Genomic DNA, 115,343 nt, shown 5'->3' with positions numbered 1-115,343 from the left:
TTCGGGTCATAACGCCATGAATACAGCCCGATATCTTTGCGGTAGAGCGTGGTGTTCGCCCACTGCCAGAGTTTATCGAACGTCGCCTGATCGTCATTGAAGACCGCCAGCAACATGCTGAATCCCTGGCCTTCGGTGTGACTGACGTTTTTATTGGCGGTATCGATGATGCGTCCGTCCGGCATCAGAAAGCGGCTTTTATACGCCGACCAGCCTGAATCCTGAGCCATTACGGCAGAGCTGAAAAACGTAAATATAAGGCCGAACCACAGCACCAGACTGTAGCGTCGAAATAACAACATAGTGATCCCTTACAAACCATTTTGATAACGGAAAACGAACGCGCCTTCCGGTGTGCTTTCCTGCCAGCGCAGCGGAACATAAGGCTGTCCGCCCTGTGACAACAACCACTCCGCATAAAGACCTTCAAACAGCGAGATCAGCGCGATGCGCCAAAGCTCATCATCCTGACCCTGCGGTGAAACCGGCCAGGCAATGTGGACCAGCGCCAGCTGTTGCTGAGTGGCTTCCAGTTTCACCACACCCCAGTCGAACCGGCTGAGAATATGATTGATATTGTCTTCCAGCTCGCCCAGTGTCGCCGAAGCGGGAAGCGGATGCTGACGCGCCAGATTATTGCCCATCAGCGTAAGAAAACGACGGCCATCCTCATCATCGGCGGAGGCCAGAATACCTGAAAATAGCACCTGCACCAGGCTTTGCCAGCCCGGTGTGGTATGACGCTGGCGGTAATATTCCTGCGCGACCTGAGTATAGTTATTTTCTTGCATGGTTTTATTTCACCGCGATTAATTTTGACCCATCAGGTAACGGAAGTAGACCTGCGCTGTGCTTTCGTTGTAGTCGCCGAAAGTATCGTAGCCAACCTGTCCGCCAATCTGCATGCTTTTGTTCAGATGATAATTGCCGCCCACGCCCGCATTCCAGCCGATGCCGTTCTGCGTTTTACCGCCGTAATAGGCTTCGGTGCCGTAACCTTCTGCCACCAGATCTTCCAGCTGTTTCTGTAGTTCCGGATTATTCGGGAAGTAAGCGCTCTTATCCTGAGAGTAAGACTGATAACCCACAGCTCCGGACAGTTTCAGATCCCAGTCGTCATACTTCTGGGTGTACTCCACCGGGAAGGAGACGCTGACATAGTTTTGCGGGCTGAAGTAACCACCCTGACCATAAGAGTAGTAGCTGAGGTTTTTGTCGAAGTTCATGTAACCGACGTTGATACCGGTTTTCAGCTCGCGATCGTCATAACGGTAAGGGCGGACATACAAACCGGCATTGGCGTTCACCGATGTGTTGCTCTTCACGTTATTACCCAGATAGCTGTAGTAACCGCCTTCGGCATAGAAACCGGCATCGCCATCGTCGTAGGACAGATTAATGCTGCCGCCGTTTTTGGTGACCTGACCCCATTCCTTGCCGCTGTAATTATCTTTGGTACCGACGTAAGACAGAATACTGTCGGTGACGGCACGACGTTCAGCGGTCACGCGCAGGGTGGTGAAGTCGGTCAGTTTCGGTGCCCATTGCACACCACCGACCAGCGAGTTCAGATCCTGCCCGAGCGGCGTGCTGCCGATATCGGCTTTGTAGCTGTCACCGGTCAGCGCGGCGTTCACCTCCACGCCGGTCGCGCTCTGATTTCCGGCGGATGGCGCAGCATAAGTCGTCGGATCCGTGCCGGTAATGGTGTTGTACGCGACGCACTGATCGGACGTGGCATTGGCGGAAGTACAGTTGGTGCTGGAGTTCGCCGCTGCGGCCGCCTGCAATTTGGCAAAGGTGCTGTAGTTGGCGATATCCAGACCGGCCGCTGCGGCTGCGGCGGCCACATCTTTCTGCGCCGACTGCGCTGCTGCCAGTGCGCCCTGACCGAAACGTGCGTTGCCGGTGCCGGAAGGGCTGCCTGCGCTGAGAGAAACCGGTGTGACGCCGATACTCAGACGTGACGTATCAAACGGCACGAAGGCAAAGGTCATCGGCGCTTTGGCTTCGGTCAGCTGGCTGAGACCGCTTTCGCCGTCACGACCACGAATCGACATGTCGCCCTGCGCCCAGGTCGCGGTTTTGCCCTGCAAATCGTCGAGCATGTCGTCGATCTGTTTTTCGGTTGCATTACGTTGCGCCACTGCCGTCGGTTGTGCGGTGGCTGCCGGAATATTGCCCGGCGTGGAAACCTGATCAGACACCTGCCACGGCAACACGGTGCCGTAAGAGGATTGTGTTGCCGGACGTGAAGCCGACGTGCGCGTTGAGCGGTTGATGAACGGGTTGTCGCTGATCTGCAATCCGGCCATCTGTGCCGGACTGTCCGCGCCCTCCAGCCCGATCATCTTGCCTTTGGCGGAACGCAGTAACGCCAGGGCCTGCTGGTGATCGCCCTGCGCTTCGGCGACGCGTGCTTCTAACAGCAGACGGTCTGGCGTACGCGGCCCGGTCAGGCCTTCCATCAGGGTTTTCGCCCGCTGGTTATCGCCTTCGCCCAGCGCCACGTTAATCGCACCCACGCGGGCATCCTGCGTCGGCGTGTCTTTGCTCATCAGATAGTTATAAACCTGACCCGCCTGTTTATTGAGTTTGCCTGACTGATACAGACGCGCCATCGCCAGCATCAGGTCGCGGTTTTGCGGGTCCGCCTGCAGCGCGACGACCAGTTTGTCGTAAGCCGCCGCATACTGACCTTGCTCGCGCAGCTGGTCAGCCTGATTGATGACAAAGCCGTTACGCAGATTTGCCAGCGCGGTCGGTGACGTGCCGGACTGAATCTGCGGATTTTGCAGGAAGGCTTGCGCCTCATTGCTCAGACCGGCCTGATTGAGCACGGTCACCTGATCGGCATAATCACCGGCATTACCCTTAACACCCTGACGCATATTCTGGCGCACCAGTTGCACCGCCAGCGGAAGCTGTCCCGCTGCCGCCAGGTTTTTCGCCAGCGAACCGACATCCGCCGGTGCGCTCGGTGGATTTTGTGCCAGTGCGCGCAGCGTATTCGACGCCGCTGCGGTATTGCCCTGTTGCAGATAATTTTCGGCATCCGCCATCTGCGCATTGTAGTTGGCGCGCTGCGCCAGTTCACGCATACCCTGATTCTGACTGCTGCGCGGAATGCGCGAGAGCAGGGCGCTGGCGGTGGACCAGTTTTTGGTTTCGGAAGCAAAAAGTGCCGCGGCGTACAAATCGGCAGAAGACGCGCCCGGACGTGAAGACGGCGCCATAATGGCCTGCGCTTGCGCGGTCTGCCCCTGCGATTGCAGGATGCGCGCCATATCCAGTTTTACCCAAACGTTCGACGGCTGACGTTCCTGCGCCTGTTGCAGAATATTGAGTGCGCGCTGCGGATCGTTGTTCGCAACTGCCTGTGCGGCCTGACGACGCATTGGTTCGATGACATCCGCCACGGCCGGCGGGTTCATCTTCGCCTGTAGTCCGGCGGGCAGAGTTTTCAGCACCTGATTAGCTTCGGCGGTTTTGTTTTGCTGACGCAGCACATAATACAATCCGGCGCGGGCATCGGCGTTATCGCCCAGCGCGCTGTATTGCTGCTCAGCGCCGGGAAGATCGCCTTTGCGGCGCAGAATATCCGCACGTAACAAACTGGCAGACTGGCCTTTCTCGCCACCCACCTGCGTCAGCGGAGTGACCGCCGCCAGCGCCGCGTCGTAACTGCCGGAACCCGCAGCGTCTTTGGCTTTGGCTAACTGGGCATAAAACGCCGAATCCTGCGCCTGATTGCTCAGTTGCGCGCTGTTCGGACCGCCCTGCGCGGCGGCTTTGCTCAGATATTGCGACGCTTCTTCAAAGTTGCCGCTGCGCTGAGCGATATACCCCAGACCGGCCAGTGCATCGGCGTCGTTCGGGTTATCGGCCAGTACGCTTTCGAATTTGGATTTAGCGCTGGTGACGTCGCCGCTGTTCAGTGCAGTAAAGCCCTGACCTTTCGCTGCGCCGCCAATGTTTTTCTGGAAATAGGCCATCACGCCGGTGTCATTTGGATGACGCGCCTGATAACCCTGATACAAATCACGGTCACCTTCCTGCGGTGCCATCCACAGCAGCGCCTGACGTAATGAGCGGTCGGCTTCGGTGCTTGAACCGGCCATGGTGCTCAGCAGTTTAATGCCGTCGCGACGGGTGGATTCCTGATAAGTCAGCACTTTGCCCAGACCGAGACGTGCCTGCGTATCGTCCGGACGGGAGGCGATGCGCTGTTGTAATCCGGCAATGGCCTGCGGCTGGAGCGATTTATCGCCTGCCATGGTCAGATAATATTCGGTCGCCAGACTGTCGAGCGGCTGGTTACCGTTAAAAATGGTGCGGTACGCCGATAATGCGCCGCTGACGTTCCCTTGTGCCGCCATCTGACGGGCAGAAGCCAGCTGAGCGGGGGGAATCGACTGCATCGCTTTGGCGCTGTTCAGCGACGCCAGACGCGGATCGTCCGGCGAGACGGCAGACAGTTTTTCACGCCACTGATTAGCCGACGTTTTATCGCCACTTTGCATGGAATACAGCGACATCAGATACATCGCCTGCGCATTGTCCGGCTCCACCAGCAGCACTTTCTGCAAGGCGTCTTTAGCCAGATCATCATGCGCCCGCTCGTGCCAGTAAGCGGCCTGATCAAACAGGGCTTTCATGGCCGGATTGGTGGTGTCCGCTGCAAATGTAGCGGCGCTAAAACTCGCGACTCCGGCGATCCCTACCAGATAAATAGCCCTGATCACCGCCAGGGACAGTTTATGTTTTTTCATTTTCCAGCTCCGGTAACCGCCAGAGGGTCGCCTGAAACACAGGCGACTTTGATTGTTTTTGTTATACAGCCGATGCCTTTCATTTCTGACCCAGACGTTTAGCCGCATGACGACGCAGGACGACGAACAGGCTCAGGCCAATCACCAGCGAAACCAGGGTGGCGATCAGCGACAGAATCACGATATGTGTGCTGGCGTACCAGAGCACCATCATGTACCACGGCATTTGTCCGGTCGGGAATTGCTGGCCAACGGAGAAACTGCGGATGCCATTTTCATCGGTAATGATCGCCAGATCACCGCGCACGTTGGCGTTAATTTTTGGCGATTTCAGGTCGTTATGGATTTTCAGCAACTGCTGATCGTCTGTACCGGTCGCGACCACCACCACGTGATCGTTAGACCAGCGCGAGCGGTAACTGACGAAGCCGCGCCATGCGCCGGTCGAGGACAGATACCGGTCGGCATCCACCGGCTGGCGGTACCAGTCACCGGTCAGCCAGGCCACGAGACGCTGGACTTCGGTTGGCGTTTTTACGCCCATCGCACCGGCATTGATGCTAAACGGCGAGTCAGCCAGCAACTGCTGATTGAACGGCGTATCGCCAAGCGTAGTGACGGCCAGGATATCGCGGTCAAACAGCGGGTTATTCTGTTCGTCGCCCTTCAGACCAAAGGCCACCTGAACGTGATTCACCGGCACACCGGTGGCTTTACCGGCGCGTGAGGCGAGGTTCAGCAGGGTATGGATTTCATCCGCCGTCGGTGTTTGCGGCAACAGCATCAGCGTGTCGGAGAAATCAGCGAGTTTGGAATACGGATAAGAGGCGCCGACGAAATACGACAGGTTCGGCAACTGGGCGAAGTGATAGCTTCCGCTCAGATCGATGAAGGATTTCGGGTCGATACGGCTCTTGATGTTATCGCTGGTCAGAATGCTGCACGGCGCATCTTTTTTCGGCTTGATGTCGAAATAAAATTGCAGCTGGTTATCGCCGTAAATCAGGTACGGCGCGAGCTGGATGGTGTAGCGTTCCTGACGGCTGTCACCGCCCAGACGACGCCAGAGGTTCTCGATCAGTCCGACTTTGTTCACTGTCAGGCTGCGCAGATAATTGCTGTTGATGGAGACATTCAGCCTCGAGCTGTCTTCATCAATCCAGTTTTCGGTCGGGAAGCGGTAATCAATGCGCACCGGAATATTGTGACCATCCCACATGAACAAGTCCGGCGCAGCGCGGAACGCCACCTGAATACCGTCGTGATAAATCCCGTTAGAAATCAGTGAATCCTGATCTTTACCCGCCAGTTCACCCAGCGTGACCGGCCGTGAGGTATCAATCCAGCGCGGCGCGTCATACGGTTTGCTCGCAGGAATGGTTTGCTGCGCGACATCCAGATGATCGACGCTATTCGGCATACCGCCGCTGATCAGGCGATACGCGGCCTGACGCAGTTCGTTGTCGTCATTGCCCAGCACCAGCAGCAGTTTGTAGACCGGATTAATCGGGTTATCGATGATCTGAATCGATGCGCCGTTGCTCGCCGGTAAGGTCAGCGAACCGATTTTATCCCCAGGCTTGCCGAACAGTATGCCGTTCTGATCCGGCAAATCGTTCAGGATGACCGGGAAATCGACGCTGCGATAATCGGACAACATGCCGAGATAAGAAGAGACCATCGCCGCTGCGCTGACATCTCCGGGTTTCATTGACGACGTGAAGCCCATGGTGATTTTGGACTCCTGCATTTGCAGGCCATCAAAGAACGGACGCGGGAAGTTACCCAGATTGCGGCCGATATTGAGCTGCTGACCTTCCAGATCAATGCTGGTGGTCGGCAAAATCGTGACCCAGTATTTATCCGACTGATCTTTCTCGCAGGTCATGGTGTTGCTGTCATGCACGCGGAAGCTCAGGTTATTGCTGGACACCACCATCGCAGACGGGATATCCAGATCGTAAACATCGCCGCCGTTACTGCTCTGGTTCAGCGGCAGATTACCCAGCGGCTGACCGTTGAGCATCAGCTCGAGCGTGGTATCGCGGGCAATCAGCGCCGGAGAAATTTTCAGCGCCAGCGAAAGATGCGCGTTGGTCACCACTTCGTCCGCTGGCAGGGTGAAGAGAATGCCCGACTGTAACTGGCCGCCGCTGAGCGTCAGCCCGTTTGGCTGGCCCATTTCCGCCACGGTAATATTACTGGTGACCGGCTGAACCAGCGGGATCACCGGTGCCGGCGCGGCGGCCGGATCGGTAACCGGAGCCACAGGCGCAGACAGTGAGCTGCTGTTATTCACCGGCGTGGTATCGGCCTGCGGGGCGTCAGCAGCCGGAGCAGAATCTGCAGGTGCCGCATTGCTGGCGGGCGTTGCGTTGTCTTCCGGCATCGGTGTGACCGGCGGCAGCCACGATGGCGCGGCGGGCAAACTGGTGGCAGGATCCACTGCCGGAGCTGGCGTTTCTTCCGCCTGCGTGAACGGCAGGCTGCTGAACGTCAGCAACAGGCCGGTGGTGATTTTTCTGAGCAGGGACGCCCCCGGCACAGCAGAGAAACGGCGCTTTACGGTCGGTTCAGGGAGTCGGTTCATGCTGCTTCACTCTTGCTGGCGGCGTCAGCGGGTTTATCTTTAGCACGGCGTTCTTTCCACGTGTTGTAGAACAATTCGAACACGCAACGGATGATGCTGAGCAGTGATTTGAACGGGTTATCCTGCGGGTATTCTTCCCCAATCCAGGCGTCCGCTCGGCATAACACCACGCGTACCAGTTCACGGCGTTTTGAGAGCGGCAGGTTTTCAAATTGCAGACGAATGCGCTCTTTGTTGCCGCTGACCTGGCTGACCGGGAAGCTCTCGGCGCCGGATGAAAGCTGGATTTCCACTTCTTCAATTTCTTCTTCGAGATAACGCACATCCGGCGTCACCAGTTGCACGCCACCCATCGACATATCGATCGTGGTGGTGCGCAGTGAAATCCCGTTGGCGTAATGAATAATCGCCGGGATCGCCACATCAACACGGATGGTTTTACGCACCTGACGCGTCTCTTTCGCCACTGCAATTGCCGCCAGCAGGATCAGCACGCTGAAGCTGCCCCACGCCACATTGAGCGCGATAACGCTGGGATCAATGGCAAAGTAATCGTGGAAGATGGCGCGCACTATTCCGTAACCGATACCAATAAACATCAGGATCGCGACAATCAGATGCGGCTTCACAATGTTGAAGTCAAAGAAGCCGACGTCGAGCAAACCGCCTTTGTCCGTCACGTTGAACTTGCCGCGTTTTGGCGCGAGCAGGGTCACAATCGTTGGCAGGATCAGGTGGAACGCCATGACGGTTTCATAAATTTCACCCCAGAAGGTGTAACGGAAACGGCCATTCATGCGGGAGTTGATGTACAGCGACATCACCAGGTGCGGCAGCGCATATGCGAAAATCAGGCTGGCGGATGAGGAAATGATGTTCAGATTAAACAGCAGGAACGCCAGCGGAGCGGTCAGGAAGACCACGCGCGGCAGGCCAAACTGGAAGTGCAGCATGGCGTTCAGGTAGCACAGACGTTGCTGCCATTTCAGACCACGGCCAAGCAGCGGATTATCGACGCGGAAAATCTGCGTCATGCCGCGCGCCCAGCGTGTACGCTGAATAACGTGCAGGCCGAGACGCTCTGTCGCCAGACCGGCGGCCAGCGGGATATCCAGAAACGCGGTATTCCAGCCACGACGCTGCATTTTCAGCGCGGAGTGGGCATCTTCGGTGACGGTTTCAACGGCAAAGCCGCCGACTTCTTCCAGCGCCACGCGGCGGATAACCGCACAGGAGCCGCAGAAGAACGTCGCATTCCAGTTGTCATTACCCTGCTGAACCGGACCGTAGAACAGCGCACCTTCGTTGGGCATGGTGCGTCCAGCGGAAAGGTTTCGTTCGAACGGGTCGGGCGAATAGAAATAGTGAGGCGTCTGGATCAGCGCCAGACGTGGGTCTTTCAGGAAGCTGCCGACGGTGGCCTGTAAAAATGCGCGGGTCGCCACGTGGTCGCAGTCGAACACGCAAATCAACTCGCCCTTAGTGAGTTTCATCGCATGGTTAAGGTTACCGGCTTTGGCGTGGGAGTTATCATTACGGGTGATATATCCCACGCCGGCGTCCGCTGAGAACACCGCAAATTCGTCGCGCTTACCATCATCCAGCACGTAAATTTTGATTTTATCTTTCGGATAATCGATGCACTGCGCCGCCAGAACGGTATCGCGAACCACGTCGAGGCTTTCGTTATATGAAGGAATATACACGTCGACGGTTGGCCATAAACTGATGTCATCCGGCAAAGGTTCGATGGTGCGTTTTAATGGCCAGGTGGTTTGCAGATAACCCAGCAATAAAATCAGCCAGACATACAGTTCGGCAAGGAATAAACCGATCCCTAAAATAGCTTCAATTGTGGAATTAAAATGCAGTGTTTCCGTGGCGCGCCAGTAAATATAACGCGTCGACATGATGATGGACATGATCACCATGACCACACTAATGCGGCGGCTTTTACTGATGCCGAGCAGGAATAATAGCCCGATGCTGATCAGGCCAAAAATGTACTGCTTCTGGCTGTCCATCGGCGTGATGATGATGACTGCTGCCACCGGCAGCAGCAGAAGAACAAGCAGGGAAAACAGGAATTTATTCATCGCTTTGGGGTCGCTGTTATCAGTGATAGTTAATAACTGCCAGATTTAGGCGCGGCGTGTAATTCACCATCACCGACTTTAATCCCTAAGATGGCGGCGACTTTTTTGCTGATCAGTTCAATATCAAATGCCGAAGCGGATACCGGACTAAAATCAATAATAGAGCGCTGCGAGGCATTCGCCTCTGGCACGCATTCATCCCTGTGGATTGTGCCCAATAATCTTTCATTTAAACGCTGTTCGAAAAATTGTGTGACATCGCGACTTAATGTACGACGGGTGTCACTTTGATTGACGACGTAATATTCACCCTTCTTATTATTAAGCGGGGTGCCAATTAATTTATTCTTTTCCATTAACGGCAATAAAGATAATGACGCGGTATCGGCAAGCATGACCACAATATGTAAATCCGCAATAGCCTGAACCGCTTTTAATGCCGGACTTGGACCCGGAGGGAAATCAGCAATAATAATTAAACCCGGATAATTCAGGACGGTATTTAATCCGCGCTGTAAAAAATGCGGATCGGTGGCCAGCTGGTGCTCAAATTCAAGACGCTGGTCTTCGTTGACTTCGCCATAAGGTAATACAAACGTATTTGAACCCGCCTTGAGAATAAACTGGCTCCAGTCGGATTCGTTACCCGAACCTGCCACAAAGCCGCGGGTATCGGAAATAGGCACACCGAAATGAAGGCGAAGGGCGTTCTGTACATCAAAATCAATAACCAGCACTTTGCTGCCACTGCGGGCGAGCGAATAGGCCAGGTTGGAGGCCACCGTGGTTTTTCCTACCCCACCTTTCGGTGAACAAACGCAAACTAACGGCATGAGGCAATCATCTCTAACAAGGGTTGAAGCGGGGTGTCGCGATGTAAATAAGCGCTGGCAGGCTGCGGAGCCCGCTGTTTAAACATCTGTTTAAAGCGCTGGTTAGCATCAGATGACGCCGGGGACGCGGACGCCACTGGCGCTGTGCTGCGCACAGGCGCAGGGCTGTAAGCGGGCGCTGAAGGTTGTACCGGCGGCTGGTGATACACCGTCGCTGCGGGTTGTTGTACTGGCTGAAGCCCCTGAACCTGCGCGGGTTGAACCGGATTAGGTGCAGGTTGTTTTGGCGCTTCAGGCATGGCTTTACGCAGCGAATCAAGTAAACCCGATCCGCTGTCAGGAATAACAGACTGTGCGTGCAATGTCGGTGCCGGGTGAACAGGCTGATGCTGTGCGGGCTGAACCGGTGCTGGCGCGGGTGCAGCAGCAGGAGGCAGCGTTTCACGCAGCGCATCCAGCAAGCCAAATCCGGCAGCCGGAGGAGCCACTTCAGAAGACATTGGCGCGTGTGCCACGGAGGGTTGCGTTATCTGGCGGTTATCCTGGTGTTCATTCACAGGCCGGGCAGCAGACAGGGAAAATTCATCCGCAGAAATAGACTGAGGGGTGGGTTGCGTCGAACGGCCATTATCGAGAGGACCGGCAGGATCTTCGCTGGCGGAAACTTGTTTAATCAACGTCCACTGATTCATTGAACCGGTAATGGATTCACCCGTTGATTTTTCATTAAGCTCTTTATAATCAAGCTTTTCCAACTTCGTCTTATCCATAAAACGTTTAATATCGTCATATTTATTCATAAATCCCGCCCGGTAGGATTATATATATCGGTGTTTTCTGGACGTCAAAACGACCCTGAATGGCCGTTAACAAAGAGTGTGAAAAGTTTAATTTTTTTAAAGTTTTTAGTGGGAATAAGACTCGTCTTAATATATCAGTTCTTTTACAGGATAGAGCAGTTTTTACAAAAAATAGGAATTTCCCGCATAAAAACGAGGGTGATGTAACTGGCTGTCGCAAAAAGGTTTTTGATGTTATTTTACTGCTTGTTTGTCTTAAGGTAGCTGAAAAGTTTGTCTTTATTGTGATGTATAGCGCATAAACTTCATCAGTGGTGCTGAACCTGGTATGTTCTGGCTGTGGTGATATCCGGTTATGCTTCGTAATGTATGTTTTTCGTAAGTTAATTATCTTAACGGATAGTTAGTTTAGAAGTATTTTGGCAAACATGTTGTTTTTTATAGCCAAAATATTGACTCAGACCTCTTAAAAACGCGTTATAAGGTATACTGCGCAGAAGTACCGTTCCTGTTAAGGTGAGCGGGTCAAAACGTGTCTGCGGTTAATGGAGAATAAAGTTGCGGGTCAGGCGTTCATTAACGATCAAACAGATGGCGGCGGTTTCAGGCATTGCTGCATTCACTATCTGTATCTTTATCGTCATCCAGCTGTTTCACTTTGTACAGCAGCGGAGGGATGATTACGCCCAGCAACTTGAAAATATTGCGCATTCTGTCCGTGAGCCCCTGTCGCAGGCCGTACTTGATGTCGATCTGTCAGAAACGCAGGACATCCTTAACACGCTGCAACCGGTGGGTATTCTGAGCCGTGCCGATGTGGTGATGCCCAACCAAATTGCGGCGCTGCATACGCATTTCCCGCCTGGCCGCCCGGTGCCGCAATGGGTTATCCGCGGTTTTAATTTACCGGTGACCATTTCAGTTCCTCTCTATTCTGCTGCTGCCAGCCCAAAATCGCCCAAGCCGCTGGCATTTCTGGTGCTTCAGGCTGATTCCTACCGTATGTATCAGTTCATTATCAGTGCGCTGTCGACCATGCTGACCACTTATCTGCTGCTGGCACTGATCCTGACGATTTCCGTGAGCTGGATTGTCAACCGCCTGATCGTTAAACCGCTACGCACGATTGCCCGTGAGCTGGAATCCCTGCCGGAAAGCGAAGTGCCTTATCATCAGCTGACGCTGCCGCAACGTCATGAAGACGACGAAATCGGCATGCTGGTGCGCAGCTACAACCGCAATCAGCAACAACGGGAAAAGTTACCGCAAAAGAGTGATGACGTGTCGCTGTGTTCCGGAAGCAGCCTGAATAATGAAGAACAATTCATTCAGCGCCTGGAACAGCGGCTCAGTTCAGCGGAGCCTGAGAAAGGTTTCCACCTGCTGCTGATCGGTATCGAAAGTCTGCGTGATGACGGCCATGTCGATTGCCCGCTGATATCTTCCATTATGGATGTGCTGCCGGAAAACTGTCTGATGGCGCGTCTGAGTTACAACGAATTTGCCCTGCTGGCGGGAGACATTGCGCGTCCCTTTATGGCGATGCGTCTGGCACGACAAATCATGGAGCGCATCAATGCGCCACAGGAAAGTGATGCCGGCAATATGTCGCTGCATCCGACGGGCAGTATCGGTATCGTCCAGCACACAGGCGAATTCCCGGTGACGGCGCAGCAGATGATGTCTAACGCGCGTGCCGCCAGACTGTCCGCTTATCAGCAAGGTAAGAATCAGATCCTGTTCTTTGAGCCTGAGCTGACCGAGAAGATTCAGAAACGTTTATTGCAGGAAAACGATATTCTGCACGCCATGGAGCAAAGCGATTTCACGCTGTTTATCCAGCCGCAGATGAATATGAAAACCGGCGCAGTGGTTGGCGCGGAAGCCTTGCTGCGGCGTAAAATGCCCGACGGCAGTTACGGGCTGGAAAGTGATTTCATCGTGCTGGCCGAAGAAATTGGTGTGATGAGCCTGTTGGGTTACAAGATTCTCGAACTCGGTTGCCAGATCCTGGCGGACTGGCAGCAGCGCGGCATTACATTGCCCTTGTCGGTCAACCTTTCCGGCGTGCAGGTGCAGCAGCGTAATTTCCTGCCGGAACTGCGCAGCCTGCTGAGCCGTTATAAAATCAATCCGGGACAACTGGTTCTGGAAATTACAGAAACGGCGCGGATTGAAGATTTAGATCGCGCGCTGTTGCTGCTGAGTGAATTACGCGCAGCAGGCGTATCGATTGAACTGGATGATTTTGGCCTGGGCTATTCAGGTCTTGAATATCTCAACCGCCTGCGTTCGCTGCCGATAGATGTCATCAAAATCGACCGCAGCTTTGTCAGCGTGTTGCCCGGGGACGAAGTGATGGTGAACATTGTGGCGTCCATTGCACGTGCAATGAATATCCAGCTGGTCGCTGAAGGGGTCGAAACCGAGGAGCAGCGTTTGTGGCTGCTGAACAAAAATATTCACCTCGGGCAGGGGTATTTATTCTCCCCGCCGCTTTCCAAAAAAGAATTTGAGCGCAAATTCTGCCAGCCTTCCTGAACGCTCTGAATGGCAGGAAACCCCTTCCTGCCGGCACTTTTTCTGACTCTCTTTGATTTCTTTACTTACTTAAATCTGAGCTGAATGGTTTCCGCTCTGGTTTTTCATGAGTCGTCATTGCGCAGAGAAACGAAATATTTCCATCATGTTGTGTTGATGTTACTTCAATGCACTCGCCTCATTATCTTTGACCTTAAAAAACCAAGGGCGATGCACTCACTTCAGGATGGGTATTCATGAAAAAATCACTCTTCAAGAGTCTGTATTTTCAGGTTCTTTTAGCAATTACTGTGGGCGTGCTGCTGGGGCATTTCTATCCGGACATCGGCGCGCAAATGAAACCGTTAGGTGATGGTTTTGTTAAGTTAATCAAGATGATCATCGCGCCTGTTATCTTCTGTACCGTCGTCACCGGCATCGCAGGCATGGAAAGCATGAAAGCGGTGGGGCGCACCGGCGCCATCGCGCTGCTCTATTTTGAAATCGTGAGTACTCTGGCACTGATTATCGGGCTGGTGATCGTCAACATCGTGCAACCGGGTGCCGGGATGAACGTCGATCCGGCAGCGCTGGACGCCAAAGCCGTCGCGGTTTACGCCGAGCAGGCACAAAGTCAGGGCATCATTCCTTTCCTGCTCGATGTGATCCCATCAAGCGTGATTGGTGCGTTCGCCAGCGGTAACATTCTGCAGGTGCTGCTGTTTGCGGTGCTGTTTGGATTTGCGCTGCATCGCATGGGTCACAAAGGTCAGCTGATTTTCAATGTGATTGAAAGCTTCTCAGGGGTCATTTTCGGCATCATCAACATGATCATGCGCCTGGCACCTTTGGGTGCTTTCGGGGCGATGGCGTTCACTATCGGTAAATACGGCGTCGGTTCTCTGGTCCAGCTCGGTCAGCTGATCCTGTGCTTCTACCTGACCTGTATTCTGTTCGTGGTGGTGGTGCTCGGGCTTATCGCGCGCTTCACCGGTTTCAGCATCTTCAAATTTGTGAATTACATTAAAGAAGAATTGCTGATCGTTCTCGGCACCTCGTCCTCTGAATCCGCACTTCCGCGTATGCTGGATAAAATGGAGCGTCTGGGCTGCAAAAAATCCGTGGTCGGCCTGGTTATCCCGACGGGTTATTCCTTCAATCTGGACGGCACCTCGATTTATCTGACCATGGCGGCGGTCTTTATCGCTCAGGCCACCAATACCCATATGGATATCTGGCATCAGATCACCCTGATTGTGGTACTGCTGTTGTCTTCAAAAGGCGCGGCGGGCGTGACCGGCAGTGGCTTCATCGTACTGGCGGCAACATTGTCGGCGGTAGGGCACTTACCGGTGGCAGGGCTGGCGCTGATTCTGGGCATTGACCGCTTTATGTCTGAAGCGCGTGCGCTTACCAATCTGGTGGGTAACGGCGTGGCGACTATCGTGGTGGCAAAATGGTGTGATCAGCTCGATGAAGGGCAGCTGAAAGCGACGTTGAATGGCCAGAAAGGCCTGACAGAGGCCGAGAAGTCCGCTTCAGGTTTCTAAATAATGGCCTGATGATGGATGAAAATAGCGTTAAACGTTTCTAAAAACGCATTTATTTAGCCTCATATCCCCTAATATCCACCGGTTGCTTGATGTAACCGGTGGATTATCTTCATAATATGTCCCCAGAACGCCACCTCCGGCTATTATTCCCAGAATATTTTTGACGGCTGCGCGACTTTGCAGGAAAAGCGCGGTCTAACGAAGGATTGTATTTTTCGTCCTTAAACTTACGCATTCAGTTCCTGTGGGCGAGTCAACTGACACCGGCAGGACAGCAAATTTAAAATTAGATTGTCATTACGTAGGGGTTCACATGCAGGGCACCAAAATCCGTTTACTCATTGGTGGATTGTTGCTGGCAGCAGCCGCAAGTCATGTGCAAGCTGAAGCATTACAACCTGATCCGGCCTGGCAGCAGGGGAAGCTGGACAATGGATTTACCTGGCAGTTGCTGACGACGCCGCAACGCCCGAGCGATCGTATCGAATTACGCCTGGTGGTTCGCACCGGCTCGCTGGCAGAATCTGCCCAGCAATCGGGCTATGCCCATTTCCTTCCGCGTCTGGCACTGATGCACAGCGAAGGATTCAGCACGTCTCAGTTACAATCTTTATGGCAGCAAGGTATCAATCCGCAGCGCCCGATGCCGCCGGCTGTCAGTTCTTATGACTTCACCATGTATAACCTGAGCCTGCCAAATAACCGTCCTGATCTGATGAAGGATGCGCTGAACTGGCTGGCGAATACCGCCGGTAAAATCTCCGTGACGCCTGAGCTGGTGAGTGCCGCGCGTCAGGAATCTCAGGATCCGGTGGGCTCTTTACCGCAAAATACGCAGGATGCCTGGTGGCGTGCGCGTATGGCCGGTTCGACCCTGGTTGGGCACAGTCCCGATCAGTTGCCGACAAAACCTATCAATATCGAAGCCTTAAGCAAGTTTTATCATCAGTGGTATACCCCTGATGCGATGACGCTGTTTGTGGTTGGGAATGTGGATAGTCGTGGTCTTAGCGAACAAATCAACCGGACTTTCTCTGTTCTGAAAGGCAGCCGTCAGACCCCACAAACCTTGCCGACGCTCTCTGAAGTCACGACCAAATCGATGAGCGTGATGGATGAAAATCTGACTCAGGATCGTCTGTCATTAATGTGGGACAACGCCTGGCAGCCGATTCAGGATTCACAGGCGCTTTCCGCGTACTGGCGCAGTGATTTAGCCCGTGAGGCGCTGTTCTGGCATTTGCAGGAAGCCCTGAAAACTGCTTTCGAAAATAAGAAAGATGCCACCACACCGGGCCCGTCACTGGGCTTTGACTGCAATGTGCAGTATCAGCGCGCCCAGTGTGCTATCCGTATCGACGCCCCACAGGCGAAGCTTGCCGAGCTGTTTAAGCGTTTGTCCGAAGAGTTGCTGGTGGTGCGTGATAAAGGCATTTCGCAGTCTGAATTTGATGCGCTGATTGCGCAAAAGAACGATCAGCTGAGCAAGCTTTTCGCCACCTACGCCCGTACCGACACCGATGTGCTGATGAGCCAGCGTTTGCGTTCGCAGCAGAACGGCGTCGTGGATATCGCACCGGAACAGTACCAGCAATTGCGTCAGCAGTTCCTTACCACGCTGACGTTGCCGGTGCTGAATCAGGAGCTGAAACAGCAGCTTTCCCGCGAACCCGCGATGCTGATTGCACAACCGAAAGGCGAGTCTGAACTGAATGCAGGTGAACTGCGGGCGGTGTATGACAAAGTGATGGCACCGGTGGAGAGCGCTCCGGCAGCGGGTGATGTGCCGGCGGCATCGGCTTCATCTCAATAAGGGAGAGTCCCTTATTTATTCCCGGTTGGGAAGGGTGAAAAATTTCGGTTTCTTAATTGCATCGGGGCTGTCAAAACTGACCGTGTGTATTTCGGTTTCTTAATTGCAGGGATCACTTAACTCGCTGCGCCGAAACCGCCCAAGAGAGGGAAGTGCTTTCCCTCTCTTGGATCTCTCCCCGCTTTTACAACCAGCGCTACCGCTCGCTGGCTATGTTTCAGCAACCGCAATGACAGGCTGGAAATCTTGCCGCTTTGCGGTTCCTTCTCTCGGTCTTCGAGCCATAGGTCTCGAAGCCGCTCCGTTCAGCAAGATTTCTGAATCGCCCGCAAGATCTTAAATTCAACATCAAACTGATGTTTATCTTTTAGAAAAGTGGATTGGCGTGCTCAAAAATGGCACCGAATGAACGGTTCGAGACCTATGGCTCGACACCTGACATTCGGGAATCGCGCAGCGATGACATTTTGTGCCACTCACTTAAGTGACAGAACATGTCCGTCTTGCCTGCGGTAGCGCGCAGTAAAAAGACGTGGGAGATCCAAGAGGGGCCCGTCATGGCCCCTTTTGGGCGGTTTCGGCGCGGTGAGTTAAGTGAGCGCAGCACTTAGGAAACCGAAACTTTCACCGTCTTACGACCCAGCCTTCACTGAAAGTGAAAAACCGTTATACCCGCTCCGGCATAAACTCCATCGGGATGATCGCCCCGCGATGCTGAATCACGGTGCTCGCTGTCTCATGCCCGCGCACTGCCGCTTCCACCGCGCTTCCGCCGGTGAGCCTTACTGCTAAATACCCGGCGCTGAAGGAATCCCCTGCGGCGGTTGTATCGATCACTTTCTCTTTCGGCAATTTCACCGCAGGCACATCGTGCTGCTCGCCTTCGGCGCTGGACACGATGCAGCTGTCGGCTCCGCGTTTCACCACCACTTCGCTGACGCCCAGCGCGTGGGTGCGTGCGATCACTTCCTCATACGGCTTCTGACCCCACAACATGTCTTCATCGTCGAGCGTCAGGAAAGCGATGTCTGTGCAGGAAAGCATTGCGTTATACGCGGCCTGCGTCTGTTCTTTGCTGGCCCACAGGCGAGGACGATAGTTGTTGTCGAAAATGACTTTGCCACCGCGTGAACGGCAGGCTTTCAGCAGGGTCATCAGACGGTCACGGCTTTCATCGTTAAGGATCGCCAAACTGATGCCGCTCAGGTACAGATAATCGAATTCTGCCAGCTTCTGACAAATCTCTTCGGATTGCGGGCTGTCGAGCCAGTAGCGCGCGGCGGCATCATTGCGCCAGTAGTAAAAGGTGCGCTCACCGGTGTCGTCGGTTTCAATCACATACAGGCCAGGCAGTTTGTTTTCCAGACGCTGAGTCAGATCTGTGTTCACGCCTTCCTGCTGCCACGCCTGCAACATCTCATTGCTGAAACTGTCGGTGCCGAGCGCGGTAACGTAATGGACGTTCAGCGCTTCAGGGGAAACCTGACGGGAAATATAAACAGACGTGTTCAGCGTGTCACCACCAAAACCCCGGTGGAGGGCATCGCCTTTCTGAGATAATTCGATCATGCATTCGCCGATTACGGCAATGTTTTTGCGGGTCATTGTACCTGGCCTATGTCTGAAGCATTAAAACGAAAGGAAAGAAAAGATCGTCATTATTGCGCTCTAGTCTCTTCATAAGAATGCGGTCAGTCAAATAAATTAAAACGAGGTTTTATTTTTTTATGCGGCAGGCGAAAAAACGAAATGTTTCATTCATCCCAATGCAGAGCCTGCTGTAAGGAACTTCCAGCCCGGTTTTCGGGTTTTTTATGCGCAAATCATGCAGAGAAATGCGGAGTGATTAAAGTTTCCCCGCGCTACGCCGATAGATAACTCTACTAATGAAAGCCAGGAAACCGGGCTACTTTGCCGCCATGAAACGACGTGCTTCGCTGAAGTCCGGTCTGTTCATATGGACGCCATTGTCGTCACGCAACACATGTTGCCGCATGTCCCCTGATGATCTGATTCTTATTCATGACGGCAGAAAAATATGATAACTAAGATGATGTTAGGGCTGATTACGCCTTCTTTTACCGCGATTGAACGCGTAAAAGCACAGTCTTACTGGCGTCAGTGTCAGAGAGTGTACCGTTTTCAGCCTATTTATCGCACGACAGGAAAGCTGTTGGGGATTGAATTACTGACCGGGGTTTTCCACCCGGCGGATCCGCACAAATTCATTTCACCTGAAGAATATTTTGTTGCGATAGCCGTGGGCAAACGTCTGCAAATCGTGCAGGAGCAACTCGACCTGTTACAGCGCTGGCAAAGTTTGTTCATCGACCATGAATTACTGGCTTCTATCAACGTCGATGGTCAGGTGCTGGAAATGCTGCAATCTGACACCGCGCTGCGCGCGCAAATCAGCGCGATGCCTTACGTACGTTTTGAACTGGTCGAAAGCGCTGAACATGCACTGAGTATTCCGTTGTCGCAAATCGAGCAATCTGACCGTTTATGGCTCGACGATTTTGGTCAGGGGATCGCAAACTTTTCTTCTTTCACCACCTGGCATTACGAATACATCAAAATCGCCCGCGATTTGTTTATTCTTTTGGGACAGAGCGAAGAAGGCTCGCGCCTGTTTTATACGCTGGTGACGCTGATGAACCGCTACAGCAAAGGCGTGATCATTGAAGGGGTCGAAACAGCCTCGGAATGGGCGATGGTGTGTAATTCCGATGCGCTCGCCGCTCAGGGCTATTATCTGGCGCGTCCTGCGACGTTCGACAATCTTGATAACCTGCCAATACATTTCAAAGGATAATGGATCACACCTTACCCGCTGAGGCGAAGTCTCAAATTGCCCGGTGCGTAGAGGTGGTGTGATTCATTGTTATTCTGTTGATTTAAATGCTTTTACAGTCACATCTCCTGCCTCGTTTTTCTTCTTTTTCACACGCCGGTTCCGGCAAATTGCGACAAATTCAACTATGGTTAAACACTGGGATTCGTTAACTGTCTGAAAGGAACAGCTTTATGACGCGCACAGGTAAAGTGATCTCCTGGGTTGTGGGCATCATTGTGATTCTGTTGATCGCTGTCGTGATTTTCATCGCGACCTTCGACTGGAACCGCCTCAAACCTACCATTAATCAAAAGGTCAGCGCTGAACTGAACCGTACTTTTGCCATTCGCGGCAATTTAGGGGTGGACTGGTCGCGGCAGAAAGATGAGGCGGGCTGGCGTGCGTGGGTTCCGTGGCCGCATATTCATGCTGAAGATATCGTGCTCGGTAACCCTTCTGATGTGCAAACTGGCGAAAAAGACGCGCAGATGGTGAAACTCGCCCGCGTGGACGCCAGTATTGCGCCACTCGCGCTGCTGCATAAAGAAGTCCTTATTCCGCGTATCTGGCTGAAACAGCCGGATGCGTCGCTGGTACGTCTCGATAATGGCAAAAATAACTGGACGTTTAATCTTGCCAACAGCGACACCAAAGACCCGGCTCAGCCGCCTTCCGCCTGGTCATTTACCCTCAATGACATCGTGTTTGACCGCGGACAAATCGATTACAAAGACGCGAAAATGAAAGCCGATTTCCGCGCCATTATTGATCCGCTGGGCAAACCGCTGCCGTTTACCGAAGTGGTCGGCGATAAAAAAGACGCGTCGACATCTAAAACTCCGCCGTACGTTTTCGGCTGGAAAGTTGACGGTAAATACAACGGTGAATCGCTCTCTGGTAGCGGTAAAATCGGCGGCATGCTGGCGCTGAAAGACCCCGATGCGCTGTTCCCGTTACAGGCCGATGTACGTTCAGGCAACACGCGGGTAGCGGTGGCCGGGACCTTGCAGGATGCGATGAACCTCGGCGGTCTGGATTTACGCCTGAAATTCTCCGGCCAGACGCTGTCTGATTTGTACGGTCTGACCGGCGTGTTGTTGCCGCAAACGCCACCTTATTCCACTGACGGACATTTATCGGCGACGTTGCATGGCAAAAACGGTGCGATTTACCGTTATCAGAACTTTAATGGTGAAATTGGCGACAGCGACATTCACGGTTCCCTGACCTATCAGGCCAGCAAACCACGGCCAAAACTGACCGGCGATGTAGTGTCTAAACAACTGCGCTTTGCCGATCTGGCGCCGCTGATTGGTGCGGATTCCAACAAAGATAAAGCCAAACGTGGGGAAACCACCCGCCAGCCTGCCGATAAAGTGCTGCCGGTGGAGAAATTTGATACCAAGAGCTGGCGCGTCATGGATGCCGATGTGAAGTTCAGCGCCAAACGCATCGAGCATGGCAAATCTCTGCCGCTGAGTGATTTGAGCACGCATCTGAAACTGACGGACGGTGAAATCCTGCTGGATCCGCTGCGCTTCGGCGTCGCGGGCGGGAACCTGAATTCCACTATCCGGCTTGAAGGGGACAAATCGCCAATGCAGGCGCGTGCAGATATTCATGCCCGTAAGCTGAAACTGAAACAGCTGCTGCCAAGCGTGCAGTCGATGGAGCGCAGCCTGGGTGACCTGAACGGTGATGCCACGCTGACCGGTACCGGCAATTCGGTCGCGGCGCTTCTGGGCACCAGCAACGGTGACATGAAAATCCTCATCAACGACGGCGTGATCAGCCGGGGTCTGATGGAACTGGCTGGGCTGAATGTCGGTAACTACGTGGTCAGCAAACTGTTTGGCGATGACGAAGTGGCCATCAACTGTGCGGCCGCCAACGTCAACGTGAAGAACGGGCTGGTGACGCCACGGCTGTTTGTGTTTGATACCGAGAACGCGGTCATCAACATCACCGGTAACACCAATATGGCGACCGAGCGTCTGGACTTGTCGATCAACCCGGAAAGTAAGGGCGTGCGTATCCTGACCTTACGTTCACCGTTGTATGTTCGCGGTACCTACAAAAATCCGGATGCCGGCGTGAAACCGGGTCCGCTGATTGCCCGTGGTGCCGCCGCCGTCGCGCTCGGTGCAGTGGTGGCTCCCGCCGCGGCATTACTCGCCCTGATTTCTCCAAGCGATAATGAAGAAAATCAGTGCGGCCCGATATTGCAGCAGATGAAAGAGAAGTAATCGTGTTGGATTGACTCCTCCCCCTCGTGAAAAGGGGAAGGAGTTAACCATGCGCGCCTTCCGGCATCTGCATCACTGAGGCACCGGATCCAGTACCGCACATTTGTGGTCCTGGATCTCCTCGGTCGAGGCGTTATTGAGTTTCAGTAAGTCACGCTCGCTGGCGAGCAGCAGGAAATCGCCGCCCGGCAGGCTGACCATTGCCATGCCGAAATGCCCCATCTTTTTATCCGCTTCCGGCACGCCTTCGGCCAGGAGCCGGAAAGCGCCTTTTTCATTCAGCTCAGCCTGTGTCACTTTACGTGCCAGATAGGTATGTCCGAGCAGTTTATCCGGCAGCGCCTGCCAGTTATATCCCATCTGCGCGCCATCTTTGCTCAGCGTGGTTTTCACCTGCGGCAGAAGGCAGGAAATGTGGATATGCAGCTGGTTCTGCGAGCGGCCATATTGCGAGTTAATCGCCAGAGAGACATTGCTGTCATCGATCGGTTTACCGTACTTATCCGCCATAAAATGCCGCGCATTCCATGCCTGACTGAAAAAGTTCGGCGTTGCCGGTTCCAGTAAAGCCGGGCTTTCCATACCGGTGATCCGCGCGGTGGGCATCAGCAGATATTGCAGCGGGCCATTCAGATCTTTCAGCACCACAAATCCTTGCGGTTCATCGACCTGTGCGCAGGGCTCAGGTTTGCCTGTGCTTTGGTGATTCGGCAGGCATTTCTTACTGATGATGTTCCACAGGGCGTTGGGATTGGAGGTATGAGGCCAGAAATACCAAAAGGCCGCAGCAATAACGATAAGCAGGATCAGAACAGGCAGGATAAAACGTCGTAAGCGCATAAGGAACCTTCGCTGAAGGCACCGTGCCGGGCGCATACCGGGCACGGTGTCGGGTCAGTTACAGTGACTGATGGGCGGTTTCTTTGGACAACAGCAGCGCGATCAGTGTCAGCGTTGCCATCGAGGCCAGATACACGCCCACGTAGAACAACCCGTAATGAGTTGCCAGCCAGGTGGCGATATACGGCGCGACGGACGCGCCCAGTATCGAAGACACATTATAGGAGAAGGATGCGCCGGTATAACGAACTTCTGTCGGGAAAAGTTCCGGCAGCAGTGCGCCCATCGGACCGAAGGTCAGTCCCATCACCATAAAGCCGCACAGCAGGAATACCATCACCAGCGCCTGTGAACCGGCACCCAGAATGGTCGGGAAGCACAGGGCAAAGACGATCATCAGCAGCGTAATGCAAATCATGGTTTTGCGACGGCCAAACTTATCCGCCAGCTGACCGGCGACCGGCACCATCACGCCAAAACCGATCACGCCAATCATTAGCATCAGCAGAAATTCATTGCGCGGAATGCCCAGTCCGACTGGCTTTGCCGCCGTGCCGTAACCCAGTGAATATACGGTCATGATGTAGAACAGCGTGTAAGTCGCGACCATGATGAACGTGCCGAGCAGCGTCGCTTTTTTGTATTTGGTGAACAGCGTACCGATGGGCACTTTCACCTGTTTACCGGCTTTAGCGATTTTGGCGAACACCGGCGTTTCGTGCAGGGAAACACGCACGTACAGACCGACAATCACCAGCACCGCAGACAGCAGGAATGGCACACGCCAGCCCCAGGAAATGAACTGTTCATCGGTCAGCAGCCACGACAGCAGCAGGAACATGCCGTTGGCAAAGAAGAAGCCGATCGGCGCGCCGAGCTGCGGGAAAGAACCGTACAGGGCACGTTTCTTCGCCGGTGCATTCTCGGTGGCCAGCAGCGCCGCGCCGCCCCATTCACCGCCCAGTCCCAGACCCTGACCAAAGCGCGCCAGCGCCAGCAGTAATGGTGCGAAGACGCCAATCGTCGCGTAGGTCGGCAGCAGGCCAATCACCACGGTAGACACGCCCATGGTCAGCAAAGATGCCACAAGGGTGACTTTACGCCCGACGCGGTCGCCGAAGTGACCGAACAGTGCCGAGCCAATCGGACGTGCAATAAAGGCGATGGCGAAGGTGGCGAGCGACTGAAGTGTGGCCGCTGTCGGATCACCCTGCGGGAAGAAAATATGCGGGAATACAATTACCGCGGCAGTGGCGTAGATATAAAAGTCGAAGAATTCAATGGCCGTACCGATTAGCGATGCCACGATAACTTTGCCGCGGGAGTTCTGACTCACCAGGTTGGCGTCAGCTTCTAATTCTGGAGTGATAGTGGCTTGCATAAGTGTTTCTTATTTGTAATGAGTGGGAGGGATCTAATGTAAATAAATGTATATCGAAAAGGCATCTTATGCAGAGCAGGGCGGTATTTCAACGCAGCGGAGGCGCTGAAAAAAGGCATTTAAAGCCGGATCGGGGGAATGTTTTATCAGGGCGAGATTTCGCCAATCATAAGTTTGGCGAATGGTTAAAAGGCAGAGTAACTGACTGCAAAACCGCGAAATAAAAGTACGGGCCTCAGTCAGTTATTCTGGTTTTCAGCTCAGTGCAATGCCTGATTTGGCATTATTCACTGCTTTTTAATCTCATTATCAGAATTAATTGCTGATATATGCATTTCATCTGGCACGATGAGATTGTCCGGCGTGTATTCACTGTCGTTTTCCGTGGCGTTTTTCTCATTTTTGCCTGCATTCTGACGGTGATCCGGCATTTTCGGATCATCTTTGTATTTTGCAGTCGCTATCCACGCCGCCACAAATAACGTCAGACGGGCGAAGAAATAGAAGAAAGCCATCAGCCCGATCACCGACCCGAACGCCGCGCCGGAAGGCGACGTCGCCAGTTTCGGCAGCGTCATGGTCATCACGAATTTGATCACCTCAAAGCCCACTGCCGCCAGCAACGTCCCGCGCAGCAGCGCTTTTTTACGTGGCTTGTGGCGCGGCAGCATCCAGAAAATCCACAGGAACAGCAAATAGTTGGCGGCAATAGAAATCACCAGCGTGATGCTGGTCATCACCGGACGCAGCCAGTCAATGCCGCCAAGACCCAGCGCATCGACAATGGTTTTTTGCGCGGCACCGGCAATCGACGTCAGCGACAGCGTGATAATCAGCGCCAGCACCAGCCCGGTCAGTGAAATAAAGTCGCGGATGTAGCGGCGGTAAATCTTTTCCTGATCCTGCGGATTACGTTCCCAGACATCGCGCGATTGTGCGCGGATCGCCTCGCGCAGATTTCCCATCCAGCTGATACCGGAATAGAGCGCAATCAGCAAACCGGATAACCCCACGGCGGTACGCTGCTGGATGGCGGTATTCACCGTGCTTTTCAGCGTGTTCGCCAGATTCGGGTCGCTGATGCTGTTGACGATTTTATTGATCAGCTCCGCCAGCAAATCGGGATTTGAGGCCAGCACAAAACCGACGGCGGCGAAGGACACCATCAGGATCGGGATTAGCGACAGAAACGAAAAATAGGTGATGGCCGCGCCAAACTGGCTGCCGAGGCGATCGTTAAAGCGCTCTGTGGTACGCAGCAGGTGGGCGACCCAGCCCCATGACTGAACGTGTTCTACCAGTCGTGAAAATCTGCCGATGTTTTTATCCACCGTAGAATTACCGGTTTTGATATTAATCAGCGGCTCGGGTTTTTCCTGTGTATCAGGTTCTTGTTTAGAAATGATGGGCATTGATCCATGTTGTCCTTAAAAGTGCATCCGGCTTTAAGTATAGACGCCTGAGCCGCCGGGACTAAGTCGCGGCGGTTTAAGCGGTCAGGCAATGAACGTTTGAGTAATGTCGGTCAGCCAGTCCATAAACACTTTCACGCGGCGGGAAAGGTTCAGGCGGTGCGGATAAACCAGCGTCACCGGCATTGGCGGCGCACGGAACTGCGGCAAAATACTCACCAGCTGACCGCTTGCCAGCGCGTCACGCACGCCGAGCAACGGCGCCTGAATAATGCCTAATCCGGCCAGACAGGCAGAGACGTAAGTTTCAGTGCTGTTGACCGTCACTGCGCCGCCGCTTTTAACGGTTTTCACCTGCTTACCGTCGAGATATTCAAAGGCGGACGTATGGCTGCCGAGAATTTGTTCGTAATGGACCATCGCGTGCTGCGCCAGCTGGTCTGGGTGATCAGGCGTGCCATAACGACGCAGATAACCGGGGCTGGCGCAGTTCACCACGCTGAGCTGCCCGAGCGGGCGGGCAATCAGGCCGGAATCTTTCAGCGTGCCGGTGCGGATCACGCAATCGAACCCTTCGCGCACCACATCCACACGATGATCGGTACAGCTCAGCTCAATTTCCAGCGCAGGATAACGGTTGAGGAATTCGGCCAGGCGCGGCAGCACCAGACTGGTCGCCATGCCGGTGGTCATATCAACCCGTAACCGCCCGCTGACGCTGGCCGGATTCGACTGAAACATCGACTCAAGCTCCTCCATGTTTGCCAGCAGCTCTTTACAGCGCTGATAAAACACCTGCCCGTCCTGCGTCAGCTGCACGCGGCGCGTGGAACGGTGCAGCAGGCGTGCCGACATGCGCGTCTCCAGCTGCTGGACGAGGCGCGAGACACTGCCTTTTGGCAAACCGAGACTTTCTGCTGCACGGGTAAAATTACTCAGCTCCGCCACGCGAACGAAGACCTGCATTGATTGAATTTTATCCACATTTTGCCCGATTGTTGTTGGTATTGAGACAGTGAAACTCATTATGAACCATTTATCGCACTCAGGTAATCCAATAGGCTATGTTTCAACCGATGTATCAGTGACAAAAATCCAAAGAGGCCCAAAATGAACCGTAAAATCGCTATTGTGACCGGCGGAAGCCGTGGATTAGGCAAGAATGCCATTGAAAAGCTGGCAAAAAACAACGTTGATATCATTCTGACTTACCACAGCCAGGCGGATGCGGCGCAGGCGGTGGTGCAATCAGTTGAAGCACAGGGCGGAAAAGCGGTGGCGCTACAGCTGAATACCGGCGCGTCCGGCAGCTTTGACGCTTTTGTGGCGCAGGTAAAAACTCAGCTGCAACAGGTCTGGCAGCGCGACACTTTTGATTTTCTGGTGAACAATGCCGGTGTGGGTTTGCATGAGTCTTTTGCGGATACCACTGAAGAACAGTTTGACCTGATGATGAACGTCCACCTGAAAGGGCCATTTTTCCTGACGCAGAAACTGCTGCCGCTGATGGCAGACGGTGGACGCATTCTGAATGTTTCCAGCGGACTGGCGCGTTTCGCACTGCCGGGCTCTTCGGCTTACGCCATCATGAAAGGTGCGATTGAAGTGCTGACCCGCTATCAGGCCAAAGAACTGGGCGCCCGTGGCATTACCGCGAACGTGCTGGCACCTGGCGCGATCGAAACGGATTTCAGCGGCGGTATGGTGCGCGATAATCCGGAAGTGAACAAAATTGTCTCAGCCAATACCGCACTGGGACGCGCCGGTTTGCCGGATGATATTGGCGGGATGGTGGCGATGATGCTGAGTGATGAGGCAGGCTGGATGACCGCCCAGCGCATCGAGGCTTCAGGCGGTATGTTTATCTAAACCCTAATCGTGCTGAAAACGCTTTGCTTTCATATGTTGCTGTTTTTCCAGCTCGAAAATTGCCCGTTGCAGGTCGCGTTCCTGCGCGGGCGATAAATTCGGAAACTTAAAACTCAGCCGCTGTTTGCTGACAGTTTCACCTTTATTGCTCACCGATTTGCGCGCCATCGCGCCGATGTACTGCAAATCCACTTTGAATTTCCCAAGCTCGGCCAGTTCGATCAGGGAATCTTTCAGCACTGCGCCTGAACTGATTTCCGGCGGCGTCATGCCGTCAATCTCCAGCCCCAGCCCGCCAAGAGAAATATCCCTCACGCGATAGGCAAAGTCTGTCGTGTCCGGCAGTTTTCCGCTGCAACGGTAATCCGGCAGCCACGGCACATTCACACGGAAATACTCACGACGCTGAATGGAATACAACACGGGTGGGATATCACAGGTGAAAGTAGGCAAACCTTCATACGCCACCTGACGAACTTTACTGCATGAAAATTCGACCTTTGCGCCTGCCGGTTCTGCCACAAAATTCAGCGTATCGGCGTCCATTGCCAGACTATTTTCATAATCTGAGCTGCCGAGATCGAATAAAAACTGGTGGTGGTCAGCGTCGACGTCCAGAATTTTGCTGATAAATTGCCCGCGGGAATGGCTGACCATCACCAGTGTCTGGTTCTTCTTCAGGTCACGCAGAACGGACAAGATTGCCAGCGTGTTCCGCTTCGCAAACGACTCTTTAGATACTTCGCTCACCTGCCGCACCTCATAAGAAATAAATGCAAAATTATGGCGCAGCCGTTGACGTGTAAGGCGCCCAATACGGATTATCGGCCACTGAGAACAAAACTTTATCGCGTAATAACGTGGTTTTTGACCGGCCCAAAGGGAAATTGTGCGCCGCAGGACGCTGTTTGCGCGTCCCTGATTTATATATAGGCTATCTTTGGGCGTTCTGACGTCTCTTTTCTCCTCCGTTTTTATCATTTAAAACATATCGGACGAAAATTATTTTCCCTCACACCGAATAGAAACCGGTCCTCAGGTGTTTACCTTATATCGAACACTGACGGGCTGACTATTTTGCTGCACTCGCTGACCGCTCTGTTCCACCATTACGTTCTCCGCGACGGCATTCTGCGCCGCATGTTACCGGGCAGCGCAGGCCGCCCGTAAATCATCCGTTAATCCCCTACAGGACATCATCATGAAGACAAAAACGGTAATACAGGCGCTGTCGGTTGTGTGTCTGGCTGGCAATCTGCTGTTTTTCAGCGCGGCAGCGAATGCGATGGGCGACGATTCCGACGCGAAGAAAACGCCGGACTGCCCGAAAGGACAAATCTATGACAGCAAAACCAAAAGCTGCATGGTGGATAAAGGCAGCATGATTTCCGATCAGGATAAAACGCAGTACGCCTATCATCTGGCGAAAACCGGGCGTTATCAGGAAGCGCTGACCGTGCTGGATACGCTCAAAGATCAGAACACCAAAGAAGCCTGGAATTATCGCGGCTATGCCACCCGTAAACTGGGGCGCACCGACGAAGGCATCAGCTATTATCAGAAGTCGATTGCGATTGACGCGAATTACGCCAAAGTTCGGGAATATCTCGGCGAGGCTTATATGATTAAAGGGCGTCCTGATCTCGCCAAAGCCCAGCTGGCGACCATCAAAGGCTTATGCGGCACCGGCTGCGAAGAATACCGCGACCTGAGCGCCGCCATCGACGGCCACCCGGAATCCTGATCACGGAGAAACGATAAATCTCACCGGCAGACTTACGTTCTGAACTGAGCCAGTGCCTGTCACGTTTGTGGCGCTACGCGATGGTGTTATCGCGCAAGCATGACGTGGCAGACGATCTGGTGCAATCCACCTGCGTGCGGGCGCTGGAACGCTGCGCGCAGGTCGCCGACAGCACCGGCGTGGATCGCTGGCTCTTTTCTATTCTGCACTCTATATGGGTTAACGAACTCAGGGCGCAGCACGTTCGTCAGGGGCAGAGATTTGCGGATGTGGATGAAACGGAGGCGCCCGCCGACACGCTGTCTTTTGAAGAACGTCACTGGCATACGCAGGTGATGCAACGGGTGAACCGGCTGCCGGAAGCCCAGCGCAACGCGGTGTTTCTGGTGTACGTCGAAGGTTTTACCTATCAGGAGGCGGCAATGACACTGAGTGTGCCCGCGGGCACTATCATGAGCCGTCTGGCGGCCGCACGGCTGACGCTGGCAAAAGATGCCGGTGCCTCCACAAAACCGCAGCAGGGAGAGAAAAAATGACCCGTGAAGTCCCGTCTGCGCCTTATTCCGATGAAACCCTGGTCGCTTATCTCGATAACCAGTTAAGCGAACCGCAGCGCGCAAAATTTGAAGCACAACTGGCGCAGGATGACGTGCTGGCGCAGCGGCTGGCGCAGATGTCGCGCAGTAATTTACCCTTCCACGACGCGTTCGGTGCGATGTTACAGCAAGCGCCGGTCGGCAAATTACAAGCCGCGCTGGATGCCATTCCCGATGTTCCGGCTGCCGGTTCGCGCCGCTTTAGTCGTCGCGCACTGCTCGCCGCGTCGGTAAGCTTTCTGGCCGTCGGGCTGCTGGCAGGGCGTTATTCGACGCTTTTTGAATCGGATGATAACTGGCGTGCGCGCGTGGCGGATTACATGTCGCTGTATACCGAGCAGACGCTGGCGGATGTGTATGATTCTGCGGGGCAACAAAAAATCCAGCTGGCGCGGGTGCAACATACCTTAGGTATCGCACTGAGCCCGGCGGCGCTGGCGGTGCAGGGGGCAGATCTGAAAGATGCCCGCATGTTGCATTATGACGACTATGACATCGCGCAAATCACCTATCTGGATGTGCGCTACGGCCCGATGGCGCTGTGTATTACGCGCAGCGAACACCGTGACACTACGGCGCAGCAGAGTGAAATCCGTCGCGGAATGAACGTGGTTTACTGGCGCAACGCCGGTCACAACTTCATGCTGATTGGCCACAGTCCGGCACCGGCTCTGGCCGCGCATGCTGCGGCTTTGCAGGCGAATCTGGCCTGAGTAATTTCGTCACGTCACTAACTTATGTAATTATTTAAAGTATTAAACTATTTTTAATGCACGTAACGGCAATGTTAAATTGTTTACGAAATCTCGATAATATGAGTATTCGGTAACATTTGTGTGGTTGATTTGTCGTTCTTCGCCGCGGTTTTCGTTACTCCCCATTATTGTCCTTTCATACTCTGTGGAAATAATCGCTTATTTCCCACCGCACCGGGTTGTTGATTTCGTTTATCCAGGGGAAATCTGGATAGCTTTCACCTGCAAAACTAAAACTAAACATTCAGAGAAACAGACGTCATGAGAAAGATACTCGCCATGATCCTCTGCCTTAACGTGGTTGCTTTCAGCCAGTCAGCGTTGGCAGAAGATGAAAAACCCGTTGATGTGTTACTGATCGGCGGCGGCATTATGAGCGCGACGCTGGGGACATACCTTCAGGAATTAGAACCGAACTGGTCAATCGACATGGTTGAGCGTCTCGACGGCGTGGCGCTGGAAAGCTCCAACGGCTGGAACAACGCCGGTACCGGCCACTCTGCGCTGGCGGAAATGAACTACACGCCGGAAAAAGCCGACGGCAGTATCGATATCTCCAAAGCGGTCGAAATCAACGAATCCTTCCAGATTTCCCGTCAGTTCTGGACCTATCAGGTTGAGAACGGCGTACTGCACAATCCGCGTTCCTTCATCAACAGCACGCCGCACATGAGTTTTGTGTGGGGTGACGACAACATCAATTTCCTGCGTAAACGTTTTGCGGCGCTGCAGCAAAGCACGCTGTTCCGCGGCATGGAATATTCAGAAGACCCGGCGCAAATCAAACAGTGGATCCCGCTGGTGATGGAAGGGCGCGACCCGGCGCAGAAAGTGGCCGCGACCCGTATTCCGATCGGTACCGACGTGAACTTCGGTGAAATCACCCGTCAGCTGGTGGCCTCATTGCAGAAGAAACCTAACTTCTCGCTGAGCCTCGGTCATGAAGTGCGCGACATCAAACGTAACCCGGATAACACCTGGAACGTGACCGTTGCCGACCTGAAAAACGGCGACAAAGAAAGCGTCATCAAAGCGAAATTCGTGTTTATCGGCGCAGGCGGCGCGTCACTGACGTTGCTGCAAAAATCCGGCATTCCGGAAGCAGATAACTACGGCGGCTTCCCGGTCGGCGGCGAATTCCTGGTGACCGAGAACCCGGACGTGGTGAAACGCCATCTGGCAAAAGTGTACGGTAAAGCGTCTGTCGGCTCACCGCCGATGTCCGTACCGCACCTCGACACCCGTATTCTGGATGGCAAACAGGTTCTGCTGTTCGGGCCGTTCGCGACCTTCTCCAGCAAATTCCTGAAAAACGGTTCCCTGTGGGATCTGTTCGGCAGCGTGAATTTTTCCAATATCATGCCGATGACCCACGTGGGTATCGACAACTTCGATCTGGTGAAATATCTGGTCAGCCAGGTGATGTTGTCCGACGACGATCGTTTCGATGCGTTACGTGAATACTTCCCGGATGCGAAGAAAGAAGACTGGCGTCTGTGGGAAGCGGGCCAGCGTGTGCAGATCATCAAAAAAGATGAGAAAGAAGGCGGCGTTCTGCGTCTCGGCACCGAAGTGGTCAGCTCTAAAGATGGCAGCATTACCGCGCTGCTGGGCGCTTCTCCGGGCGCATCCACTGCGGCACCGATCATGCTGCACCTGATGGAAAAAGTGTTTAAAGACAAAGTCGCGACGCCAGAATGGCAGGCCAAACTGAAGGACATCATCCCTTCTTACGGCACCGAACTGAACGGCAACGTGGCCGCGACCGAGAAAGAACTGGGCGACACCAGCCGCGTTCTGATGCTCGACAACCCGCAGCCAAAAGCGGCGGAGCCGGCACCGGCAGCGGACAATTCTTCAGCCCCTAAAAAGGGTGAAGAGCAGAAGCAGGTTGCAGACGTCGCGTTGTAATCTGATTCCGTAAAAAGTGATCGTAAAGGCGCGGGCAACTGCGCCTTTTTAACATCTCATTTTTGCCTCAAAACCCGATTTAGCACGAATAGCTCGTTCTTTGACCGCCCCCAGGCCCTCCAAAACCCCTTTGCAGAATCCCTCAAATCCAGCGGTGACGCGGCCTGAAGCGCTGTCCGGTATCCCGTTTGCCTGTTTTTTTGAAACGTTAAATCCTTTTTTAAATTATGTAGTGATAATGTTATATTCGTAGCCAGTATTTTAAAAAATGAAGTTTCAGTAACGATCCCGCGTGTTTTTTTGCTAATTTCTTGTTCGACAGCCATAACAATATTCTTAACCGAATCGCCAAGAACAGAACTGAACATTTAGAGAAACAGACGTCATGAGAAAGATACTTGGTATGCTTCTCAACCGTGACTCACTGGGTGCCAGCGAGCCTGCGGCCGCAGAAGACGAAAAATCCGTTGATGTATTGCTGGTCGGCGGCGGAATTATGAGTGCAACCCTGGGGACCTACCTCCAGGAACTCGAGCCGGACTGGTCAGTCCATATGATTGAACGCATGGACGGCGTGGCGCAGGAAAGCTCCAACGGCTGGAATAACGCCGGTACCGGCCATTCCGCACTGGCAGAAATGAACTATACCCCGCTGATGCCCGACGGTTCTGTCGATATCACCAAAGCGGTAGCGATCAACGAAGCCTTCCAGGTTTCCCGTCAGTTTATGGCGTATCAGGTGCAGAAAGGCGTGCTGAATAACCCGCGCTCTTTCATCAACAGCGTGCCGCACATGAGCTTTGTCTGGGGCGATGAGAATATCGATTTCCTGCGCAAACGTTTTGCTGCGTTGCAGGAAAGCACCCTGTTCCGCGGGATGGAATATTCAGAAGACCCGGAACAAATCAGACAGTGGATCCCGGCAGTCATGGAAGGCCGTGATCCAGCGCAAAAAGTCGCCGCAACCCGCACCACCGCAGGCACCGACGTGAACTTCGGCGAAGTCACGCGCCAGCTGGTCGAAGCATTGCAGAAAAAATCCAATTTCACGCTGGCAAACGGTCAGGAAGTGCGTGATATCCAGCGCAATCCGGATAAAAGCTGGCGCGTGACAATTACCGATCTCAAACACAGCCACAAACACCACGTGGTGAATGCGAAATTCGTGTTCATCGGCGCGGGCGGGGCGTCTCTGACGCTGCTGCAAAAATCCGGTATTCCGGAAGCGCGTGAGTACGGCGGTTTCCCGGTCGGTGGTGAATTCCTGGTGACCGAAAATCAGGACGTGGTGAAACGTCATCTGGCGAAAGTTTATGGCAAAGCTGCTGTGGGCGCGCCACCGATGTCTGTTCCGCATCTCGACACCCGTATTATTGATGGCAAACAGGTTCTGCTGTTCGGGCCGTTCGCCACCTTCTCCAGCAAATTCCTGAAAAACGGTTCCCTGTGGGATTTGTTCGGCAGTGTGAACAGTTCTAACCTGCTGCCGATGACCCGCGTTGGCATGGGCAACTTCGATCTGGTGAAATATCTGGTCGGGCAGGTGATGCTCAGCGATGAAGACCGTCATGCCGCGCTGAAGGAGTTCTTCCCGCAGGCCGAGCAAAAAGACTGGAAACGCTGGGTGGCCGGACAACGCGTGCAGGTCATCAAAAAAGATGGCAAACACGGCGGCGTATTGCGTCTCGGCACCGAAGTGGTCAGCGCGAAGGACGGCAGTATCGCCGCCTTGCTGGGGGCTTCACCGGGTGCATCCACTGCAGCGCCTATCATGATGAAACTGCTGGAAACGGTCTTTAAAGAAAAAGCCGCCAGTGCAGAATGGCAGGCCAAATTCCGGGAGATCATCCCGTCCTATGGCACCAAACTGAATGGCAATATCGAAGCGACCGAGAAAGAGCTGTTGGAAACCAGCCGTATTCTGCAACTGGAAACGCCGTCGATGATCACCACGCCGGTCGCCGACGTGGTTCAGCTGCGACCGCTCGACGTTCAGGCCAAACAAGAGCCAAAACAGCCTGCGGATATTGCTTTGTAAATTTTTCTGTGTGACTTCAGATTCAGTAAAACAAAAACCGCCTTTACAGGCGGTTTTTTTATGTCTTTATTTTCTCTTCATGTGCCGGAGTTTTATGCCCCGGAAAGCGACTTTGCCATATTCTCTTTCTTCACCCGCGCCGTTTCATTCTGCGATTCCAGCACAATTCTCGCCAGCGGCGTGTCTTCGTGATATCGGGTTTTATCGTCCAGGCCTTTGGAATATTTATTGTATTTCCACCAGGCATAGCCGAGGAACAGCACCAGCCCGCCGACGTTATAAAATACAATGGTGATAATACTGGCGCCGGTCGGGAAGGTAGAGGCAATAAATCCGACGGTGAAAATCACAATCAGCGTACTGACGATGGTGATCCCCTGCATTCTGGAACCCATCTTAAAATCGCGCTCGACGCTGTCGTATTTAAGACGCAGATTCAGGTACGCCAGCATAATAAACAGCGGCGGCAGCATCGAGGCGGCGGCAGTCATGTTAATCAGCGTATTCATTAAATCCTGCACGCTGTCGGAACCTAACGTGGGGATTAACATCAGCGGAATAACGATAAGAAACTGGAACCACGCCGCGCGCGTCGGTACACCGTGTTTATTCAGACGAATGGTTTTCTCACCAAAAATCCCCTTGGGAATTTCAGTAAAGAAGATTTTGACCGGTGCGGCCGTCCACATCAGCAATGAGCCAAACATCGCGGTAAATGAAACTACGCCGACAAAGCGGTTCATCAGCACTGCCGGTAATCCAAAGTGCGCGGATAAACCTTCAAATACCTGCACCGTGCCGCCGGTAAAATGCAGCGAAGATTGTGCCACAAACACGTTAATCAGCAGCGAGGCGATGGAATACAGCACGCCGATCACCAGCCCGGAAATAATGATGACTTTCACGAAGGCGCGGCTGCCGCCTTTGACGTCATTCACGTATACCGCGACCGATTCCGCGCCGCCCGCGGCCTGGAATATCCACGCAATAATGCCCAAAAATGCCCAGTTAAAATGCGGCGTCATCGCCTGAACGTTAATCGGATCCGCCGGTTCCACGCCGCCCATCAGCGCCGCGCCCGCCAGCACGATATAAGAGAACGTCAGCAGCAGCATTAATGTCGATGTGACCGAGGTCATCGGCCCGAGTAATTTCGCACCGCTGTTGGAAATCAGCGTGGAAAAGGCAAACAGGCAGATGCTGATAATCGCGGTCGTGAAGGGCGTGAAAATATAATCGTGCCCTAAAAATGCGTAAGACGCATACGCGATCACGCGGGGAAGCAGCGCCGTGAAGAAAAACAAATTCACGAACCAGTAGGTGTAGGCGGTCATAAATGCCCAGCGGCCGCCGAGGGCACTTTTCACCCAGGCATAAACACCGGCTTCCGAGCTCTTATTTAACGAGACAAATTCGGCGATGATCAGGCAAAACGGAATAAAGTAAATGAGGGTCGCCACCAGAAATACCGGTGCCGAGGCGATGCCTAACTGGATGTTATTGTTGATGACGTTATTGAAGCTAAACACGGCGGCAAATGTCATGGATAACAACCCAAATTTGCCTATGGTATTTCGACTGGCCCCGGCCATAAATACTCTCCAACTGCGATGTTTGTAGGGTAAGTGGTTTTTGTTTTTTTATTATTTATTAACGAAATAACTCTCTTCGACGGTCACTTTTAAGATGACTTTTCTGACGTCTTTTTCCGGCCTGAACCGGCAGGCTTCGTGGTTTTCAAAAATGATCACGTCACCTTTACTCACTTTGATTGTTTCACCCTGACCGCTAAATAATTCGCGATCCGTTTCATCGTCATAAGTCGCCACGCAGTGCAGGGCCGATTTCGCGGAAAACTCGATTTCCTCTGCACCTTCAAGGTAATAATGCACATCGAAATAACGGCGGTGACCTTCGAATTCCGACGGCTGTTTTTCGCTGCCGCTGGCGAGCCGGTAAACCAGCGAATCGCCGACGGAATGGAAAACGCCGGGACGGATATTTTCCAGGTTATTAATGGCTTCCATGCAGCGCTGCCATTTTTTACCGCTGCGGTACAGCCGCTGAAATTCAGTTAAAGAGTCGAGAATAATCATCAGTTTTCCTCCCCGGAATGAAAGGTGAATTCCGCCAGGTGCAGGCTGTCTGTGTCTTTCTGGCTGAACGGCACCATCGTGAAGCCGTAGCTGAACGTCGAGAAATACACGCGATAAGAATCGAGCACTTCAGAACCCCAGGAATTGGAGCCGAGTCCGGAAATTTTGTGGTCGAGATTGAGCGTCAGGCAGCTGTCCGGCATCAGTTCGTCGATATGCTGCGCCTGTTGCAGCATCTGCGAACTGTACGGCCACAGGCTGAAATTCAATGGCTGGCGTGGCTGAATGAAAATCCCTTTTCCCGCATCATCGCGAAGGCTCAGCCAGCGGATATCCTGACGGTTGCCGTTGTCCTGCGGCATCGGGTAATTTTCAAATAAGCGGTTTACCGGCTGCTGATAATGACCGATGAGATTGGCCTGACAGCTGTCCTGATAGTTTTCATCCGGCCCGCGACCGTAATATTCCACCTGCGTAAAACGACGGCTGACGCCAAAATCGAGGCCGATTTTCGGGATAATAGAATCAAAATTACCGTAAGGCGTGCCGGATAAATCGAGGGTGACGACGCCCTGAGGCGATATCCGCCAGCGATAAGTGCAGCGCATACCAAAATCGAAAACAGGCGGCGCAATGATGCTGTGCACTTCAATCACCACGTCATCCTGCTGACGTTCCCAACGTATCTGCCGGAAATGCTGCTGCATGATATGCAGATGATTAGGCTGCCAGAGGCCTTCGAACTCCTGTTTATGGTTGTCGATGACCGGCTTAAAGAAATTGAGTGTCGGCGCACGGCCGGTGATTTCCTGGTTATCCACTTGCCAGCTTTTCAGTTCGCCATCCAGACGGGAAAATGCCAGCCGTAAACCCTCGCCGCTGATAATAAGCTGATGTTTTTGCTCATCGCATAACAGCGTTGCGGCTTTTTGTGGCGCGGGTTTTACGGCTGAAGGAAGCGCTGCCTGCAACAGCATCTGGTAATGCCCGAGAGAATGCTGCGCTTCACTGTACGCGGTCGCGCTGTTTTTGCGGATGCCGATATTCAGGAAAACTTCCTGCCCGCTGGCAGAAAATTCAGGCAGATCTAGTGTTTCGCATTCGCCCGGTTGCAGGTGCGGCAGGGATATTTCACGGGTTTCCAGGCAGTGTCCGGCGACCTGAACAGTCAGTGAAAGCGTGATGTCTTTCAGTGAACTGAACCAGTAACGGTTTTTGATGCGCAGCGCGCCGCCACTGAGACTAACGCCGACCGGGCACAACACCTGTTTATATTCCCGCAGACCGGGGCCGGGCGTCTGGTCGGGATAAATCAGCCCGTCCATACAGAAGTTATAGTTGTTCGGGTAATCGCCGTAATCGCCGCCGTAGGTATAACGCGTCTGGCCATTGACACCGGTTTCCAGTAATCCGTGATCGCACCATTCCCAGATGTAATGCCCCTGAAGGCTGTCATGGCGATTTAAAACGGCCTGATATTCCGCTAATCCGCCGGGGCCGTTGCCCATCGCATGCGCGTATTCGCAGATGATGCGCGGTTTGGCGTGCGGATATTCGCCGAACGCATTCATCATTTGCACGCGGGAATACATGGTGCTGATGACGTCGGTCACTTCGGCGTCGCGGTCTTCTTCGTAGTGAATAAGACGCGTCGGATCGAGCGCTATGCAGCGCTTCGCCATCGCGCGGATATTGCAGCCATAACCGGATTCGTTGCCGAGCGACCACATAATGATCGACGGATGATTTTTTTGCGCCATCACGTGACGCCCGATACGCTCCACATAAGCATGTTCCCAGCGTGGATCGTCGGTGATGCGGCTCAGATCCCCGACGTTCGCGAAACCATGACTTTCCAGATCCGTTTCGGCCATCACGAATAAACCGTAAATATCGCACAACTCGTAAAAGCGAGGATCGTTCGGGTAATGTGCGGTGCGTACCGAGTTAATGTTGTGTTGTTTCATTAGGATGATATCGCGCTCAACCCGCGCCATATCGACCGCGCGCCCTTTGCGGTGATCGTGATCGTGACGGTTTACGCCGTGCAGCTTGAGATAACGTCCGTTGATGTAAAACAGCCCGTCGCGCACGCAGATATCACGAAAACCCACGCGCTGCGGCACGACGCAAATCACCTGACCGGCGTCGTTATACAGTGTCAGCAGCAGCTGATATAACTCAGGATGTTCGGCGTTCCACTGGCGCGGATGGCTGACCGGAATGTCCAGACGACAGCGTGTTTCATCGCCGATATTCAGGTTTTCTGCCGACAACTCCGCCACGCAGACGCCATCGTCGAATAACTGCGCGTGCAGGCGATAACCGCTGACCGGCTTGCGAGAGTTACCGAAAATGGCATTAATGTTCAGCACGGCATCGCAGTAGTTTTCATCGAACGCGGTGACCACGGTGAAATCGTTGAGATGAACAGCATCCCGGCCGGTGAGATACACATCGCGGAAAATCCCGGCCATCCACCACATATCCTGATCTTCGATATAGGTCGAATCCGCCCACTGCAAAACGCGTACCGACAGCAGGTTTTCACCGGGTGCCACGCAGGCGCTGATATCGAATTCTGCACACAGGCGGCTGCCTTTGCTGAATCCGACGTAGTGCCCGTTCACATACACTTCGAAATAGGTTTCGACGCCGTCAAATTTGATCAACGTTTGTTTGCCTGTCCAGGCCGCATCAAGGGTAAAACGCTGCTGATAAGCGCCGGTCGGATTATTGGTGGGGACGTAAGGAACGTCGATAGGGAAGGGAAAACCTTCATCAGTGTATTGCAGCTGGCCGTGGCCTTCCATCTGCCACATGCCCGGAACGGTGATTTTGCCCCAATCCGTCATCGGCTGACGGTAGAATTCTTCCGGGACTAACGCCGGATGCTCAAAAAAGCGGAACTGCCAGCTGCCGCTGAGTAACTGAAAGTACTGGCTGGCGGCGCGATCGAAACGCAGCGCATCCTGTGGGTTTTCATAGCTGAAAAAGGAGGCGCGTGGCGGTAAACGATTCTCTGACTGCTTGTCGATATTTTCCCAATTATTCACGTGATCTCTCCTGAGACGTGTTTCTATGGGAGAGAAGATAGTAAATATTTAGTAAAAATAACTAAAAAGTTTTACTGATTGTCTGAGAGATCACAAAAAATAAAAAATCGGTCTGAAGATCATGCCGTTAAATTTTACCGGCGGGTGGTGTCGCGCAGCTGCAGCGATCCCGGCACAAATACCGACAGCGGCACGGTGCGTTCATCGCGCAGTCGTTCGGTCAGCAGGTTAACAGCCTGAGCGCCCATCGTTTCGGAATGGATGCGAACCGTCGATAAAGACGGGAAGACAAAGCGGGCTGTCGGAATGTCATTGACGCTGATCAGCGCAATTTGCTCGGGAATTTTAACGCCGTGTTCCAGCAGCGCGCGGGTCACGCCCAGCGCAATGGTATCGGTGGCAATCAGCAACGCCGGAGGATAAGGCGCTTTTTGCTGCAACATTTTCTTCGCACACTGATAGCCGGACTGGCTGGTGAAATTGCCGTACCAGATATCGTCTGGCTGGACGACGTTTTTCAGACGGCCATATTCCACAAAAGCCTGCTCGCGCTGATCCGGGAATTCAGGATGATCGCGACCGCCGATAAAGCCGATCCGGGAATATCCCTGGCCGATAAAGAAGTCGATGACTTTCTGGCTTATCTTAAATAAATCTACGTTAATGCAGTCAGACTGCGGGTCTTCCATCACGCCATCAATGAAAACAACCGGTGTGGATTGTTGCGCGAGCTGTGTATGCAGCGCGGGCTGAGGTTGGCCGATAACCAGAAAACCGTCGGCAGAAGGCAGTGCCTTTTCGCCGGTAAAGTCATAGCCCGAAATCAGGGTGATACCCAGCTTTTCGCATTGTGTTTCAATGCCATAGCGCATGGAAAGATAATAAGGATCATCAATTTCCAGCCCCTGCCGGTAAGTGAACAATGCGGCAAACGTCATGCGCTGCGTGGCATTGCGCCGGGAGGGAGAAACTTTATATTCCAGGCGTTCCGCCGTTTCTAAAATCTTCTGGCGGGTCTGCGCTTTCACGCTCAGGCTCGGATCGTCATTGAGCACACGTGAAACCGTCGCAACGGATACGTTCGCGGCCTCAGCGATTTCCTTCAAAGTAGCCATCAGCGTCTCATAATCAGGTAAACCAAAGCCGTAGCTTAATGTGATCAGCGGCTTATGTACACTGCTCACCTGTCCGCCAGCCTGCAAAATCTCACTGTGACAGAGTTAACGATTTACCTAATTTTAAGTATATTTTAGTAAAATATTTACTAGTATGCGTTTGACCTCTGCTTTCCCTATTCATAATAATCAAAACAGTGAAGCGCATAACGATGAAGAACACATCACTCAACATAATATTTTTACTTTTATTATTCTTATTACCAATGGATTTACTGGCGCAGGAAACGGTTGTTCCTGCCGAACACAATGAATTAACGCCGCCGGAAATAACACCGGCCAGCCGCGATGCTACCGCCTATCGTTTTTATGGCGAAATGGGGGGCGGTGGCAGCGTGTATTTAAACGGTAAAGATCAGCATAAATACAGCGACGGAACGTATATCGAAGGCGGCCTGGAAATAAAACACGGCAACTGGTTCGGGCTTATTTATGGCGAAGGCTGGACGGTGCAGGCCGATCATCAGGGAAACGCCTGGGTGCCTGATCACAGCTGGGGCGGATTCGAGGGCGGCCTGAACCGCTTTTATGGCGGTTACCGGACCGATCAGGGCACCGAATTTATCCTGAGTATGCGCAACGATTCCTCGCTGGATGATCTGCAATGGTGGGGCGATTTCACGCCGGAATACGGCTATGTGATCCCCAATACCCGCGATTTAACGCAGGCCCTAAAGGTGCAGAACCTGACCGGCAAGTTTCGCTACAGCGTGACTGCGGCACCGCAAAGCCGTGTAAATGAAAGCACCGCATTACTTCATTTCGGAAAATACGACCGTTATTCAGATAAATACACGTATCAGGCGATGGTCAACGGCTATACGCAATATGATTTAGCAGAAGGACTGACGCTGCTTAATGGCCTGGAACTCACCGACGGCACCGGTCAGTTATTCCTCGCGGGGTTACAGGGCAAAAATCTGGCAGGGCGCGTCTGGCATCACACCGGCAAGGGCGACAGCAGCCATTCCGGCCACGAATCAGGAATGATGGTCAGCGCAATGGTGGAAGCGACCACCGGTCTGTATTTATCGACCGCATACAGTTACGCCGAACACTCCCGGGATAATACATTCGACACCACCACGTCTTACGCACAGGCTGGTATCTGGTACGAATATTATGGCGGCCGGTTCGCGACGGCATTAGACAGCAAATTCTATATGAGCAATGACAATACCGGTGCCAGCAACTCGGTATTTCTTATGCAATATTTTTATTGGGGCAAATCATAATGAAACATATTAATCCGCACCGGCCGCTCAGTTTACTTATCTGCGCTGCATTATTTATTTCCGGACATGCGCTGGCAGAAACGGCCAATAGTTTACGGGCTGATTCTTTTAAAAACGTCATTAACCGCACAGGTGCGCCGCAATATATGCTCGATTATGATTTCGATGAGCATCAGCGTTTTAATCCTTTATTTGATGACGGTGCGTGGCACGGACATTTACTTCCGGCGGGACCGGAAGGTATGGGCGGATTTCCCGGACCGGCGCTGCTGACCGAAGAATATATCAATTTTATGGCCGATAATTTTGACCGGCTGACGGTGTATAAAGCCGGGCAAAAAGTCGCGCTGAGCATGGACGCTTACAGCATTCCCGGCGCGCTCATTCAGACGCTGACTGCCCCCGGTATCCGCATCGACATGACCTTGCGTTTTGTGACGTCACGCACTTCATTGCTGGAAACCCAAATCACCACTGATTCGCCGCTCGAACTGGTCTGGGACGGTGAACTGCTGGAAAAACTCCGCGCTCAGGAAGGAAAACCGCCATCGGATAAAACCATCGAACAGGAATATCCGGGATATACACGCCAGATCCTGCAAGCCGCAGACGGGCTGCGTGTGACTTTCGGCAAAGTGCGCGAGGCATCCAGCCTGATGACGTCCGGTGAGTCCGAATATCAGATCCACAAAACCCTGCCGATGCAGACCGAAATCAACGGCCACCGGTTTACCGGCAAAGCTAAAATCTCCGGTTCCACCACGATTTACACCACCTATTCGCATCTGCTGACGGCCGCCGAGATTCAGAAAGAACAGCCGAAAATCCGGGATATTCTGGCGCATCCGCAGCCCTATCTGGATGCCTCGCAAAAACGCTGGGAAGGCTATCTGAATACCGGTCTGACTAACCCGAAAGCAACCAAAAATCAGGAACGCGTGGCGGTCAAAGCCATTGAAACATTAACCGGCAACTGGCGCGGTGCGGCGGGTGCGATGAAGTTTGATTCCGTGACGCCTTCCGTTACCGGCCGCTGGTTCTCCGGCAATCAGACCTGGCCGTGGGATACCTGGAAACAGGCGTATGCGATGGCGCATTTCAACCCCGATGTAGCGAAAGACAATATCCGCGCCGTGTTTGCCTTTCAGATCCAGCCCGGCGACGTGGTTCGTCCGTGGGATGCTGGTTTTGTGCCTGATCTGATTGCCTATAACCCGGGCCCTGAACGTGGCGGCGACGGCACCAACTGGAATGAGCGCAACACCAAACCGAGTCTGGCCGCATGGTCGGTGATGGAAATCTACAAAACGACCGGTGATAAACAATGGCTGGCACAGATGTACCCGAAACTGGTCGCTTATCACGACTGGTGGCTGCGCAACCGTGACCATAACCATAACGGCGTGCCGGAATATGGCGCAACGCGCGACAAAGCGCATAACACCGCTGACGGCAAAATGCTGTTTACCGTCAGGGAAGGGCAGAAAGAGCAGACCGAATCCGGGCTGAAAAACTACGACCGCGTGGTGAAATCCGGTCAGTACGACAGCATCGAAATCCCGGCACAGGTGGCGGCGTCATGGGAGTCAGGGCGGGATGATGCGGCAGCCTTTGGATTTATCGACGCCGATCAGCTGGCGAAATACATCAAAAATGGCGGCAAAAAACAGGACTGGCAGGTCAAATTTGCCGAAAATCGTTCGGATGACGGAACGCTGCTGGGATATTCGTTGTTACAGGAATCGGTCGATGAAGCCAGCTACATGTACAGCGATAACAAATACATGGCTGAAATCGCTGACATTTTAGGCAAGAAAACTGAAGCCGCAGATTTTCGTGCAAAAGCCGTCAAACTGGCCGGATATATCAACACTTGCATGTTCGACAGCCGCAGCGGTTTCTTCTATGACATCCGGATTGAAGGCAAACCGCTGGCAAACGGCTGCGCGGGCAAACCGATTACTGAGCGCGGAAAAGGTCCGGAAGGCTGGTCACCGTTGTTTAACGGCGCAGCGACGCAGGCGCATGCCGACGCCGTCGTGAAAGTGATGAAAGATGTGCGCGAGTTCAACACCTATGTGCCGCTCGGCACCGCCGCACTGACCAATCCCGCGTTCGGCGCAGACATCTACTGGCGCGGGCGGGTCTGGGTTGACCAGTTGTATTTCGGCCTGAAAGGCATGGAGCAATACGGTTACCGCGAAGATGCCGTGAAAATGGCGCAGGCCTTCTTTGATCACGCCGATGGGCTGGTTTCGGATGCGCCTATACGGGAAAACTACAATCCGCTCAACGGTCAGCAACAGGGCGCACCTAACTTCTCGTGGAGTGCAGCGCATCTTTATATGCTGTACAACGATTTTTTCGGGCAGGGGAAATGAGGGAGTAAGGGCTGAATTTCAGGCACAAAAAAACCGCTTCAGAGAGCGGTTTTTTTGTTGGGTGATTCAGTTAGCGCTAAATCAACCTTTTAATACTAGCGGAAACAAGCAGCCCCAACGCTGAAAAGTTACACGATTAGGGCGAGATAGACAAGTCCCTGTGTGAAAAATAACCTTACACCAGGAATGGTCTTGATGCTAATCTTCTGCCGGGACTAATTCACCTGTTTAGCGACGGGTCACCGGGCTCAGGAATTAGCACTTGAGTACCGCGGGAATAAGCAGTCCCAATTCTGCTTGTCCTTCATCAGTCGGTCCCGGTGCTTATTGGTGAAACGCGGTTGTAAAAGGCCGCAACAATGAAAAAGTGTATTTATGCACTGATCGTTGTGCTGGGTTCTTTGATGACGTCGGAAAATGATGGATGGAACGTAAACGTTTCTCATATCAATATTAACGTCAACATAGGGTCTGGTTTGTAGTCATTAAGGAACCGCCCTTTGGGGCGGTTTTCTTAACTCAGTCTTTACGCCCTAATCCCCAGCACACCAGTCCCGCCACCAGAAGCGACGGGATCGTCGCGCCGACGTCAGGCAGCAGATTTGCCATCAGATGATAGACCGCGATACCGATAAACCAGGCCGCGACAGAGCAAATGTTCAGGTCCTTTTGTGTCTGCCGGCGCAGAACAAAATGATGCGTCAGTACCACGCCGAACAGCGGCGCAAATACCGAACCAATCAGCAGCAGGAAGTTTTCGTATTGCGTCAGCGGCACTGACCAGGCAATCAGCGTACACAGCAGGCCGATACCCAGCGTCAGTTTACCGACACTGACCGGCAGAGAAGTGCCCGCCGATACCGCCGCAGAGTGAATATCCGCAAAGGCATTTTCATGTTCATCCACCAGAATCAGCAACAGCGGGATACCCAGCGCAACGCCAGAAAGCGCCAGCAGCAGCGCATTGGCATCGGTCGATGTGCTGACAAACGCCAGCGTATAAGCGACACCGAGTGACATCATCCACACGCTGCCGAGGAAATATCCGCAGGCGGTGCCCCAGAAATTTTGTCGCGCAGATTTGCCGAAACGGGTGTAATCCGACACCAGCGGCAGCCATGAAAACGCCATCGACACCACGATATCGCAGGCCAGCGCGAACGGCATCGAACCGTCTCCGGCTTTATGCCACAGCGTCGATAAATCCGCGTGCAGGAACAGATAACCGGTCAGCCATGCGCAGCTCGCCAGCAGCAACCAGATACCCCAGCGGCGCAGCACCACGCGGATAAACGCCAGTGGCCCGCTGGCCGCTAGCAAGGTGGCGACGATGCCGAAAATAAACGTCCAGAGGGTCGGATCCGCCCAAAAGCTGCCGTCGCCCCAGGCCCGTTTTGCCAGCAGACTGGCGGCATCGCGCATCACCACAATTTCAAATGCGCCCCAGCCGACCAGCTGGATCAGATTGAACAAGACCGGCAACGCCACGCCACGTTTTCCGAGGCTCAGCTTTAGCGACGCCATTGAAGACAAACCGGTTTGCCCGCCGGTCACCCCGACCAGCGCCAGCAGCGCAACCCCGACGGCTGATCCCAACACAATCGCCGCCAGCGAACCCGCCAGCCCGAGTCCCGGTGCCAGAATCGCCCCGGCCTGCAACACCATCAGGCCCATACCGAGTGAGAACCACAACGAGAATAAATCAGACCAACCCAGCACCCGTGATTTTTCCGGCACAGACGCCTGCGGGGAGTAAATACTATTATCTTTCATGAGGTTAATTTCGTGGCTAATGCGAATGCCTGTTATAGCATATTGCGATGTGATCCTGATGAAGGGGCTGGGGAGAAGCGCACTTTTCGATTTTAATAGCGGAATTTCAGGTACAAAAAAACCGCTTCAGAGAGCGGTTTTTTTGTTGGGAGATTCAGTTAGCGCTAAATCAACCCAGTTTCACGCTTTAATAATAAGCGGGATCAGGCAACCCAAACGCCTCTAACTTACACCAGGGGTGGGAAGGCAGCAAGTTTAAATTCTGTACACATATCCTTATTGTTTTTATGGTCTTGGTGGTAGCATCTGCGCGGGGCTAGTTTGCCCGTTTAGCGACGGGTCACCGGGCTTGAAATTAGCACTTGAGTACCGCGCGGACAGGCAACCCAAACACTGCTTGTCCTTCTCCAGTCGGTCCCGGTGCTTATTGGTGGAACGCGGTTTTAAAAGGCCGCAACAATGAAAAAGTGTATTTATGCACTGATCGTTGTGCTGGGTTCTTTGATGACGTCGGAAAATGATGGATGGAACGTAAACGTTTCTCATATCAATATTAACGTCAACATAGGGGCTGGTTTGTAGCAGTAGAGGAACCGCCCTTCGGGGCGGTTTTTTTACACCTGCATTTTGGCTTGGGGAAACGCGCTATTTTTGCAAAGCAGTGATAAGGGTAGAATGCCGCCATGCTTTTCACCGAACGATAAAGAGTGACGGACCCGAATGAACGATAAAGTAAAACAAGACGACATTAACAAAGCACTTTGGGATGCCTGTGACACGTTCCGTGGCACCATCAGCGCGGATACCTATAAAGATTTCATCCTGACGATGCTGTTTCTGAAATACATCTCTGACGTCTGGCAGGATCATTACGATACTTACGCCAAAGAGCACGGTGATTCGCCGGAGCTGATCGAAGCGCTGATGAAAAGTGAGCGTTTTGTCCTGCCGCGTGATGCCAGTTATTACGCCATTTACGCCCGTCGTCACGAAGCCAAAAACGGCGAACGTATCGATCAGGCGCTGCACGCTATTGAAGAAGCCAACGGCACCAAACTTAAGGATGCCGGTAAAAGCGTGTTCCAGGATATTTCTTTCAACACCGATAAACTGGGTGAAGAAAAGCAGAAGAACGGCATTCTGCGCGAACTTATCGAGCATTTTGATAAACCGGAGCTGAACCTTAAACCGAGCCGCGTCGGCACGCTGGATGTCATCGGTAACGCTTACGAATACCTGATCAAGAAATTTGCCGCCAGTGGCGGGCAGAAAGCCGGTGAGTTTTATACCCCGCCGGAAGTGTCGGATTTAATGTCAGAACTGCTGGATCCGCAACCGGGCGATACCATTTGCGATCCGGCCTGTGGTTCGGCGTCATTGCTGATCAAATGCGGTGCCCGTGTGCGCACGAATCACGGTTCAAAGCATTATGCGTTGTACGGTCAGGAAGCCATTGGCTCCACCTGGGCGCTGGCAAAAATGAACATGTTCCTGCACGGCGAAGACAACCACAAAATCGAGTGGGGCGATACCATCCGCAACCCGAAATTGCTGGATAAAAACGGCGACCTGATGCTGTTTGATATCGTTACCGCTAACCCGCCGTTCAGCCTGGATAAATGGGGCCATGCGGATGCGGAAACTGATAAATTCAACCGCTTCCACCGGGGTATTCCGCCAAAAACCAAAGGCGACTATGCGTTTATCTCGCATATGATCGAAACCCTGAAACCTGCCACCGGTCGTATGGGCGTCGTCGTGCCACACGGCGTGCTGTTTCGTGGTTCCAGTGAAGGGAAAATTCGTCAGCAACTGATTGAAGAAAACCTGCTTGATGCGGTGATCGGCCTGCCGGAAAAACTGTTTTACGGCACCGGCATTCCGGCGGCGATCCTGATCTTTAAGAAAGATAAAATCGACAACAATGTGCTGTTTATCGACGCCAGCCGGGAATATAAATCCGGTAAAAACCAGAACGAGCTCAGCCCGGAAAATATCGCCAAAATCATCGCGACTTACCGCGAAGGCGGCTCTGTCGATAAATACGCCTATATCGCCAGCCTGAAAGAAATTCAGGAAAACGACTACAACCTGAATATCCCACGTTATGTCGATACCTTCGAGGAAGAAGAAGAGATTGATCTGGTGGCGGTGCGTGAAGAGCGTCTGGCTTTAACAGCGCAACTGGATGCGCTGGAAGCGGAAATGGCGGGATATCTGAAGGAGCTGGGTTATGAGTAAGGTTCCGGCGGGTTGGGAGCTTAAAAGTTTAGGTGAAGTGGCAGAGTTACAGCGTGGATTTGATCTGCCCGCAAAAGATCGAGTCGACGGTAATATTCCGATCATTTCTTCGGGAGGCTATTCCGGTTTCCATAATGAGCCTAGAGCAACGTCTCCAGGAATTGTCACAGGTCGATATGGCTCAATCGGTGATGTGTATTTTATTGAGGAAGATTTTTGGCCATTAAATACTTCCTTGTGGGTTAAAAATTTTCATGGAAATGAGCCAAAATATCTCTATTACCTGCTCAGTAGTATCGATTATAAAAAATTTAGTGATAAGACAGGTGTTCCTGGTGTTAATAGGAATGATCTGCATGCGATAAAAGTTTTTGTACCTCCTTATAAAGAACAAACCAAAATCGCCCAAATCCTCTCAACCTGGGATAAAGCGATTGCGACCACCGAAAAACTGATCGGCAACAGCCAGCAGCAGAAAAAAACGCTGATGCAGAGTTTGTTGACGGGGAAGAAGCGGTTGCCGGGGTTTGAGGGAGAGTGGCTTAGTGAAGAGCTTGGAAGTTTAGGTGAAACATATTCAGGCTTGACTGGTAAAACTAAAGAAGACTTTGGTTCTGGCTATCCTTATATTTCATATATGAATGTATATAAGAACACTGAAATTAATATAGATTTTTCTGAAAAAGTAAATATTGGGCCAAAAGAAAATCAATATAGAGTTTCTTATGGGGATATATTTTTCACAACATCTTCGGAGACTCCGGAAGAGGTTGGGATGTCTTCAGTTTTGCTTTCCCATATTGAAGATACCTATCTTAACTCATTCTGTTTTGGATACAGGCTTTTTACATTTGAAAAAGTATTACCCGAATTTTGTAAGTTTGTCTTCAGGGGCGATGAAATGCGGAGGAAAATTTCTAAACTTGCTCAAGGGGCAACCAGATATAATCTTTCTAAAAAGAGATTAATGCTCTTACGTATAGTTTTACCCCCACTCCCGGAACAACAAAAAATCGCCGCCGTTCTTACTGCTGCCGATAATGAAATCGAACTGCTGCAAAAGAAACTGGCCTTCCTGAAACAGGAAAAGGCCGCGTTAATGCAGCAATTGCTGACCGGTAAGCGCCGGGTGAAAATTCACACGACAGAGGAATGCATGGATGCCTGAAAATGATGTGATTTTGTATACCAGCGAAGACGGCATGGCGCAGTTTACCTTGCGTCAGCTTGGCGGTCAGGTGTGGCTGACACAGCTGGAAATCGCAGAACTTTACCAGACCAGTAAGCAAAATATCAGCAAGCATGTGAAAGGCATTTTCTCAGAGCAGGAGCTGGCTGAGGAGGCAGTTGTCAACCGTAAGTTGACAACTGCCAGTGATGGAAAAGAGTATCTGACTCAGCTGTATGCGCTGCCCTTAATTCTTGCCGTAGGTTATCGGGTACGTTCGACAAGAGGCACACAGTTCAGACGCTGGGCGACTCAGACGCTGGGTGAGTATTTGTCTAAAGGCGTGGTAATGGATGACGAGCGTCTTAAAGATCCTAAATGGGATTATTTCGATGAACTGCTTGAGCGCATTCGCGAAATACGTTCTTCGGAATTACGTTTCTATCAGAAAATTCGTGATTTGCTGGCGCTGTCTGAAGATTATCGCGCCAATGAAAAAGAAACCTCACTGTTGTTTGCCGAAGTACAAAATAAGTTATTTTTTGCTGTAACGGGTTTTACGGCTGCTGAATTAATTGTACAAAGAGCTGACCCGGATAAGCCGAATATGAACCTGTTCAGTTTCAAAGGTCAGCGTGTGCGTAAAGCCGATGTGGTGGTGGCGAAGAATTATCTTAGTAATGATGAACTGGACAGCCTTAACCGTCAGGTTTCAATGTTCTTTGAATTTGCCGAATTTCGTGCGGAAAGAAAGCAGCACTTAGTATTAAGTGACTGGCAGGAATACATCGATAAATTCATGGCATTTAACGATCAGCCAATTTTAAAACGAGCGGGTTCAGTGAGTCGTGAACAAATGACCTTAAAAGCACATCAGTGCTATGAGATTTTTGATCAGCAGCGCAAAAAGCATGATGCCCTGGAGGCTGACCGGATTGAACTGGAACAACTGGATCAGCTCGAAAAGCGTTTACAGAAGAAAAAGGACTAACTGATGTCGCAACCCGAAATGCATATCCCGCCGAAATACGAAGAAGAATATATCGCCAAATTACCCGCCCTGACGCTGATGGCGAATATGGGCTGGCGCTTTCTTTCGCCGCAACAGGCGCTGGATGCCCGCCACGGCAAACAGGATCAGGTGGTATTGCGTGAGGAGTTGCGCCGTGTGCTGCAAACCCGGCGTTTTCATTACGCGGGCAAAGCGCATCCGCTTTCTGAAAAATCTATCGAAAATATTATCAGTGAAGTCTGCAGTCCGGCGCTGAATGAAGGGCTAAGGCAGGCGAATCAGCGGATGTACAACCATTTGCTGTACGGTATCGCCGTCACTGAATTCGTGGATGGCCGTAAAACCAACCAGACGGTTTCACTGATTGACTGGAACAACATCGCCAGCAACAGTTTTCTGGTCACCGAAGAATTTCGTGTCACCCGCACGGGCGGCATTGGTTCTTCATATTATGACTGCCGTAAACCGGATATCGTCGGTTTTGTGAATGGCATTCCGATGGTAGTGATTGAGGCCAAGCGCCCGGTCAGTCAGGGCAAGAAAGGCCCGACCCTCGAAGAAGGTATTTCCCAAAACCTGCGTAACCAGATGCATGACGAAATTCCGCAGTTATTCGTCTACAGCCAGATTTTGCTTTCTGTTAACGGCAACGACGGGCGCTACGCCACCTGCGGTACCCCGCTTAAATGCTGGGGCGGCTGGCGGGAAGAAGATATTACCGACGCTGAAATGCTGGCGGTAAAAAATAAAAAGCTCAGTACGCAACAAATCACCTCGCTGTTTAGCCACCGTAAACCGCAAGATATCGCCTGGTATCAGAACCTGATTGCCGGCGGTCAGATGGCTGTCACCGGTCAGGATCAGATGCTCATCAGTCTGTTATTGCCGGCGCGTTTGCTGGACATGACCCGCCTGTATACGCTGTTCGATAATAAGATTGGCCGTGTGATTGCCCGTTATCAGCAGGTGTTTGGCATTAAGCGACTGACTGAGCGCATCAAACTCAAAAATGCGCAGGGGGGGCGTGAAGGCGGCGTGATATGGCATACCACAGGTTCCGGGAAATCGCTGACGATGGTGTTGTTCAGCAAAGCGTTACTGCTGGATGAATCGCTGAAAGCCTGCCGCTTCATCGTCGTGACTGACCGCGTGGATTTACAGACTCAGCTGAGTAACAGTTTTCTGTCGGGCGATCAGCTGCCCGGCAAGCACGATCATCAGAAAGCCATGGCGACTTCGGGCGCGCGTCTGGCGCAGCAAATCGGCAAAGGCAAAGAGCGAATTATCTTCTCGCTGATCCAGAAATTTACCTCCGCAACAGAATTGCCGGAGTGTTTTAACGACGACCCGAATATCGTCGTGCTGATCGACGAAGGCCACCGCAGTCAGGGCGGTGAAAACCATATCCGCATGAAACTGGCGTTGCCCAACGCGGCTTTTGTGGCTTTTACCGGTACGCCATTACTGAAAGATGATAAAACCACCAATAAGTTTGGCCCGATTGTTCACGCTTATACCATGCAACGTGCGGTGGAAGACAAAGCCGTTTCCCCGTTGCTGTATGAAGAGCGAAAGCCTGAGCTGAACGTGAATGAGAAAGCCGTCGACAGCTGGTTTGAACGCATCACCAAAGGACTGAGTGACACGCAAAAAGCCGATTTAAAACGCAAATACTCCCGCAAAGGTGCAGTTCAAAGCTCTGATGATCGTATCCGGCTGATCGCTCTGGATGTCGCCAACCATTTCAGTAAACATATTACGGAGGGTCTGAAAGGCCAGTTGGCGTGCGACAGCAAACTCTCGGCGATCAAATATAAAAAGTACCTCGATGAGGCCGGATTGTTTGAATCTGCTGTGGTCATGAGTCCGCCAGATACCCGTGAGGGCAATACCAGCATCGACGAAGCCACTCTGCCGGAAGTCTCGAAGTGGTGGAAAGACAATGTCGGCAGTCAGGATGAGCAGAAATATACCCGCGATCTGATTAAACGTTTTGAGAAAGATGAGCAACTTAAGCTGCTCATCGTGATCGATAAATTACTTACCGGTTTTGATGAGCCGCAGAACGCCGTGTTGTATATCGATAAATCGCTGAAAGGCCATAACCTGATCCAGGCGATCGCCCGTGTAAACCGGCTGCATGACAAGAAAAAAGAAGGATTGCTGATCGACTACCGCGGTGTGCTGGCCGAACTGGATACGACCATCGCCAAATATCAGGATCTGGCCTCACGAACGCAGGGCGGTTATGACATCCATGATATCGACGGTTTGTATAATCAGATGAGCAGCGAATATAAACGCCTGCCTTTACTCTATAACACCCTGTGGGCGATATTTGACGGGGTGACGAATCAAAGTGACCCGGAACAATTACGTCAGGCGCTGGTGCCCAAAATGGAGCTCCGTCACGGCGAGTTTGTCGATATTCATCTGAAACGTCGTGAAGATTTTTACGAGGCTCTCAGTGCCTTTGCCAGTTGCCTGAAAGTGGCATTGCAGTCAGCGACCTTCTTTGAAGACAGCAGCTTTACCGATGCTGACCGCAAAAATTACAAAGATACGGTCAGGCAACTTTCGATTTTGCGTTTACAGATAAAAGAGGATGCCGGTGAAACGGTAGATTATGACGAATACGCTGACCAGGTGAAAAAGCTGCTGGATAAACATGTGGTGGGCGTGCAGATAAAAGAGCCTGATGCGGTGTATAGCGTGTCTAAAATGGGTCAGCAAAAGCTGAAAACACCGGATGCCTCTTGGTCGGAAGATAAAACGCGTAACGAAACCGATATCATCAAAACCCGCGTAACCAAAATGATTGAGCAGGATTTGCATGATGATCCTTACGCGCGGGAAGCCTTCTCTGCGTTGCTGATGAAAACCATCGAAGAAGCCGAAAAACAGTTCGATCATCCTTCCAAACAATACCTGCTGTACTCCGAATTTATGCAGGACGTTGAAAACCGCCGCCTGCAGGATATTCCTGATGCATTTGGCAGCAACAAGCATGCGCAGGCCTACTACGGCGTGTTTAAAAAAACCTTGCCGCAGGTGTTCGCAACGGCAGATAAGCAGGTCGAGAAGAACTGGACCGATCTGGCGTTTGTGGTTGATGCTGAGGTTGACTGTGCCGTTACCGAGAATTCCATTAACACGCAAAATATCGAAGCTGCCATTCGTACCCGTTTGTTGCCGATGTTATTTCAGCAGTGCAAAGACGTCGGGGCGGGTATCCATCAGGTGAATATGATTGTCGAAAGCGTGGTGCAAATCACCCGCGTTGGCTTATCGGGCATATAGGGGAAATATGAGCGTAAGAATTGCGGTTCCCCGGCCACGTAAATATTCGCCTGATCAGTGCTTTCACTATGGCGACGAGCGCATTTGCTTTGAAATCAGCACCCGGCGCAGTCAGAAAAGTAAGGTGTTGATCAAAGTGCATCCGGATTGCCGGGTGCAGGTGGCTGCGCCGGAAAACAGTTCCGATGAAGAAGTGCTCGGTGCGGTTAAAAAACGCGGACGCTGGATCTGGCAACAACTGCGGGATTTCCGCGCCCAGCAGGAGCATCTGACCGAACGGCAATATATCAGCGGTGAAAGCCATTATTATCTCGGCAAGCAATACATGCTGAAAATCCTGGTGGAACCGCAAGAGAAGCCACGGGTCAAAATGCTGCGCGGTAAGCTTGAAATTACGGTGCGGGAAAAGAATCCCGAGCGCATCCGCGTTTTGCTCAATGAATGGTACAAAGACCGCGCCAAAGAGGTGTTCGCCCGAAGGCTGGAGGAGATGCTCGTTCAGGCGCTGTGGGTGAGTGAAAGACCGCCGCTGCGCGTGCAAACCATGCAAACTCAATGGGGCAGTTGTTCACCGCTGGGGCGTATAACCCTGAATCCCCACCTGGTCAAAGCGCCACGGGAAAGCATCGATTATGTGATTTTGCATGAATTGTGCCACCTGGCGGAGCATAACCATAGCGAGCAGTTTTACCGCCTGATGAAGCAGGTGATGCCGCATTGGGAGAAGGTAAAAACTCACCTTGATAGTATGGCGGCGGCATTATTGAATGGCAGCCATCGGGCGTAGTGATTTCTAATAGAAAAGGGATGCCAATGAAAGAATATAACAATTTAATTACGGATCTTGCTCTGCTTGAGAGTCATGTGTTGGCCGATTTTATTGCTTCACTCTACGGCGAAGACGAGATTTTGGATAAGAGAATAGAACGGCTTCTGCTTAAAAAAGATATACCGGCATTATTTGAAGCGCTTAAGAACGAGATAAAATCATTGCGCCGGGGGCGGCATTATTACAGCTATTATGAAACCAGCGAGCTTGCAAATAAAATCTATGATTTACAGAAGGACATTGAAAATAGCGTAATGCCCATCTCTGCGGATAAGGCTTTTCAATTGTTCAATGATTTACTCGCCACAGCGGAAAATTCGCTTAATCGGTGTGATGATTCTGATGGTTATATTGGCGATATTTATCGGGATACTTCTTTGTTATGGCTGAAGGCAGCAAGTCGGAGTGCTGTACCCGCTAAAGGCTGGATGCCGGTTGTCAGAAAATTAGTAGAAGATAACGAGTACGGCATTCTTGACCCGATTTTGCCGAATGCCTCAATGCTGTTGACTGAAGACGAGTTGCGACAACTGGCAGATTATTATGAAGACAAACTGCGCACTTCACTCAAAAAAAGAGATGAGGAAACATTTGATGATGGTATCTGGTCTGCGCATCTTCATGGCATCGCTGAGTCTTTAAAAGACCCCGCTTTGTTTATACAGACGACTCTGTTGCTCAGTCCTTCGCCTGATTACAGACAAAAGGAAAGCATTATCAGGTTCTGTATCCATTGTGGGGCTTACGATGAGGCCATGAAATGGTTGCAGGGTAAATGGGGTAATGGCGACCGGGCTCGACCGGAAGCGACGCGGTTAGCGTTATTAGCCGATTGTTATCAGGCACTGGAGCAGCATGATAATTATCTGAAAACATTAATCGAATTGCTGGATGTTAAGCCTGATTATGCAAATTTACTGCGCACGCTTGCTTTGGTTTCAGATAATGAGGCGCAACAATTGCGCGATAAATTCATTATGTCAGTTCTCAAAGAGCCGGAGCTTTATGATCAGTTAGATCCATTATTAAAACTCCATGAATATGGAAAAGCTGAAGAACTGGCGATAAAAGGTATTCACGAAGTGGCTGAATGGCATTACACGCAGTTGCTTTCACTGCTGGATGACGTACCTGCAAATGAGCATATCCTGCGTGTTATTCTTTTTCGAAGCCTGACTGATGATATTTTAGCCGGGGGCAGAACTCAGGCTTATCATCATGCTGCCAGTTATCTACAGCAACTTGATCAGCTGGATAACGAAATCAAAACTTATTCTGCTTTACCTGATCACGCTGTTTATATGGGGAAAGTTAAAGAGAAGCATGGTCGTAAATACAGTTTTTGGGCGAAATACAATCCTCAATGAGACTATTTCAACTCCTTTCACTTCAACTCCTCTCATTTCGAATGAATCACAATCATCCCCAATTTTTCCAGCAAATGGCTTTGCTGCCAGTCGTCGATTTTCACGCCATCGAGATCGACTTTACGGATGTTCAGTTCGCCCAGATCTGAATTCGTCAGGTCGCAATGGGTGATATTGACGTTATTCCAGTCGAACTCGGTGAATTCGCCGCCGGACAGGTCGGAGCCGCTTAAGTTTGCGCCCTGCACGTTTGCGCCGGTCCAGCGGTTTTCCCATAACTCGCATTTCTCCAGAATGACTTTGCTGAAGTTGGCGTAGCTGAAGTTATTTTTGGTCATGAAGGCGCTGCAAAACCAGGTGCGCGAGGTGATCATGTTCATAAAGCTGGCACCGCTGAAATCTGCGCCGGTGGCTTTGCATTCACGGATTTCACAGCCCAGCGCCTGAATGTTTTTGAAATCCGCCATCGTCAGGTCACAACGCTTAAAGCTGGCATCCTGCAATTTTGCATGCTGGAAAGAGCAGCCTTTTTGTTCTTCATCATCGTAAAAAAGACAATCGACAAATGCGGTTTCTGACAGATCGGTGCTGTCGAACCGGCAGCGGTAAAAGCGGCAGTTCTCCAGTGTCTCGCCGGTGAATTGCTTCACGCTAAAACGCTGGTCAGTGAATACTTGATTGGTGAACATCCTCAATCCTGTTAATTTTTTATTTCAGTTATAAATAGGTTACCAGAAGAACCAGGACACGTTAATGATTTTATATTATCCGCAGTTTGCTTTATTTTATAATATTTTCAATCTGATTAATTATTAAGTAAGTGGCTATGAAGGTATTTTTATTTTAATCTCTTCGTTATTTACTTTTGAGCATGGAGCATTAATATATGCTTGCACCGGATAAAAAAGTTTTCACCAAAAAGACAGCAGGCGAAAAGATCTTACACAATACCCGCAACAGATGGTCTTCACAAACCAGTGAGAGCATGATGCGTAATGGTATTCTGTGGAAGCCCGGCAAGAAAACGATAGATGATTATTCTGTGCATAACTATCACGCATTACGAATAGCACTGGGTAAATTGACGATTCAGGAGCAGAGTTTTTTTAACACCCTGACTCAGGCACCTTTCTATGCTGTTCACTGCACAGATTCACTTGACGTGGTCAATAAAAACAACGATCTGATTTTATATTCAAGGAAAAAATTAATCAGTAAGGGGATCCGGTTTAATGCAGATAACACGCAGCCTATAGATATTTCGATGTTGGGAAATGACGGTTATGTGTTTTTTTCTTTAGAAGTGGGTTCACCATTACTGAAATCCTCAAGTCGCTTTGGCAGTATATTTTATAAAATAGCCTATTCCCATCCTGTTTTTCGAAATTCATCGTTGGTGTTAACGGATCAGGTCGCATTAGTGATGCCGAGATGTCATATTCCAGAACTGAGCCGGGAGGCTGTTAGCCTATTAGAAAAGAGGGCGTTTAATCGTCTGTCGATAATTTTTAACGGGAAGATGCTCTCCATTTTAGGACTGACGTATTCTATTATTTTAGATAGCCGGAGTTTACCGCCCGCAGATCAGAAAATAATCCTGTCTGCCAGAAATAACGCACAACTGTCTAACGTAGTGAACAGTTTTTTCCGGCCGGAGATCCGTGTACCGAAAATGGTTGGCATAAAATCTGATGAATATGCAATCCATATGGAGCATTACAAGCCACGTATGAGCAGGTCCAGTTCAAGTGATAGTGATGAAGGCGCTTATGGTAGCGATTTCTTCGGCTCAGGTTCAGACAGCTCAGAGGCAGAAGACTGACAGTCTGCAGTGTGAAAAGTAGTCTACCTTGATTAAGAACGAATCGGTTTGTGGGCAAATTTTACCCTGTCAATTTTGCCCAATTCCCTGCCTGTTACTATGCTCAAAGACTTAAAGGAACTCAGGCAAAGGAAAATCCAAAAATGCGTCTCTCTCCTCTTTTTCTCTCTTTAACTCTGGCATGCAGCCAATACGCAGCCGCTGCACAATCCACATCTGCACCGGCACCAATGCAGGAGCACGTTATGAATCACGCCATCAACGCAGATAACCCATTCCTGAAACCCAGCCCGCTGGAATATCAGGCGCCACAATTTAATCTCTATAAAGACAGCGATTACGAGCCGGCCATTCTGGAAGGCATTCGCCAGAAACTGGCTGAGGTCGATAAAATCGCTAACGATACAGCGCCGCCTACTTTTGAAAATACTTATGTGGCGCTGGAAAAATCCGGCGTCATGCTGCAGCGCGTACAAAATGTTTTTGGCGCGATGACCGGCGCAAATACCAACGACACGCTGCAAAAAATCGACGAAGACACGTCGCCTGAACTGGCAGCGATGGATGACAGTATTCATCTCAACAGCAAACTGTTCGCGCGGCTGAAAGCGGTGTATGACCAGCGTGGCAGCCTGAAAGTTTCTCCGGAATCACAACGCCTGATTGACGTGACGTTTAAAGATTTCGAGCTGGCAGGTGCCAATCTTTCTGATGCGGATAAAGACAAACTCAAGGCGCTGAATCAGCAGGCCGCGACGCTCAGCACGCAGTTCACTAACAAATTGCTGGCCGCGACCAAAGCGGGCGGCCTGACGGTGAAAGATAAAGCGCAGCTTTCCGGGCTAAGTGATGCTGAGTTATCGGCTGCCGCGCAGGCCGCCAAAGACCGCAAGCTGGACAACGCCTGGCTACTGGTGCTGCAAAACACCACTCAGCAGCCGTTATTACAGTCGCTGGATGACCGTGACACGCGCAAAGCGCTGTATGAAGCTTCCATCAATCGCGCTGAAAAAGGCGATGCCAACGACACCCGTACGCTGATTGCGAAGCTGGCAAAAGTCCGCGCGGAGCAGGCTCAGGTGCTGGGTTTCCCAAGCTATGCCGCGTGGAAGCTGGAAGATCAGATGGCGAAAACGCCGCAAGCCGCACTGGATTTCATGCACAAAATTGTGCCAGCCGCGACCGCCCGCGCACAGCGTGAGGCGCAGGATATTCAGGCAGAAATCGATAAACAGAAGGGTGGATTTAAAGTGGCTGCCTGGGACTGGCAGCACTATGCGCAGCAGGTTCGCAAAGAGAAATATGATCTGGACGACGCGCAGATCAAGCCGTATTTCGAGCTGAATAACGTGCTGGAGAACGGGGTGTTTTATGCCGCTAACGTGCTGTACGGCATCACGTTTAAAGAGCGCAAAGACCTGCCGGTATACAACCCCGACGTGCGGGTTTTCGAGGTGTTCGATAAAGACGGTAAATCGATGGCGCTTTTCTATGCCGATTATTATCAGCGTGATAATAAAGGCGGCGGCGCGTGGATGAGCAATTACGTCGATCAGTCGAAATTACTGGGTAATAAGCCGGTGATTTATAACGTGGCGAACTTCCAGAAACCGGCGGCAGGGCAACCGGCATTGCTGTCGTGGGACGATGTCATCACCCTGTTCCACGAGTTTGGTCACACGCTGCACGGTTTGTTTGCCGATCAGGAATACCCGAGCCTTTCCGGCACCGCGACACCGCGTGATTTTGTCGAATTCCCGTCGCAGTTTAACGAGCACTGGGCGAGCGATCCGAAAGTGTTTACTCACTTCGCTAAACATTATCAGACTGGCGAAGTGATGCCGCAGGCCTTGCAGGACAAAATCGAAAAGGCCAGTAAGTTCAACAAAGGGTATGACATGACCGAGCTGCTGGCCGCGGCGTTGCTGGATATGCACTGGCACAGTCTGAGCGCAGACGCCCCGCAGCAGGACGTTGATAAGTTCGAAGCGGAGTCACTGGCGAAAGATAAAGTGAATCTGGCGTATGTGCCGCCGCGTTACCGTTCCAGCTATTTCCAGCACATTTGGGGTAATGGCTATGCGGCCGGATATTACGCCTATCTGTGGACCGAAATGCTGGCCGACGATGCCTTTGCCGGTATCACCGAACAGGGCGGGCTGACGCGGGAGAATGGTCAGAAATTCCGCGACCAGATCCTCTCACGTGGTAACAGCGAAGACCTCGAAAAGCTCTACGAAACCTGGCGTGGCAAAGCGCCGTCGATTGAGCCGATGCTGAAAAACCGCGGGCTGGAAGAGTAACTTTGATTAAGGCGGTTTTGACATCCTAAAAGAAAACCCCGCTACCATTTTCATGATAGCGGGGTCTTTATCCTTGCGCTTTATGTCGGGGAACTGAGCACCATGACTAAGATGGGAGAAGAACCGTCAACTAGCTACAGCGGCAAAATTACGCGCTCTTGACGAAGCTGTCAACCGCAGAGTAGCGTAGCGGCGTGACAAAATGGACAACGTAAAGGAAGACGAAAATGCCACAAAGTTATGATTATCAGGAACCGAGACGCCTCCTGAGTCAGCAGCGGTTAACAAGCTATGAGTCCTCACTTAAAACGCAGAATGACGCCGAATTGTTTGGTGCATATTGCTGGAATCTCGCGGTGACTGGGGCATTTTACCCCCTTGTCCAATTACTGGAAGTTGCCTTAAGAAATGCGTTACATAATGTCGCTTTAACGCATTACCCTTGCCCGGCGGGGAAATTCTGGTACGAAGAAATTCCCGCAACACCTGTTTTAAATCCAGATGGCAAATTTGTTATCGCGCCTCATGCAAAGAAATTTAGTGAGAAGATGAAGTCTGCTTATAAAGAGGCCAGGCAAACGATCGTGGAAAAAACAGGATTTATTCTGGAACCTTCCATTGATCAGATCATCGCGAATACCGCATTTGTCACCTGGGAGTATCTTCTTGATGGCGCATTTTATAATGGTAGTGACAAGCGTTTTCTTTGGCCTCACCAGTTAACTAAAGCATTTAAAAAGCTTCCAAGGGTGACGGGCGTCAGTAATGTGCAATACCTGCAACGAGATGCGATTCGCCGCCGAATCGAAGAAATAAGGCATTTTCGCAACCGGCTTGCACACAATGAGCCAGCATGGCGGGTAGAAAATCTTAAATCCAGAAGTGAGGTCATTGCTCATTTACTCGAAAAACTGGATAACATGCTGGAATTGCTATTTTGGATATCTCCGGCATTCAGGCGCTATATTCAGGACATTGGGATTGAAAACCGTATCAGGCAACTTTTGAGCTTAAATGAGCTAAATCGTTATATGCATATCTATGAGCACTACCCGATAAAGAATTTGGAATCCCTTTATATGCTCACAGAGAAGTCCAATAATGAAAATTGTCGTTTCCATTTTGATATCAATGGGCTAAATGGATTTTTGGTTCCTTCTAATACCCGATTAATGCAATAACTCCAGGATATCAGACAGGCGTATTGCATTTTCCGCCATGCACGTTTTATCTAAAACGTCGCTTAACGCGACGCCAGCCGGTGCCCCATCCAGAAGAATACCAGGCCGCCCACCGAGGCGGCGATCAGCGCGACAAACATCACCGGCGGGGCGGCGTAACTGAGCAGAAAACCGCACATCACCGGGTTTATCGCGCCGCCGAGATTGCTCAGATTCTGCATCCCGTAATAACTGCCTTTCATGTTTTCCGGCGCGATAAAGTCGATAAACATGTATTCCACCGGAATAACGATCAGCTCGCCGAAACTGAAAATCGCCATGGCGATCACCCAGAACAGTACGGATTGTCCGGCAGTCATAAAGCCAATCAGGCCGATGATGAAGAAAATTGTGCCGAGCAGCAGCCATTTCAGCAGCGTATTTTGCTTCATCCGGCTGCTTAATATGTACTGGAAAGCGATAACAATCACGGCGTTGGTGATCATCACTGCGCCGATAATCTTGTAGGCAAAGGTCGCGTCCGACACCAGGATCAGATACTGCGACAGATAACCGGCGAACTGCCCGAACACTATCGACCCCAGCGTACTGCCCAGCGTGAAGTAAATCAGGCGGCGGTCGTGCGCGAGAATACTCAATGTCTGGCGCAGATTGGGTTTGGGCAGCGGTTTTTGTTCAGGCGTGGTCTGCGGCGGTTTATGCGGAATATTGCGCAATCCCCAGGTCAGGGAAATCACGGTGCCCAGTGCCAGCACGCCGGAAATCACGAACGGCAGCATCGGGCTGAAACCCGCCAGCCAGACGCCCAGCGACGAACCTACCGCCCAGCCGACGTTCACCAGCGTATAGTTCATCGAAAAGGCTTTCACCCGCTTTTCCACCGGCAACCAGCTGGCGATACAGGCTTTAAGCGTGATGCTGAGCAGGGCGTATGACGCATTCAGCAGCGCCAGAACCAGCAGAACGCCGGTCACATTGGGCAGAAACGGCAGCAGTAAAAAGCTCAGACCAAACAGGCTGACGGAGACGGTGATCAGCGTCCGGTGATTGAATTTATCCACCAGATAACCGCCGTACAGACTACTGAGAATGCCGATCGCCAGGCTGGCTCCGAGAATAATCCCGACGCTTTTCGGCAACAGATGATAGTGCTCAGTCAGATAAATCGTGATAAACGGCAGTGTGACGCCTCGTCCGATAGTGAGTACTAACGAACTGGCTAACAGCGCGAGAATTAACGGCGGCATTCCCTTCATGTTAAACGGCATTCCCTGAGTAACGGCAACATTTTCGTTACATCATAAAGGAGTCTGCGCAGTATTTTTCATTACAAAAAAGAGGGATTTAAGAGAGTTGCGCGGCTATCCCCGCGCTTGCCGGAATTTCCCTTACGGCTTCTGCGGTGCCACGCCGTGGAACAGCAAAAGAGCGACGTGTTTGCGCAGCATATCGGGGGAAATAGGCGACGCGCCTTCCTGACGCATTTTCATTGAGGCCATCGGGAAAAGCGTCAGGCCGAACAGTGAAATAAACAGCAATGCCGGATTAAGATCCGGGTTCAGTTTTCCTTCGGCCTGCCAGCGGGTGATGCATTCATGCACGATTTTGCGGTTCTTGTCGCCGTTGCGTTCTTCCATGCGTTTTTTCAGCATGCCGCTTTCGCTGATGACTTCGCGCACCCACAGCGGCGCCACCCACGGATATTTTTCTGCCGCATCAATCATGCACTGCGCCATGTGGGTGATCGCCATCAGCGGATCGTCGGCGTGCGTTTCAAAAATGTCGGTAAATCCGGCACGCACCGGCTGAAAACGTTCGTCGATCATCACGTCCAGAAGCTGCTCGCGGGTCCTGAAATAGTAATGGAGCATGGCGGTAGTGACGCCCGCTTCTTTGGCGATCATGCTCAGCGGCGTTTCAGCGATGCCGTATTGGGCAAACAGTTTCAGAGCCGCGTCCAGCAGCAGTTCACGCTTATCTGCTCCGGATTTTGCACTGCGCGGACGGCCCGGACGACGCGCGGTTGTCGTCTCCGGTTTTTGATCCTTTTGTGCGGATCTCGCCGTTTCTGAGATTTTTCTGTCTGCCATAAGGGGGGTGATCCATTGACCAGATTAATTTGATGCTTCAATATTAATTATACAGTTAATTAATTACAAGTCAGGATGTCATTCATGACGACAATAAATTCGGCACAGAGCGAAGTCACGAAGGAGAAGCCTTCAATAAAGCTGCTGTTCTCCGCGCTGATGCTGGTGATGCTGCTGGCCGCACTCGACCAGACGATTGTGTCTACCGCGTTGCCGACTATCGTCAGCGAGCTCGGCGGGCTGGATCAGCTCTCGTGGGTGGTGACCTCTTATCTGCTGGCTTCCACAATTGTGGTGCCGCTATACGGTAAGTTTGGTGATCTGCTCGGACGCAAAATCGTGCTGCAAACGGCGATCATTGTGTTCCTGCTCGGTTCGGTATTGTGCGGACTGGCGCAAAACATGACGCAGCTGATCCTGATGCGCGCCCTGCAAGGGCTGGGCGGTGGCGGATTGATGGTGGTCAGTATGGCGGCGGTCGGTGATGTCATTCCGCCATCAGAGCGCGGGAAATATCAGGGACTGTTCGGCGGCGTATTTGGTCTGGCGACGGTGATCGGGCCGCTGATCGGTGGTTTTCTGGTGGAGCATATTTCGTGGCGCTGGATTTTCTACATCAACCTGCCGCTGGGGATTTTTGCCCTGCTGGTGATTGGCGTGGCGCTGAAATCGCAAAGCGCGCGCATCCGCCATGAAATCGATTTTCTCGGCGCGGGTTATCTCGCGGCGGCGCTGACCTGCATCATATTGTTCACCAGCGAAGGCGGCACGGTGTATCAGTGGTCGGATCCGCAGCTGTGGTGCATTCTGGCGTTCGGTATCGTGACGCTTGGCGGCTTTATTTACGAAGAGACGCTGGCGGCAGAGCCAATCATTCCGCTGGGTCTGTTCCGCGACCGCACCTTCCTGCTGAGCTGCGCAATCAGCTTTATTATCGGCATGTCGCTGATGGGCTCGATGACTTTCCTGCCGCTGTATCTGCAGGTGGTGAAAGGGTCGTCGCCGTCGGGAGCAGGGATGCAGTTGTTGCCGCTGATGGGCGCATTGTTGTTCAGTTCGATAGTCAGCGGGCGTCTGATCAGCCGTATTGGCCGTTATCGTATTTTCCCGATTATCGGTACGTTACTGAGTTTCACCGGCATGGTGCTGCTGGGCTTTCTGAAAGTCAGTACGCCGGTACATATGCTGTATCTCTATATCGGCGTGCTCGGTTTCGGTCTGGGGATGGTGATGCAGGTGCTGGTGCTGGCGGTGCAGAACTCGGTTTCGATGAAACAAATGGGCGTGGCGACCTCCGGTGTGACGCTGTTCCGCTCGATTGGGGGGTCTATCGGCGTGGCGATGTTTGGCGCGATTTTCACCCACGTTCTGCGTGATCAACTGGTGGCGCTGATCCCCGAAGGCACGGTGCTTCCGCGCTCACTCAGCGCGCAGGCAGTACAAGAATTACCGACCGCCATACGCGATGATTATTTGCAGGCGTTTGGCTCGGCGCTGCACTCGGTATATCTGATTGCGGCCTGCGTCATGGTGCTGGCGTTTGTGTTGTCGCTGCTGCAAAAAGATGCGGTGCTGAAGAAATAACCGGCTGTAATCCCCGTGATTTGCACTAAGCTTTCCCCTTTACGGCGTTGAAATGGCATGGAAACCAGCAACGCCGACAGGGAAATCATAAAGGGGATCGCTATGCTGTTTCGCCGTTTCGAGCGAATGATCGACATCTTCCGTGAGGCACCGGCTGCTGAGCCGCCGGATCAGGTTTTGCCTTTCTATCTTTATTATCTGCGCCAGGTCTGGCCGAGTTTTGCGATTTTGCTGGTGGTGGGGCTGGTCTGTGCGCTGATTGAAGTCTCGCTGTTCAGCTATCTCAGTCAGATTATCGATCTGACCAAAGACACTCCGCCGGGCAGTTTTTTCACCGACCATATGGGCGAGCTGTTGTGGATGGCGGCGGTGGCGATGATCCTGCGGCCGGTATTTATCGGGCTGCATGATTTGCTGGTTCACCAGACTATCAGCCCTGGTATGACCAGCATGATCCGCTGGCAGAATCATAAGTATGTCCTCAAACAAAGCCTGAACTTTTTCCAGAGTGATTTCGCCGGACGCATTGCCCAGCGCATTATGCAGACCGGTAACTCGCTGCGCGATTCTGCGGTGCAGGCGGTGGACGCCATCTGGCACGTGGTGATTTACGCCGCCAGTGCGCTGTTCCTGTTTGCCGAAGCGGACTGGCGGCTGATGATCCCGCTGATTATCTGGATATTCGGTTACGGTGTTTGTCTGCGTTATTTCGTGCCGCGCGTGAAGCAGCGTTCGGTGCAGTCGTCGGAAGCGCGCTCGAAACTGATGGGCTGCATTGTTGACGGTTACACCAATATCACCACGCTGAAACTGTTCGCGCATACCGATCTGGAGCAGAAATACGCCCGCGAAGCGATTACCGAACAGACTGAGAAAACTCAGCTGGCGGGGCGCCTGGTCACCGGCATGGACGTGTCGATTACCACACTCAATGGCTTGCTGATTGTCAGCACCACGGGTCTGGCGCTGTGGTTGTGGACGCAGTCGCTGATAAGCGTCGGAGCCATCGCGCTGGCGACCGGTCTGGTGATCCGTATCGTGAATATGTCTGGCTGGATCATGTGGGTGGTGAACGGTATTTTCGAAAATATCGGCATGGTCCAGGATGGCCTGCACACCATTGCGAAACCGCTGACCGTCACCGATCAACCGCAGGCGAAAGCGCTGAAAGTCGATCAGGGGGCGATCCACTTTGATCACATTCAATTTAATTATGGCAAAGAGAATTACGGCAAAGAGAATTCTGGCAAAGGCGGAAAGGTGATCCCCAATCTGGATCTGGCGATCCGTCCCGGCGAGAAGATCGGCCTGATCGGGCCTTCCGGCGCGGGGAAATCCACGCTGGTGAACCTGCTGCTGCGCCTGTATGACATCGACGGTGGCCGCATTGTGATTGACCAGCAGAATATTGCTGAGGTCACGCAGGAAAGCCTGCGCGCGCAAATCGGCATGATCACGCAGGACACCTCGCTGCTGCACCGTTCTATCCGCGATAACCTGCTGTACGGCAGGCCGGGAGCGACGGAAGAAGAGTTGCAGCTGGCAATCCGCCAGGCGCGTGCCGATGAATTCATTCCGCAGCTTTATGATTCGCTGGGCAGAACCGGGCTGGATGCCCATGTCGGTGAGCGTGGCGTCAAACTCTCCGGCGGCCAGCGTCAGCGTATTGCGATTGCCCGCGTATTACTGAAAAACGCGCCGATCCTGATCATGGATGAAGCCACGTCAGCGCTGGATTCCGAAGTGGAAGCGGCGATTCAGGAAAGTCTGGAGACGCTGATGGGCGGCAAAACCGTAATTGCCATCGCGCACCGCTTATCGACGATTGCCAAAATGGACCGGCTGGTGGTGCTGGAAAAAGGGCAGATTGTCGAGATGGGCAATCACGCCGAACTGCTGGCGCACGGCGGGCTTTATGCGCGCCTGTGGCAACATCAGACCGGCGGATTTGTCGGTATGGATTAAGTCCTGCACTTAACAGACGTCGTGCCGGTAGGGCAGCACTTCACGGGCTTCGTCGGCCCAGCGCTGCACGCCGGCACGTTCTTCTACTAAAAAATCTTCCACGGCATCACGTAAACCCGGATGACGTAAATAGTGCCACGAGTCGGTGATCACCGGCTCAAAGCCCCGCAGCAATTTGTGTTCGCCCTGTGCGCCCGCATCAAACCGTCTCAGCCCGCTGGCAATCGCGTATTCCATCCCCTGATAGAAACAGGTTTCAAAATGCAGCCGGTCGAATTCTGCCAGACAGCCCCAGTAACGCCCGTATAAGGTATCGCCGCTGATTAAGCTGAACGCCATCGCTACGTCGCGGCCGTTTTGTTGCGCGAATACCACGCGGATCGCCTCAGGCATTCTTTCCGCCAGCAGGCTGAAGAATGCGCGGGTCAGATACGGCGACTGACCGCGAATGTGATAGGTATTGCTGTAGCAGGCATAGACGAAATCCCATTGCGCTTCAGTGACCTGCGCGCCTCCCAGCCAGACAAAATCAATGCCCTGCGCCGCTACCTGTTCGCGCTCTTTGCGAAACTGTTTACGCTTGCGCGACGTGAGCGCGTCGAGGTAATCCTGAAAATCGCGATAATCACGGTTTTGCCAGTGATACTGCAACCCTTGCCGGTGCTGCCAGACGGGTTCTGCTCCGATCAGCCGGTTGGCGCGTTCATCGGTAAAATTGATGTGTGCGCCGGTCAGACCGTTTTCTTCAAGATAATCTGGTATCGCCTGCAACAGACTGACTGCTGCCGGTTCATCGCCCAGCAATCGTGCGCCGGTCACCGGGCTGAACGGCACCGCGCCGAGCCATTTCGGGTAATAAGCAATCCCGGAACGCTGGCAGGCATCTGCCCAGCCCTGATCAAACACGTATTCGCCATAAGAATGACGTTTGCGGTAGCCGGGAATGGCGGCGAGGATGTTGCCGTTTTCCTGCCAGGTCAGGTGCTGCGGACGCCAGCCTGAATTTGGGCCCAGGCTGCCGCTGTCTTCCAGTGCCGATAAAAAGGCATAGCTGAGGAACGGCTGTTGCGCAGGCACCAGCGCATCCCACTGAGCAGCAGGACAATCGGCCAGACGGTCTAACGTGATAACAGGCATCAATTATTCTCGCTGTGGCGTAAAAGAGAAATCGGTTAACTGTCGTTCAGGCAGGGGGATATTACGGCAGAGGTTAAGATAACAATATAATAAGACTTAAGTCGCTGATTTATCATCCGGAACATTATTTAAAAATGTTCCGGATGTTTTATTTAACGGGCAATTAACTGGCGCGAACTTCCGGGTTATCTGACAGCGAAATAAAGGAGGCGCTTTTCGCATCAAAGGCTTCGATGCAACCCGATTCAATATCATACACCCAGCCGTGCAGGGTGATTTCCCCTTTCGCCAGCGCGACCGCGACACAAGGATGCGTGCGCAGGTTACTCAGCTGAGCCACCACGTTCTGGTGCACCATACCGTTGACGCGTGCCTCAGGGTTTTCGTGTTCGACGGATTCATTGATGGCTTTCGCGGCATCAGAATAACGCAGCCAGTGCGCAACCGCAGGCATGTGATCGAGACAGGTGCAGTTAGCGATGGCGCTCATGGCGCCGCAGTTTGAGTGCCCGCAGATGACGATATCTTTCACGCCCAGTGCTTTAACCGCGTACTCAACCGTAGCGGAAACGCCGCCCGGTTCCGGACCGAATGGCGGCACAATATTACCGGCATTACGGATAACAAACAGTTCGCCCGGTTCACGCTGCGTGACTAATTCCGGCACTAACCGGCTGTCAGAACAGGAGATAAACAGGGTCTTAGGATTTTGGTTTAATGCGAGTTCTTTGAATAACTTAGAGCGTTGCGGAAACGCCTCTTTCTGGAATCTGAGGAAACCTTCAATTACGTCTTTCATAGGGGAATTCCATGTATTTCAATGCCAGTGAGTCTGCCACGAAAAAAAAGGCAGATCAATCAGACACAATATCAACACTATTTACAGGGAAATAAGCGGTAGCAAAATAATATAAATTTCCGGCGATAAGCATTTCACATTCTGTTTTTTTAATGCCATACCTTTATCTCAGCATTATCCGTCCCCATATTTCCTCAATACCCTGAGTGAAGGAGTCAGTATGACAATCGAATACGCTATTTTCGGTGGCGGCTGTTTCTGGTGTACAGAAGCGGTGTTTAAAGACGTCATCGGCGTGGAGTCGGTGGAAAGCGTTTATACCGGCGGGCGTCGTCCGAACCCGAATTACGAGCAGGTTTGCACCGGTACGACCGGTCATGCGGAAGCCATCCGTGTGGGGTTTGACCCCGAAAAACTGACCTACGGTGATTTGCTGGATATTCACTTTGTAACGCACGATCCAACCCAGCTTAACCGCCAGGGTAACGACGTCGGCACGCAATACCGTTCGGCGATTTTCCCGGCGAATGAGCAGCAAAAAGCAGAAGCCGAAGCGGCAATTCTGCGCGCGCAGCACGACCACAGTGATCCGATTGTCACCAGCATCGAACCGCTTGGTGAAGTGTACGTAGCTGAAGGTTATCACCAGAATTACTGGGACGGCGCCGGACAGCAGAACCGTTATTGCATGGCGGTGATTCCACCGAAATTACAAAAACTGCGTAAGAGCTTTGCGCAGCGGACGAAATCCCTGAACCCGTAATTGCCAACATTGGCAGCAAGTACACAGTAAAAGACCACATTAAAAACCAGAACCTTTGTTCTGGTTTTTTTGTTTCCGGGACTTCATCGGGATGACATCGCAATGTGTGGCTTTATTGAGTGCGGAAAACTACCCGTTTAGGTGTGCGGTAACGCAGATAGAGATTGTTGAGGATCAGGGCAAAACCGGTGATGCAGGCACCGGCTATTTCAGGTGTGCCGGGCTTGATGCCGGTCAGGGCGGAAATAGAGAAGGCGGTGATCGGGACAATATCCATAAATAACACCCCGTTAAGTGGTGTGAGGATTTTATTGCCAATATTCCAGCACAGGATGCCGATAAAACTGGCGACAAAAGCGGTGTAAAAGACATGTGGGATCACATACACGAAGTCGCTAACGGCGGGTACTGCCACGAGGCCAGTGATATACAGCAGCGCGTTTAATACCAGCACGCTGGACATCCCGAGAACGCTCGTCAGGGCGGTGTATTTAAGCGGTGACCAGGTCGGGAAACACGACGCGCCCACGGTGTAAAAAACCCAGCAAAGTGCGCCGAAAATAATCAGGGCGTTGGCTTTGTAGCTGGAAGGGGAATCAAACAGGCTGGCATAGTGCCCTTTGGTGATCACGGTCATGACCCCAAAGAAAGACATCATAATCAGTCCAATAGAGACGGCGGGCGGGACGATTTTGCGTAATACGCCATTGACCAGAATACCCAGCATCGGCATGGTGGCCATCATAATTGACGTGGTTAGCGCGCCATTTTCCCCGGCCATTTGCTGGCCGAGAAAAACAAAAAAGCCAAAACCGACAAAGGCTGCTGAACCTAATAACCACGCCAGACCGGCGCGTTCACCTTTCAGATTCAGCCCCTCTTTTCCTTCACGTAATCTCAGTGCAGTCACTAACGCGATAGCGGCGAAGCCATAGCGCAACGTGGTAAAAGTATAAGGATCGAGGTGCCTCAGCGCACTGGTCATCATCGGGAAAGTCGCGCCCCATGAAAGGGTGGCGATCAGGCAGCAGAAAACGCCCGCAGAATAAGAATTTTTCATTTCTTTATGTTCCGGTTGAGTTACGTTCTGATTTTTTTAAAGCGGGAGGCTGATACGAATTAAGGCGGAAATACGTCTGGCACAACGCGATTATTTCGTCAGTCAGCACATTAAAAATAAACAACTGCCGACTGACATTTTCAGACCGGGGAAATTAATCCCCCATCAGTTCTCCCCCTTTTGCCCAATGTGATTTAGGAATTTCAGTGATCACCACATCGACACTTTCAGGCTTACATTTAAGGGTTTCCACCGCGACGCGGGTCACTTCGCGGGCAAAGTCGCGTTTTTGTTCAGCGGTACGGCCTGGCAGCATTTCTAAACGGATCATCGGCATAGTAAATCCTCATTGATTAGGCCCCTCACAGCGGGGCAAAACCTATTCTACGTAAGGATTGAGAAGAATAAATATGTGTTAAGTTGAATGAATTGAAACCTGTGGGTTGTTAATCATGAGCAAATTGTCCGGGATGGAGATGTTTGTCAGAGTGGTGGAATGTGGCAGTTTCACGGCAGCGGCGATAGCCAGCGACGTCTCGCCCACGATGGTGGGTAAGCAAATCCGGGAGATTGAGCAGCGGCTGGGCGCACGTTTATTGCATCGCACGACCCGGCGACAGCAACTGACGGAGGTCGGGCAACTCTATTTTGAACGCTGCCGCCGGGTCTTATCGGAAGTCGCGCTCGCTGAGAATAGTGCGATGGAATTACAGTCCGCGCCTAAAGGACTGGTGCGTATGGTTGCCCCGGTGAGCTTCGGCGGCCAGCGTCTGGTGCCCGAACTGAGCCTTTATATGGCCCGCAATCCCGACGTAAACGTCATGCTGAATCTGGATAACCGGGTGCCCAATCTGACGGAGGGAAATTACGAGCTGGGTATTCAGATCGGCGAGGTATGCGAACCGGGTGTGGTCGCGCGCCCTTTACGGCCATATCGCCGAATACTGGCCGCTTCGCCAGACTATATCCGACAGCACGGCATGCCGGAACATCCTGACCAGTTGGGCAATTACAGTTGTCTGGGGATGTCTTACTGGCTTCATCAGGACCGCTGGGACCTGACCGGGCCGGAGGGCGAGACGTTTAAGGCCTTTATCAACGGGCGCTTTATGTCTAATCAGGGCAACGCGCTCAGGATTGCCGCACTCAGTGGCTGCGGCATTGTTCTGCAACCTGATTACGTGTTGATGGACGATATTGCGCAAGGCCGTCTGGTGCCTGTACTGCCGCAGTGGTCGTATAAACCGACGCCGTTGTACCTGATTTATCATCAGGACAGTCGCCCCTCCGCCAAGCTACGCAGCGTGATTGATTTCCTTATCGAACGGCTGGGTGAAAACAGCCAAGCGATTCTGGATAAACGCCCGAGGTCTGACGCTGTTTAAGTAAAAGACGTTCTCAACAGACCTTCTTAAATGAAAAAGGCATTCCTTTGCGGGGATGCCTTTTTCATTTCTGCGTATCCGGTATCCAGGAAACATTGGCAAGTTGTGACCCTCATCACCCCGACTTTAATCATACAGACATGTTTAGAAGTAATGAGTCCAGGGATCTAATGAATTTCCCAGTTCGGACTCTTAGGATAATGACACGCGAAAAGGTAAGAGAGTCTGGAAACGCTGATTTTCTAAGAAAATTCGACCGGAAGCATCAGAACATCTGAGCCGTAAATAAGGAGGGAAAAATATGGAGACTACAAAAAATCCGCTGACCGGATTTATATCACCCGAATTGGTTTATTTAAATTGCAGTTATACCACTCAGGATGCGTTTTTTGCGGATTCATACCAGAAACTTTATAAACAAGGATTTGTTGAGGCGACATACCACGAAAATATTCTTATCAGGGAATCCCATTATCCGACAGGGTTAATGACATCCTGCCTGAATATTGCCATACCCCATACAGACCCGCTGTATATAAAAAAGCCTTTCGTGGCAATTACCCAACTCGCAAAACCGCTGACATTTTTGCTTATGGGCAGTACGGATGAAAAAGTAGACGTAGACTGGATTTTCTCTCTTGGCGTGACCCGGGATGAAAATCAGATCGTCTTATTGCAGACATTAATGGCCGTATTTTCTGATGAAAAAAAGATTAGCCAGTTGGTCCAGCTTGATTCCCGCGAAGGAATTTGTGAATTTTTCCATTCATTGTAAAAGGTGACGTTATGATTATCTATAATATTAATGAAGCTCCCTTTATTAAAGAAATGTGTGATATTACGCTCAAGCTGTGGGAAAAAGGCTGGGCAGAAAGAAACGGTGGTAATATCAGTTATCTCCTGAAGGAAGAGGAAGTAGCACCTTACCTTGATACACAACAGGTGATATCAGAAGTCGCATTGCCGATGCCTTTTCCTGAACTGAAAAATAAAATATTTATGGTTTCAGGTTCCGGAAAATACTTCCGCAATGTCATTAAGAATCCGGCCGATACGCTGATTATTTTAAAAATATCTGAAGACGGAAAACATTATCAGCAACTCTGGGGGCTGGTAAACGGTGGTTGCCCGACCAGCGAACTGGCCTCGCATTTAAAATGCCATGCGACACGATTAAAACATGACCCTGAACATCGCGTTATTTTACACACCCATGCTAATGCCACGATTGCCATGACATTTGCCCATGATCTGGATGAAAAGAAATTTTCAAAAACGCTGTGGCAACAAATTACTGAATGCCTGGTGGTATTCCCGGAAGGCGTGGGGATTGTGCCGTGGATGGTGGCAGGCACCATTGATCTGGGTCTGGCTTCCGCTGCCAAAATGGAGTATTGCCGCATTGTGATCTGGGCGCATCACGGAATTATGGGAGCAGGTAGCAATTTTGATGACGCTTTCGGGTTGGTCGAAACGGTAGATAAAGCTGCCGATATTTATCTGCGTTCCGCTGCCGTCGGAATTAAACAGTCGATCACCAGCGCGGAACTTCGCGCCCTTGCTGATGCCTTTAATGTCACCCCACGGGATGGCATTTTATAATTTCTGCTGAATGACAAAAAAGAGTAACTATGAAAAATATTAATGTTATTTCCGTCTGCGGATCAGGAACCGTCACCAGTTCCATGGTGGCAGAAAAAGTAAAAGATATTCTTGAAGTAAACGGATATAAGGCAAAAACCGTTGAAGTCAGTCCCGGCGGAGTAGAAGGGCAATTAAGTTCAGGTAAATGGGATATTATTGTTCATACCAGTCCGCTGAGGGATAAGTATGACATTCCGACCATCAATGCAGTCGGGTTGTTAATTGGTACCGATGAGGATGGATTTATAGAAGAATTACTGCATGAAGTTGAGAGCCTGAAAATATAGTGGGTCTGACTCCACAAGCTTTGGTTTGTGGAGAACCTAATTATTGTTCTTAATATGATAATGAAACCTTATCTACAGAGTAAGGAGTCTTGAGCATGTTAGACATTCTTTCGAAAATTATGAATTCATTTGGTGCTGCGATTGTTGTGCCTTTTGTCATTTATATTATTGCTATCATCATGAAAGTAACGCCCAAAAAAGCCTTTAAAGCCGGGCTTAATGCCGGTATTGGTCTGACCGGATTTGGGATGCTCATTGGTGCCTACACGCCTGTCGTTACGCCTGTTATTAACCGTATGGTGGAAACGTCCGGTATTTCACTGCGTATCCTGGATACCGGCTGGCAGGCAACAAGTGTTGTTGCCTATTCAACCAATGTCGGGATGATTTTTTTAGGCCTCGGATTGCTGTTTCAGACAATTTTATTTGTCACACGTTTTACCAATATTTTTATGCCCTCAGATATGTGGAATAACTTTTCCTTTATGTTGTGGGGGTCGATGCTCTATATCGCGACAGGGAATATCTATCTGGCAATTGGATTGATGCTGTTATCCAATCTTTATTCTCTGGTTTGCTCAGAAATAGTGGCTAAACGATGGTCTGTTTATTACGGCTATCCCGGATGCACCATGACCGCTCCTCATCATGTTTGCTCTGTGCCGCTGGCGATAGGGGTGGACTGGATATTAAATAAGCTGGGCGCGGACAAAATAAAATGGAATCCGCAGACCTTACAGGACAAATTAGGTTTCATGGGGGAGCCGATTACACTGGGTCTGGTACTCGGGTGTCTAATCGGCATTTCCGGAAATTATACCCGTCTGGGCAGCATTGAAGCCTGGGGAGAAATCTGTAAGGTCGGTATCGCCACATCAGCTGTCATGTGTATCTTCCCAAAAATCGCCGGGGTGTTTGCCTCTGCATTCACTACCATTACCGATGCGTCACGTAAAACCGCAAAATCGAGTGGCAAAGACCGGATCTGGTTCCTGGCCATTAACGATGCGGCAGGTTATGGCGAATCAGCAACGCTGTTAACCGGAATGTTGTTGATTCCGATTATATTCATTCTGGCGATTATATTACCGGGTAATGAAACGTTACCAATGGTAGACCTTATTGCTATTCCTTATATGATTGAGCTTATTATTGCGATATCAGCGGGTAATATTTTTAAATCATTAATTTCAGGCACTATCTGGTGTGTGGGGGGATTGTATATGATCACCGCCGTGGCGCCGGTATTTACTGAAGTCGCTAAAGATGTCGGTGTGGTTCTGCCGGTAGGTGCCATGTTGATTTGTAGTTTTGCTGTAATGACCAATCATCTTATGGGCGGATTATTCCTGATTTTCCTCACCCAAAATCCTGTCTATATCGCCCTCAGCGTCGTGGTATATATCGTGTTTTACCTTTTTGTCCGCATTAAAAAAGAGTCGATACATGCTTATCTCGAAAGACAAGCTGGTACCGGCAGTGAGCCCAATCAACTGACTCAATAAAGGATAACAGAATATGAAACTCGTTATTATTGGTGATGCGCTGGTCAGCAGTGCGACATTAAGGGATGCTGCCAAAGATATTGATTTTCCCGGCAGAGATGAAAGCGAACTGGATGTCGTTTCTTACGAATGGTATTCCGATTTAGAAAAGGAAAAGTTTCAGGAAAAAATTCTGCTGATTGAAAAGAACGGCCCGGAGGCGGTGGAAATTCCCGCTGGCGTGACCGAAGCACTGAAAGACGCGGATTACCTGCTGGTGCATATTGCCCCTGTGTCGAAAAGTATGCTGGAAACGGCGGCAAAACTTAAACTTATCGGAACATGCCGGGGCGGGCTGGAGCATATTGCATTAAACAGTGTGAAGGAAAAAAATATCACGCTTATCCATGTTATCCGTAATGCTGAACCGGTCGCCGATTTCACTTTAAGCCTGATGTACGCGGAGACCCGAAATATTGCCCGGGCGCATCATGAAATTAAAAATGGCAAATGGCGAAAAAGCTTTTCGAATGATGAACATAAGACAGTGCTGGCCAATCATACTGTGGGACTGATTGGCCTGGGTTATATCGGCAAGCTGGTGGCGAAAAGGCTTAATGCATTGGGTGTCAGGGTGATTGCCCATGACCCCTTTATCGATAAGTCGCTCGTCATAAAGGAAGGGCTGAGGGTTGAATTACTGGATATGGATTCTGTCATTTCGCAATCAGATATCCTTTCTTTGCATATGCGGCTGACACCTGATACGGAAAACATGATCAATAAAGACGTCTTCAATAAAATGAAGGCCGGGAGCTATATTATTAATACCGCAAGGGCCGGGGTTGTACATAAAGCTGACCTTATTGATGCGTTAAAAAACAGGCGTATAGCCGGTGCTGCGCTGGATGTGAGCTGGGATGAGCCTATCAATACCGACGATCCTTTACTCCAGCTGGATAATATCACGCTGACCCCACATATTGCAGGTGACACGATAGATGCCATTCCTAAAGCGCCTTATCTGCTCAAAACGGTTCTGAATGATTATTTTAAAAAGGGTCACAGCGATATGTTGATCATTCAGTAAACGTACAGGGAATTTATCGGAATATTCATTATTCATCCGGGGAACCGTTATGATCAAAGAAACGTTGACGCTCAATAATAAAACTGGTCTCCATGCGCGCCCGGCCAGTGCGATCGCTAAAATAGTGGGAAAATGTCAGTCGAAAGTAGAATTTATCTCCCGTGATAAAGTGATTAAGGGGAAAAGCGTCATAGGTTTAATGACTGCCGGAATTACAGGCGGTGCAAAGGTTGAAGTCATTTGTGAAGGAACCGATGAAGAAGCGGTATTTCTTGAGATAAAGGCGTTATTCAATGCCGGCTTCGGGGAGGAATAGCACGGTCTGTGCCTCTTTACATCAGTAAAGGCCTGAATGAGCATTGCCGGCCTTTACTGATTTTTTCCCGATTGAGAAGTGCCTGGTTATCGTAATATATAGATTTTCTGACTGCCGTCCGTTAATCTAAAAAAACACTTATTAAGATGTATTGACTATGAACAAACCTATCTTTCAGGATTATTTTGTTTCTGATCAACAAAATGTGATTATTACGTCCCGCCTGCCGCAAGATTATTCACCTAAAACTCAATTTAATTACAGTAAAATAACATTGATTACCGGTGGGATTGGTCTGCATATTATTAATGGCAAACCCTATTCAATTTATCCACGGATGTTGTTTTTTACTCAGGCCACTGATTTACACATTTATGAACACGCACAAGACCTGAGGTTAATTAATATTTATTATCAGCCTTCGGAGCATTTTTTTCTCATAAAAGGTTTTGAATCCCTTATTCCAAAGCAATTTGCATCCTTTCACATCCACCGTTTCTTAGATAAAAACAGTGCTCTGCTGATACAGGGCTCTCTGGATAAACTCATTGCCAGCCAGCATAAAGGCAGTATTGAACAGGAAAGCCTGTTCCTGCGGCTGCTGGTAGATTTGCGCTACTGTAGCTACTTCTATGATAAGAACAACACCAATGAAAGAAGGATCCTGCGGCTTATCCGTTGGCTGCACGCTAACTTTCACGAGAAAATTGACTGGAACCAACTGGCCGATCAGTTTTCCATCAACGTCAGAACGATGCACCGTTACCTGGATAAAGATATCGGCTTGTCACCCCAGCGTTATCTCACCAAATTGCGCCTGTTTCATTCCCTCTACCCGCTGCTGTATTCGAATAAACCCATTACCTCGATAGCGCAGGACATCGGCTTTGATGACCACTCTTATTTTGCTACCTGCTTCCGGCGCGAATTTGGCCTCCCTCCCAGAGCGTTTAAATCCACCGCTGCGGGGCAGTCTCTGCTGTCCAGATAGATGCCATAACACACAGCTGGTTTTTAACCCTGAAAACCACAGATCCGATACTCAGTCTGTTCCCTCTGCACGTGATATAATGATGTGTACTAATCATCCTAATCGCGATTGAGGGACATTCCGTTTTATCCGAAAATGTGAATCAGTATTTACTTATTCCCTGAGTTTTCTGAAAATGAATGATGATATATGTCAATTTTTGCCTCCTTTTTCATGGGCTGAGGCATCGTTAAATCGAAAATTTCTTCTATTTTTTAGCATAAAAAAGAAGTCTGATTTTCTTTTTATTAGTGCAATATATTGATTATAATGGTTTTTTGTCTATTAGTGGTTTTGCTAAATAATCATTTCAGTGAAAGTGGGTGTTCCACAGGGTCTTTTGCTGGGAAAATAATTTGTTCTAGCAGTAAAACCCTACAGGATAATCTACATGAATAAGCCTTGCTCAATGTCTTTGACTCTCATTGCGTTAATCGCGTTGAGTGCATGTAGCACAAAAAATAATGTGGCTACAATAAAAGAGACGTCAGTTAATAAAGGTACGAATAATACCTGTGTTAACGAATTCAAAGCATTACAGCGTCTTTCTCCTCATGATTTTGATATTTATCAGCAACAATTTAATCAGCTGACAAAATCTTATGATGTTTACAAAACGAATAAGGGTCTGATAAACAAAGATGCGCAGGAAATTCTGAACATCGAACTGGACTCAAAATTGAAACTTATCTGCGCAAGAGTTAAAGGTGCGACCTTTAAGAGCATGGACGAGCGCTCTCAGGAAGTGAATAAAATATGATGGCGCGAGTGAAGTCTTTCTTCCTGATTCTGTTACTGATCAACATACAGGGGGCACATGCTGAAGATTCCGTTGATGCTAATCTGAGCCTTTTAGATCAGTTGCAGAGTGAAAATTTAATTTCTGCTCCGGAATCGTCTGTTTTTGCGGAAAAAAATAAGACTTCCACTCCGCTGATTCAGCCTCCAAAAGATATCGTCGTCCCAAAAACACCTGTTGAAAAAGCCGTCGCGCCCCCGTCGCAGTCTCGGCCTAAACCTTCTCCGGCTCCGGTAAAAAAAGCTCCTAAAACACCTCAGCCTGTGCGTGTTCCCTCTGCCACAGCAGATGTCAGCGAGATGAAGAGCAAGGCCGATATCAAGGCTAACGAGCAGCTAAAAAAATCCCTCGAGACGGCAAAATCCACAGCAGAAAAATCTCGTGATCAATATGCTGCCTTGCAGAAATCCTTCGCGGATACGCAAAAAGAAAACCAACAACTACAAGTTCAGATCGAGGCATTAAAAGCCAAACCTGCCGTTGCCTCGCCATCTGCAGACCAAAAGCTTGCGCAGAAGAAAGCGCAGGATGAACTGAAACAACTGCAAAATTTGCTGAAAAACACACAACAAGAAAACCAGCAGATGGCATCTACGTTGCAGAAGCTTCAGGGTAGCCAGAAACAAGCCGAAAGCCTGAGCGAAAAATTATCCGTTGCACAGACGGTGACAAAAAAATCTCAAGACGAAATGGCTGATATTCAGCAGTCTTTGAAAAAGACAATGAGTGAAAATGCCGCATTGAAAGCCCAGCTAACGGCGTTTAAAACCAGTCAGGACGGCTCAGCGAAAAAAGCCTCCGAGCAAGTGGCCACCTCTCAGCTGGCGACCAAAAAAGCCCAGAAGGAAATTGCTACCCTTGAGGCGAGTTTTAAGAAATTAAGTACTGAGAATGCGCAGATCAAAACGCAACTTGATACCGTGAAAAAGCAATCCTCAGCGCGCATCGAACAACTGGTCTCCTCTGGACGCGCCAATGGTAAATCGCTGGCGGAATTCGCGGTGCTGAATGCGACATTACAGCAGGCGACAGAAGAAAATCATAAGCTCAAAACGCAGTTCGAGACGCTGCAAAAGCAATCCAGGGCAGAAGCCGAAAAATTGCACGCTTTAGAAAGTACAGGCAACAAATCGCAAGCCAATGTGGTTGAACTGCAAATGACCGCAAAACAAGCTGCCGCTGAAAATGCGCAACTGAAAACTCAACTGTCCACCCTGGAGAAACAGGGTGCCAGCCAGAACGAAAAAATTGCGTTTGCCGTGGCTGCAAATAACAAATCACTGAATGAAAATCAGACTCTGCAAACAAACCTCAAAAAGGCTGCAGACGAGAATGCGCAATTGAAATCGCAGCTTGCAGACCTGCAAAAACAGGGCGCTGCGCGGAATGACAAATTGTCAGCGTCAGACGCGGTTAATAAGAAATCTCAGGCTGACTCTATGGCTTTGCAGAAAACCCTCAAACAGGCCGCTGAAGAAAATGCTCAGCTGAAAATCCAGCTGGCAGCAGTGCAAAAACAAGCCGCTACGCAGAATGACAAACTGTCTGTGTCAGATGCTGCTGCTAAAAAATCTCAGGCTGATTATGCGGCTTTACAGCAAACCCTTAAAAAGGCCGCTGATGAAAATGTTCAGCTGAAAAACCAGCTGGCTGACAGGCAAAAACAGGGCGCTGCGCAGAATGACAAACTGTCTGTGTCAGATGCTGCTGCTAAAAAATCTCAGGCTGACTACGCGGCTTTACAGCAAACCCTTAAAAAGGCCGCTGATGAGAATGTTCAGCTGAAAAACCAGCTGGCAGACAGGCAAAAACAGGGCGATGCACAGAATGACAAACTGTCTGTGTCTGAAGCAGTCATCAAAAAATCACAGGCTGATTATCTGGCCTTGCAGAAAAGCGTCAATCAAACTGCTGATGAGAATGCCCAGATTAAAACCCAACTGACTGACCTGAAAAAACAAAGCGCTGAGCAGAATGACAAATTGTCAGCGTCAGAAGCTGCCAATAAAAAGTCACAGGCTGACTACCTGGCCTTGCAGAAAACCCTCAAACAAGCCGCGGATGACGCAGCGCAGTTGAAAACTCAGTTGGCCGATTTGCAGAAAAAAAGTGCTGACCAGAGTGAAAAACTGGCGGCTTCTGAGGTCACGAACAAAAAATCGCAGAGCGATTATCAGATATCTCAGGCGGCACTCTCAAAATCTTCTGAGGAGGTTAAACGCCTGACCAGCCAGCTCACTGAAAGTCAGCAGGCTGCGAATAACGCCGCCGAAGAGAAAAGTAAGCTGACAGCTGAACTGGAAAAAACCAAAAAAGATCTCGCCTCAAACAGCATCGCGGCCGTTACACAATCTGGCGGAGAACTGCTCAGTGACGCAGAACTAAAAACACTGCAGGCGAAAGAAAGTAAGAAAACCGGGCGCTCTTATTCTGTCGGGTATTTGCTGGGGCAAGCCGCGAATTCAAAAATCGAACAGGTGGTTTCTGCCGGTGAGAAAATTGATCGCAATGTGATTATCAAAGGCTTTGTTGACCGGATGAATGAGCTGTCCAGCATGTCAACAAACGACATGAGAGAGTCGCTGAACAGTCTGGATACTGATATTCGCTCACGTCAGGAAAAGCAAAAATCCTCGAATGAAGAGAATAACCAGAAAATCCTGAATAAAGCGGGCAAAGTCAAAGGTGCAGTTAAAGCAAAATCAGGCTTCATTTATCTCATTAGCAAGCCGGGCTCACAGCCAAAAGTCACGATGGATAAGAGTATTCGTCTGCAGATTGTTGAGACGTTGGGTGACGGTAAAGTCATTGCCAGTGAAAAAGACAACAATGTCATCAGCGCCGCTGTGACGGAAATTCCGGCAGTTCTTCAGGAGGTTGTGCTTAAGCTTGGCTTGCAAGGTGAAGCCACAATCTACATTCCGCCTGAACTGGCGTATGGCAAAGACGGCATTCCGGGAAAAATTCCGCCGAATTCGCTTTCCATCATGAAGATCAAAATATTAGGCGTTAAAGACAACTAGATTGGTCGGATAAAAAAGGCAGGTGATGATCAAATCACCTGCCTTTTTTGTTTCTTCAGCGTCGATTTTGCGGATTACAAAAAAGATTTTGTTGTTCCTGTCTGACTGAAAAAAAAGCTGTATTGACGACTGTTGATATAGGCTGACTCCTGTCAAAAAAATCTGAACAAGTTGCCAAATTCTTTCCGCTATCCGCTTTTGAAGTCCTGTCCTATTGTTAATTCCAGCAGCACAACAACACAACGTTAAATACAAAAACACAACCCAACAATGCACTCTGAGAGGAAATGAAAATGTCAAAATTCGATCTGCTGGATCCACAGAATTCCACCCTGATTTTCATCGACCATCAGCCGCAAATGTCATTCGGCGTCGCCAATATCGATCGCCAGCAGCTTAAAAATAATACGGTCGCTCTGGCTAAAGCGGGCAAAGTTTTTAACGTGCCGGTGATTTACACCTCAGTCGAAACGGAAAGTTTCAGCGGCTACATCTGGCCGGAACTGCTGGCGGTTCACCCTGATGTGAAGCCGATTGAGCGTACCTCGATGAATTCCTGGGAAGACGCAGCGTTCGTGAAAGCGGTAGAAGCCACGGGCCGTAAAAAACTGATTATCTCTGCATTGTGGACCGAAGTGTGTCTGACGTTCCCGGCGCTGATGGCGCTGAAAGAAGGCTATGAAGTGTATGTGGTGACCGACACCTCCGGCGGCACCAGCGTGGATGCTCACGAACGTTCCATCGACCGTATGGTGCAGGCCGGTGCGGTACCGGTGACCTGGCAGCAGGTTCTGCTCGAATACCAGCGCGACTGGTCACGCAAAGAGACTTACGACGCAGTCATGGATCTGGTGCGCGAGCACAGCGGTGCCTACGGCATGGGCGTCGATTATGCCTACACCATGGTGCACAAAGCGCCACAGCGTCAGGGTTAATGCCTGAATGTATAGCCCGGTTATTCCGGGCTATAGACGGTGCTCAGTCCGTCGAAATCCTGCAAATTCTCCCGCCACCACATGGCAGCGTTGCCGGTGGCATTGTCGTTCCAGGCCATAAAGGCCTGATCGCGGCGGGTTTCTGAATCGAGGCGACGTTCAACCAGCGCGCCGCTTTCCAGATGGGGCGCGGCCAGATAACGTGGCAGATAGCCGCAACCCAGCCCGGTGATTTGTGCATGAACTTTGGCGTTAAAGTCATGAACGCTCAGCATTTTCTGCTCATCGAGCACGCGCAAATCAGCGCCAGTGCTGTGGCGGGACGTATCGTGAACGACTACGGCGCGATACTGGCGGATTTGCTCGCGTACCAGCGGTTCCGGCATCGAGGCCAGCGGGTGATGCGGCGCAACGGCAAACACATATTCCAGCCAGCCGATCGGGCGATATTCAATGCCGCTGCGCGTGAGAGGTTCCTGCACGGCACCAAATACGATGTCAGCTTCGCCATAACTCAGCGCTTCCCAGCAACCGCCGAGCACGTCGTGGCGGAATAATAATTGGGTATGCTGATGCTCTGCGTAAAAGCGGTCAATCAGTGGCGCAAGCAGTGCGAAGGGTACGGAGGCATCAAGGCTGATGGTCAGTTTGCTCTCCCAGCCACTTTCAACGTACTGCGCCTGTTGCTCCAGTTCGCTGACGGCGCGCAACAGCACGCGGCCTTTGTCCAGCATCAGACGGCCGGTAGGGGTAAATGTGGCGCGATGGCCGGAGCGATCCAGCAGTTTAATGTTCAGATCACTTTCCATTTTCTGCACGGTATAACTCAGTGCCGATGCGGTTTTAAACAGTCTGGCACCCGCCGCGGCAAACGTACCGTGACGGTCTAACGCGTCGAGGATCAGCAGGGCTTCAAGGTTTAATCGCATTCTTTTTCCCACTAAAAAGGGTTGAATACCGGAAAACATTTCCGGCAGTTATGGCTTCCCCATTTCGTATTGTTTAGAGGTATAACGCAACAAATAGTTAACCAGAGGTTGATGACTGTATACATTACCAGTATTATCCGTTTGTTTTCTATACAACGTTTATCCGGTCAAAGCAGGTCAGCTATTTTGTGGAATCCCGAAAAAGAGCTTTTTACCGAGCTCTATCAGTACCCTGAACATCTTCGCCATACCTTAGAAAATTTACCCGGCAGCAGCGGTGTCTATATTTTTTACGGTGACGATAAGGCTTTTCCGCTGTATATCGGCAAAAGCGTGAATATCCGCAGCCGCGTGATGTCGCACTTTCGCAATCCTGCTGAAGCCAAACTTCTGCATATGACCCGCGATATCGAACACATTGAAACGATCGGTGAAGTCGGTGCGTTATTGCTGGAATCTGACCTGATTAAAACCCGTCGTCCGCTGTTCAATAAGCGTCTGCGCACCGCCCGCAAGCTGTGTTCCATCCGGCTTCAGGGGCTGACGGCCAGCATTGTGTTCAGCGATGACGTGGATTTCTCCCATAGTGAAGATTTATTTGGCCTGTTTAAAACTAAAATGTCGGCAGTCGAAAAAATCCGGGATATCGCCGATCAGGAAAAGCTGTGTTATGGCGCGCTGGGGCTGGAAAAACTGTCAAAAAATCGCGCCTGTTTCCGCTTTTCACTGGGCAAATGTGCCGGCGTCTGTTGCGGTAAAGAAACGCCGGAAGCCCATCAGGCGCGTCTCAGAAGCGCGCTCAGCACCCTGAAAATCCGCAGCTGGCCGTATCCTGGTCGGATCGCAATTGTTGAAGAAGCCAATGGTCAGACGGATTATCACGTCATCAATCACTGGTTCTATCTGGGCACAGTAAAAACGCTGGCGGCAGCGAGAGCCTTTGATATCGCCGTGCCGCACTTTGACCGCGACAGTTATAAAATCCTCTGCAGGCCGCTATTCGAGACGGACAGTTCGAAAGTGATTTTGCTGGACTGACGGCAAGAAAAAAGGCCTGAGATCAGAAAATCTCAGGCCTTTATTTTTTACCGACTGGCGAATTAACGCATAGTTACAAACTCTTCCGCACCGGTCGGGTGGATGGCGACGGTGTTGTCGAAGTCTTTCTTGGTTGCGCCCATTTTCAGTGCGACCGCGAAGCCCTGCAACATTTCGTCCATGCCGTAGCCGATACCGTGGATGCCGACGATTTTCTCTTCAGCACCGACGCACACCAGCTTCATGCGGCACGGCTGGCGGTGCTGCGTGACGGCGGTGTACATCGCGGTAAATGCGGATTTGTACACTTTCACGTTGTCTTCGCCAAACTGCTCTTTCGCCTGTGGTTCGGTCAGGCCGACAGTACCGATTGGCGGGTGACTGAACACGACGGTCGCGATGTTGCTGTAATCCAGATGTTCGTCAGGTTTGTTGTTAAACAGACGCTCAGACAAACGACGACCCGCAGCAACGGCAACCGGAGTCAGTTCTACCGCACCGGTATTATCGCCCACGGCGTAAATGCCTTTAACGCTGGTGTTCTGGAACTTATCGACGACGATGTAACCTTTATCGTTGGTTTTCACGCCAGTCGCCTTCAGGTTGAAGTTGTCAGTTTCCGGTTCGCGGCCAATCGCCCACACCAGGCTGTCGACTTCAAATTCTTGTCCGTTTTCCAGTTTCAGCGTCAGGCTGCCGTCGGCATTTTTCACCACTTCTTTCGGAATGGACTCTTTATGTAGCGCCGGACCTTCGGTTTCCATTACTTCAACCAGCGTTTCAACGATCAGCGGATCGAAAGTACGCAGCGGGGCGTGTTTACGCACGAACAGATGGGTTTCGGCACCCAGCGCGTTCATCACACCGGCGATTTCTACCGCGATGTAACCTGCGCCAACTACTGCAACACGTTTTGGCATTTCGGTCAGATCGAAGAAACCGTCTGAATCGATACCGTATTCTGCACCCGGAATATCCGGATGGCTCGGACGACCACCGGTGGCGATCAGGATGTGATCCGCGGTGATCTTCTCGCCGTTGACTTCAACGGTGTGATCGTCGACAAAGCGCGCGAAGCCTTTGATCACGTCCACTTTATTTTTGCCCAGCACGTTGTCGTACGAGGTGTGGATACGGTCGATGTAAGCGGTACGGTTGGCGACCAGCGTTTTCCAGTTGAAGCTGTTCACGGTGGTATCAAAGCCGTAATCCGGGCCGTAGTTGCGGATCGCTTCAGCGATTTGCGCGGCGTGCCACATCACTTTTTTCGGGACACAACCCACGTTGACGCACGTGCCGCCCAGCTCTTTAGCTTCGATCAGCGCGCATTTTTTCCCATACATGGCTGCACGGTTGATTGATGCGATACCGCCGCTGCCGCCGCCAATTGCCAGATAGTCATAATGTTTGGTCATCGTTTTATCCGTAAGTTGTGAAAAATGGAGACACTGATTCAGCGTCGTTAATCTCAAAATTTGGTTAAGAGTTTAACGTGTTGTGGAAAAGATTGGATCAATGATTGCAATAGGTTTGATAGCTGAGACCTTTGAAAAAGGCCTCAGCGAGGGGAAAAGCTTTACTTACTCAGGCACAACCCAGTTAACCGTAGTATGACCGGTACCCGATGGCACCAGCACTTTGAGCAGCCACGGCAGAACGTTGTTCATCTGCTGCTCGAGTTTCCACGGCGGGTTAATCACGATCATGCCGGAAGCGGTCATACCGCGCTGATCGCTGTCCGGGCGCACGCCCAGTTCGATTTGCAGAATACGGCGAATGCCGGTCGCTTCGAGATCACGCAGCATTTTCTTGATTTGCTGACGCATCACCACCGGATACCACAGCGCGTAAGTGCCGGTGGCAAAACGTTTGTAGCCTTCCTGAATGCCTTTTACCACGTCCTGATAATCGGTTTTCATTTCGTACGGCGGGTCCATCAGGATCAGGCCACGACGTGAAGGTGGTGGCAACTGAGCTTTCAGCTGCTGATAACCGTCGGCACGCGCAACGCGGGTACGGTCATCTTTCTGGAATTCACTGCGCAGCAGCGGGAAATCGCTCGGGTGCAGTTCGGTCAGATGCAGTTTGTCGTCTTCACGTAACAGCTGACGGGCAATCAGCGGCGAACCCGGGTAATAACGCAGATTTTCATTGCGGTTGAAGTGATTGACGACAGACATGTACGCCGCCAGTTCTTCAGGAATATCGTCCCGCTGCCAGATGCGCGCGATGCCTTCCAGATATTCGCCGGTGCGTTCGGCGTGTTCGCCACTCAGCTGATAGCGCCCGGCACCCGCGTGGGTGTCGAGATAAAGGAAGGGCTTTTCTTTTTCTTTCAGAGATTCAATGATCAGGCTCTGAACGGTGTGTTTCAGTACGTCGGCATGGTTGCCTGCGTGAAAACTGTGGCGGTAACTCAACATAACTTTATTGTTCCGGAGTGGCGTATTGCCGACAGTATAAACTGTTTACACCCTTCATACTTCACGTTGCAGGGGCGATCTTACTTCCCAACCCAGCTGTTCTTGATTTTGAATTTGTCCGCACGGTTATAACTGATTGAGTAGTTGAAGGTTTTTCCGTCTTCCAGTTTGGTGATGCCAGAGACTTTCAGCATCGGCAGACCGGTTTCGCTTTCCAGCAGCGCAGAAAGCGTGTCGTCGAACAGCGAAGCTTCGATCACTGAGTTATAGAATTTAATTTTCCGGCCGGTTTTATTCTCGATAAATTCATATAAAGACCCGTTCTGTAAAACAGACTCAGGAATAATATCTATTACCGCACAGGGAATATAGGAGTCTTCGATCAGGACCGGAATATTGTCCACCAGCCGGACGCGGCGGATATAATGCACGTCGTCATTTTCATTAATATCCAGCTGACTGGCGATATATTCACCGGCTTTACGCGTTTTCAGGCTGATTAAGCGGCTGGAGACTTTCACGTTATCTTTAAATTCGCGCGAAAAACCGAGAATAGAATCGCTGGTGCCGTTATTGAGCAGATAAACATTGTCTTCAATCACTTTGGTGACGAACATCCCTTTGCCATGAATGCGTTCGATAAAGCCTTCCTGCTCCAGCATATGCATGGCTTTTTGCAGCGTCACGCGTGTCACTTCAAAGCGAGCCGCCAGTTCCCGCTCGGAAGGAATTTTGTCACCGACACGATATTCTTTGTTCAGGATGGCCTGTTTCAGGCTGTTTTTGATATCAATATAGCGGGCGGCCATTAGCGTAACTTCTTCATGTCAGAGTTATTTTTGAGCAGTATAGACACATGCCTCGCGGACCGGAAGCGTTCGCCCCGGTCCGGGATGTTTCAGCAGAGCCTGATCAATGCAGGCGCAGGCTGTTCAAAGGCACGGTGCAGAATTTCCATGGTGGTCATCACATCAGCGGCTGGCACATACGGCGCATGTCCCTGACATATCGTGGCATATACAGCATCATAAACGCGGCCATAATCGCCGTTGCCCGCGTCTACATGTTCGGTAATGGTTTGGCCGCTGTCATCAATGTATTTCAGCACGCCATATTCCGTTTCCTGACCAAAGTCCGGAGTGCCCGGTAAATTCCCGGCTTTCAGACAGGTTTCCTGCTGATCGATATTCAGTTTAATAAATGAGCCTTTTTCCCCGTGAAGAATAAATTTCGGGTAAGGCTGCATCACCAGATGGCTGCATTTCACCATGGCTTTGGTTTCGCCGTAATAAAGTTGCAGTTCAAAGGTATCGTCAGGATTGTTTTTATTTCTCACCGAACGGATATCGTAATGCACTAAATCTGGTCGTCCGAACAGGCTGACCACCTGATCGACAAGATGAACGCCCAGGCCGTAAAAAGCACCGTGAGTATAATCAGCCGGAGCATCGGGGGCGTCAGGACGGAAGTAATCGAAATGACTTTCGAACTCGACAATTTTACCGAGCACGCCGCTGTCGATGACTTTTTTAACCGCTAAAAAACAGCTGTCGAAGCGCCGGTTCTGATAAGGCGTCACGGTCAGCCCTTTTTCGGCGGCGAGCGCAAATAGCGACTGCGCTTCTGCCAGCGTCCGGGTAAACGGTTTTTCGACGATGACATTTTTCCCGTGTTCAAGGCACCTTTTTGCCAGGTCATAATGGGTTTGCGGCGGCGTACACAGCGTCACCAGCGTAATACTTTCGTCGTGCAGAATATCGTTCAGATCAGAGGTGAAACGGATGCCCTGATACGCCTCCTCTTTTTCAATGTCCGGGCGACGGGTGATATCGAAAATGGTTTTAACCTGAAACGTGTCGCGTCGCTGTAAAACGTAAGGCAAGTGGTAACGTGTCGCGCTTTTCCCAAATCCTGCAAATGCGCAGTTTATCTTCATGACGTTTCCTTCCATTGTGATTGGTGTTTATGCACTGACCTGCGCTGCATTAACTGGAATACCCGCTTCTTCCAGTGCCAGCTGTTTCTTTTCCATCAGCCGGAAGAAGGGATAATAAATGATTGTCGAAATAATAATCATGACGCCTGACCACAAAGCCGCCGGAATATTGCCGCCGGTGGCGAAATATCCATTCAGCAAAGGCGGCATCGTCCAGGGAATTTGTAATACCGGGCGGCCAATAATGTTAAACGTCATCAGAAAATACGACAGGGTGCATAACAGCATCGGCGTGATAATTAACGGCAGCATCATCAGCGGATTAAACACCATCGGCACGCCGAAAATGACCGGCTCATTAATACAAAACAGCGAGGGTGCAAAAGACATGCGACCCAGCGATTTATAATAACGACTTTTCGACATCATCATCGCCAGAACCAGCCCCATCGTCGCGCCTGAACCGCCGGTGCAAATAAAGAAGTTATAAAATCCTTCAGCGAAGATATGTGGTATCGGCTGGTGGCTGAGATAAGCCTGAGTATTTTCGACAATAAACTTAAGAAATATCGGCGCGGTAATGCCGGAGAGCACGTTGGTGCCGTGGATCCCGCAACACCACAGCAGCGAGATAAGAAACACCAAAATTAACATGCCCGGCAGTGTGCCAAGCCCGATGACCAGCGGGCTGAGGATCAGCGTGAAGAATGCGTTGATATCAAAATGCAGGATCACCCGCACAAACCACACCAGCGCCAGACAGACAATCGCCGGGATCACGCTGACAAAAGATTGCAGCACAGCCGGCGGCACGTTATCCGGCAGCCGGATATAGATTTTATGTTCGATGAAAAAGCGAATGATATAGACGGTGAGGATCGAAAGAATAATGGCGGAGAATAACCCCGCAGCGCCGAGATTATCGACGTTAAGCGTGTAGTCATCATTTAACTGCGCCATCAGGAATACGGCGACAGTAATGGCGCAGCAGGTCAGTCCGTCAAGCTTATAATGTTTCGCCAGGTTATAACTGATGCCCATGGCCGAAATTAAACCGATGATCCCGAACGTGACCAGAACCGGTGCATTCAGCGCGGTGCCAAACTGCCCTAAATATTCTGTCCATCCGGGGATCGGCAGATTGGCGATAATTAAGAAAATACTGCCGGAAATAATAAACGGCAGCGTCAGCGTAATGCCGTTGCGCACGGCGACCAGAATAACGTTATCACCGACTTTAACCAGACACGGCACCAGTCGTGATTCTATGAATTTCATCATGATGTGATATGCCCGTGATTATTGTGGATATTGCGGCAGGAAAGGCCGGTTTACAACGAGGTATTCGTCGAGAATTTTTTCGGCAATATCCACTGACGGCATTAGCGGATGCACCGAAAGCGCCATTAATGCGGTGGAATAATCGCCAGTGACGGCGGCTTCGATGGTGAGTTCCTCAAAGGCTTTGACGCTCTGGATCAGGCCACGGATTTTCACCGGCAAACGCCCGTAAGCCAGAGGATGCGCACCCCGACGATCTATCATTGCGTTCGTTTCTACCACACTGTTTTCGTCGAGATCGGGCGTTGCTCCGCGATTGAGCGTATTGACGACGTGGATCTCCTGCCGGTTGTTATAAATCGCGCTGATAATCGAACAGGCAGTATCCGAGTAATACGCACCGCCCCGGCTTTCCAGTTCTTTCGGTTTGCTTTCAAGCTGCGGGTTTTTATAGAGTTCAAAAAGCTGGCGTTCTATTTCACGCGTTTGTTCTCCGCGTGTGCCGTGCGTCTGGCTGTCTTTTACGCTGTGCGCCACCATTTCACGCTGCAGATAGAAATACTTCAGGTAGGAAAGGGGATACAGGCCAAGCGCGCGGATAAAGGCCGGTGGCAATCCGGTATCGGGAATGTTTTTCAGCTGATTCTGGCCATTGCCCTGCGCCAGTTTCTCAATAAATTCTGCGGTGACGTCGTGGCCTTTGACGGCGATCTGATCGGCAAATATCAGGTGATTCAGCCCCATCACGCGGGCATATACGTCTTCACGACCGACCTCATACACCTTCGCGATATCCATCATCATGCTGTTCGCACCGCTGCAAATGCCCAGCGTTTTGATGCTCGAATATTTTTCAATGGCCTCAGTAACAATCCCTGCCGGATTGGTGAAATTGATCAGCCACGCATCCGGGCACAACCTTTCCATATCGCGGCACAAATCTAACAGCACGGGAATGGTGCGCTGTGCCTTCATAAAGCCGCCTGCACCGGTGGTTTCCTGGCCGAGAACGCCGTATTTCAGCGGGATCGCCTCATCGTGAATACGGGCTTCCTGCTGGCCGACGCGCAGCTGAGTCGTAACGAAGTCCGCGTTACGCAGCGCGGCTTCGCGGTCGGTGGTCAGATGCACGGTCATCGGGAGCCCGGCTTTTTTGACCATCCGTTGTGCCAGCGCACCGACGATTTTCAGCTTTTCCTCACCGGCTGCGATATCCACCAGCCAGAACTGCGAAACCGGCAATTCGTCGTAGCGCCGGATAAATCCGTCGATCAGTTCCGGTGTGTAACCTGAGCCGCCGCCCAGTGTGACAATTTTGAGTGTTTTCATTCCCTGCTGACTCCCTGCGTTGTGGAAAAAGTGAACTGGCATACGCCAGATAACGGGAAGCTAACAGGAATAACCTCGTTGTAAATAGGGTTTAGCGGCAGGAGACAGACAAAGATGAAAATTGCGAGGCAGGTCTTGCTGCAACCTGATAATCCGAACGGGAGTGATTGATAACATGAATATCAATGGCCGCCGGGCGAAATCGCCGCCCCCCATTGATTTCCCCATAACTTGACCGCATGTTAGAAGTTACGTCATCTTTAAGACGACCCGAATTCACGGCGTGGTGCGCCACAGACGCATCAGCCCCAAACGCTATTACGAAGGACTGGCCCTATGACTGAACAGCAAAACGCGTCGAATCCGCTCTTAAAACCGTTCGCCCTGCCACCTTTCTCTGCGATCAAGCCTGAACATATTGTCCCTGCGATGAAATCCGCTATCGAAGAAAGCCGCCAGACGATTGAACGCGTCGTCGCGCAGGGTGCGCCTTATACGTGGGAAAACCTGTGTCAGCCGCTGGCCGAAAGTGACGATCGCCTGAGCCGTATCTGGTCGCCGATCGGGCATCTCAATGCAGTGAAAAACAGCCCGGAACTGCGTGAAGCTTACGAGCAATGCCTGCCCATTCTGTCTGAATTCAGCACCTGGACCGGGCAGCATGCCGGTTTGTATCAGGCATACCGTGATTTAAAAGACAGCGAACATTTCAGCACGCTGTCCCTGGCGCAGAAAAAAGCCATTGATAACGCGCTGCGTGATTTTGAGTTATCCGGCATTGGTTTGCCGATGGATAAACAAAAACGCTATGGCGAAATTTCCGCGCGTCTGTCTGAGCTGGGTTCGACCTACAGCAACAACGTGCTCGATGCCACCATGGGCTGGAGCAAACTCATCACTGATGAGAATGACCTGAAAGGTCTGCCGGAAAGCGCACTGGCCGCGGCGAAAGCGCTGGCGGAATCGAAAGAGCAGGAAGGCTGGTTGTTAACGCTGGATATCCCAAGCTATCTGCCGGTGATCACGTACTGCGAAAACCGTGAACTGCGCGAAGAAATGTATCGAGCGTTCGCGACCCGTGCATCCGATCAGGGCCCGAATGCCGGTAAGTGGGACAACAGTGAAGTGATGGCTGAAGAACTGGCGCTGCGTCACGAACTGGCTCAGCTGTTAGGTTTTGATTCCTTCGCGGATATGTCGCTCGCCACCAAAATGGCCGAAAGCCCGAAACAGGTGATCGACTTCCTGAGCGGTCTGGCAACACGTGCGCGTCCGCAGGGCGAGCAGGAACTGGCGCAGCTGCGAGCTTTCGCCAAAGAACATTTCGGCGTGGATGAAATGGAAGCCTGGGATTTGCCGTTCTACGGTGAAAAACAGAAACAGCATCTGTTCTCTATCAACGACGAGCAGCTACGCCCGTACTTCCCTGAACAGCGTGCGCTGGAAGGGCTGTTCGAAGTGGTGAAACGCATTTACGGCATCACCGCCAAAGAACGTAAAGACGTAGAAACCTGGCACAAAGACGTGCGTTTCTTCGATCTGTTCGATGAAACCGGCGACTTGCGCGGCAGTTTCTATCTCGATCTGTATGCCCGCGAGCACAAACGCGGTGGCGCATGGATGAATGACTGCGTCGGCAGCATGCGTAAAGCGGACGGCGAACTGCAAAAACCGGTCGCGTATCTCACCTGTAACTTTAACGGTCCGGTGGGCAACAAACCGGCGCTGTTCACGCACAACGAAGTCACCACGCTGTTCCATGAGTTCGGTCACGGCCTGCATCATATGCTGACCCGCATCGACACCCCTGGAGTGGCCGGTATTTCCGGTGTGCCGTGGGATGCCGTCGAGCTGCCAAGTCAGTTTATGGAAAACTGGTGCTGGGAGCCGGACGCACTGGCGTTCATCTCCGGCCATTTCGAAACCGGCGAACCGTTGCCGAAAGAGATGCTGGATAAAATGCTGGCGGCGAAGAACTATCAGGCGGCGCTGTTTATCCTGCGTCAGCTGGAGTTCGGTCTGTTCGATTTCCGTATGCATGCGGAATATGACCCGGCCAAAGGCGCGCAAATCCTGCAAACGCTGGCAGAAATCAAGAAACAGGTTGCCGTGGTGCCGTCACCTTCATGGGGACGTTTCCCGCACGCCTTCAGCCACATCTTTGCAGGCGGTTATGCGGCGGGTTACTACAGCTATCTGTGGGCGGAAGTGCTGTCGGCCGATGCCTATTCCCGCTTTGAAGAAGAAGGGATTTTCAACCGCGAAACCGGTCAGTCGTTCCTGGATAATATTCTGTCGCGCGGCGGTTCCGAAGAGCCAATGGAGCTGTTCAAACGCTTCCGCGGGCGTGAGCCGCAGCTGGATGCTATGCTGCGCCACTACGGAATCAAAGGATAACCTCTGCCTGTGAGTGTGTGTTTACTGTGTGAAGAAGGCGCCGATGAAGGCGCCTTATCTGTTCTGGCGCAGCGCTGGAATCTGACGTCTGACCCTGATGCCGTGATGGCGCTGGTGCTGACGCCTGAACGTCTGGAATTACGCAAACGCGACGAGCCCAAACTCGGCGCGATTTTTGTCGATTTCGTCGGCGGCACGATGGCGCATCGTCGCAAATTCGGCGGCGGACGTGGCGAAGCGGTAGCGAAAGCCGTCGGTATCAAAGGCAGTTATCTGCCGGATGTGGTCGATGCGACCGCAGGACTGGGCCGCGATGCGTTTGTACTGGCATCTCTGGGCTGCAAAGTGCGGATGCTGGAGCGCAATCCGGTCGTCGCGGCATTGCTTGATGACGGGCTGGCGCGTGGCTATCGTGATGCGGAAATCGGTCCGTGGTTGCGCGAGCGCATGACGCTGCTGCATGCTTCAAGTCTGACCGCGCTTGCTGAACTTTCGCCAAAGCCGGAAGTGGTGTATCTCGATCCGATGTATCCGCACAAACAGAAAAGTGCGCTGGTGAAGAAAGAGATGCGGGTGTTTCAGGGTTTAGTCGGCCCGGATGAAGATGCCGACGGCCTGCTGGAACCGGCGCGCCGCTTAGCGACTAAACGTATCGTGGTAAAACGCCCGGACTATGCCCCGCCAATGGCTGATATCGCCGCACAGGCCGCAGTTGTGACCAAGAGTCACCGGTTTGATATTTATACGCCGTTATAGAAAGCCGCCGTTGTCACGCTTCCCTAAATAATCACAAAAAAATGCCCGCCGGTTTTCACCTGCGGGCATTTTTATGTCAGCGTTAACGCAATAATACGTCTTACGCTTCTTCTTCCTCATCGCGCAAAGGCACGATCAGCATGTCGATGTGAACGGTGTTGATCAGCTGGCGCGCGGACGACATCAGTTTGCTCCAGAAATCCTGGTGATGGCCGCACAGCACTAAATCCACGCCATATTTATTGATGGCATCCACCAGCACCTGCGCTAAGTCACCGCTGCCGCTCAGGGTTTCTGAAATCGGGTAACCGGCGTTTTGCGACAGTTCGTTCAGCGCGTGGTGCGTCTCTTCGGAAATGCGTTTCTGCATGTCGCCCAGATTGACGTCGATAAGACCGGTGTACAGGTCTGAATAGTTCACATCAACGTGGATCAGGGACACCTTGGCGTTATACGGACGCGCCATGGAAACCGCTTTCTCGACTAAAACTTTGCTCTCAGGTGAGAGGTCAACAGCAATCAGTATGTGTTTGTAAGCCATAAGAAAACTCCTTCCATAAGTCGGTTAATAGCAATATCAGCATCATGCGAATGTCATGACTTCAGTATAGCGCCAAAATGGTCAGAGAAATCAAGCATACAGATCCCATTTCGAAATCCGGGCATCTATAGATAGAAATAATATGAACAGTTCGGGATTCGTTTCCTACACTCAATAATGCAGGCTTCTCCTGCTTTGGCAATCTTCTGTGGTACGAAAAGAGGGCGGGCGCAGTTTGCCCGGGGGTGTGAAATTGCGGAAAGGCAGGGCGAAACGTCGGGTATGCGCCGCTATTTTACCGGTGCATTGCGTGGTGTCAGTTCGCCTTGAGGGGGAATCATGATCAGTCCCGTTGCGCTGTTTTGGGCTTTATGTTTTGTGTGTGTCGTGAATATGCTGCGCTATTACTCTTCTTTGCGCGCATTGCTGGTGGTACTGCGGGGGTGCGATCCGCTGCTGTATCAGTACGTTGATGGCGGGGGATTCTTCACGTCGCACGGTCAGCCGAGCAAACAAATAAGACTGGTGCGTTACATTTATGCTCAGCGCTATGTTGAACATCACGATCCTGAGTTTATCCGCCGTTGTGAACGGGTCCGCGGTCAGTTTATGCTCACAACTGCACTGGTCGGATTAATTTTAATCAGTATGTTAGCGATGCTGATCTGGTATTAGCATACCCTTCGTACTTGAAGCTGCAGCGGCGTTAGCGGCTCTCGTTCACCCGAATCACTGACTTGTGTCAGCTCATCGGGATTCTCTCGCTTGCTGCCTTGCTGCAACTCCAGTTACTTTGGTTATGAATTAGGGAGGATGTGTGGAAAAGGAAACAAAAAAGGCGACCGTGCTGAGCAGGGTCGCCTTTTTAATGCCGTTCAGAAAGCTATCAGATCAGCTTCAGCGCAAGCCAGTACAGCACGCCGGAAAGGACAATCGACACCGGCAGGGTTAAGATCCACGCCATTGCAATGTTCTTCACGGTCTTCGACTGCACACCGCCGCCATCCACAATCATGGTCCCTGCAACCGCAGAAGACAGCACGTGTGTGGTGGAAACCGGCATACCCGTATAGCTGGCAACGCCGATAGAAACGGCCGCGGTCAGCTGTGCAGACAAGCCTTGTGCGTACGTCATGCCTTTCTTACCAATCTTCTCACCGATGGTGGTCGCCACGCGTTTCCAGCCAATCATGGTACCCAGTGCCAGCGCCAGAGCGACAGCAATGATGATCCAGATTGGTGCGTATTCAACGGTTTGCAGAATGTCTGTTTTCAGCTCGCCGAGGAAGCGTTTATCCGCAGGAGAGGTTTCCGGCAGCTTGGCCACTTTATCCGCAGTATCAGAAACACACATCAGCAGACGGCGCATATGGCTGCGTTCTTCCGGTGCCAGGTCGCTGTAAGACTGAAGATTGGTCAGCAGTGTTTGCGCGCGGCCGATAGCGTCAAGTGCGTGGCTGCTGTCGCAGTGGAACACTTTAGGCTCATCGGTCGGTGCGATATTGACGTCCGGTGCAGGCACCATTGGCGTCTGTGCAACCACGTGCGGCACGGCATCAACATGTTGCTGATAATACTGGCCGAGGTGAGTCACGGCGTCGCGGGTACGGGTAATGTCGTAACCGGTCGCGTTCATATTCACCACAAAACCTGCTGGCGCCACGCCAATCAGCACCAGCATGATCAGACCGATACCCTTCTGACCATCGTTAGCGCCGTGAGAAAAACTCACGCCGATAGCCGACAGAATCAGACCGGTACGTGTCCAGAATGGCGGCTTTTTCTTGCCGTCTTTCTTCTCACGTTCTGCCGGTGTCAGGTGGATACGGGCATGTTTCTTATTGCCACTCCAGTAACGGCGGAGCAGGAAAATCATGGTACCGGCGATAATCATCCCGACCAGCGGAGAGATAATCAGCGAAGCAAAAATACCAATCATTTTAGGGATGTTTAATGCATCGACCACGGACGTGTGAGTCATTAATGCATTGGTCAGCCCTACGCCAATGATGGCGCCGATAAGGGTATGGGAACTGGACGCCGGCAAACCAAAATACCAGGTGCCGAGGTTCCAGATGATCGCCGCCAGTAACATAGAGAACACCATGGCAAGACCATGTGCGGAACCTACATTGAGCAGCAGATCGGTTGGGAGTAGATGGACGATGGCATAGGCCACGCTCAAACCACCCAGCAGAACGCCAAAGAAGTTAAATACCCCTGCCATCACGACCGCTAATTGCGAACGCATTGCCCGGGTATAGATGACGGTTGCTACTGCGTTGGCCGTATCATGGAAGCCGTTAATCGCTTCGTAGAACAGAACAAACAGTAACGCGAGAATCAACAACGAACCGGTATGAATATCCAACCCGGCAAATAGATGCAGCATAATTGTTACGCCAGTTAGTGGTCATGAACGCCGCGCATTATCTGCGAGAACAGGGTGAGGGGAAAAGGAAAATATGACATTTTTTTGACTAAAAACAGTTCAAAATTCACGTTTGTTTCAATTAAATTTTTATTTATCAAAATCTTATTCCTCCTTTGCCAGCTGAAACATTTCCTTACGACGTTCAGAAAGCAAGCTGTCTGACTGGTTTAAGACGCGTCTGTCCCTTACAATTCGCGCCACTCAGTGGGCAGCACGCCCGCTCAGAAGGGGAAACCCTATCTAAAACGTAGTCGAATATTCATAAAGAGAGGCCAAAAGTGGAACAGGTTGATGTGGTCGTCATTGGTGCAGGTGCTGCAGGTATGTTCTGTGCGGCACAGGCCGGACAGGGTGGCTGCCGGGTTCTGCTGCTGGATAATGGCAAAAAAACCGGACGTAAAATCCTGATGTCGGGTGGCGGACGCTGCAACTTCACGAACCTTTACGCCGAGCCGGCGGCTTATCTTTCTGAAAATCCGCATTTCTGTAAGTCCGCACTGGCGCGTTACACCCAGTGGGATTTCATCGATATGGTCAACCGTTACAATATCGCCTGGCATGAGAAAACCCTCGGCCAGCTTTTCTGTGATGACTCCGCGCAGCAGATTGTGGCGATGCTTGATAAAGAGTGCGAAGCGGGTAACGTTGATGTGCGTCTGAGAAGTGAAATCACCGACGTTCAGAAAACGGAAGAAGGCTTTATTATCAACGTGAATGGCTCAACTGTGAGTACTCACTCACTTGTTGTTGCCAGCGGCGGACTTTCCATGCCGGGACTCGGCGCTTCTCCGTTCGGTTACCGTCTGGCGGAACAGTTTGGCCTGAAAGTGTTGCCGACCCGCGCCGGTCTGGTGCCGTTTACCCTGCATAAGCCGCTTCTCGAACATTTACAGACGCTTTCCGGCGTTTCCGTTCCTGCGGTGCTGACCGCCGAAGATGGTACCGTATTCCGCGAAAGCATTCTGTTTACTCACCGTGGCCTTTCCGGTCCGGCTGTTTTACAGCTTTCAAGCTACTGGCAGCCTGGTGAGTTTGTAAGTGTTAACTTACTTCCTGATGTCGATCTGGCGGCGTTTCTGAATACGCAGCGTCAGGAGCATCCAAATCAGAGCCTGAAGAATACGCTGGCGATCCAGCTGCCGAAGCGTCTGGTGGAATGCTTGCAAACGCTGGGACAGCTTCCGGATGTGACGCTCAAACAGCTGAACGTGCCGCAACAGGCCGCACTGGTGGAACAGCTGCAAAACTGGCAGGTGCAGCCGAATGGCACCGAAGGTTACCGCACGGCAGAAGTGACACTCGGCGGTGTCGATACCAAAGAGTTGTCTTCTAAAACGATGGCGGCGGCGAAAGTCCCCGGTTTGTATTTCATCGGCGAAGTGGTGGATGTGACCGGCTGGCTGGGCGGTTATAACTTCCAGTGGGCCTGGAGTTCGGCGTGGGCGTGTGCGCAAGATTTGGTGGCGCAGCACAGTAAATAAGTTTTTTTATTAATTGCCAGATGGTTACATGTCCGGTGGCGAGGTATATGTCACCATTCTGGTTGTAGAAAAACGGGTAACTGTAATTTCGCAGAATAATGCCTCATCATTTATTCTCTACTCCTTCAGTAACTGGATAATCCATTCCAGTCTCTCGTCATTTTTCGCCTTACTGTGGATATAAGCATAAATATCCAGAGTGTCTTCTTCCATCCAGGGGATTTCCACACTGCGCACGCCTAAATGCACGGGGATATGCTTTAACAGAAATGCCGGAAAGAACATCACAGCATCACTTTTTTCAATGCAGTAAAGCATATTAATCAGTGAGTTAGATTTGTAACGGATATTCCTCTGATGAGACAGTCCGTACAGCTTTTCAGGAAGGTAAGCGCTGGTTTCGGCGGAGCTGAGAACGATATGCTCTTCTGCCATCCACTGCTTGTCGCTCAATTGGTTTTTTATCCTCGGATGTCCTTTCCGGCACAAACCCACTATCCGTGACTGAGCAATCTTTGTTGAAATGAACGAGTGGTTATGCCTGATGGCTGAGCCGATATCGATATCGACTTCTCTTGATACCAGTGCGGTACTACGCTGGTCTTCCAGCATGATACGGTTATTAAAGGTAAAATTTAACTCCTTGGGAAATTTACTATTTTTTAATAACTTATCAATCAAATAATATTCAATCATTGTATTGGTTCTGATAATAACGTTAGAAATTTCAGGTGAATCATCAGTACTTACCATCAAAGAATGGGATATTTCTTCATCAATATTTTTAAAGGAGGGATAAAGCTGGTTAGCCAGCGGCGTGGCTTTTAGTCCTTTAACAGATTTGATGAATAAGGGATCATCGTAATAATCCCTGAGTTTATTTAATGCATAGGTCAGCGTGGGCGATGATATTCCTAATGCTTGTGCGGATTTACTCATGCTTCGGGTTTCATACACCAGCACCAGCGTTTTGATGAGATTATAGTCAAATTTATTGTTCATTTTTCAGTTATTCTTTTTTTGATCAAGTGCTTAGTTCGGGTGATATAAAAAATTCAAAGCACGACTTCGAAAAACCTCTATTGTGTCTTATCCCAGAGGAATGCCTAATAACACCCGTTACCGTGCTATTGAAAAGAAGGTGTAATGAAAGTCCTGACTGATAAACCGACATTTGAAAAATGGTTCGTAGAAGATTATTTGAATATTAATCATAACCCTATGAATTCCTCGATTCTCACGGATGAAGAATTGGACATCGCCCTTTCTGAATCTGCGCCAGAGTCATTCCCATGTCTGGTTTTCATGGGAGCCCAGGATATTTATTCTGATGGAAATCAGTTGCGGTATATCTACAAGGACGAGTTAAGGCTAATGCAAGAATTACTGGAAGGGAAAGAATTTACTCATTAAAAGTGGAACAAAATTATTTCAAAAGGATAACCAAAATATCCAAAGCGTATAAAAGTAGTTCTTATAATTGATTTGGTGAATGTATTCGAATGCAAAGGGCACTTTACTGCGCCCTTTGCATTCTTTCTGAACAGTGAGACACCCCGCCTCAGACCCTGCGACATCAGAACTCCCATCACTTGCACGGCAGAACCGCCTGGATGAGATATTAAATTTGTTATTTTGTGCTCAAAATTAATCAATCCTGCCTTCTGATTTTTTTTACTCAAAAAACTAGAAAATTCCTAAGCAGAATGAATAAAAAGAGCGATTTGTTTACTGATCATTGAGTGTTGGTGATTATTTGCCATTTTTTCCATCAAAATAATAGCGATGTAATCCATGTCAATCAGACTGGAAAAAGAGTTGAAAGCAAATATAAACAGAGAATGCGACTACTTATCACTTCTGGTTGGGGTTTTATGCTAATAAAATGTTAAATGATGGTGTTTAATTTTTAGTTGTTTGGTTTTTTACAGATTTATCTAATAAGTTTAGAAAATTCCTAAGTTCGCCCGCCCAACCCCCTCGCTATCGACATGTCAAAACAGCCTCACTAAGATTAGCCCGTGTTCAGGAGGATTAGGATTTTTCCTCAGAAAAGAATTAAAACGGAAAGTACTACCAATGGAATGATAAATGAAACAAACAGTTGTTATCCACTCTGGCTATTATGAGATGCTGACGCTCTCGTCGATCCTTAATCATGTCAATTCAAAAGTTAACTTGTTTTCTTCATTGAATGAGTTCTACGAATCTGGAATTGGCATGAGCGTAGACTGCATTATTATTGAGATAAATAATAACGTAGAAAACTTCAACTCTGTGATTAAGTTCATCCGGAGAATGGATTTTTTATACAAGCCGCCGCGCGTCATTGTAATCACTAAAATTGAACAATACGACAGACTGACACGCCTGGTTGAAGAGAACATTGATATGCTCATCTCTGAACAGGAAGAGTTGACGGTGCTGAGAAAGATGCTCATTACCGGTGTTGTTGACCTTAATTATCAGATGACAATCAGCCCCTATTTAAACAGAAAGAAAAATGAAGTATTTCATCCGGCGAGAATGTGTCTGACGTCAATGGAACGCGAAGTGTTATGTGAGATTAAAAGCATGAAGACCAATTCGGGTGTGGCGCAAAAAATGGGGAAGAGCAGTAAGACGATCAGTACCCACAAGCGAAATGCCATGAAAAAATTGGGGCTTAAAAATTCGATAGATTTGTACAAGTATCTGATGCAGTGATCAGGGCGCAGATTTTCTTACCCGGATACTTCGAAAAGTCGTCTTTATAAGGCAAAAAAGCTATCGATAAACGATAGCTTTTTTTATAGATGAAATACTGAAATCCGGGTGTCACACGGAATGATTGAGCACACGATTAAGGTAGCGAAACAGCTCTTTGGTACTTTTAAGACCGAGCTTTCTCATCGCGCTGTATTTGTAGTAATAAAGGTTAGAAATTGGAATTGTCGTGATTTTCTCAATACTTTTCATTCGCTGGTTCTTTGACAGGCAGCGGAGCAGAATGGCTTCGTTTTTACTGAGCAAATAGTCCTCAAGAAAGGGTTTGATTGAGTCGTATTTCCCTTTCAATAAGCTGTCAAAGAAGAAGTATACTTTCGAGAATGAGTTCTCTTTACATACGCAAAAGTCAGCTAACTTACTGTTAACAATAATGTTATCACTGAAGATGATGACTTTGCTTTCCTGCTGTGTTTTAGATTTTAAATTATAGATGAATTTATCAATATTAAACTCGAAGCTGATCTCACCTGGTTCCAGGATATAAACGTCGAAGTTTTCAGCATGTTTATCCAGCGCATCTTCCGCACTGATATGATTGAACGTAATACCTGAAGTTGTGCGGATTAAAGAAAAGAGGTTTTTTAACCCTACATATGTCAATGTGCATGAGTCAATAAGTGCAATGCGCATCATTAATCCATTCCTTTAAATGCATCGGCTTCCGTAGAGATCATTGCGTATACCTGATAATACATCTCCGTTATTATTACCAAATAAGCTTTCCGGTATACTATCGGGTAAGAATGCAATCGTCAACGTAACCAAATATGATCATCTTATTATCATGTAAATAAACTTTGTGAAACCCATAGTGCAACTGACTGATAATAGATGGTATTTTTTCTATTGCTGACAAAATAAATTACGTGTCTAGGAATATTTTTAATTTCTTCGTTTAATACTTAAACATTCTTAAGTTAATGTACAAAAACTGACACTCTTAGACACCAGAAAAGAAAACTGCTGCGACCCGCCTCACTACTAATTTAACTGATTTAACAGACGTTAAAATCGTTGTTTTGAAGATCACCTCATCAAAAAAAATGCCCTTCAGATAAGGCCATGAATTTTCGTTTCATGAAACTTTCGAAAGAATATCGGATGAAATCTCTGCGAAGGTTGTCCATTTTATCTCGCAATGGCGATAACCCGGTGGCTAATACTTAAGGAGGATTGTCAGATGATGATTAATCATTATTGCGGGCGATGATAAGATGTTTTTACATTGTATTTAAATCATTGTTAACAAAATGTTGCTTTTAATCTGTGGGTGAAAATTTGTTTTTATTCTCTCCTTTTCCATCGGATCACGGTCATGAATGCCTGTTAAAGGGGAAATAACAGGGATTTATTTGTAAGGATTTTGCAAATTATCCTAAGATATGACTGAGTTTTGTAAAGCTATCAATCAAAATGATGCCAGTTTTCACTGTAAATCCGCCTTTCAGGCGATCAGATTTTTCCCTTTTTTATTAAAAACAACATACTGATTTATAACATTAATCACATTCATCTAATGAATGTAAGCATTAGGATTTTTCCACCTTCGTGAATGTATTTCTGCTTACTTACGTAATTTTTGACCACTTTTTCTGCAGCGCGAAGATTGTAATAATGAGACCGGAATCACAGGAAACAGGGGGCTGGAGGACTGTGCAATGGCTGCACGAGGACGTTCTCCCTAAGGATAATGACAGGAGTGTCAGATGAACAAGTGGTCTAAGATTATTGCCATACCGTTAAGCATTTTGGGTGTGTTACTGACATTCCCTGGCGTGGTCTTTGCAAATGTTTCAGAAAGTGTCAATTCGTGGGCTAATGCGCCTGCGATGAGAGGGCTCGATTCTGTTGATCTGAAATCAACTATCTTGCAGGCATTTTCTCGCAGTCCTTCGGTTACGCAGCAAGCCTATCAGCTGGGTATCGGCCAGGCGCAGATCCGGGAAGCGCAAAGTGCGTGGTATCCGCAGGTGGGGCTGACGGCGAATACTGGCAACTCAACCCAGCAGGATTTTTCTAACAGCCTGAATAATGCGGCTGCCTATGGTCTGACGCTTTCTCAGCTGGTTTATGATTTTGGCAAAACAAATGCCAATGTCAGCCAGCAGAAATCAACGCAGGAAAGCTATCGCTATAAATTACTGGCGACAATGTCTGACGTGGCCGAACAAACCGCGACCGCGTATCTGGACGTATTAAAATATCAGGACCTCACCCGCACGGTTGAGGAAAATATTCGTGCTCTGGAAGACGTCAGAAGAATGTCTTCATTACGTGCAGACGCGGGACTCAGTACCCGTTCCGATGTATTGCAGGCGCAATCACGTATTTCAGGGATGCGTTCAACGCTGAAACAATATCAGGCGAGTTTATCGGCGGCCAAAGCGCAATTAGAATCGCTGACCGGTGTGAAGGCTAAATATTATCAGCCATTTACCGCCAGTGATTTTGATAATCCGGTTGTGCCGGAGAATATCGATTATTCGAAAATCCCTACCGTTTTATTTGCACAGACACAGCAAGAATCTGCCTCTTATGAAGTCAGTAAAGCCAAATCGGATTATTTGCCGACGCTGAGCTTGCAGGCCAGCCGGACGCGTTACGAAACGAATAATAACCCGTACTGGAATAATCAAATCCAGTTACATGTGGATGCGCCGCTCTATCAGGGCGGGGCCGTTTCTGCACGCGTGAGTCAGGCTGAAGGGCGCAAAAATATTGCCGCGACGCTCGTTGATCAGGCCAAGCTGGATATCTTGCAAAAAGCGTCAGTGGCTTATGCCAACTGGGCGGGCGCCGAAGGGCAGGTGCAGGCCAGCGCGGCACAGCTACAGGATTCAATCCGCTCGCGCGATGTGTACAAAAGCGAATATAAACTTAACCAGCGCACGCTGAATGATTTACTCAGCGTAGAGCAGGACGTCTTCCAGGCTGAGTTTTCACAAGTCAGCGCCAAATACGACAGCTGGTATTCACTGATTAATTACACGACGGCGGTAAATAACTTATTGCCTCAGCTTGGAATTAGTCAGGGCGAGAAACAGTCGTTACCCGATCTGAAATAACCTGCAGTTAAATCAACAACAAAAATGTTTTTTAGCATTGAAACAACACCTCACATTACAGACAAGGATTAAGGACAATATCATGAGCAGAAGCATAGATATTATCTCTCGCAAAACGTCGCTGAAGAACGAATTCACTGCCCAGGGAAATACGGCACTCGCAATGAATGAATCGGGCATCGTGGTTATTCATGACTCGGTGAAAAATGTCGCCAGCTATGAACGAAGCGGTAATGACCTGATTATTCATATGCAGGATGGCTCGGTCATCCGTTGTGTAGGATATTTTGAGAATATCGGTCAGGATAATGAAAATAAACTGGTTTTCCAGGATGAAAATCAGCAACTGACCGAAATTGATTTCACCGATGCAACAGCGGCGCATGATACAGCTGCCTTTACGGTCCATGCAGTTGAAACGCGCCTCGCAGGCCTTGAACCTTTGCTGCTCAGCACCACGGAAGTCAGTGTTGAATGGCCCTATTTGCTGGCTGGCGTGCTGGGTGCAGGTGCCGTGGGTGCGTTGCTGGGCCACAGCGGCGGCAGTGACGAAAAAACAAAAGTCATTGATAACACGAAAGATGTCGAAGTCGCCCGTCCAACCTTCCTGGTGACGGATACGCAGGGTGACAGCCAGGGCATTCTTGCCAATCAGGCTGTGACCGATGACGTGCGTCCTACTTTCACCGGCACCGGTAATCCGGGGGCTGAAATTTCTATTGTGGATGCCAGCGGAAAAATTATCGCGACGACGCTGGTCGATGCCAGCGGACAGTGGACGGCACAGCTCGCGCCTCAGTCTGCGGGATCTCATACCTACATTGTGGTTCAGGAAAGCAATGGTTCCAGCACCAGCGCGGGTTCCATTACGCTCAACATCGTGACCGAAAAAGCGTCACTGAGTGTCGATACGCTGGCCGGAGATAACGTGCTGAATGCCGCAGAAGCGGGCGCAGATGTTTCCCTGTCTGGCCAAAGCGCGAATCTGGCCGCGGGAACCACCGTGACGGTTTCCCTCAATGGTTCAAGCTGGCAGACCACCGTGGCGGCAGACGGCAGCTGGTCGGTCAATGTCCCGGCTGCGGATGCGCAGGCCCTTGCCGACGGCGTGTATACCGTTCAGGTCAGCGGCGTGGATCGCGCGGGCAATACCATTACCTCCAGCTCGACCTTAACGGTTGATACCCATCCTCCTGCGCTGGTGATTAACACTGTCGCGGGAGACGATATTCTCAATGCCGCAGAAGCAGGTCAGCCACTGACGCTCAGCGGGACGTCGGATGCCGGAGCCGGGCAGGTTGTGACGCTGCTGCTTAACGGCATCGCCTACAGCGCAACCGTGGATGCCAATGGTCACTGGTCGGTGGATGTCCCTGCTGCCCATGCGGGCGTACTCAAAGACGGAAATGTTACTGTCAGCGCCTCGGTCAGCGATACGGCGGGGAACAGCACCTCCACCACGCACGATGTACTGGTCGATACGACGGTTCCGGTCGTCACCATCAATACCATCGCCGGTGACAATATCCTCAACAGCGCAGAGCAAACTCAGGCGCAAATCGTCAGCGGCACCAGTACCGGTGGAGAAGCTGGCGACACCGTGACGCTGCTCATTAATGGCCAGACTTATACCACCACGCTAGCGGCTGATGGCTCATGGAGTGTCGGTTTACCGGCGTCCGTGTTCAGTTCACTGGCGGATGGCAGTTACGAAGTCAACGTCAGCATCACTGATAAAGCGGGCAACACGGGCTCGCAGTCAACATCAGTACTGGTTGCTTCAGAAGTGCCGGAACTGGCAATCAATACCGTTGCCACCGACGACGTCATTAATGCCATTGAAAAGGGTGAAGCACTGGAAATCAGCGGGACCAGCAACAGTGCCGATGGCACGCCGGTTACCCTGACGCTGAACGGCATTACTTACACTGGTACCGTATCCGGCGGTAACTGGACGGTCACCGTTCCGGCCACCGATGTTTCAAAACTCGGCGAAGCAACCTATACCCTTTCCGCCAGCATCACTGACGCTGAAGGTAACAGCGGTTCAGCCACACACAACGTAGTTGTCGACTCCGTTCTGCCGAATGTCACCATTGCAGTCACGGCAGGCGACGACATTATTAATGCCACTGAAATCGACGCCGATCAGACCATCAGCGGCAAAGTCACCAATGCGGCGGCGGGCGATGTCGTTACTGTCACCGTGGGTGGCAATGTCTATACCGCGACAGTGCAGAACGACCTGAGCTGGAGCGTCAGCGTGCCGTCCGCAGACCTGAAAGAGTTCGGCGATGGCGACCTGACAATTTCCGCCAGCGTCACTAATCAGCACGGCAACACCGGCACCAACGATCGCGAGATCAACATCGACGCTGGTCTGCCGGGTCTGCGTATCAACACCGTAGCTGGCGACGATATCGTCAACAGCATCGAGATCCAGCAGAACCAGATTATCAGCGGCACCAGCACTGACATCGCGGCAGGAAGTTCGGTCACCGTGACCATCAACGGCGTCGATTATCAGGCGACCGTTGGCGCGAATGGCGCGTGGTCTGCGGCGATTCCGGCAGCGGACGTGGCGAACTGGCCAGCGGGTCAGCTTGCTATAAGCGTCAGCGGCTCTGATGTCTCCGGCAACTCTGTGACCATCTCCAGTAACGTGACCGTTGATCTGAGCAGCCTCGCCATTGCGATTGATACGATTGCTGCAGACGACATCATCAATGCGGCAGAAAAAGCGGCAGACCTGACGCTGAGCGGTTCAACCCAAAACGTCGAAGCCGGTCAGATCGTGACTGTGAATTTCGCGGGTCACACCTATACCGCGACCGTTGGCACAGACGGCATCTGGAGCGTAACTGTTCCTGCAGCGGATATGCGCACTCTGAAAGACGGTGACGCGACAGTCAGCGTCAGTGTGACCAATGCGGCGGGCAACAGCGTGGGCGCAGCACAGGATGTGACGGTTGATACCGTTGCGCCAGCCATCACCATCAACACCATCGCCGGTGACAACGTGCTGAACAGCGCGGAAGCCGGTGCAGATGTGGTGCTGAGCGGGACATCTACCGCCGAAGCCGGTCAGATCGTCACTGTCACTTTGAACGGCAATGAATACACCGCGACCGTTGGCACCGACGGCACCTGGAGCACTTCTGTTCCGGCAGCAGACGCCTCGGCGCTGACTGATGGCACGTACTCTGTGAATGCCACGGTGAAAGACGTGGCGGGCAACAGCTCTTCTGTCAGCGGTTCAGTTCTGGTGGATATCACTGCGCCAGCTCTGACTATCAACACCGTTTCCGCCGACGACGTGATCAACGCGCAGGAGCATCAGCAAAACCTGATGATCTCTGGTGGTTCCACAGGCGTGCCGGCGGGCGGTCTGGTGACCGTTGAAATCGACGGCCACAGCTACACCGCCGCCGTGGATGCGAACGGCAACTGGAGCGTCGGGGTTCCGGCGGACGTGGTCAGCACGCTGACCGACGGAAGCTATACCGTAACGGCTTCTGTGAAAGATGCCGCAGGCAACGACGGTTCCGTGACCCACGACGTCACTGTCGACACCGTTGCGCCGGTTCTGACTATCAATACCGTGGCTGCTGATGACGTGATCAACGCTATCGAGAAAGGCGAAGCCCTGACCGTCAGCGGTACCAGCAACGGTACCGACGGCAGCGTGATTACGCTGAACCTCAACGGCCAGAACTACACTGCGACCGTCAGCAACGGCGCGTGGACGCTGAACGTTCCGGCTTCCGACGTCGCGAAACTCGGCGAAGCGGATTACACCCTGACCGCCAGCAGCACCGACGCGGCGGGCAACACCGGCAACGCGACGCACGACATTCTGGTCGACAGTTCGCTGCCGTCCGTGAACATCAGCCCGGTCGCCACTGACAACATCGTTAACGCGACGGAAATCAACGCCGATCAGCTGATCAGCGGCAAGGTCACCAACGCGGCGGCGGGCGATACCGTCACCCTTACGCTGGGCGGGAAGACTTACACCACGACCGTTCAGGACGACCTGAGCTGGAGCGTCAGCGTGCCTTCTGCGGATCTGAAAGGATTTGGCGACGGCGACCTGACCATCAGCGCATCCGTGACCAATCAGCACGGCAACACCGGCACCAACGATCGCGAGATCAATATCGACGCCGGTCTGCCGGGGCTGCGTATTGATACGGTGGCGGGCGACGATGTGGTCAACAGCATCGAGATCCAGCAGAACCAGATTGTCAGCGGCACCAGCACCGATATCGCAGCGGGCAGCAGCGTGACCGTGACCATCAACGGCGTCGATTATCAGGCGACCGTTGGCGCGAACGGCGCGTGGTCTGCTGCGGTTCCTTCTTCTGATGTGGCGAACTGGCCAGCGGGTCAGCTTGCGATTAGCGTGACCGGCACCGACGTGTCCGGCAACAGCGTAACCATCTCGAACAACGTCACCGTGGATCTGAGCAGCGTGGCGATCACCGTAGATACCATCGCGGTGGACGACATGATCAATGCCGCCGAAAAAGCGGCAGATCTGACGCTGACGGGGTCGACGCAAAACGTCGAAGCCGGTCAGACCGTGACCGTAAACTTTGCGGGTCATACGTACACCGCGACTGTGCAGGACAACGGCAGCTGGAGCGTGAAGGTTCCGGCAGGCGACATGACCAGCCTGAAAGACGGCGACGTCACTGCAACAGCAAGCGTTACCAACGTGGCAGGTAACAGCGCCAGCGCAGCGAATACCGCCGAAGTGGATGCGTCTGCGCCGACCATCACCATCAACACCATCGCCGGTGACAACGTGCTGAACAGCGCGGAAGCAGGCGCGGACATGGTGCTGAGCGGAACGTCTACCGCCGAAGCCGGTCAGGTGGTAACCATCACCCTGAACGGCAAAGATTACACCGCGACCGTTGGCACCGACGGCAGCTGGAGCACGTCGGTTCCGGCGGCAGACGCCTCGGCGCTGACTGACGGCACGTACTCCGTGAATGCGGCGGTGAAAGATGTCGCCGGTAACAGCAGCAGCGTCAGCGGTTCAGTTCTGGTGGATATCACTGCGCCAGCTCTGACTATCAACACCGTTTCCGCAGACGACGTGATCAACGCGCAGGAGCATCAGCAGAACCTGATGATCTCCGGTGGCAGCACGGGCGTTCCGGCGGGCGGTCTGGTGACCGTTGACATCGACGGCCACAGCTACACCGCCGCAGTGGATACCAATGGCAACTGGAGCGTTGGTGTACCGGCGAACGTGGTCAGCACGCTGACCGACGGTTCCTACACCGTCAGCGCAAGCGTCAAAGATGCCGCAGGCAACGACGGTTCCGTGACCCACGATGTCACTGTCGACACCGTTGCGCCGGTTCTGACTATCAATACCGTGGCTGCTGATGACGTGATCAACGCTATCGAAAAAGGCGAAGCCCTGACCGTCAGCGGCACCAGCAATGGCGCGGACGGCAGCACCGTGACGCTGAACCTCAACGGCCAGAACTACACTGCGACCGTCAGCAACGGCGCGTGGACGCTGAACGTTCCGGCGTCCGATGTCGCGAAACTCGGCGAAGCAGATTACACCCTGACCGCCAGCAGCACCGACGCGGCGGGTAACACCGGCAGCGCGACGCACGACATTCTGGTCGACAGTTCGCTGCCGTCCGTGAGCATCAGCCCGGTCGCCACCGACAACATCGTTAACGCCACTGAAATCAACGCCGATCAGCTGATCAGCGGCAAGGTCACCAACGCGGCGGCGGGCGATACCGTCACCCTTACGCTGGGCGGGAAGACTTACACCACGACCGTTCAGAACGACCTGAGCTGGAGCGTCAGCGTGCCGTCCGCAGACCTGAAAGGATTTGGCGACGGCGACCTGACGATTTCCGCCAGCGTTACTAATCAGCACGGCAACACCGGCACCAACGATCGCGAGATCAATATCGACGCCGGTCTGCCGGGTCTGCGCATCAATACGGTGGCTGGCGACGATGTGGTCAACAGCATCGAGATTAATCAGAACCAGATTGTCAGCGGCACCAGCACCGATATCGCGGCAGGCAGTTCAGTCACTGTGACCATCAACGGCGTCGATTATCAGGCGACCGTTGGCGCGAACGGTGCGTGGTCTGCGGCGGTTCCTTCTTCTGATGTAGCGAACTGGCCAGCGGGTGCGTTGAATATCAGCGTGACCGGCACCGACGTGTCCGGCAACAGCGTAACCATCTCGAACAACGTCACCGTCGATCTGAGCAGCGTGGCGATCACCGTCGATACCATCGCGGTGGACGACATGATCAATGCCGCCGAAAAAGCGGCAGACCTGACGCTGACGGGGTCGACGCAAAACGTCGAAGCCGGTCAGACCGTGACCGTGAATTTCGCGGGGCACACCTATACCGCGACCGTGCAGGGCAACGGCAGCTGGAGCGTGAAAGTTCCGGCTGGCGACATGACCAGCCTGAAAGACGGCGACGTCACCGCCACCGCCAGCGTTACCAACGTGGCAGGCAACAGCGCGAGTGCGGCGAATACCGCCGAAGTGGATGCCTCTGCACCGACCATCACCATCAACACCATCGCCGGTGACAATGTGCTCAACAGCGCGGAAGCCGGTGCAGATGTGGTGCTGAGCGGCACGTCGACGGCAGAAGCCGGTCAGATCGTTACTGTCACCCTGAACGGCAAAGATTACACCGCGACCGTCGGCACCGACGGCACCTGGAGCACGTCTGTTCCGGCGGCGGACGCCTCGGCGCTGACTGACGGCACCTATTCTGTGAACGCGACGGTGAAAGATGTCGCCGGTAACAGCAGCAGCGTCAGCGGTTCGGTGCTGGTGGATATCACTCCACCAGCTCTGACTATCAACACCGTTTCCGCCGACGACGTGATCAACGCGCAGGAGCATCAGCAGAACCTGTTGATCTCCGGTGGCAGCACGGGCGTTCCGGCTGGCGGTCTGGTGACCGTTGAAATCGACGGCCACAGTTATACTGCCGCCGTGGATGCCAATGGCAACTGGAGCGTTGGTGTACCGGCAAACGTAGTCAGCACGCTGACCGATGGTTCCTACACCATCAGCGCAAGCGTCAAAGATGCCGCAGGCAACGACGGTTCCGTCACGCACGACGTCACGGTTGATACCGTTGCGCCGGTTCTGACCATTAACACCGTTGCAGCCGACGACGTGATCAACGCCATCGAAAAAGGCGAAGCCCTGACCGTCAGCGGCACCAGCAATGGCGCGGACGGCAGCGTGATTACGCTGAACCTCAACGGCCAGAACTACACTGCGACCGTCAGCAACGGCGCGTGGACGCTGAACGTTCCGGCATCCGACGTCGCGAAACTCGGTGAAGCGGATTACACCCTGACCGCCAGCAGCACTGACGCGGCGGGTAACACCGGCAGCACGACGCACGATGTTCTGGTCGACAGTTCGCTGCCGTCCGTGAGCATCAGCCCGGTCGCCACTGACAACATCGTTAACGCGACGGAAATCAACGCCGATCAGCTGATCAGCGGGAAGGTCACCAACGCGGCGGCGGGCGATACCGTCACCCTTACGCTGGGCGGCAAAACTTACACCGCTGAAGTACAAAGTGACCTGAGCTGGAGCGTCAGCGTACCTTCTGCGGATCTGAAAGGGTTCGGCGACGGTGACCTGACTATCAGCGCATCCGTCACCAATCAGCACGGCAACACCGGCACCAACGATCGCGAGATCAATATCGACGCCGGTCTGCCGGGTCTGCGCATCAATACGGTGGCGGGCGATGATGTGATCAACAGCATCGAGATCCAGCAGAACCAGATTGTCAGCGGCACCAGCACCGATATCGCCGCAGGAAGTTCAGTCACCGTGACCATCAACGGCGTCGATTATCAGGCGACCGTTGGCGCGAACGGCGTATGGTCTGCGGCGGTTCCTTCTTCTGATGTAGCGAACTGGCCTGCGGGTGCGTTGAATATCAGCGTGACCGGCACCGACGTGTCCGGCAACTCTGTGACCATCTCGAATAACGTCACCGTCGATCTGAGCAGTGTGGCAATCACCGTGGATACCATCGCGGCTGATGACATGATCAATGCCGCCGAAAAAGCGGCAGACCTGACGCTGACGGGGTCGACCCAAAACGTCGAAGCCGGTCAAACCGTGACCGTGAACTTTGCGGGGCACACGTATACCGCGACTGTGCAGGACAACGGCAGCTGGAGCGTGAAAGTTCCGGCTGGCGACATGACCAGCCTGAAAGACGGCGACGTCACCGCCACCGCCAGCGTTACCAATGTGGCAGGCAACAGCGCCAGCGCGGCGAATACCGCCGAAGTGGACGCGTCGGCACCGGTTATCACCATCAACACCATCGCCGGTGATAACGTGCTGAACAGCGCGGAGGCCGGTGCAGATGTGGTGCTGAGCGGGACTTCGACGGCAGAAGCCGGTCAGATCGTTACTGTCACCCTGAACGGCAAAGATTACACCGCGACCGTCGGCACCGACGGCACCTGGAGCACGTCGGTTCCGGCGGCGGACGCCTCGGCGCTGACCGACGGCACGTACTCTGTGAATGCGACGGTGAAAGACGTGGCGGGCAACAGCTCTTCTGTCAGCGGTTCAGTTCTGGTGGATATCACTGCGCCAGCTCTGACCATCAACACCGTGTCAGCCGACGACGTGATCAACGCGCAGGAGCATCAGCAGAACCTGATGATCTCCGGTGGTTCCACGGGCGTTCCGGCGGGCGGTCTGGTGACCGTTGACATCGACGGCCACAGCTACACCGCCGCTGTGGATGCCAATGGCAACTGGAGCGTCGGGGTTCCGGCGAACGTGGTCAGCACCCTGACCGACGGTTCCTACACCGTCAGCGCAAGCGTCAAAGATGCCGCAGGCAACGACGGTTCCGTCACGCACGACGTCACTGTCGACACCGTTGCGCCGGTTCTGACTATCAATACCGTTGCAGCCGACGATGTGATCAACGCCATCGAAAAAGGCGAAGCCCTGACCGTCAGCGGCACCAGCAACGGCGCGGACGGCAGCACCGTCACGCTGAATCTCAACGGCGAGAACTACACTGCGACCGTCAGCAACGGCGCGTGGACGCTGAACGTTCCGGCGTCCGACATCGCGAAACTCGGCGAAGCGGATTACACCCTGACCGCCAGCAGCACCGACGCGGCGGGCAACACCGGCAGCGCGACGCACGACATTCTGGTCGACAGTTCACTGCCGTCCGTGAGTATCAGCCCGGTCGCCACCGACAACATCGTTAACGCGACGGAAATCAACGCCGATCAGACCATCAGCGGCAAGGTCACCAATGCGGCGGCGGGCGATACCGTCACCATTACGCTGGGCGGCAAAACCTATACGGCTGAAGTACAAAGTGACCTGAGCTGGAGCGTCAGCGTACCTTCTGCCGATCTGAAAGGATTTGGCGACGGCGACCTGACTATCAGCGCATCCGTCACCAATCAGCACGGCAACACCGGCACCAACGATCGCGAGATCAACATCGACGCCGGTCTGCCGGGTCTGCGTATCAACACCGTGGCTGGCGACGATGTCGTCAACAGCATCGAGATCCAGCAGAACCAGATCGTCAGCGGCACCAGCACCGATATCGCAGCGGGCAGCAGTGTCACCGTGACCATCAACGGCGTCGATTATCAGGCGACCGTTGGCGCGAACGGCGCGTGGTCAGCGGCGGTTCCGGCAGCGGACGTGGCGAACTGGCCAGCGGGTGCGTTGAATATCAGCGTGACCGGCACCGATGCTTCGGGTAACTCAGTGACGATTTCTAATAACGTCACCGTCGATCTGAGCAGCGTGGCGATCACCGTGGATACCATCGCGGTGGACGACATGATCAATGCGGCTGAAAAAGCGGCAGATCTGACGCTGAGCGGTTCGACCCAAAACGTCGAAGCCGGTCAGACCGTGACCGTGAACTTTGCGGGTCATACGTACACCGCGACCGTGCAGGACAACGGCAGCTGGAGCGTGAAAGT

82 protein-coding genes (1 of these 82 running past the window's edge) are annotated in these 115,343 nt (G+C 51.6%); 46 read left to right on the top strand and 36 right to left on the bottom strand.

The features are described from left to right. The 7 genes from EC840_RS18320 to EC840_RS18290 form a co-directional block, all read right to left on the bottom strand. Positions 1–302, bottom strand: partial view of a glycosyl hydrolase family 8 gene (locus EC840_RS18320; RefSeq protein WP_132966515.1) — the start only. The gene continues 712 nt to the left of window position 1, outside the view; only the first 302 of its 1,014 coding nucleotides appear in the window; it begins with the start codon at positions 300–302; the stop codon falls past the left edge of the window. Positions 303–311: 9 nt separating this feature from the next. Further along, positions 312–791 (bottom strand): cellulose biosynthesis protein BcsD, encoded by a 480-nt coding sequence (gene bcsD / locus EC840_RS18315; RefSeq protein WP_112291831.1) that lies wholly within the window; start codon positions 789–791, stop codon positions 312–314. Positions 792–809: 18 nt separating this feature from the next. Beyond that, a complete protein-coding gene (locus EC840_RS18310) occupies positions 810–4,772 on the bottom strand; it encodes a cellulose biosynthesis protein BcsC (protein ID WP_132966513.1) in 3,963 nt (1,320 codons plus the stop codon). Between the two features lie 79 nt (positions 4,773–4,851). Then, complete coding sequence (bcsB, locus tag EC840_RS18305) at positions 4,852–7,362, bottom strand: cellulose biosynthesis cyclic di-GMP-binding regulatory protein BcsB (protein ID WP_129637729.1); 2,511 nt, start codon at positions 7,360–7,362, stop codon at positions 4,852–4,854. Continuing rightward, entirely contained in the window at positions 7,359–9,458 is a 2,100-nt protein-coding gene (gene bcsA / locus EC840_RS18300; protein WP_112291837.1) for a UDP-forming cellulose synthase catalytic subunit, read from the bottom strand. Before bcsA ends, bcsB begins: the two co-directional genes overlap by 4 nt. Before the next feature lie 29 nt (positions 9,459–9,487). Continuing rightward, the gene (bcsQ, locus tag EC840_RS18295) at positions 9,488–10,291 is read right to left on the bottom strand and encodes a cellulose biosynthesis protein BcsQ (protein WP_112291838.1); all 804 of its coding nucleotides are present in this window, start codon (positions 10,289–10,291) and stop codon (positions 9,488–9,490) included. Then, positions 10,282–11,091 carry a cellulose biosynthesis protein BcsO gene (locus tag EC840_RS18290; protein WP_132966511.1) on the bottom strand — a complete coding sequence of 270 codons (810 nt, stop codon included), beginning with the start codon at positions 11,089–11,091 and terminating at the stop codon, positions 10,282–10,284. The genes bcsQ and EC840_RS18290 overlap by 10 nt, the downstream gene beginning before the upstream one ends. A 59-nt stretch (positions 11,092–11,150) precedes the next feature. Here EC840_RS18290 and EC840_RS25370 point away from each other — a divergent pair, with 59 nt between their 5' ends. From EC840_RS25370 to EC840_RS18270, 4 genes are all read left to right on the top strand, one after another. Beyond that, entirely contained in the window at positions 11,151–11,393 is a 243-nt protein-coding gene (locus EC840_RS25370; RefSeq protein WP_113876901.1) for a hypothetical protein, read from the top strand. A gap of 256 nt (positions 11,394–11,649) precedes the next feature. Then, on the top strand, positions 11,650–13,632 hold the full coding sequence (gene hmsP / locus EC840_RS18280) for a biofilm formation regulator HmsP (RefSeq protein ID WP_132966509.1): 1,983 nt from the start codon (positions 11,650–11,652) through the stop codon (positions 13,630–13,632). Between the two features lie 236 nt (positions 13,633–13,868). Further along, entirely contained in the window at positions 13,869–15,161 is a 1,293-nt protein-coding gene (locus EC840_RS18275) for a dicarboxylate/amino acid:cation symporter (protein ID WP_112291844.1), read from the top strand. Between the two features lie 316 nt (positions 15,162–15,477). Next, positions 15,478–16,977: a pitrilysin family protein gene (locus EC840_RS18270; RefSeq protein ID WP_132966507.1), complete on the top strand. Its 1,500-nt coding sequence runs from the start codon at positions 15,478–15,480 to the stop codon at positions 16,975–16,977. Positions 16,978–17,643: 666 nt separating this feature from the next. Here the strand turns inward: EC840_RS18270 and EC840_RS18265 are convergent. Continuing rightward, on the bottom strand, positions 17,644–18,582 hold the full coding sequence (locus EC840_RS18265; RefSeq protein ID WP_132966505.1) for a sugar kinase: 939 nt from the start codon (positions 18,580–18,582) through the stop codon (positions 17,644–17,646). 433 nt (positions 18,583–19,015) lie between these two features. Between EC840_RS18265 and pdeH the strand changes: the two genes are divergently transcribed. Both pdeH and EC840_RS18255 read left to right on the top strand, forming a co-directional pair. After that, positions 19,016–19,792 (top strand): cyclic-guanylate-specific phosphodiesterase, encoded by a 777-nt coding sequence (gene pdeH, locus EC840_RS18260; RefSeq protein ID WP_113876905.1) that lies wholly within the window; start codon positions 19,016–19,018, stop codon positions 19,790–19,792. Between the two features lie 212 nt (positions 19,793–20,004). Beyond that, positions 20,005–22,059, top strand: coding sequence for an AsmA family protein (locus EC840_RS18255; protein WP_132966503.1), 2,055 nt, complete (start codon positions 20,005–20,007; stop codon positions 22,057–22,059). Between the two features lie 72 nt (positions 22,060–22,131). On the opposite strand, the gene EC840_RS18250 is transcribed toward EC840_RS18255, so the two are convergent. The 4 genes from EC840_RS18250 to EC840_RS18235 all read right to left on the bottom strand — a co-directional run bounded on the left by EC840_RS18250 (position 22,132) and on the right by EC840_RS18235 (position 26,676). After that, positions 22,132–22,899 carry a CDP-diacylglycerol diphosphatase gene (locus EC840_RS18250; protein WP_132966501.1) on the bottom strand — a complete coding sequence of 256 codons (768 nt, stop codon included), beginning with the start codon at positions 22,897–22,899 and terminating at the stop codon, positions 22,132–22,134. Positions 22,900–22,957: 58 nt separating this feature from the next. After that, complete coding sequence (locus tag EC840_RS18245; RefSeq protein WP_112288019.1) at positions 22,958–24,280, bottom strand: MFS transporter; 1,323 nt, start codon at positions 24,278–24,280, stop codon at positions 22,958–22,960. A gap of 287 nt (positions 24,281–24,567) precedes the next feature. Continuing rightward, positions 24,568–25,692 (bottom strand): inner membrane protein YhjD, encoded by a 1,125-nt coding sequence (yhjD, locus tag EC840_RS18240; RefSeq protein ID WP_129637724.1) that lies wholly within the window; start codon positions 25,690–25,692, stop codon positions 24,568–24,570. 84 nt (positions 25,693–25,776) lie between these two features. Beyond that, complete coding sequence (locus EC840_RS18235; protein ID WP_181955534.1) at positions 25,777–26,676, bottom strand: LysR family transcriptional regulator; 900 nt, start codon at positions 26,674–26,676, stop codon at positions 25,777–25,779. Positions 26,677–26,802: 126 nt separating this feature from the next. Here EC840_RS18235 and EC840_RS18230 point away from each other — a divergent pair, with 126 nt between their 5' ends. Then, positions 26,803–27,561: an SDR family oxidoreductase gene (locus EC840_RS18230; protein ID WP_129637723.1), complete on the top strand. Its 759-nt coding sequence runs from the start codon at positions 26,803–26,805 to the stop codon at positions 27,559–27,561. 3 nt (positions 27,562–27,564) lie between these two features. Here EC840_RS18230 and EC840_RS18225 read toward each other — a convergent pair whose 3' ends face one another. Continuing rightward, positions 27,565–28,311: a flagellar brake protein gene (locus tag EC840_RS18225; protein WP_113876912.1), complete on the bottom strand. Its 747-nt coding sequence runs from the start codon at positions 28,309–28,311 to the stop codon at positions 27,565–27,567. Between the two features lie 451 nt (positions 28,312–28,762). On the opposite strand from EC840_RS18225, the gene EC840_RS18215 reads away from it, so the two are divergent. The 5 genes from EC840_RS18215 to mqo all read left to right on the top strand — a co-directional run bounded on the left by EC840_RS18215 (position 28,763) and on the right by mqo (position 34,605). Beyond that, a complete protein-coding gene (locus tag EC840_RS18215) occupies positions 28,763–29,305 on the top strand; it encodes a tetratricopeptide repeat protein (protein WP_132966499.1) in 543 nt (180 codons plus the stop codon). A gap of 80 nt (positions 29,306–29,385) precedes the next feature. Then, complete coding sequence (locus EC840_RS18210) at positions 29,386–29,841, top strand: sigma-70 family RNA polymerase sigma factor (RefSeq protein ID WP_314722490.1); 456 nt, start codon at positions 29,386–29,388, stop codon at positions 29,839–29,841. Next, complete coding sequence (locus EC840_RS18205; protein ID WP_132966496.1) at positions 29,838–30,614, top strand: anti-sigma factor; 777 nt, start codon at positions 29,838–29,840, stop codon at positions 30,612–30,614. The genes EC840_RS18210 and EC840_RS18205 overlap by 4 nt, the downstream gene beginning before the upstream one ends. Before the next feature lie 303 nt (positions 30,615–30,917). Beyond that, the gene (locus EC840_RS18200; protein ID WP_113876916.1) at positions 30,918–32,567 is read left to right on the top strand and encodes a malate:quinone oxidoreductase; all 1,650 of its coding nucleotides are present in this window, start codon (positions 30,918–30,920) and stop codon (positions 32,565–32,567) included. A gap of 385 nt (positions 32,568–32,952) precedes the next feature. Further along, the gene (gene mqo / locus EC840_RS18195) at positions 32,953–34,605 is read left to right on the top strand and encodes a malate dehydrogenase (quinone) (RefSeq protein WP_112288026.1); all 1,653 of its coding nucleotides are present in this window, start codon (positions 32,953–32,955) and stop codon (positions 34,603–34,605) included. Between the two features lie 92 nt (positions 34,606–34,697). On the opposite strand, the gene EC840_RS18190 is transcribed toward mqo, so the two are convergent. From EC840_RS18190 to ebgR, 4 genes are all read right to left on the bottom strand, one after another. Further along, entirely contained in the window at positions 34,698–36,197 is a 1,500-nt protein-coding gene (locus tag EC840_RS18190) for an amino acid permease (RefSeq protein ID WP_132966494.1), read from the bottom strand. A 51-nt stretch (positions 36,198–36,248) separates the two neighbouring features. After that, positions 36,249–36,701, bottom strand: coding sequence for a beta-galactosidase subunit beta (locus tag EC840_RS18185; RefSeq protein WP_132966492.1), 453 nt, complete (start codon positions 36,699–36,701; stop codon positions 36,249–36,251). After that, positions 36,701–39,757: a beta-galactosidase subunit alpha gene (gene ebgA, locus EC840_RS18180; protein ID WP_132966490.1), complete on the bottom strand. Its 3,057-nt coding sequence runs from the start codon at positions 39,755–39,757 to the stop codon at positions 36,701–36,703. The genes EC840_RS18185 and ebgA overlap by 1 nt, the downstream gene beginning before the upstream one ends. A gap of 134 nt (positions 39,758–39,891) precedes the next feature. Further along, positions 39,892–40,872: a transcriptional regulator EbgR gene (ebgR, locus tag EC840_RS18175; RefSeq protein WP_207914774.1), complete on the bottom strand. Its 981-nt coding sequence runs from the start codon at positions 40,870–40,872 to the stop codon at positions 39,892–39,894. 212 nt (positions 40,873–41,084) lie between these two features. Between ebgR and ygjJ the strand changes: the two genes are divergently transcribed. Continuing rightward, positions 41,085–42,167, top strand: coding sequence for a protein YgjJ (ygjJ, locus tag EC840_RS18170; protein WP_132966486.1), 1,083 nt, complete (start codon positions 41,085–41,087; stop codon positions 42,165–42,167). Next, complete coding sequence (gene ygjK, locus EC840_RS18165) at positions 42,167–44,548, top strand: alpha-glucosidase (RefSeq protein WP_243701090.1); 2,382 nt, start codon at positions 42,167–42,169, stop codon at positions 44,546–44,548. Before ygjJ ends, ygjK begins: the two co-directional genes overlap by 1 nt. Before the next feature lie 519 nt (positions 44,549–45,067). Here ygjK and cytX read toward each other — a convergent pair. Beyond that, positions 45,068–46,321: a putative hydroxymethylpyrimidine transporter CytX gene (gene cytX / locus EC840_RS18160; RefSeq protein WP_113876924.1), complete on the bottom strand. Its 1,254-nt coding sequence runs from the start codon at positions 46,319–46,321 to the stop codon at positions 45,068–45,070. Positions 46,322–47,041: 720 nt separating this feature from the next. Between cytX and EC840_RS18155 the strand changes: the two genes are divergently transcribed. From EC840_RS18155 to EC840_RS18130, 6 genes are read left to right on the top strand one after another with little or no spacing between them, the layout of a single operon-like run. After that, complete coding sequence (locus tag EC840_RS18155; RefSeq protein WP_132966484.1) at positions 47,042–48,562, top strand: type I restriction-modification system subunit M; 1,521 nt, start codon at positions 47,042–47,044, stop codon at positions 48,560–48,562. Then, entirely contained in the window at positions 48,555–49,730 is a 1,176-nt protein-coding gene (locus EC840_RS18150) for a restriction endonuclease subunit S (protein ID WP_132966482.1), read from the top strand. Before EC840_RS18155 ends, EC840_RS18150 begins: the two co-directional genes overlap by 8 nt. Then, positions 49,723–50,721: a RhuM family protein gene (gene rhuM / locus EC840_RS18145; RefSeq protein WP_132966480.1), complete on the top strand. Its 999-nt coding sequence runs from the start codon at positions 49,723–49,725 to the stop codon at positions 50,719–50,721. Before EC840_RS18150 ends, rhuM begins: the two co-directional genes overlap by 8 nt. 3 nt (positions 50,722–50,724) lie before the next feature. Next, positions 50,725–54,042 (top strand): HsdR family type I site-specific deoxyribonuclease, encoded by a 3,318-nt coding sequence (locus tag EC840_RS18140; RefSeq protein WP_207914772.1) that lies wholly within the window; start codon positions 50,725–50,727, stop codon positions 54,040–54,042. Positions 54,043–54,049: 7 nt separating this feature from the next. After that, the gene (locus EC840_RS18135; RefSeq protein ID WP_129637715.1) at positions 54,050–54,829 is read left to right on the top strand and encodes a SprT family zinc-dependent metalloprotease; all 780 of its coding nucleotides are present in this window, start codon (positions 54,050–54,052) and stop codon (positions 54,827–54,829) included. A gap of 26 nt (positions 54,830–54,855) precedes the next feature. Further along, positions 54,856–56,238 carry a DUF6880 family protein gene (locus EC840_RS18130; protein ID WP_132966478.1) on the top strand — a complete coding sequence of 461 codons (1,383 nt, stop codon included), beginning with the start codon at positions 54,856–54,858 and terminating at the stop codon, positions 56,236–56,238. Positions 56,239–56,270: 32 nt separating this feature from the next. Here the strand turns inward: EC840_RS18130 and EC840_RS18125 are convergent, their stop codons facing one another. Next, positions 56,271–56,927 carry a Qnr family pentapeptide repeat protein gene (locus tag EC840_RS18125; RefSeq protein WP_112288028.1) on the bottom strand — a complete coding sequence of 219 codons (657 nt, stop codon included), beginning with the start codon at positions 56,925–56,927 and terminating at the stop codon, positions 56,271–56,273. A gap of 197 nt (positions 56,928–57,124) precedes the next feature. Between EC840_RS18125 and EC840_RS18120 the strand changes: the two genes are divergently transcribed. From EC840_RS18120 to EC840_RS18105, 3 genes are all read left to right on the top strand, one after another. Beyond that, positions 57,125–58,060 (top strand): hypothetical protein, encoded by a 936-nt coding sequence (locus tag EC840_RS18120; RefSeq protein ID WP_132966476.1) that lies wholly within the window; start codon positions 57,125–57,127, stop codon positions 58,058–58,060. A gap of 143 nt (positions 58,061–58,203) precedes the next feature. Then, on the top strand, positions 58,204–60,363 hold the full coding sequence (dcp, locus tag EC840_RS18115; protein WP_132966474.1) for a peptidyl-dipeptidase Dcp: 2,160 nt from the start codon (positions 58,204–58,206) through the stop codon (positions 60,361–60,363). 227 nt (positions 60,364–60,590) lie between these two features. After that, complete coding sequence (locus EC840_RS18105) at positions 60,591–61,544, top strand: hypothetical protein (protein WP_165929048.1); 954 nt, start codon at positions 60,591–60,593, stop codon at positions 61,542–61,544. Between the two features lie 62 nt (positions 61,545–61,606). Here the strand turns inward: EC840_RS18105 and EC840_RS18100 are convergent, their stop codons facing one another. Further along, positions 61,607–62,800, bottom strand: a complete 1,194-nt coding sequence (locus tag EC840_RS18100) for an MFS transporter (RefSeq protein WP_132966468.1) — start codon at positions 62,798–62,800, stop codon at positions 61,607–61,609. Positions 62,801–62,932: 132 nt separating this feature from the next. Then, positions 62,933–63,634 carry a TetR/AcrR family transcriptional regulator gene (locus EC840_RS18095; protein WP_113876929.1) on the bottom strand — a complete coding sequence of 234 codons (702 nt, stop codon included), beginning with the start codon at positions 63,632–63,634 and terminating at the stop codon, positions 62,933–62,935. A gap of 84 nt (positions 63,635–63,718) precedes the next feature. On the opposite strand from EC840_RS18095, the gene EC840_RS18090 reads away from it, so the two are divergent. Together EC840_RS18090 and EC840_RS18085 are read left to right on the top strand one after the other, a co-directional pair. Next, a complete protein-coding gene (locus EC840_RS18090; RefSeq protein WP_132966466.1) occupies positions 63,719–65,218 on the top strand; it encodes an MDR family MFS transporter in 1,500 nt (499 codons plus the stop codon). A gap of 102 nt (positions 65,219–65,320) precedes the next feature. Next, complete coding sequence (locus tag EC840_RS18085; RefSeq protein WP_132966617.1) at positions 65,321–67,183, top strand: ABC transporter ATP-binding protein; 1,863 nt, start codon at positions 65,321–65,323, stop codon at positions 67,181–67,183. A gap of 9 nt (positions 67,184–67,192) precedes the next feature. Here EC840_RS18085 and EC840_RS18080 read toward each other — a convergent pair whose 3' ends face one another. Together EC840_RS18080 and EC840_RS18075 are read right to left on the bottom strand one after the other, a co-directional pair. Then, complete coding sequence (locus tag EC840_RS18080) at positions 67,193–68,320, bottom strand: GNAT family N-acetyltransferase (RefSeq protein WP_132966464.1); 1,128 nt, start codon at positions 68,318–68,320, stop codon at positions 67,193–67,195. Between the two features lie 163 nt (positions 68,321–68,483). Beyond that, the gene (locus EC840_RS18075; protein ID WP_095923905.1) at positions 68,484–69,119 is read right to left on the bottom strand and encodes a carbonic anhydrase; all 636 of its coding nucleotides are present in this window, start codon (positions 69,117–69,119) and stop codon (positions 68,484–68,486) included. 220 nt (positions 69,120–69,339) lie between these two features. Between EC840_RS18075 and msrA the strand changes: the two genes are divergently transcribed. Then, positions 69,340–69,882, top strand: a complete 543-nt coding sequence (gene msrA / locus EC840_RS18070; protein WP_112288068.1) for a peptide-methionine (S)-S-oxide reductase MsrA — start codon at positions 69,340–69,342, stop codon at positions 69,880–69,882. 112 nt (positions 69,883–69,994) lie between these two features. Here msrA and EC840_RS18065 read toward each other — a convergent pair whose 3' ends face one another. Both EC840_RS18065 and EC840_RS18060 read right to left on the bottom strand, forming a co-directional pair. Next, entirely contained in the window at positions 69,995–70,942 is a 948-nt protein-coding gene (locus tag EC840_RS18065) for a DMT family transporter (RefSeq protein WP_132966462.1), read from the bottom strand. Between the two features lie 154 nt (positions 70,943–71,096). After that, entirely contained in the window at positions 71,097–71,273 is a 177-nt protein-coding gene (locus EC840_RS18060) for a 4-oxalocrotonate tautomerase (RefSeq protein ID WP_240783270.1), read from the bottom strand. A gap of 121 nt (positions 71,274–71,394) precedes the next feature. Here EC840_RS18060 and EC840_RS18055 point away from each other — a divergent pair, with 121 nt between their 5' ends. The 11 genes from EC840_RS18055 (at position 71,395) to EC840_RS18005 (ending at position 82,935) form a co-directional block, all read left to right on the top strand. Then, entirely contained in the window at positions 71,395–72,327 is a 933-nt protein-coding gene (locus tag EC840_RS18055; RefSeq protein ID WP_132966460.1) for a LysR family transcriptional regulator, read from the top strand. A gap of 301 nt (positions 72,328–72,628) precedes the next feature. After that, positions 72,629–73,102 (top strand): PTS sugar transporter subunit IIA, encoded by a 474-nt coding sequence (locus EC840_RS18050; RefSeq protein WP_132966458.1) that lies wholly within the window; start codon positions 72,629–72,631, stop codon positions 73,100–73,102. A gap of 11 nt (positions 73,103–73,113) precedes the next feature. Then, positions 73,114–73,929 (top strand): rhamnulose-1-phosphate aldolase, encoded by an 816-nt coding sequence (rhaD, locus tag EC840_RS18045; protein WP_132966456.1) that lies wholly within the window; start codon positions 73,114–73,116, stop codon positions 73,927–73,929. A gap of 29 nt (positions 73,930–73,958) precedes the next feature. Beyond that, entirely contained in the window at positions 73,959–74,258 is a 300-nt protein-coding gene (locus EC840_RS18040; protein WP_120163493.1) for a PTS sugar transporter subunit IIB, read from the top strand. Positions 74,259–74,353: 95 nt separating this feature from the next. Continuing rightward, entirely contained in the window at positions 74,354–75,763 is a 1,410-nt protein-coding gene (locus EC840_RS18035) for a PTS transporter subunit IIC (protein ID WP_132966454.1), read from the top strand. Positions 75,764–75,776: 13 nt separating this feature from the next. Further along, on the top strand, positions 75,777–76,832 hold the full coding sequence (locus tag EC840_RS18030; protein ID WP_132966452.1) for a 2-hydroxyacid dehydrogenase: 1,056 nt from the start codon (positions 75,777–75,779) through the stop codon (positions 76,830–76,832). 49 nt (positions 76,833–76,881) lie between these two features. Beyond that, entirely contained in the window at positions 76,882–77,148 is a 267-nt protein-coding gene (locus EC840_RS18025) for an HPr family phosphocarrier protein (protein ID WP_120163490.1), read from the top strand. A gap of 157 nt (positions 77,149–77,305) precedes the next feature. Then, on the top strand, positions 77,306–78,139 hold the full coding sequence (locus tag EC840_RS18020) for a helix-turn-helix domain-containing protein (RefSeq protein ID WP_129637703.1): 834 nt from the start codon (positions 77,306–77,308) through the stop codon (positions 78,137–78,139). Positions 78,140–78,569: 430 nt separating this feature from the next. Continuing rightward, positions 78,570–78,938 carry a hypothetical protein gene (locus tag EC840_RS18015; RefSeq protein WP_120163488.1) on the top strand — a complete coding sequence of 123 codons (369 nt, stop codon included), beginning with the start codon at positions 78,570–78,572 and terminating at the stop codon, positions 78,936–78,938. Next, positions 78,935–82,000, top strand: a complete 3,066-nt coding sequence (locus tag EC840_RS18010) for an FKBP-type peptidyl-prolyl cis-trans isomerase N-terminal domain-containing protein (protein WP_132966450.1) — start codon at positions 78,935–78,937, stop codon at positions 81,998–82,000. The genes EC840_RS18015 and EC840_RS18010 overlap by 4 nt, the downstream gene beginning before the upstream one ends. 293 nt (positions 82,001–82,293) lie before the next feature. Further along, positions 82,294–82,935, top strand: a complete 642-nt coding sequence (locus tag EC840_RS18005; RefSeq protein ID WP_113876934.1) for a hydrolase — start codon at positions 82,294–82,296, stop codon at positions 82,933–82,935. 20 nt (positions 82,936–82,955) lie between these two features. Here EC840_RS18005 and EC840_RS18000 read toward each other — a convergent pair whose 3' ends face one another. Next, positions 82,956–83,864: a LysR family transcriptional regulator gene (locus tag EC840_RS18000; RefSeq protein ID WP_132966448.1), complete on the bottom strand. Its 909-nt coding sequence runs from the start codon at positions 83,862–83,864 to the stop codon at positions 82,956–82,958. Positions 83,865–84,050: 186 nt separating this feature from the next. Here EC840_RS18000 and cho point away from each other — a divergent pair, with 186 nt between their 5' ends. Continuing rightward, a complete protein-coding gene (cho, locus tag EC840_RS17995) occupies positions 84,051–84,902 on the top strand; it encodes an excinuclease Cho (RefSeq protein ID WP_132966446.1) in 852 nt (283 codons plus the stop codon). A 62-nt stretch (positions 84,903–84,964) separates the two neighbouring features. Here the strand turns inward: cho and gorA are convergent, their stop codons facing one another. The 6 genes from gorA to EC840_RS17965 form a co-directional block, all read right to left on the bottom strand. Then, on the bottom strand, positions 84,965–86,317 hold the full coding sequence (gene gorA, locus EC840_RS17990) for a glutathione-disulfide reductase (RefSeq protein ID WP_132966444.1): 1,353 nt from the start codon (positions 86,315–86,317) through the stop codon (positions 84,965–84,967). Between the two features lie 165 nt (positions 86,318–86,482). Further along, positions 86,483–87,325, bottom strand: a complete 843-nt coding sequence (locus EC840_RS17985; RefSeq protein ID WP_013573521.1) for a 23S rRNA (adenine(2030)-N(6))-methyltransferase RlmJ — start codon at positions 87,323–87,325, stop codon at positions 86,483–86,485. A gap of 80 nt (positions 87,326–87,405) precedes the next feature. Next, positions 87,406–88,134, bottom strand: coding sequence for a GntR family transcriptional regulator (locus tag EC840_RS17980; RefSeq protein WP_112288052.1), 729 nt, complete (start codon positions 88,132–88,134; stop codon positions 87,406–87,408). Positions 88,135–88,223: 89 nt separating this feature from the next. Next, positions 88,224–89,261, bottom strand: coding sequence for an oxidoreductase (locus EC840_RS17975; RefSeq protein ID WP_132966442.1), 1,038 nt, complete (start codon positions 89,259–89,261; stop codon positions 88,224–88,226). Between the two features lie 27 nt (positions 89,262–89,288). Beyond that, positions 89,289–90,542, bottom strand: coding sequence for a PTS transporter subunit EIIC (locus tag EC840_RS17970; protein WP_112288050.1), 1,254 nt, complete (start codon positions 90,540–90,542; stop codon positions 89,289–89,291). 18 nt (positions 90,543–90,560) lie between these two features. Beyond that, positions 90,561–91,871 carry a 6-phospho-beta-glucosidase gene (locus tag EC840_RS17965; protein ID WP_132966440.1) on the bottom strand — a complete coding sequence of 437 codons (1,311 nt, stop codon included), beginning with the start codon at positions 91,869–91,871 and terminating at the stop codon, positions 90,561–90,563. A gap of 336 nt (positions 91,872–92,207) precedes the next feature. On the opposite strand from EC840_RS17965, the gene prlC reads away from it, so the two are divergent. Then, positions 92,208–94,268: an oligopeptidase A gene (gene prlC / locus EC840_RS17960; RefSeq protein ID WP_132966439.1), complete on the top strand. Its 2,061-nt coding sequence runs from the start codon at positions 92,208–92,210 to the stop codon at positions 94,266–94,268. A gap of 9 nt (positions 94,269–94,277) precedes the next feature. Further along, a complete protein-coding gene (gene rsmJ / locus EC840_RS17955) occupies positions 94,278–95,024 on the top strand; it encodes a 16S rRNA (guanine(1516)-N(2))-methyltransferase RsmJ (RefSeq protein ID WP_112288047.1) in 747 nt (248 codons plus the stop codon). A gap of 100 nt (positions 95,025–95,124) precedes the next feature. Here the strand turns inward: rsmJ and uspA are convergent, their stop codons facing one another. Beyond that, complete coding sequence (uspA, locus tag EC840_RS17950) at positions 95,125–95,565, bottom strand: universal stress protein UspA (RefSeq protein WP_014333460.1); 441 nt, start codon at positions 95,563–95,565, stop codon at positions 95,125–95,127. Positions 95,566–95,904: 339 nt separating this feature from the next. On the opposite strand from uspA, the gene uspB reads away from it, so the two are divergent. Continuing rightward, positions 95,905–96,240: a universal stress protein UspB gene (uspB, locus tag EC840_RS17945; RefSeq protein ID WP_112288044.1), complete on the top strand. Its 336-nt coding sequence runs from the start codon at positions 95,905–95,907 to the stop codon at positions 96,238–96,240. A gap of 211 nt (positions 96,241–96,451) precedes the next feature. Here uspB and pitA read toward each other — a convergent pair whose 3' ends face one another. Continuing rightward, the gene (gene pitA, locus EC840_RS17940; RefSeq protein ID WP_112288043.1) at positions 96,452–97,957 is read right to left on the bottom strand and encodes an inorganic phosphate transporter PitA; all 1,506 of its coding nucleotides are present in this window, start codon (positions 97,955–97,957) and stop codon (positions 96,452–96,454) included. Positions 97,958–98,277: 320 nt separating this feature from the next. On the opposite strand from pitA, the gene EC840_RS17935 reads away from it, so the two are divergent. Further along, positions 98,278–99,480 (top strand): NAD(P)/FAD-dependent oxidoreductase, encoded by a 1,203-nt coding sequence (locus EC840_RS17935; protein WP_132966437.1) that lies wholly within the window; start codon positions 98,278–98,280, stop codon positions 99,478–99,480. Between the two features lie 117 nt (positions 99,481–99,597). On the opposite strand, the gene EC840_RS17930 is transcribed toward EC840_RS17935, so the two are convergent. Then, entirely contained in the window at positions 99,598–100,482 is an 885-nt protein-coding gene (locus EC840_RS17930) for a LysR family transcriptional regulator (RefSeq protein WP_132966436.1), read from the bottom strand. A 144-nt stretch (positions 100,483–100,626) separates the two neighbouring features. Here EC840_RS17930 and EC840_RS17925 point away from each other — a divergent pair, with 144 nt between their 5' ends. Together EC840_RS17925 and EC840_RS17920 are read left to right on the top strand one after the other, a co-directional pair. Beyond that, positions 100,627–100,893 carry a hypothetical protein gene (locus EC840_RS17925; protein WP_113876942.1) on the top strand — a complete coding sequence of 89 codons (267 nt, stop codon included), beginning with the start codon at positions 100,627–100,629 and terminating at the stop codon, positions 100,891–100,893. A 678-nt stretch (positions 100,894–101,571) separates the two neighbouring features. Beyond that, on the top strand, positions 101,572–102,186 hold the full coding sequence (locus EC840_RS17920; RefSeq protein WP_113876943.1) for a LuxR C-terminal-related transcriptional regulator: 615 nt from the start codon (positions 101,572–101,574) through the stop codon (positions 102,184–102,186). A 111-nt stretch (positions 102,187–102,297) separates the two neighbouring features. On the opposite strand, the gene EC840_RS17915 is transcribed toward EC840_RS17920, so the two are convergent. Then, positions 102,298–102,882, bottom strand: a complete 585-nt coding sequence (locus EC840_RS17915; RefSeq protein WP_132966434.1) for a hypothetical protein — start codon at positions 102,880–102,882, stop codon at positions 102,298–102,300. A gap of 1,073 nt (positions 102,883–103,955) precedes the next feature. Between EC840_RS17915 and EC840_RS17910 the strand changes: the two genes are divergently transcribed. Both EC840_RS17910 and EC840_RS17905 read left to right on the top strand, forming a co-directional pair. Then, entirely contained in the window at positions 103,956–105,314 is a 1,359-nt protein-coding gene (locus EC840_RS17910) for a TolC family outer membrane protein (RefSeq protein WP_132966432.1), read from the top strand. An 82-nt stretch (positions 105,315–105,396) separates the two neighbouring features. Then, on the top strand, positions 105,397–115,343 hold a 9,947-nt coding region (locus EC840_RS17905; RefSeq protein WP_132966430.1), incomplete at its 3' end, for an Ig-like domain-containing protein.

It is taken from the genome of Rahnella sp. JUb53 (assembly GCF_004346065.1).
Taxonomy (GTDB): domain Bacteria; phylum Pseudomonadota; class Gammaproteobacteria; order Enterobacterales; family Enterobacteriaceae; genus Rahnella; species Rahnella variigena.
The sequence above is the reverse complement of the archived record's forward strand: the minus strand, read 5'-3'. Positions and strand labels throughout refer to the sequence as shown.

Bases quoted from the DNA above. Each gene is read 5' to 3' on its own strand.
- EC840_RS18035 (WP_132966454.1), top strand. From the start codon at position 74,354: ATGTTAGACATTCTTTCGAAAATTATGAATTCATTTGGTGCTGCGATT.
- EC840_RS18000 (WP_132966448.1), bottom strand. From the start codon at position 83,864: ATGCGATTAAACCTTGAAGCCCTGCTGATCCTCGACGCGTTAGACCGT.
- EC840_RS18100 (WP_132966468.1), bottom strand. From the start codon at position 62,800: ATGAAGGGAATGCCGCCGTTAATTCTCGCGCTGTTAGCCAGTTCGTTA.
- EC840_RS18270 (WP_132966507.1), top strand. From the start codon at position 15,478: ATGCAGGGCACCAAAATCCGTTTACTCATTGGTGGATTGTTGCTGGCA.
- EC840_RS17975 (WP_132966442.1), bottom strand. From the start codon at position 89,261: ATGAAGATAAACTGCGCATTTGCAGGATTTGGGAAAAGCGCGACACGT.
- EC840_RS18200 (WP_113876916.1), top strand. From the start codon at position 30,918: ATGAGAAAGATACTCGCCATGATCCTCTGCCTTAACGTGGTTGCTTTC.
- EC840_RS18010 (WP_132966450.1), top strand. From the start codon at position 78,935: ATGATGGCGCGAGTGAAGTCTTTCTTCCTGATTCTGTTACTGATCAAC.
- mqo (WP_112288026.1), top strand. From the start codon at position 32,953: ATGAGAAAGATACTTGGTATGCTTCTCAACCGTGACTCACTGGGTGCC.
- EC840_RS18130 (WP_132966478.1), top strand. From the start codon at position 54,856: ATGAAAGAATATAACAATTTAATTACGGATCTTGCTCTGCTTGAGAGT.
- EC840_RS17980 (WP_112288052.1), bottom strand. From the start codon at position 88,134: ATGGCCGCCCGCTATATTGATATCAAAAACAGCCTGAAACAGGCCATC.
- EC840_RS18060 (WP_240783270.1), bottom strand. From the start codon at position 71,273: ATGATCCGTTTAGAAATGCTGCCAGGCCGTACCGCTGAACAAAAACGC.
- EC840_RS18250 (WP_132966501.1), bottom strand. From the start codon at position 22,899: ATGCGCTTACGACGTTTTATCCTGCCTGTTCTGATCCTGCTTATCGTT.
- EC840_RS18310 (WP_132966513.1), bottom strand. From the start codon at position 4,772: ATGAAAAAACATAAACTGTCCCTGGCGGTGATCAGGGCTATTTATCTG.
- EC840_RS18020 (WP_129637703.1), top strand. From the start codon at position 77,306: ATGAACAAACCTATCTTTCAGGATTATTTTGTTTCTGATCAACAAAAT.
- EC840_RS17965 (WP_132966440.1), bottom strand. From the start codon at position 91,871: ATGAAAACACTCAAAATTGTCACACTGGGCGGCGGCTCAGGTTACACA.
- EC840_RS17925 (WP_113876942.1), top strand. From the start codon at position 100,627: ATGAAAGTCCTGACTGATAAACCGACATTTGAAAAATGGTTCGTAGAA.
- EC840_RS17930 (WP_132966436.1), bottom strand. From the start codon at position 100,482: ATGAACAATAAATTTGACTATAATCTCATCAAAACGCTGGTGCTGGTG.
- bcsQ (WP_112291838.1), bottom strand. From the start codon at position 10,291: ATGCCGTTAGTTTGCGTTTGTTCACCGAAAGGTGGGGTAGGAAAAACC.
- EC840_RS18120 (WP_132966476.1), top strand. From the start codon at position 57,125: ATGCTTGCACCGGATAAAAAAGTTTTCACCAAAAAGACAGCAGGCGAA.
- EC840_RS18005 (WP_113876934.1), top strand. From the start codon at position 82,294: ATGTCAAAATTCGATCTGCTGGATCCACAGAATTCCACCCTGATTTTC.
- EC840_RS18050 (WP_132966458.1), top strand. From the start codon at position 72,629: ATGGAGACTACAAAAAATCCGCTGACCGGATTTATATCACCCGAATTG.
- EC840_RS18125 (WP_112288028.1), bottom strand. From the start codon at position 56,927: ATGTTCACCAATCAAGTATTCACTGACCAGCGTTTTAGCGTGAAGCAA.
- yhjD (WP_129637724.1), bottom strand. From the start codon at position 25,692: ATGCCCATCATTTCTAAACAAGAACCTGATACACAGGAAAAACCCGAG.
- EC840_RS18210 (WP_314722490.1), top strand. From the start codon at position 29,386: ATGGTGTTATCGCGCAAGCATGACGTGGCAGACGATCTGGTGCAATCC.
- EC840_RS18135 (WP_129637715.1), top strand. From the start codon at position 54,050: ATGAGCGTAAGAATTGCGGTTCCCCGGCCACGTAAATATTCGCCTGAT.
- EC840_RS18155 (WP_132966484.1), top strand. From the start codon at position 47,042: ATGAACGATAAAGTAAAACAAGACGACATTAACAAAGCACTTTGGGAT.
- EC840_RS18140 (WP_207914772.1), top strand. From the start codon at position 50,725: ATGTCGCAACCCGAAATGCATATCCCGCCGAAATACGAAGAAGAATAT.
- rhaD (WP_132966456.1), top strand. From the start codon at position 73,114: ATGATTATCTATAATATTAATGAAGCTCCCTTTATTAAAGAAATGTGT.
- EC840_RS18190 (WP_132966494.1), bottom strand. From the start codon at position 36,197: ATGGCCGGGGCCAGTCGAAATACCATAGGCAAATTTGGGTTGTTATCC.
- EC840_RS18105 (WP_165929048.1), top strand. From the start codon at position 60,591: ATGCCACAAAGTTATGATTATCAGGAACCGAGACGCCTCCTGAGTCAG.
- EC840_RS18080 (WP_132966464.1), bottom strand. From the start codon at position 68,320: ATGCCTGTTATCACGTTAGACCGTCTGGCCGATTGTCCTGCTGCTCAG.
- EC840_RS18065 (WP_132966462.1), bottom strand. From the start codon at position 70,942: ATGAAAAATTCTTATTCTGCGGGCGTTTTCTGCTGCCTGATCGCCACC.
- bcsA (WP_112291837.1), bottom strand. From the start codon at position 9,458: ATGAATAAATTCCTGTTTTCCCTGCTTGTTCTTCTGCTGCTGCCGGTG.
- rhuM (WP_132966480.1), top strand. From the start codon at position 49,723: ATGCCTGAAAATGATGTGATTTTGTATACCAGCGAAGACGGCATGGCG.
- EC840_RS17970 (WP_112288050.1), bottom strand. From the start codon at position 90,542: ATGATGAAATTCATAGAATCACGACTGGTGCCGTGTCTGGTTAAAGTC.
- EC840_RS17920 (WP_113876943.1), top strand. From the start codon at position 101,572: ATGAAACAAACAGTTGTTATCCACTCTGGCTATTATGAGATGCTGACG.
- EC840_RS17985 (WP_013573521.1), bottom strand. From the start codon at position 87,325: ATGTTGAGTTACCGCCACAGTTTTCACGCAGGCAACCATGCCGACGTA.
- EC840_RS25370 (WP_113876901.1), top strand. From the start codon at position 11,151: ATGGCCGTTAACAAAGAGTGTGAAAAGTTTAATTTTTTTAAAGTTTTT.
- EC840_RS18090 (WP_132966466.1), top strand. From the start codon at position 63,719: ATGACGACAATAAATTCGGCACAGAGCGAAGTCACGAAGGAGAAGCCT.
- EC840_RS18030 (WP_132966452.1), top strand. From the start codon at position 75,777: ATGAAACTCGTTATTATTGGTGATGCGCTGGTCAGCAGTGCGACATTA.
- cytX (WP_113876924.1), bottom strand. From the start codon at position 46,321: ATGAAAGATAATAGTATTTACTCCCCGCAGGCGTCTGTGCCGGAAAAA.
- msrA (WP_112288068.1), top strand. From the start codon at position 69,340: ATGACAATCGAATACGCTATTTTCGGTGGCGGCTGTTTCTGGTGTACA.
- prlC (WP_132966439.1), top strand. From the start codon at position 92,208: ATGACTGAACAGCAAAACGCGTCGAATCCGCTCTTAAAACCGTTCGCC.
- EC840_RS18230 (WP_129637723.1), top strand. From the start codon at position 26,803: ATGAACCGTAAAATCGCTATTGTGACCGGCGGAAGCCGTGGATTAGGC.
- EC840_RS18205 (WP_132966496.1), top strand. From the start codon at position 29,838: ATGACCCGTGAAGTCCCGTCTGCGCCTTATTCCGATGAAACCCTGGTC.
- EC840_RS18185 (WP_132966492.1), bottom strand. From the start codon at position 36,701: ATGATTATTCTCGACTCTTTAACTGAATTTCAGCGGCTGTACCGCAGC.
- pitA (WP_112288043.1), bottom strand. From the start codon at position 97,957: ATGCTGCATCTATTTGCCGGGTTGGATATTCATACCGGTTCGTTGTTG.
- EC840_RS18015 (WP_120163488.1), top strand. From the start codon at position 78,570: ATGAATAAGCCTTGCTCAATGTCTTTGACTCTCATTGCGTTAATCGCG.
- EC840_RS18025 (WP_120163490.1), top strand. From the start codon at position 76,882: ATGATCAAAGAAACGTTGACGCTCAATAATAAAACTGGTCTCCATGCG.
- ygjK (WP_243701090.1), top strand. From the start codon at position 42,167: ATGAAACATATTAATCCGCACCGGCCGCTCAGTTTACTTATCTGCGCT.
- EC840_RS18275 (WP_112291844.1), top strand. From the start codon at position 13,869: ATGAAAAAATCACTCTTCAAGAGTCTGTATTTTCAGGTTCTTTTAGCA.
- EC840_RS18265 (WP_132966505.1), bottom strand. From the start codon at position 18,582: ATGACCCGCAAAAACATTGCCGTAATCGGCGAATGCATGATCGAATTA.
- EC840_RS18040 (WP_120163493.1), top strand. From the start codon at position 73,959: ATGAAAAATATTAATGTTATTTCCGTCTGCGGATCAGGAACCGTCACC.
- EC840_RS18255 (WP_132966503.1), top strand. From the start codon at position 20,005: ATGACGCGCACAGGTAAAGTGATCTCCTGGGTTGTGGGCATCATTGTG.
- uspB (WP_112288044.1), top strand. From the start codon at position 95,905: ATGATCAGTCCCGTTGCGCTGTTTTGGGCTTTATGTTTTGTGTGTGTC.
- EC840_RS18075 (WP_095923905.1), bottom strand. From the start codon at position 69,119: ATGAAAGACGTAATTGAAGGTTTCCTCAGATTCCAGAAAGAGGCGTTT.
- EC840_RS18215 (WP_132966499.1), top strand. From the start codon at position 28,763: ATGAAGACAAAAACGGTAATACAGGCGCTGTCGGTTGTGTGTCTGGCT.
- dcp (WP_132966474.1), top strand. From the start codon at position 58,204: ATGCGTCTCTCTCCTCTTTTTCTCTCTTTAACTCTGGCATGCAGCCAA.
- ebgR (WP_207914774.1), bottom strand. From the start codon at position 40,872: ATGGCTACTTTGAAGGAAATCGCTGAGGCCGCGAACGTATCCGTTGCG.
- EC840_RS18150 (WP_132966482.1), top strand. From the start codon at position 48,555: ATGAGTAAGGTTCCGGCGGGTTGGGAGCTTAAAAGTTTAGGTGAAGTG.
- EC840_RS18055 (WP_132966460.1), top strand. From the start codon at position 71,395: ATGAGCAAATTGTCCGGGATGGAGATGTTTGTCAGAGTGGTGGAATGT.
- bcsB (WP_129637729.1), bottom strand. From the start codon at position 7,362: ATGAACCGACTCCCTGAACCGACCGTAAAGCGCCGTTTCTCTGCTGTG.
- EC840_RS18290 (WP_132966511.1), bottom strand. From the start codon at position 11,091: ATGAATAAATATGACGATATTAAACGTTTTATGGATAAGACGAAGTTG.
- EC840_RS17910 (WP_132966432.1), top strand. From the start codon at position 103,956: ATGAACAAGTGGTCTAAGATTATTGCCATACCGTTAAGCATTTTGGGT.
- gorA (WP_132966444.1), bottom strand. From the start codon at position 86,317: ATGACCAAACATTATGACTATCTGGCAATTGGCGGCGGCAGCGGCGGT.
- EC840_RS18085 (WP_132966617.1), top strand. From the start codon at position 65,321: ATGCTGTTTCGCCGTTTCGAGCGAATGATCGACATCTTCCGTGAGGCA.
- EC840_RS18095 (WP_113876929.1), bottom strand. From the start codon at position 63,634: ATGGCAGACAGAAAAATCTCAGAAACGGCGAGATCCGCACAAAAGGAT.
- EC840_RS18245 (WP_112288019.1), bottom strand. From the start codon at position 24,280: ATGCAAGCCACTATCACTCCAGAATTAGAAGCTGACGCCAACCTGGTG.
- uspA (WP_014333460.1), bottom strand. From the start codon at position 95,565: ATGGCTTACAAACACATACTGATTGCTGTTGACCTCTCACCTGAGAGC.
- bcsD (WP_112291831.1), bottom strand. From the start codon at position 791: ATGCAAGAAAATAACTATACTCAGGTCGCGCAGGAATATTACCGCCAG.
- pdeH (WP_113876905.1), top strand. From the start codon at position 19,016: ATGATAACTAAGATGATGTTAGGGCTGATTACGCCTTCTTTTACCGCG.
- EC840_RS17915 (WP_132966434.1), bottom strand. From the start codon at position 102,882: ATGATGCGCATTGCACTTATTGACTCATGCACATTGACATATGTAGGG.
- ygjJ (WP_132966486.1), top strand. From the start codon at position 41,085: ATGAAGAACACATCACTCAACATAATATTTTTACTTTTATTATTCTTA.